Here is a 110,660-nt window from a genome sequence, read left to right on the forward strand (position 1 = left end):
CTAACCGTTCGCTCGCTTCACTCGCCGCTTCGCGTCGTGCAACCCGGACACTGATTTTCGCCCGCAGCCAACGTCCCCCCATCGATGCCCACGGCCCGCCCCGACCTCGTTCCCGACGGCACCCTCGAGCGCGACGACATGGAAGCCATGCAGCGCGAGATCGCCGACGCCGCGATCTTCGAAGACGACTTCGACTTCGATCCCGCGACGCTCGGCGATCCGCTCGCGGCGGCCTCGAGCCCCGACGACCCGCTGACGGTCGTCGGCGTGGACCAGTCGTTTCTCACGAACGAGGACGGCGATCAGGACCGGGCGCTGTCCGCTGCCGTCGCCATGCGCGGCGGCGAGGTGGTCGAACGCGTTCACGCGGTGACGCCCCTCGAGATCCCCTACATCCCCGGCCTCCTGTCGTTCCGCGAGGGACGGCCGATCCTCGCGGCGCTCGAGGAACTCTCCGTCGAGCCCGATCTGATACTCTTCGACGGCAGCGGCCGCATCCACTTCCGGCAGGCCGGCATCGCGACCCACATGGGCGTCGTCCGCGACGTGCCCAGCATCGGCGTCGCGAAGAGCCTGCTCTGTGGCACCCCGACGGACGATACTGAGGACCTCTCCGAAGGGACTCGCGTTCCGATCGAGGCGAACTCGAGGGTCGACTCGCCCGACGGCACGCTGCTGGGCTACGCGGTCCAGACGCGCCAGTACGACTCGCCGAACCGGTACATCAATCCGTTGTACGTCAGCCCCGGTCACCGCGTCGGCCCCGAGACCGCGGCCGACGTCGCGCTCGCGCTCGCCTCGTCGTACAAGCTCCCGGAACCGGTTCGACTGGCCGACAGCTACGCGGACGAAGCGAAACGCGGACTCGACGAGTGACGGCACGGTCACGGCGCCCGCGGGACGCGGCTCCGTCGGACGGGGCACTCGTCACGGAGCTGGCAAGAGCCGTCGGAGCTGCCGAATCACCGGCCCGCCGACGGCGTCTCCGTCCCGAGCGAGGATCACCGTGCGGTCGGTTCGGCGCGTCACCGTCCGCGGGATCGACCCGACGAGGCGGCGGTGAAGCGCCCCCTGACGGGTCGCTCCGAAGACGACGATGTCGTGGTCGGTCGCGGCCTCGAGGAGCGTCTCGACGACGTCGCCGCCGTCGTAGACCGTCGATTCCGTTCGGACGGGCGGCCCCGGCGCGTCCTCGAGGTACGTCATCGCCTGCTCGATCGAGTCGCCGGCCGTCCGCGAGTCCGTGTCGTCGTCGACGATCGAACAGAACGAGACGGTCGCGTCGTTACGGGCCGCGATCGCGTTCGCCACGTCGACCGCCGGCCGAACGTGCGGACCGCCCGCGACCGGGAGCAGGATCGAGTCGACGCCGTCGGCCTCGTGGCCGATGCGTTCGACGTAGAGGTCACAGGGGACGCGCTCGAGCAGCCGATCGATCGTCGAGCCGAGCACGGCGTCGGTTCGTCGGTCTCGGTCCTCCCAGCCGACGACGAGCGCCCGCGCGTCGGTCTCCTCGACCGCCGTCCGTACCCCGTCGGCGACCGACCGACTGACGACCAGCGCGTCGTCGACCCTGACGTCGTCCGGCGCGACGGCGAGCGCGCTGTCGAGGAGTTCACGGCTGTTTCCCGCGTACCGGTCGATGATGGTCTCGTCCGAGTAGACGGAAAACGGGGAGTCGTGGGACTTGATGACGACCGAGACGATCCGGACGAACCCGTCGCTCGCTCGAGCGAGATCGCTGGCCGTCCGGACGAGCTGGGGCGCGTGGTCGGGGTTCGCGACCGCGACCAGTATCGGTCGCTCCGTCGATGTGTTCGGCATGCGTGCTACTTGGTGCCAAGGTGACGAATAGTTCCCGGATAGGTCCCGTGAACGTCCGGTTCGGTGATCGGTGCGGGCGTTCAGCGGCGGCCAGACGGCGCCGTCCACCGCTCCCAGCGGCGGTCGGTTCTCGGTGCGCCCGGACAGTCCGTTCAGCGCGACAAACCGTCGATACTTAGGTATCGTCTCTCGAACCGGTCACGTATGGCCACCGCTGAGGACGTCGAGGGAACCGACGACGACGGGCCGGACGGCGCCGTCGTCGAGGAGGATCGAGAGACGGCACGGGACGGCGGCGACGCCGTCGGCGAGACCGTCGGCGACGAGGACGACCGCTACACTCGCAAGAAGTCCGTCCTGATCACCGGCTGCTCGTCGGGGATCGGACGCGCCACTGCCGCCGCGTTCCTGCGCGAGGACTGGCAGGTGTTCGCCACCGCGCGCGACCCCGAGGACATCGCGGACCTCGAGGACGCGGGCTGTACGACCTTCGCGTTGGACGTCACCGATCCCGACCAGGTCGCGCGGGCGGTCGAGCGGGTCGTCGACGTCGCCGGCGCGATCGACTGTCTGGTCAACAACGCGGGCTACGCCCAGATGGGACCGATGGAGGACGTCGCGACGTCGGACCTCCACCGCCAGTTCGACGTCAACGTCTACGGCCCCCACCGGCTCGCCCGCGCCGCCCTTCCCCACATGCGCGCCCAGGGCGCCGGCCGGATCATCAACGTCTCGAGCGTCGTCGGCCGGGTCTCGTTCCCCGGCTCCGGCGCGTACTCGGGATCGAAACACGCCCTCGAGGCGATGAGCGACTCGCTGCGCGCGGAGGTCGAGGAGTTCGGCATCGACGTCACCGTGATCGAGCCCGGCCCGGTCGACACGAACTTCAGCGACCGCGTCGACGAGGAGCTACCCGAGTCGGAGCGAACGCCCGCCTACGAGTCGCTGTACGAGATCTACGGCGAGATGCAACTGATCGGCGGCGGGAACGGCGGCCCGTTCGCCTCCAGCCCCGAAGACGTCGCCGCGGCGATCCTCGAGTCCGCCACGACGCCGGAACCGCCCGCGCGGTATCCGGTCGGGCCGCTGGCTCAGTACGGCGTCTACGCGCGGTTCCTTCCGGACCCGCTGCGCGACGCGGGCTACAAACTCCTCCGGAAACTCGTCTGAACGCCGGTTCGGTCGACGACACCGGTCGATCGCTCCGATCGTCTCTCCTCTCGTCGGCCGATACCGGGTCGGTCGACGAGCCACTGTCGCGACGCCGATCGAACAGTGACGACCGCGTCACTACTCGCGTCTCGAGTGCGGAAGAATCGAAGTGACGCGTGAGCCGGCAGCCAGTGACTGCGAGCGGAGCCGCAACCCGCGGGTCGGCCGAGCCGACGGACGACCGCTCGAGCGGCGGGACGCGGGATCGAGTACGGTCGATGAGCGACTGGATGCCACGGGGTTGAGCTATGAGCTATGGGACGGTCGCTCGCCGCTCGAGGGCGTCCGATCAGTCGGCGGGGTTCGTCGACCGCTGCTGGCCGACGGCCGCGTCGTCGGGCGTCGGCGCGCTCGGATCGGGGTCGGTCTCGACCAGCGCGTAGACGCCGCCCGTACAGCGGCGGACGTGTCCGGCCCGCTGGAGCGCCTGACAGTGACGCTCGACGGTCACTGGGTGTGTCTCGAGGGTCGTCGCCAGTTCGGTGGTCGACGCCTGATCGGTCTCCGCGAGCGTCTCGAGGATCGCGCGGGCCCGCTCCTGTCGTGGAAAGTCACGCTCTGGCATACCGTCTCACACGAACGAACCGTCGCCGATCGTATGAACCTCGCACCCGGTTCCCAGCCGCTCGGAATCCGATTACTATTGGAAATGGTGGGGTCGGACTATGCGTCCCAGGCTTCGACGAACTCGGTCGGCAGCGCCGTGAGGTCGATCCCCCAGGCGATGGGCAGCCACGCGAACGCGACGAGCGTGATCAGGACGATACCGATGACGTTGAGTCCGAACCCGATGCGGGCCATCTGGGGCAGCGAGATGTAGCCGCTGCCGAAGACGATCGCGTTCGGCGGCGTCGCGACGGGCAGCATGAACGCGAACGAGGCCGCGGTCGCGCCCGCGATCATCAGCCCGAAGGGGTGCACTTCGATACCGACCGCGACGCCGGCCAGAATGGGCATCAGCATCGCCGTCGTCGCCGTGTTCGACGTGACCTCGGTCAGGAAGATCGTCATGAAGACGACGGCGAACAGGACGAGGATCATCGAGACGCCCCCGAGGGCCTGCAGCTGTTCGCCGATCCAGGCCGCGAGGCCGGTGTCGCCGAAGCCGGAGGCGATCGCGAGGCCGCCGCCGAACAGGAGGATGACGCCCCACGGGATGTCGACGGCGTTCGTCCAGTCGAGCAGGAAGGTGTGGTCGCCGTCCGGCGTCGACGTCGGCAGCGTAAAGAGGACCATCGCGCCGCCGATCGCGACGATGGTGTCGGCGTCCTCCGGCGGCGCGATCCCGAAGAGCGGATCGATCAGGCTGGCGCCGATCCAGCTGACGGCCATGCCGGCGAAGACGACGGCGACCAGCTTCTCCTGTCTGTTCATCGGGCCGAGTCGCTCGAGTTCTCGATCGATCGTGTCCGCGCCGGCGGGGAGTTCCTCGAACTGGGGCGACACCGCTCGGGTGACGTAGGTGTAGACGGCGACGAGGCCGACGATCGAAATCGGCACGCCGTAGAGCATCCACTCGGCGAAGGAGACGGACTGGTCGAAGAGCGCGTCGGCCTGTCCCGCGAAGAGGACGTTCGGCGGCGTACCGATCAGCGTCGCGACGCCGCCGACCGAGGCCCCGTAGGCGATACAGAGCATCAGGGCGATGCCGAACGAGAAGTTCCCCTCGCTCGTGTCGACGTCGAGGCCGGTCTCGTCGACCAGGTCCGCGGTCTGGTAGATGACCGCCAGCGCGATGGGAACCATCATCATCACGGTCGCGCTGTTCGAGACCCACATCGAGAGGAACGCGGTCGCGAGCATGAACCCGAGAATGAGCCGCGAGGGCTCGGTGCCGACGGCCTTGATCGTCCGCAGGGCGATCCGGCGGTGGAGCCCCCACCGCTGCATCGCCATCGCGAGGAAGAAGCCGCCCATGAAGAGGAAGATCAGCGGATGGCCGTACGACGGCGTCGTGTCCGCGACCGGAAGCGCGCCGGTCAGCGGAAACAGGACGATCGGCAGCAGCGACGTGGCGGGGATCGGAATCGCCTCGGACATCCACCAGACGGCGACCCACGCGGTGACGGCGGCGACGGCCTTTCCCGCGGCCGAGAGGCCGTCGGGCGTCGGCGAGAGGAAGATCACCGCGAACAGGAGCGGCCCGAGGACGAACCCGATCCGCTGGCGGAGATCGTACGTCCCGCCGACGTCGAACGGGGAGCCCTCGTCGCCGCGGTCGCTGCCACCGTCGCCGGGCCCGTTGCCGCCGGCGTCGTCGGTACCTCGCCGGTCCGCGGCGGTCCGGGCGTCGGCCGCGGTGCCGTCGCTCGGATCGCGGCCGCCGTCCGGAAAGACCCGCCGCGCGAGTCGTTTCTCCTCCTCGGAGACGCCGTCCATGTCCTCGAGGATCATCGGTGCGTCGAGCGTGAGGTACGCTTTCGTCTGCGCGTTGAGTCTCCAGAGGAACACCCAGACCGCCCGAATGAACTTCTGAAGGGTTTGGCGAGAGTCGTGCACCATTTTTCTAGCGCTTCCAGATAGAGGGTGTAAACGGTACCGCTTCCGCCATCGCCCTACGAATGTCATGGGAACTGGACACTGGAATGGTTGCTCACACAACACCAAATGGGTTTATACCTACGGTCGTGACGCATCGAACTCGCGTTCGATCGCCATGCGTCCGGTCAACTGGACTCGCTACGCGGTCGTTACGCCGTCGCTCCGCCGTCGATCGCCGTCGCTGACGGGACCGGACGGAAGCGACAACTCTCTGGCCGCTCTACTCGAGGTATGCCCCTCTTACAGTTCGACACGACGCTGTCGCTCTCGGCCGAGGAGAAGACGGCGCTGGCCGAACGGGTGACGGCGCTCTATACGACGGAGATGGAGACGACCGCGGGTCACGTCGCGGTGACGATCCGCGAGCGCGACCCGGCCGACCTCCACCTCGGACGCGCGGACGACGGTCCGCTGGTCTTCCTCGACGCCGAGATCCGTCGCGGCCGACCGTTCGAGCGCAAGCGCGCGTTCGCGCTCGAGACGATGGCGTACGTCTGCGAGACGTTCGGCGTCCCCGAGGAGAACGCGAAGGTCGTCTTCACCGAACACCCCGGGGAGCACATGATGGGCGTCGACCGCGTGGGCGGCGAGTGGGACGGCGAGGAGTAGCGCGAGTGACGGCGCCCTCGTCGCGCGGGTAGGTGCCGACCTCGTCCGGTCGGCGCGACCCGGAATCCGTCTCCGCTACCGAGACAGTCAAGCGCGTCCTCGAGGAAGCCCGTGACGTCCGATGGACCGGTCGTACTGGCGGACGGTCTCGCTGGTGACGCTGTGGCAGGTGTCGGCGAGCGTCTGTTACTACACGGTCTTCGCGGCGACGCCGTTCTTCCGCGACGAGTTCGGCCTCTCCCGGTTCGGCGTCGGCCTCGTCGTGACGGCGCTCACCCTGGGGTACGCGGTCTGGCTCCTCCCGGTCGGAGCGGTGATCGACCGCTTCGGCGAGGGGCGGACGCTGACGCTCGGCCTCGTCGGGCTCGGGACCGGCGCTGCGCTGGTCGCCGGCGCACCCACGTACGCGCTACTGCTCGCGGCGGCGTTCTTCCTCGGATCGACGTACGCGACGGCGATTCCGGGGACGAACAAGGCGATCTACGACGCCATCGCGGCGGGCCGCCAGAACCTCGCGCTGGGGATCAAACAGGTCGGCGTCACCGCCGGCAGCGGCGTCAGCGCCCTCCTCGTGACCGGACTGGCGGGCGCGCTCTTCTGGCAGGCGGGCTTCCTGATCGCCGCCGGGCTCGCCCTCGTCGTCGCCGTCACCTTCGCCGTCTGCTACCGCAGCGCGGGCGGGGGCGGACAGGCGGAGTATCCGGACTTCCGGGCGCTGTCCCGCAACCGCCCCTATCGCGTGCTCGTCGCGGCCGGCTTCTTCCTCGGCGCGGCGCTGTTCACCACGACGGGCTACACGGTGCTCTACCTCGAGGAGTCGATCGGCGCTTCGATTGTCGGCGGCGGCGTCGTCCTCGCGCTCGTCCAGCTGTTCGGCAGCGTCGGTCGCCTCGTCGGCGGCTGGCTGAGCGACAATCTACCCGGCGAGCCCGACGTTCGGATCGGCGCGATCCTGATCGTGCAGGCGCTCGCGGGCGCCGTCCTGTTCGTCGTCGTCGCCGCGACCGATAGCCCACTGAACGCTGCCGTCGCCTTCTCGGTCCTCGGGTTCTTCGTCCTCGGGAACACCGGCGTCTACTACTCCTACATGGCGACGCTGGTCACCGCCGACGAGATGGGGGGCGCGACCGCCGGCGGCCAGCTCTCCCTGGTCGCCGGCTCCGTTGTCGCACCGCCGGCCTTCGGCTACCTCGCCGATACCGTCGGCTACCGGGCCTCGTGGTGGCTGCTCGCCGCCGGCACCGCCGTCGCCGCCGGCCTCCTAGCCTACGCCGTGCGCCTCGAGCCGCCGGTCGACGAGCCGGCGATGCAAGAATGACGGTTCGGTGGCGGCGCTCGGCCGCGAACCGGAGGACGACTTTAGGAGACGGGCGGCGTACGGTAGCACATGTACCGCGTCCTGCTCCCGGTCGATGAACACGAATCGCGAGCCCGCGCCCAGGCCGAGGCGGTCGGCGACCTGCCGGCGGCCGCCGCGGAGATCCGCGCCGACGTCCTCCACGTCCACGAGGAGGTGACGGCCCCGGACGCAGAGTGGGCGGCCGGCGGCTTCTCGGAGGAGTACGCCGAGGAGATGGCCGAAAACATCAGGAACGTCCAGCGGCTCCCCGACGCCGTCGAGACCGCCGCCGCCGTCCTCGAGTCGGCCGGCGTCGAGCACGCGATCCACGAGACGACGGGCGAAGCGCCCGCGATGATCCTCGAGGCCGCGTCGGAACTCGACAGCGACGCGATCGTCCTCGGCGTCGGCGAGCGCTCGCCGGTCGGCAAGGTCCTGTTCGGCAGCGTCGTGCAGGCGGTGATCCTCGAGAGTGATCGCCCGGTGACGGTCGTCTCCGCCGAGGAGGATGGCGACGGCGAGTCAGCGTAACGCCAGTGGATCGGCTTCACTGTCAGTAGATCGTGCACGATTTCGCTATTTAGAACGAGTTGTGGGCTCCTCGACTGCACGTTACGGAATTCGCTATCTGATCGCACTCAATACCTCAATGAAGAGACAACCATAGAAATGGCTGTGAGGACTAATATAGCTACTACCAAGTAATTGCTGATAGTGTACATATAGATACCAACTAGAAGGAGCGCTGTGACAGACATAACTAGCCCAACGCGATCTCTCCCTTCATAAAAATACATATATAAACCGATCGCAGAGGAGAGAAGAGCTAAAATTACCACGATATTTACCCTGTAGAGGAATTCAAATTGTCCCTCGCCTATACCTGTTTTGATGCCACTATGTTCTAAATATTTTTCTTTGGAGAGGCGATTAGAAGGTAGTCCGGACAGTTCCATTAGTGATTTTATATAACGAACGAGTTCACGAGGACTGCAAGCGATTCCAACGGACCGGTTGAAATCACTAAATCAACGCGCCAATCACCGCAGACAGGCCGCGACGACCTCGAGCATACCCTCACCTCGTACTTCGTCGGCGAACAGCGGGACGCGCCGCACCTCGGTCCCGCGGAAGAGTTCCTGGGCCTCGGCGAGGGCGCCCTGCTGGACGTCCCACCGACGTTGACAGAACTCGCAGTCCTCGAGGTTCGGCTGGAGGAACTCGCCCCGAACGTCGTCGGTGACGTCGGAGAGGGGCTCCATGACGCGGTTGACGACGACCGTGCCGACCGGGATCTCGAACTCCTCGAGCTGCTGGCGCAGGCGCTTGGACTCGAAGACGCTCATCTCCTCGGGGACCATGACGATCCGGAAGTCCGTCCGCGCGGGATCCTGCAGGGCCGCCCGCAGGCGCTCGATGCGCTCCCGGAGCTCGTCCAGGTCCTCGAGGTCGCCCTCCTCCTCGGGCGCTTCCTGACCGGGGAACATGCCCTTCATTCCCTCGAGCATGCCGCTGATGCGCTGGCGGAACTTCATCATGCGACCCATCATGGTGTCCATGAGTTCCGGGAGCTTCAGGAGCCGGAGGGTGTGTCCCGTCGGCGCGGTGTCGATGACGACGCGCTCGAACCGCGGGTCGTCCATGTACTCGAGCAGCAGTTGCATCGCGGCGGCCTCGTCGGAACCCGGCATCGCGCCGCCGAAGAGGGCGTCCATGGGCGACTCGCCACCGCCCCCGCCGAGCAGGTCACCCAGCCCGCCCATGCCGCCCATCTCGCCAGCGCCGGTGTCGCCACCGCCGCCGAAGGGACCCGCCTCGCCGTCGGTTCCGCCGCCGAACGGTCCCGCAGCGCCGTCGTCCGCGGTCGCCGCGGAGTCGTCGCCGGGACCGCCGGCGCCGCCGAGGAAGGCGGCTTTCCCGTCCTCCATGGCGGCCTCGGGATCGATCTCGGCCGCGTAGAGCGGGATGTCGTCGCGAATGCGGGTCGGTTCGGCCGGCACGTCGGTCTCGAAGGTGTCCGACAGCGAGTGGGCCGGGTCGGTCGAGACGACCAGCGTCGACGTGCCGCCGCGGGCGCTGTCCAGCGCGGTCGCGGCGGCCATCGTCGTCTTCCCGACGCCGCCCTTCCCGCCGTAGAGCACGTAGTCGGGGCCGTCGACGGGCTCGTCGGACGGTTCCACGTCGATCGTTTCCCGTTCGTCGTCCTCGAGGGAGTCCGTCGGCGTCACCTCGATGGTGTGTCCGTCGTCGGTGTCGTCCGCCGTCTCGGCCTCCTCGTCGACCCGCTCGACGTCGATTCCGCTCATGGCTACTCGATTAGCCACCCTGTCACGAGTATTCGTCGGTCTCGAGCGAACCGGTTCGGAGTGGAAACGATTCCCGGCGGCGTCGGCGCCTACCGATCGGACGGCGCGCGGGTCGCCGCGTCGCCCCGAGCGAGGTCGACGAGCCCCAGACAGATCGGGACCGCCCACAGCATCGCGTACAGCGCCTGCGAGAGCGGGTTCGCGAGGATCGAGTACGCGATTCGGTGGGGTCCCGATCGGAACGGAACCGCGTCCCAGGCCGCCCGGTAGGCCCGCAGGCCGTAGTACGCCCAGACGAGCGCGTTGAAGCCGACGAGCAGTCGCACCGTCAGCGGGAACGGGGCCGCCGACGTGCCACTCGCGGACAGCAGGGTAACGAACACTGCGGCGGGCACCCCGACGACGGTGAGCAGCGCCAGCGACTGTAACAGCAGCGTCCCGGACCAACACCGGAGGTCGTCGACGCCGTCCCAGCCGCGCGCGAAGATCCGACGATACAGATCGCGAGTCCACGCCCGCTTCCGGCCGAGCCACGCCTCGAGTCCCGGGGGACAGTCCAGGCGGACGTACCGATCGACGATACCGAGCGCGTTGCCCCGCCGGGAGGCGGCCAGTCCGAGCGGGACGTCGTCGCCCGCCCTGCGCCGCCACGCCGTGACGTCCTCGAGTACGCGTCCCTCCGTGAGGTAGCCCGAGCCCAGCAGGTGGTACGGCCCCGCGCTCGAGCGGTGTCCCAGATCCGACCACGCCGCCGTCGCCATCGACTCGAGCAGCGGGAGGATCCCCGCGTCGACGTCGCGGACCGTGTGCTTGGTCTGGACGACGTCGTACTCCTCGAGGCCCGCGACGGCGAGTTCGAACGTATCGACGGGGAGCCAGCTGCCGGCCTCGAAGACGGCGACGAGGTCGTCGGCCGCGACCGTGCGGGACTCGAACGCGGCAGTCAGCATGGTCGCCGCCGTCGGGGACGTTCCCGTTCCGGTGGCCCACCACGCGCGCTCACCGGCTTCACGCGCGCTTTCTCCCGCGTCGTCGAGCGCGACGGTCTCTACCTCGAGGCCCGGCGGCCGCTCGGCGTCGATCGCGCCCTCGAGCGCGGGCACGTCCGTCTCGCCGGGCTCGTAGACGACGGTGACCGAGACCAGCGACGCGGGATAGCTCTGGGCGGCGATACTCGCGAGCGTCGACTCGAGGCCCCGCCAGCGACCGCGAACAAGCGGCACGAAGACGTGGATCCGCCGCCGGAGGGCAGACGGCAGTCGACAGTCGGGCCCGGGATCGCGTTCGCGCTCGGGGCCGCCGCGTTCGTGCTCTGGAGAACCGCCGTCGGTCCGGGCGGCGATGCGGCCGGGCTGCTCGGCTTCGCGGCCGGTCTGGCCGCCGTGGGCCTCGAGGACCCGCCCGAGCGTCCGCTCGTCGACGACGTTCATCGGTCGGCGCAGGAACAGCGCCAGCAGGCCGCAGTTGACGGCGGCGTAACAGAGCTGCGTCAGGACAAACGCGGCGACGACCACCTCGAGAAGCATTGGTTCATTCCACCACTGTCGTCGCCTCGTATCTGTATTGCGGCCGGACGGCGGTCGGCGGTCGACGCCGTCCTCGATCGGCGGCGGCCGACGCGATTCTCACTCGAAGTACGCCGCCAGTCGCTCGGCCGCTTCCTCGACGCGGGGCGTGACGAGCGCGAAGCGGAGCCAGTCGGACCGCGAGTCGCCGAAGGCCTCGCCGGGCATCCCCGCGACGCCGGCCTCGTCGATCAGGCGTTCGACGTTCTCGAGCGTTCCCGGATAGCCGTCGAAGCGGGCCATGACGTAGAACGATCCCTTCGGCGTCGTGTACTCGGCGCCCGCGGCGTCTAAGGCGTCGGTGAAGGTCTCGACGCGCTCGCGGAGCAGTTCGCGGTTGGCCTCGTAGTACTCGGGCCCCGTTTCCCGCAGTGCCCGCAGGACCGCGTACTGACCGGGCCGGGTCGTGGAGACGTTGACCAGCATGTGGCGACTCTTGGCGTTCTCGACGAGTTCCGGCGGGAAGATCGCGTAGCCGACCCGAACGCCCGTGATCGCCATCGACTTCGAGAAGGCGTTGGTGACGATCCGGTGGCTCGAGTCGACCCCCAGTGCGCTGGCGAACTCGCCCGAGAGATCGTAGTGGTCGTAGACCTCGTCGCTGACCAGGATCGCGTCGTACTCCTCGGCGACGTCGACGAGGCCCGCCATCGTCGATTCGGGATAGACCGCCCCGGTCGGGTTGTTCGGCGAGTTGACCACGATGGCGGCGGTGTCCTCGCTCGCCGCCTCGCGGACGTCGGCCGGATCGAGTTGCCCATCCTCGTCCGTCGCGACGAACCGCTGCGTTCCGTCCAGCATCGTCGTCTTCCCCGGGTAGTAGGGGTAAACCGGGTCCGTCAGCACGATCTCGTCGCCGCGGTCGCGCTCGAGCGCGCGGGCCATCGCCAGGTAGTTGGCCTCGCCCGCGCCGTTCGTGACGACGATCTGGTCGGCGTCGACGCCCCGTCGGGCCGCGATCTCCTCGCGGAGCTCGAGGAGTCCCTCGCTGGGCGCGTACTGGAATCGGTCGGGCTCGAGGTCGGCGTAGTCGCGCAGCCCCTCGCGAAGCGCTTCGGGGGGCTCCCAGTCGGGGTTTCCGCTGACCATGTCGACGACGTCGCCGTCGGCGCGGTCGGCGTACTGCATGACGTGGAAGAACAGCGGCGTCTCGTACTCCATGCGGAAGCGTGGGGGTCCCCCGGCCGTGGTTCTTTCGTCACGGGCCGACGTCGAGGGTCGACTCACGCCGCTTCGGGGATCGTCGCGAAGCGAACAGTCATACGCCGCCGGCGCGTCAGTCGGGTATGTCAGTCGACCGCGACCCGCGATCCGTACTGGAATCGTATTACGAATACGTCGACGCCGGAGAGACCGACGCGCTCCTCGAGCTGTTCGCCGACGATATCCGGTACGAGCGCCCGGGTCAGGGCGCTATCGACGGTATCGAGGAACTGCGCGAGTTCTACGAGCGCGACCGTCCGCTCGAGGACGGGACCCACGAGGTCGACCGGATGATCGTCGTCGACGGCCACGCGGCCGTTCGGGGTCGGTTCTCCGGCGTTCAGGACGGCGACGACGTCACGTTCGGCTTCGCGGACCACCACGAGTTCGAGGACGGGCTGATCGTCGAACGGTGGTCGTACACCGACCGCGATACGGTCTGAGTTCGGACGGACGGGGCGCTGACGCCGACCGATCGTGCAGCCCGCGGTTTGACAAGGCGCCGCGCTCAGACTCTCAGTATGAACGACGACATCGACCGCGAGCTGCCGATGGACGTCGCCGACGCGCTCCGCGACCGCGAGGAGACGCTGGCCGTCGCCGAGTCCTGTACCGGCGGGTTGATCGGCGCCGCGATCACGGCCGTGCCGGGCGCGACCGACTACTTCGATTCGGGGCTGACGACCTACGCCTACGACGCCAAACGCCGCCACCTCGGCGTCAGTCGCGAGGCGCTGGACGAACACGGCGCGGTCTCGGAGCCCGTCGCCCGCGAGATGGCCCAGGGGGTCCGCGACGTCGCCGACGTCACCTGGGGGATCGCGACGACGGGTATCGCCGGTCCCACCGGCGGCACCGAGGAGAACCCCGTCGGGACCGTCTACATCGGGATTTCCTACGCCGGCCCGTGGGACAGCGAGTCGTCGTTCGCGTCCGTCTCGCGGTACGTCTTCGACGGCGACCGCGCGGACGTGCGAGCGAAGACCGTCGACCGAGCGCTCGAGGACTTGCTCGAGGCGCTCGAGACTCGAGACGCCTGAGTCCGCCGGTCCGTCGGTCCGTCGGGAACCGACTCGAGCGGGAGACAGTCGTCGAGAGTAAACTATTCGGGGGTCGCTTCCCCAGTAGCGGGTGGATGAACAAGAAGGGACACGTTCTCAACGCGATACTTCTGAGTCTGGGGCTGGGGTACATCCTCGAGCCGGCGGGGGACCTCGAGACGTTCCGCACGATCGTCGAGATCGGCGTGCCGGTGACGCTGGGGGCGCTGTTCCCGGACGTCGACACGGCCTTCGGCAAACACCGGAAGACGCTGCACAACCTCCCGGTGCTGCTCGGCTTTCTCGCCTTCCCGTACGTCTTCGGGAACCTCGAGTACGTCTGGCTCGGCGTCCTGACCCACTACGTCCTCGACGTCGCGGGCAGCAAGCGCGGCATCGCGCTGTTCTACCCGCTCTGGAAGGAGGAGTTCGGCCTCCCGATCGGTGTCGCGGTCAGCAGCAAGCACGCCGACGGGATGACCGTGGCCGTCACAGTCCTCGAACTGGCGCTGGTCGCCGTGCTCGTCTTCCAGTTCCCGCAGTGGGGTCTCGAGTTGAGCCAGCAGCTGTTCGGATTCTAGCGAGTCCCCGACCGGGGTTCCGACTCCGTCTCGGCCGCCCACTCGGAGCCGCCGCCGACCGAGTCGACGGTGCCGTCAGCGGTCGTGTCGTCAGCGGTCGCGTTGACGTACGCACGCGTGATGAGGGCCAGAACGAACACCTGACCGACGGCAGTGATCAGATCGGCAGCGATTGCGCCCGGAACTCCCGGGAGGACTCCGGTGAGACGCAGTCCGACAAACCAGCAGGCGACGAACGCGACGATACCGAGCACGCCGATCGCGAACGCGCCGAGGAGATTACTGCGGACGACGCCGTACGACGACCCGAACGCGCCGACGAACGACTCGTCGTCGATCACGATCGCGACCGTAAAGAACATCAGGACGAACGCCACCACCAGTCCCGGAACGATGAGCAGGGCGAACCCGATCGCGAACAGCACGCCGAACGCGATCCAGCCGAGCAACAGGTGGAGCGTCTTCCGCCCGACGCCCTCGGTCGGAATGCCCTCGAGACCGTCGCGCTCGGTCCCGAAGGTGTCGATCGCGACGGCGACGACAACCAGCGCGACCACGAACCCGACCAGCCAGAGAAGCGCCGCGGCGCCGGGGCTCAAGCCCAGCGCGAGCGGGAGTTCGCTGATATACGCGTTGATCTGCTCTTCGGCCGTTTCGAGTTCCGACGCGGTCAGTTCCGCGCTGACTTCGGGATCGTTCAGCAGTTCCACCGTCCACTCGAGAAACCCGCGAAGGATATCCTGTAGCGCGGCCGTCTGGAGGACGCCGACGACCGTCAGCGCGGCGATCAGCACCGCGGCCGCGCTCGTCGTCAGTCGTTCGACCGCCTCGGTCACCGTATCAATTACGTTGAACGTCATCAGTTATAGATAACCGTAAGTGACGATAAAATATGTGTTTCGTCGAAGGAATCGTTGCGGCCCGACGGCGGGGGACAGTCAGCGGTTCGGCGCCCACTCCTCGCAGGCGTCCATGTCGTCCATCGCGGTCTCGTGGCGCGCACAGTAGGGCGTCATCCCCTCCGAGGAGCGGACGTACTCGAAGTGCTCGCAGTTACCACAGTAGCGGTCCGTCGGCGCCTCGGGCCCGCTCTGGGACGTCGACGACTCGACGATCTCCGCGTCGCGGCTGTCGCCGTCTATCGGCGAAGTGACGTCCGAGGCGGCCGTTCCACCGTCGCTCGTCGCGGCGTCCCTGGCCCGCGTCTGCCCGCGAGCGGCCCCGCCCGTCCCGGACGACCCGGTCGCACTCGAGGTTTCGTCGAACGAGAGCGCCTCGCTGTCGTCGGTACTGGTCTGGGTTTCGACCTCACCGTCGGGGGTTACCCCGAGGAAGCCGATGCCTCCGAGTCCGCCGGCGTCGTCCTCGGACTCGGTGACCTCGACGACCGTCTTGTTCTGGCGGGTGACGTTCATCTCGAGGGCACCGCCGGGGTCGTTGCGCGTCTTGAAGTTGACGACGGCGGTGAACAGGCTCCAGAGGGCCAGGAAGAGTCCGAACAGGTAGACGGCCGAGACGTGCAGCGTGTAGTCGTTGCCGTAGCCCCGCCAGTCGTAGGGGTAGGCGCTCCAGAAGAGGACGACCCCGAGGAGACAGAGGCTGACGCTGATCGCGGCGGCGGCGTAGACGCGCTGGCCGGCGGGCAACACGAAGAAGACGCCGACCAGCGCGGTCGGGACGCCGAGACCGGCGAGCACGCCCGCGAGGCGGATGGACGCGTAGTGCGTCTCTATCCCCGGCGAGAGCACGGCCGCGTATCCGCCCAAGAGGTCGGTCGTCGCCATAATCACGGCCACGACCGCCAGGAGCGCGCCGATCAGGACGAGCGCCGTCCCCGCGTACAGCCGGTGGGGACTGGCCACCTCCCGCGCGGTCCCGTCGTAGACCTCCGTCAGGTTTGTCATGACCGATGGGTTCGACCTCCCGTCACAAAACGCTACGTCAGACACCTCTCGCGAGACAGAGAGATCGACTCGCGCGAGCGGTCGTCGACCCCCGGAAACGAAAGCTTGAATCGACGGGCACGCAAACGGCCGGCTATGAGCGACGAGGACGACGAGGAGCCGGCGGTCGAACTCGGCGAACGAACGCCCGTCGAGGGCGCCCCGCTCGCCCGCGTCACCTCCCGGCTGACCTGGCCGAAGGAAAAGAGCGAAATCGATCGTCTCGAGGGCGACAGCGTCATTCGAACGCCCGAGGGACCTCAGGAGCTGTCGACCGTCCTCGAGGCGATCGACGAGACCTACTTCCAGCGTCACCAGGAGTTCGAGAACCACGTCCGGGCGGTCGTCGGCACCGGCCCGGTCCCCACCGCGGACGAGTAACGAACCGTGGCGACGGAACGGACTCGAAGCGGCGGTCGCTGGCTTCGCGATCAGTTCGATCGCCTCTCGTGGGTCCAGAAGTCGCTGCTGGCCGGTGCGCTGCTGACGATCGTGTGGATGCACCTCGTGCCGCCCGGCCTCTCCCGGCGGTTCGTCGTCGACAGCGTCGTGCTCGTCGGCGGCCCGCTCGCGCTGGGACTGACCCACGGGAGACATCTCGGCTGGCACGTCGACCGCGTCGCCGTCCGGAACGCCGTCCTGCTCTCGCTGTTCGTGCTCCCCTTCTATCTGGTCGGCTCGACGCTGCCGACGATCCGGGCGTACTACCCGATGTGGGAGACGTCGGCGGCGCCCGGCGAGTTCGTCCCGCATGCGATCCAGCTGTTCGGGCTCGCGCTGGCCGCCGAGACCTACTACCGCGGCCTCCTCTGTGTCGGCGTCAAAGAGATCGGCCGCAAAGCGGTATTCATCAGCCCGGTCGTCTACATGCTCCACCACGCCGGCAAACCGCCGCTCGAGTTCCTGTTGTCGGGGCCGACGGACGTCCTCTTCGGCGCCGTCGACTACGAGTCGAACTCGATTCTCCCCTCCGTGATCGCCCACGGCGCGGGGCTCGTCCTGCTCGACTGGCTCGTCCTGCACGACCCGCTGTTCGATCCGACGCCGGTGGTGGAACTGCTCCGATGGCTTCCGGTGCCGATCTGAGCGCCGGGGAGTCGCCGACGCTCCCGCGGCGGGACCCTTTTGTGACGACCGGTAGATGACTCACGTATGAGTCTCCCGATCGACCCCGAAACGATCGATCCCGACGAGTTCGGTGAGAGGCAGGCCGTCCTCGAGATGGACCACGAGGAGGCGATCGAACACGTCCGCGAGGTCTGTACGGACGTCGGCTTCGGCATCCCCGTCGAGTTCTCCCCCTCGGAGTTGCTCAACGAGAAGGTAGATGCAGACCGCGACCCCTACTACGTTCTCGGGGCCTGTAACCCCGAGATCGCGGATCGTGCGCTCGACGAGACCCCGCGGATCGGCGGTCTCTTCCCGTGTAACATGATCGTCTGGCAGGAGGAACCGGGTCGCCAGCGGGTCTACCACGTCTCGATCATGAAGATCGCGCGCCTGCTCGGGATGGCCCCCGACAGCGACGAGTGGGCCGATATCGTCGACACCACCGGCGACCTCACCGCGGAGGCCTTCGAGCGGTTCGATTCGGTCGAGACCGACGCCACGGACTGAGTCGTCGTCGCATCCTGCCGCGTCGTTCGGCACCGCTGTCAGCTGCGTTCGTCTCGCTTGGCGCCATTGTTTGCCTATATAGAACTATCTAATTGCCTGCTGTAGGTGTCAACAACCTTTACGTACGTGACTGGTGATGTTTACGTATGGACCTCCGCACCGCGTTTTTCGCCCTCCTGCTCGCCGCCCTCGGGGTGATCTCGACCCTGATCATCGCCCCGCTACTGCAGTACGTGCTGGCCGCCGGGCTCCTCGCGTTCGTCCTCTACCCCGCCCACGAGCGCCTCGAGCCCAGGCTGGGATCGCGACCGTCGGCGATCCTGTTGACCGGAGTCGCCACCATGGCCGCTGTCGTCCCGCTGTTGGTCGTCTCGGCCGTCGTCCTGAGTACCGCCGCCTCCATCCTGAACGGTTTCGACGAAGCCGCGGTCGTCGAAACCGCGCGCGGCGTCGCGGAGACCGATCTCGGCCTCGAGGCCCAGCAGGTCGACGCCATCGAGACGGCGGTTCACACCGAGCTCGAGTCCTCGCTCCCGAGCGCGGCCGAACTCGCGCTGGGCGAACTGATTCGGCTGGTCAACGCCGGCCTCGAGACGGCGATCGGACTGGCCGTCTGCGTCTTCCTGCTCTATTACCTGCTCGTCGACGGAGCCGACCTCGTCGCCTGGCTCGGCGACGTCGTCCCGCTCGAACCACACGTCCGCGAGGAACTGTTCGAGGAGGTCCACGTCGTCACGTGGGCCGTGATCCACAGTCACGTCCTCGTCGCCCTCGTCCAGGGGATCCTCGGCGGACTCGGACTCGCCGTCCTCGGCGTCCCGAACGCGCTCTTCTGGACGGTGATCATGGTCCTGCTCTCGTTCCTGCCGGCGATCGGTGTCTGGCTCGTCTGGGGGCCCGCCGCGGGATATCTCGCAGTGGTCGGTGACTCGATCGGTGCCGTCCTCCTCCTCGCCTACGGCCTCACGGTCCTCGCGCTGGTCGACAACTACCTGCGGGCGATCTTCGTCGATCGGGGCTCCGGGCTCCACCCGGCGGCCGTCATCGTCGGCGTCATCGGCGGGATCTACCTGCTCGGCATCACGGGCCTGTTCCTCGGTCCCGTCCTGCTCGCGGTGTTCAAAGCGGGTGTGAACGTCTTCACCAGAGTCTCCCTCGAGGACGGCGACCAGTGGGCGGACCCCGAGCCCACAGCTGAATCCGACGCGAGTCCCGGGCCCGCCGCCGGGTCCGGCGCCGAGTAACCGCTCCCGGAATTCGACGGCGTGGACTGATCTCGCGGGGTCGATCGGTATCCGCTCGCAGAAAACGACCGAAAATCGTCGTCAGCGTCAGTCGGCGGTCTGGGCGCGCTCGGTTCGGTGGGTCGTCGGGATGCCGATCCCGCTCAGCGCCATCGCGAACAACACGAGCGGCGACAGGAACCCGAACAGGTAGAACGGCGCGTACTCGAGCGTCGGGACGCCGGTCGCGGTGGCCATGAAGACTCCGCCGGCGTGCCACGGGAGGAGCGCGCCGGTCGGCGTCCCGGCGGCCTCGACGGCCCGCGAGAGTTCGTCGCTGTCCAGCCCGAACTCCTCGTAGAGGTTTCGCAGCGTCATCCCGGGGAGAACGATGCTCATGTACTGCTGGGCCGTCAGCACGTTGATCGCGATCGCGGAGACGCCGGTGCCGGCGATCAACCCACCGGAGCTCCGGACGCCCTGAGAGAGGCGATGCGCGAGCACCGCGAGCACGCCGGTCCGCTCGAGCAGGCCGCCGAGCGTGAGCGCGGCGACGACCACCGTGATCGTCCAGGCGGAGCCGGTCAGTCCGCCGGTCGCGAGCAGTTCGTTCACGAGTTCGGTGCCGGTCTCGGGCGCGGTGCCGCTCATGAAGACCTCCCAGGCGGTGACGAAGCCGGTCCCCTGAACCGCGATCGTGGTACCGACGCCGGCGAAAACGCCGGCCACGAGCGTCGGGAGCGCGGAGTAGCCGTAGAGTGCGAGACCGAAGGTCACGACCAGCGGCAGGAACACGAGCAGCGAGAGGTCGTACGTGCTCGCGAGGGCGGTCTGGATCTCGGCGACGCGGTCGGTGGGAACGGTCCCGCTGGCCTGCAGGCCGAGGACAGCGAAGATCGCGACGGAGATCCCGAAGGCGATGGCCGTCCCGGTCCGCATCCGGCGAATGTGGTCGTACAGCGACGTGTTCGTCACGCCGGCCGCGAGGTTAGTCGTGTCCGACAGCGGCGACTGTTTGTCGCCCGCGTAGGCGCCCGAGAGGACCGCGCCGACGGTCATCGCCGACGGGACGCCCAGGCCCTCACCGATCCCGACGAAGGCGACGCCGAGCGTCCCGACGGTCGTCCACGAGGAGCCGATCGAGAACGCCACGATCGCCGCCAGCATCGCCGCGACCGGGAGGAACACCGACGGCGACAGCAACTCGAGGCCGTAGTACATCATCGCCGGGATCGTGCCGGCGTCGACCCAGGTCGCGATCAGCGCGTAGATGGTGAAGATGATCAACAGCGCCTGCAGTCCCATCAGGAGGCTGTTGGCGATTCCGTCGTAGAGGTCCTCCCACGAGTAGCCCAGATAGTAACCGAAGGCGCCCGTGAAGACGATACTCCACAGCAGCGGAACGTGGGGGTCCAGCCCGAGCACGGCCGACCCCACGCCGAGGAAGAGGACGACGGCGAGCACCGGCACGAGCGCGAGCGCGACGGACGGCCGTCGCTCGGGCTCGAGGTCCTCGATCGTCGTCGGAGTGAAATCCAATGCCATCACCCGCTGTATGCGGCAGAGGAATAAAAGCGGCGTGCCTTATTATCAATAATAATTCATCGGAGAATGTCGACGGCCAGCTAACAGGTCCTCTCAGTGGTATTTTCGGACGGTACAGCGACGAACAACGGTGTGTATCGACGGCTAGCAGCGAACGGAACCGTCCACTGTCGATCAGTAGTATGCAGTATCGACCGGCGGCTAGCAGCGGCCGGCGATGAAACGGGAATCCGCCGACCGTGACGACGCGGAGACGATCGATCGAATCGACCCGGTCAGCGGCGGTCGTCCGCCGAGTCTCCACCGTCGGCGGCCTCGAGTTCCTCGAGATACCGCTCGGCGTCGTACTGGACGTACCCCGTGACGACGGCGATGACCGCGAGAACGAACAGCGGGACGCCGACGAGAACGACGAGCAGTCCCACCGCGGTGAGAAATTCGGGACTGACGAGCGCCAGAGCCATACCGGTCGGAGGCGCTCGAGCGATTTAGGCGTGCGGGTTCGCTTCGCAGTAGCTAGTAACACGGCTCGTTGCGCGGTATGCTCGAGCGGGAGAGTACCGAAATGAAGCGTCCTGCTATCGTGGCAACGGGGAGTTGCCACTCCCTCCCCAGCCGATTCGCTCCCTTCGGTCGCTCATCCACTGGAAGACGCTTCGCGTCTTCCAAGCCTCTGTTCGCTATGCTCACAGAGACCTCGCACGATGGTATCGATCGATCCTCACTGTTGCTCACGGGTCACTTCGTTCCCCGTTCGCTTTTCGAGGTGCGAACGAAGTGAGCACCTCGCTTCGTTCGGACACGATCAACAGCGCGCGCCACCGTACGCCAGACCTGTCGTCTGACACGGACTGTAGATCGTCTGAGTAAACGATGTTCCGTAGCCGCTTAGTCTCGAGCGGAGAAGGCACTCAGGTTCGACTGTAGTCCCGCCGCGAGTTCGGACTTCCGTCGGAGGCGGTCGTGGGAGACCGGCAACTGCGTCGCGACCTCGGCGACCGCCTGATGGAAGGTCTCCGACTCGCCGTACTCGCCGTCGAAGGCGTTGCGCACGCTCTCGCGGACCTGCCAGACGCCGACGGGCGCCCAGTAGTCGTCGCTCACCTCCCGGAGGACCAGACACTTCGCCTGCCGGCCGATCGACTCGAGGTGCTCCAAGACGGCCAGTCGGGCGGCGTAGTAGGCGCCGGCGGTCTCCTCGACGTAGCCCGACCGGCCCTCGAACCCCTCGCTGGCGCTGGCCATCCAGGTGTTCCCCTCCGGATCGGGGTTCCAGATGCTGCCGGGCGCCTTCATCTCGACGAGTTCGAACTCCCAGTTGCCCGGCGCGAGGACGATCCAGTAGCGGTTGCCCATGTACTCGTTGGCCCAGACCTGCACCTCGTCGATGCTGGGCGCGTTCCGAATGCGGCCGCGCAGGAACTGGCCGACGGTGTCGTCGACCGCGGTGATCGACCACCGGGTCGGGACGAGCCGTCGCTGCTCGGTCTCGCCGAGCGCGCCGGCCGAGAGGATCGAGTTGATGTCGTAGACGTCGAAGCCCCGGCGATAGAGGTAGGTCATCGCGCCCTGGGCCTGCCAGTCGTCGTCCTCGAGGGTCTTCTTGACCGGCTTCGGGACGTAGGGGTTCTCCCGCAACTCGGCGTTGCGAGCGTTGGCGCGGGGGCCGCGGGGCGTCGCGACGTCCGTGCCGGTGTCGAGGCCCAGATCGGGCGTGTCGTCGAGCCCGATCTCGAGGTCGACCGGCCGATCCGCGATGGCGACCTCGCGCTGGACGCCGACGAAGCCCTCCCAGGCGTCGTGGACGTTGGGCGTCAGCCGACTCGCGATGGACGGCGAGTCCACGTTCGCGCGCTTGTTGGAGTTCAGCAGCCCCGTTCGACGCTGGAGGACGTCCGGGATGTCGTACCCCTGCTGGTACCACTTCCCGTCGGTGACGTACTCCTCGGCGGCGTCCTCGTCGCCGACCGGCGAGAGCACCCCCACGGGGATGTCCGGATAGTTCGACCGCCCGACGAAGATCGAGGGGGCCGTCGAGCCCACGAGGGAATCGCCGGACAGCGACCGCTCGAAGTTCCGCTCGAACTCCTCGAGGTGATCCGTGATCTCGTAGGACTTCTCCTTGGCGAGGCGCCGCCGCTTCGCCTCCTCATCGGGCTCTAACTCCTCGATGTAGTCGTCGAGGCGCATTCACTCGTCGTAGGGGCCGGGTTCGCTTGAATGTTGCATCTCGAGGGCGGATCGGCGGCAGAATGTCAGAGGCAGAGGTCCGGCCTGGCTTGGCACCCACCGAACCTCATCCCCTTCTTTCGCGGGGAACGTAAAGTATCCAGATGCGGATTTTCTGACTGCGAAAATACCCCGATCCCGCCGCGGCGGCGCCGCCCATATTCCTCCCCCGTTTCAGTGCGTTCCTCGAGAGCCCTCGAAAGACAACCGTTAAAAACGCCGGGCGGAAAGGAAGGGGTATGAGTACGACCGACGAAAGCCAGAGGCGCTCGTGCGTCTCCTGTGGGCTCAACATCGCCGGCACAAACGCCGCGGCGTTCAAGTGTCCCGACTGCGGCGCCCAGATCTACCGCTGTGCCAAGTGCCGCAAGCAGAGCAACCTCTACGAGTGTCCCGACTGCGGGTTCACCGGTCCGTAATAACCATGGGAAAGGTAGCTGCGAAAATCAAGGTCATGCCGAACAGCCCCGAAATCGACCTGGACGCCCTCCAGGAACGCCTCGAGAGCACGCTCCCCGAGGGCGCCAAGATCAACGGCGTCGAACGCGAGGAAGTCGCGTTCGGTCTCGTCGCGCTCTACCCGACCGTGATCGTCCCCGACGGCGCGGGCGGCACGGAGGCCGTCGAGGAAGGCTTCTCGGACGTCGAGGGCGTCGAGAGCGTCGGCGTCGAGAACGTCGGCCGTATCTGAACTGAACCGGCACTCGATCGAGTTCGACTTTTCGGAGCCGACACCGCGCTGAGCCGCTGGGCCGCCGATTCGGTGGCCCGATTCCGGCAGGGTGTCACAATCCTTACCACGGTGTCCGTGAAACGTGACGGTCGTGAACGCGCTGTCGGATCCCACCAGGCGGCGGTGGCTCGCGTGGGCCGCGCTGGCGACCGTCTTCCTGCTCGTCAATCTCCACCGGCTGTCGACGGCCGTCCTGTCGGACCGGCTGACCGACGCGTTCGGCACGACGGCGGCCCAGCTCGGGACGCTCCACGCCGCCTTCTTCCTCGTCTACGCGGTCGCCCAGATCCCGACCGGCGTGCTCGCCGACCGGTTCGGACCTCGATACGTCGGCTCGATCGGCGGGTTCGTCCTGAGCCTCGGCGCCGTCGGCTTCGCGCTGAGCGACAGCTACCTCGCGGCCGTCGCCTCGCGCGCGCTCATCGGTCTCGGTAGCGCCGTCATCTTCGTCACGATCCTCCGATTCTGCGCCAACTGGTACCGCGCCGACGAGTTCGCGACGATGACTGGACTGACTGGCAGCGTCGCCGGACTCGGTGCGATCCTCGCGACCGCGCCGCTGGCGGTCACCGTCGACGCGCTGGGGTGGCGGACCGTGCTGGCCGGCCTGGCCGCCGTCGGCTTCGTCGCCGCCGGGGCCGTCTTCGCCGTCGCGCGCCGGTCGCCGGCCGCGGCGGGCCTCGAGCCCATCGCCGGCGTCCCGGAGCAGCCGTCGGTCACGCTGGCGGAGACCGCTGCCCACCTGCGAACGCTCGCCCGCGATCCCGATCAGTGGCTGCTATCAGCGGTTTTCTTCGCGGGCAACGGCGCGATACTGACGCTGATCGGGCTGTGGGGCGTCCCCTATCTCGTGGTCGTCTACGATCTCGAGGTACCGACCGCCTCCTCCGTCACCCTCCTCGGCTCGGTCGGGATACTGGTCGGCCCGCCGGCGATCGGCTGGGTCTCCGACCGCCTCGAGCGTCGCGTGCTGCCGATGACGGTGGGCGTCGGTCTGTTGACGGTCGCGCTCAGCGCGGTTCCCGTCTTCGGGCGCCCCCCGCTGGCGGTCACCGCCGTCTCGTATCTGGCCTGCGGCGTCCTCTTCGGCGCCGCGATGCTGTCGCTGTCGACCGTCAAGGACCGGTATCCGCCCGCCGCCAGCGGCGTCGCGACGGCCACCGTGAACACGGCCGGGTTCGTCGGCGCGACGATTCTCCCGACGCTCATGGGACTGGTGTTAGACGCCTACCGGACCGGCGAGACCGTCGGCGGCACCGTCGCGTACACGCAGTACGGCTACCGGCTCGCCTTCGGCATTCTCGCGGGGACCGTCGCCGTCGCCTTCTGCTGTTCGTGCTGGCTGCTCGTCCGCGACCGCGCCGCCGCGGCGCCGTCCAATCCGGATCGCTCGAGCGCTCGGTGACCGCGAAAACGGAGAGAAACTGAATCGGACGGGCCGACCGCGGGGTCTCTTCGAGAGCCTTACTGGTCGGGCTGTCGATCCGGGTCGGCGCCGAGACCGGCCTCGGAGACGATCCGCGCGCCCGTCTCGGAGAGGTCGACCGTGACGTCGCCGGGAACGGCCTTGCTGATCTCGTCGACGTTGCCCGCGAGCACCGTCAGGATGTCGTCGGGGTTCGCGTACAGCAGCATGGTGCCGTCCTGGCCCTCCGCGACGAGTTGCGTGTCGTTGAGGACGATCTGGTCGTTCTGGATCGTCGCCGCGACGACCGGCAGCGCTTCGGGTTTCCCCTGCTCGTCGTCGCGAACCCGTCGGATGTGGACCTCCTCGAGGTCGATGACGTCCTTGTACTCCTGAATCACTTCGGCGCAGGCGACCATGTCCTGGAGCAGTTCGGACTTCTGTTCCCCCCCGTGGCCGGCGTCGCCGTTGAGGCAGTGCTGACAGACGCGAAGTTCGAGTCGCATTACACGGTCGTTGTCGCCGGAGCCCGATGAGAATTCCGTTTCGGGTCCCGGAAGGAGAGTCCCTCACTCCCCGGTCGGTTCCAGCGAGACGAACTCGAGGCCGTGGTCCCCGAGCAGTCGCTCGGCCCGATCGGTCACGGACGGGGCGACCAGGATCCCGCGGACGTCGGCGTCGGCGTGGAGATCGCGCTCGAGGGCGTCGACGTACCGTCGCAGCTGGCCGACCGCGTCCGGCCCGACGCGGCGGCGCTTGAGTTCGACGACGACCGTCCGGCCCGCCGAGTCCTCGCCGTAGATGTCGACGGCGCCGGCCGGCGTCGCGCGTTCGGTCGCCAGCGGCGTGAACCCGGGCTCGAGCAGGGTCGGCTCCTCGAGAATGCGCTGGCGGAGGTCCTCCTCGGTCCCGGAGAGGGCGAGTTCGTTCTCGTCGGTTCCCGAGAACGCCGACACCTGCAGGACCCGCTGGAACCGAACCAGCAGCCGCTCGTCGGGACTGGATCGCAGGCTCTCGAGGACGAGCGTCGTCCCGTCGTCGCTCTCGGCCGCGGTGGCGCCGCTCTCGGCCTCGCCCGCACCGTCAGCGTCCGTATCCGCGTCCGCGCGCTCGCAGTAGACGTCGTGCTCGCAGCCCGGAGGCTGCCAGTTGACCGGCTGCTGGCCCTCGTCGGTGTGGACCAGCGCCGCGCCGTCCGGTTTGAGCATGACGTGGCGGTCGCCCGCCTCGAGCGTGCTCGAGGCGCGGCCCTCGTAGTCGACGGTACAGCGGCCGAAGACGGTGACGAGCGCCTCGCGCTCGATGCCGTCGGCGATAGCCTCGCGGGCGGCCGACAGCGACGGTCGCTCGAGGGTCACTGCTCGCGACGACCGGGCGGTCGATGGCTCTGAGGTCACTGGCACGGCATAGCCGTCGGGCGAATAAAAGGAGCACGGACCGCGTACGGACGATTTCGTCGCGGCTTCCGTGACGACGCGACACCGCGCACGGCCGAGCGGCGCCGGCCGCAGCCAGTCGGGACGAGTACGGTCGTCGGCGCCGAACGTGGCCAGTATCGACGGGAAGAGGTCGTCGAGCTATCAAAAACCCTTATCTCCGCGGATCGATGGTCTCGAAACGAATGACAGACGGTCACCGCCGCCGCCAATTCCTCGGAATCGCCGGCACCGGCGCCGCCGCGTCGCTCGCCGGCTGTAGTCAACTCGAATCGCTGATGCAATCGGACGACGGGTCGAGCGACGCGGTCACGGTCGCGGTGTCGCCGGACCGAGAGAAGCTGCAACGCCTCAACGAGGAGATTCAGACGGCCGTCCAGAACGGCAACATCAGCCAGCAGGAGGCCCAACAGCGAGCGATGGAGGAACAACGCAATCTGACCGAGGAAGCCGTGAGCGACTTCGAGGAATCGGTCGGCGGCGAGCTCACGGTCGAGGAGTCCGCGCCCGAGTTCGGGCTCCTCCGCGTCACCGGCTCCGACGAAGCGATCATGAGCGCGCTTCGGGAGGGCGAGATCAGCGGCATCTATCCCGGCGACCAGTACGACGCGTTCGTCCAGCGACAGCAGCAACGGGCGCAACGACAGGAGATGCTCCGGCAACAGCAGGAACAGCGAGCGCAGCAGGAAAACGGGACCGCGAACGAGTCGGGTTCCGGAACCGAACTGAACGAGTCGGACGCCGGGAACGGAACTGACGAGTCCGACGGCGGAAACGAGAGCGCCTAATCGGACGACGACGACGAGATCGAGGCGTGACTCGAGACCCAGTTCCGACGTCGGGTCGTCGACTGGGTACCGCTCGAGGCCGGTTCGCCGGTCGGTCACCGCTCGACGGTCACCGCTCGAGGTCGAACGGACTCGAGCGCTCGGTCCAGTTCCAGCCCGGCAGCCGCTCCTGGAACCCGGCCGCCAGTGCCGCCTCGCAGTCGTCGATACCCGCATTTTCGTCGGCCTCGCCGTGGACCCGCAGGTCGGCGTAGTGGAACGTCGCCTCGCCGAGGGTCCGCAGCGGCTGGCGGCCGGCGATGGTCGCGGCCAGTTCCCGGCCGAGGATCTCGTCGACGACGAAGCCGGGATAGTCGCCCTCGACGTCGAGTTCGCGGAGGATCGCGACCATGGCGGCGACGTTGACCCCCAGATCGCCGTCGGCGAAGACGGCGTCGACGGCCTCGAGGTACTGCGCCTCGGTGACGTGATCGACGTCGGTGTCGAAGATCTCACCGAGGTCGTCCCGGACGTCGTTGATGAGCGGAACGACGGTTTCGGCCCGGTCTGCGACCCAGTTTCGCTCCGTCACGACGCGGTCGGCTGTCAGGTGCATACCGCCCGTACGTGACGGACGGCCCTGGTTTTTGCGAAGGCTTTTATACTACGCAAAGAATAGCGTCGGATAAGCGGGTTCTCCCTGGAATCTTCCCGCAACCCAGGACGACCGACCTGGGAGCGTATTCGTCACGGCAGGTGTCAACGGATGGTCCGGGATACGAGACGTACTGCGCCGTCCCCCGTGGACGGTGCGACGCAACGGTATCGCCGGTACGATACAGTGCGGGCGGTCGTTGGACCGCCGTCGCGTCCCGGTATCCGACAGCATCGACCTGATTGGTTCGCTCCCCGGCGGCGAGTTCACGCAAGCCACAATCGGCGATTATGAGTACTGTAGAGCAGCAACTCGACGATCTGAAAGCAGAGATCACGAGCGAGTTACCGAGCGATATCTCGGTCTCCTCGGTGAAATACGAAGGCCCCGAAGTGGTGGTCTACACGCGCGACCCGAAGAAGTTCGCCCAGCAGGGCGATCTCATCCGCCAGCTCGCGAGCAAGCTTCGCAAGCGCATCACCGTCCGTCCCGATCCGAGCGTCCTCTCGCGGCCCGAAGAGGCCCGCGAGGAGATCATGAGCGTTATTCCCGAAGAGGCCGGCGTCACGGACCTCGACTTCCACGCCGACACCGGCGAGGTCGTCATCGAGGCCGAAAAGCCGGGCATGGTCATCGGCCGCCACGGCTCGACGCTCCGCGAAATCACCAAAAACGTCGGCTGGACGCCCGAAGTCGTCCGCACGCCGCCGATCGAGTCCTCGACCGTCTCGAACGTCCGCAGCTTCCTCAAGCAGGAGCGCGACGAGCGACGGGACATCTTGGAGAAGGTCGGCCGACAGATCCACCGTGAGGAGATGTCCGACGACGAGTACGTCCGCATCACGACGCTGGGCTGTTGTCGCGAGGTCGGTCGGGCATCCTTCATCCTCTCGACGCCCGAAACCCGGATCCTCATCGACTGCGGCGACAAACCCGGTGCCGAGGGCGAAGTCCCCTATCTCCACGCGCCCGAGGCGCTCGGCGCCGGTCCGCAGACGATCGACGCCGTCGTCCTCACTCACGCCCACCTCGACCACTCCGCGCTGATTCCCCTCCTGTTCAAGTACGGCTACGACGGCCCGATCTACTGCACCGAGCCCACTCGTGACCTGATGGGACTACTGACGCTGGACTACCTGGACGTCGCCGCCAAGGAGGGACGCGCTCCGCCCTACGAGTCCGAGCAGGTCCGCGAAGCGATCAAGCACACCATCCCGCTCGAGTACGGCGACGTCACGGACATCGCGCCGGACGTCAAGCTCACCTTCCACAACGCCGGCCATATCCTCGGCTCGGCCGTCTCGCACTTCCACATCGGCGACGGCCTCTACAACGTCGCGTTCTCCGGCGACATCCACTACGAGGACACCCGCCTGTTCAACGGCGCGACGAACGACTTCCCGCGCGTCGAGACGCTGGTGATGGAGTCGACCTACGGCGGTCGCAACGACTATCAGACCGATCAGGAAGACTCCGAACGCAACCTGATAGAGGTCATCAACGACACCTACGATAAGGGCGGGAAGGTGCTCATTCCGGCGTTCGCCGTCGGTCGCTCCCAGGAGATCATGCTCGTCCTGGAGGAGGCGATGCGCAACGGCGACATCCCCTCGATGCCCGTTCACCTGGACGGCATGATCTGGGAGGCGACCGCCATCCACACGACCTACCCCGAGTACCTGCGCGACGACCTCCGGGACCGCATCTTCCACGAGGACGAGAACCCCTTCCTCGCTGACGAGTTCAACCACATCGACGGCGGCGAGGAGGAGCGACAGGACGTCGCCGACGGCGAACCCTGTATCATCCTCTCGACCTCGGGGATGGTCACAGGCGGTCCGATCATGTCCTGGCTCTCCCACATCGGCCCCGACCCGGACTCGTCGCTGGTCTTCGTCGGCTACCAGGCTCAGGGGACCCTCGGGCGGCGCATCCAGAACGGCTGGGACGAGATCCCCACCAGCGAGGTCGGCGCCATGGGCGGCTCCAACGGCCGCGGCACCCTCTCGCTGAACGTCAACGTCGAGACCGTCGACGGCTTCTCCGGCCACGCCGACCGCGCCGGCCTCGAGAACTTCGTCAAGACGATGAACCCGCGCCCCGAGAAGGTCCTCTGCGTCCACGGCGACGAGCGCTCCACGCAGGACCTCTCCTCGGCGCTGTACCACAACTACGACATGCGCACCTTCGCGCCGAAGAACCTCGAGACCTTCCGCTTCTTGTAAAGCCCTCGCGATCGCTTGGCAGCGATCGCTCGCCCTTTCAGTCCGCCAGGACCCACCACAAGGGCGCGGCGCGCGGATCCGCGCGCCGCGCGGTCAGCCTGCCCTTCCCCATCGACTCGAGCGCTTGCCTCGATAGAGAGGCAAGCGCTCGAGCAGGCCACCGCACTGTTCGGTCGATCTCGCGAACCTCCGGCGGCTGATTCGGTTCAGCGACGCCTCCTCGAGTCCGTCTGAATCGCGAGAAATCGTGAGCCGGTGGAGTCGATCAGGAGAGTTGTTTCGAGAGCCACTCGAGGTTCGTCGCGAGGGTCGCCACGACGATCGCGATAATCGAGATCAGGATGAGGAACGTCGAGACGACGCTCACCATCGGGTCCAGCGACTGTCGCAGCGCCGTCCACGCGACGACCGGAATGGTCTCCGTGCTGTGACTCGAGAGGAACAGCGCCATCACGAACTCCTGGAGGCTGACGATGAAGGCCAGCAGGGCGCCGACGAAGATCCCGTGTTTGACGTTCGGGAGGACGGCGTAGGCGAACGACTGGAGCGGCCCGGCGCCGAGGTCCTTCGCGGCGTCGAGCAGTTGCCAGTCGAACCGGCTGAACACCGACCGCATCACGAAGTAGACGAGCGGCGTCGCCCACAGCGTGTGCGCGAGGATGATGCTCAGGAACGAGGCGTTCAGCCCGGCTCTGACGAAGTAGACGCGCATCGAGATACCGAGGATGATCGGCGGGATCAGCAGCGGAACGAGGACGAGCGGCGCGAGGACCTGTCCCGTCCGGCCGTCGTCGAGTTCGTGGCCGAAGGCCGCGGTGACGCCGAGCGTCGTCGCGACGACCGTCGTCCCGGCGCCCACGAGGAGGCTGTTGTCGAAGGCGGACAGCCAGCGCGTCTCCTCGAAGAACGCGCGGTAGTGGACCAGCGAGTAGTTCTCCGGCGGGAAGAGGAGCTGTCCGGACGCCTCGAAGGAGGTCGCGACGACCACCGCGAGGGGCAACAGCATGAACGTCAGGATCGCCAGATAGCCCGCCCGGAAGGCGGCGTTCTCTACGGTCTCTCTATGCATACTCGAACTCACCTCCGAAGTAGTTGAGCGTGACCGTGAGAACCGCGATGCTCGCGACCATCAGGAGCAGCATGACCACGGCGTAGGCGGTCGCGATCTCCCACTGGAGGTTCGACAGCAATCGCTTCTCGACTTCGATCGCGAACGGCACCCGCTGGCTGGCGAGCAGCCCCGGCGCGGCGTAGGCGCCGACGCTCCAGGCGAAGGAGATCACCGTCGCGACGATGATCCCCGGCATCGCCTGCGGGACGACGATCTCGAGGACCGAGCGCGGACGGCTCGCCCCGAGGTCGCGGGCGGCCTCGACGATCCCCCAGTCCATCGTCGACAGCACGCTGTAGATCGCCAGCACGGCGTAGGGGAGGACGATGTAGACCTGTCCGACGATCACGCCGATCGTCCCGGGGACGAACTGGATCGGCTCCGAGACGAGGTTCAGCGACAGGAGCACGTCGTTGACCGTCCCGGTCGGCGAGAGCAGGGGTCTGAACGCGTACGTCTTGACGACGAGGGTCGTCAGCAAGGGCAGGATCACCGAGAACAGCAGCGCCGACTTGAGCGCGCCCTCGGCTCGCCAAATCGCGTACGCGTAGAACACCGCGATCGAGACGGTGATCGCCGTGGCGATCAGTCCCAGCTTGAACGAGTAGACGATCGCGTCCAAGAGGACGCCGGAGGTGAACACCTCCGCGTAGCCGTCCAGCGACCAGGTCCCCGCGGCGTATCGGAGGTCCGTCGAGCCCGACGTGAGGCTGATCCGCAGCAGGATCAGGAACGGCGCCACGAACAGCAGCAACTCGAACACGAGCAGCGGCGCCATCAGCAACAGCGCTCGCTTCGAGCGCGACCGCTTCCGAAGCGGCTCCCAGACGCGGGCGACCGGCGCCGGCAGCGGCGAGTGCGTTCCGGACATCGTTAGAGTTCGACCCTCGAGCCGTCGTCACGGAACGCGAGAACGTCCGCGCCGTCCCAGCGGATCGTGATCTCGTCGCCGGCCTCGAACTCGCCGGAATCCGAGACGGTGCGTTCGGCGAACACCGACGTGCCCTCGACCCCGACGGAGTAACGAACCGTCGAGCCCCGGTAGAGAACGCTTTCGACGGTCCCGACGACGGAGTTCGTCGTGCTGCCGTCGGTGCGAACGGGCTGGGCCGCCTCATCCGCCTCGAGGCCCGACTCGGCCGATTCGATCGAGAGGACCTCGGGACGGAGCGATAGCGTCACCGAGTCGCCCGCGGCGAGCGCGTCGGCGTTCGACGTCGGAAGCACGACCTCTCGTCCCAGCTCCGTTTCGACGCGGACGACGTCCGACGACGTCCGATCGACCGTGCCCTCGACGAAGTTCGTATCGCCGAGGAAGCCCTCGATAAACCGGTTCTTCGGGTTCTGGTAGACCTCGTTGGGCTCGCCGACCTGGACGAGGTTCCCGTCGGCCATGATACCGATCCGATCGGCGAGCGTGAAGGCCTCGTCCTGGTCGTGGGTGACGTGGACGAACGTCTCCTCGAGTTCCTCGTGGATCTCGCGGAGTTCGATCTGCATGTCCTCGCTGAGCCGCTTGTCGAGGTTCGACAGCGGCTCGTCGAGCAGCAAGACGTCGGGGTTGACCGCCAGCGACCGCGCGAGCGCGACCCGCTGTTTCTGCCCGCCGCTCAGGTTCATCGGGTCGTCGTCGGCGTGCTCGTCCATCCGAACGCGCTCGAGCATCGCCATCGCTCGCTCGCGGCGTTCGCCCTTCTCGACGCCCTGCATCTTGAGCCCGAACGCGACGTTCTCGAGGACAGTCTTGTGGGGGAACAGCGCCCAGTCCTGGAACACCGTCGCGGTAGTGCGTTCGTAGGCGGGCCGATCGGTCACGTCCTCGTCGTCGATGCGGATCTCGCCGTCGGTCGGCGTCTCGAGGCCGGCGAGCATCCGCAGCGTGGTGGACTTGCCGCTGCCGCTGGGCCCGAGCAGGCACAGTAGTTCGCCGTCGTCGATCGTCACCGAGACGTCTTCGACGGCGAGTTCGTTGCCGTACCGCTTCTCGAGTCCGTCAAGCGTGATTTCAGACATAAGTGAAGTGCGATGAGGGGACCTCAGGAGTTCCGGATCGAAGAGAACTCGTCGGAGAGGTCGCCGCTGTGCTCCGCGAGGAACTCCCAGTCGGGGAAGGCGATGTTTTCCGCTTCTTCGCTGTCGCTCGGCAGGTCGTCCGCGAGATCGCCGGCGTATTCGGTGTTCTCGTTACAGAACAGGGTCGGCATCTCCTCGGACCAGGCCGTCTGCACCTCGGCGTCCATGAGGAAGTTGATGAACTCCTCGGCCCGGTCGCGCTTGTCGGTGCCCTTGACGACGCACCAGTGGTTCAGGTAGCCGGTCGTCTGTTCCGGCATCGTGTGGGTCAGGCCGTCGTAGTCGTCGATGTCGTACTCCGTCTGCTCGTAGTACCACTGGGCGACGTCGATGACGCCGTCGCCGAAGGCCTGCCAGACGTCCTGGCCGGAACTCGCCCAGCTCTCGATCGGCCAGTTCCGGACGGTCTCGAGGACGTCGTCGTGCAGGTCCGCGTCGTGCATCTCCTCGCCGAGTTCCGCCTCGTCCATCCCGACGGCGGCGGCGTACACCGGAAACCACCAGAAGCCGGTGTCGACGCCGATACCGTTGCTCTCCTCGACGGCCGAACCGGAGAGGTCGCTCCACGATTCGATCTCGGCGTCCATCTCCTCGCGGTGGACGATGGTACAGGGAGCGCCGTCGACCGGCATCCCGTACTCCGTGGTCCGGAAGTCCGCGTAGTAATCGATGAGTTCGTCGGCGTTGGGGACGTTCTCCGTCCTGATCTCGTGGAAGAGGTCGTCCTGCCGGCCGTAGTAGTAGAAGTTCCCCTCCGTGATGGTGACGTCGTACGGCGGGTCGTCGTCCGGCGCCGTCTGGATGTCGGTGAGGATGTCGTTCCAGCCGGGTTCGATCTGAATCTCCGCGTCGAACTCGTCCTCGTATCTCGGGACGACCGATTCCTCGAACCGTTCGGCGTAGTTCCCGCTCCAGACGCTGACTCGAAGCGGATCGCTACTTCCGCTCGAGAGGAGTTCGGTACAGCCGGCGAGGCCGGTCGCCGATCCGACCGCAGTCGCGGTAAGCAGGCGGCGGCGCGAGACAGAAGAAGCCGCGGCCGTAGTTGCTGATTCGCTTGTACTTTCGCTCGTCTCTGCAACCCGTTCAGGGTCTGCAGGCATTGGTACCCCGGTCATCTCTGGTGGCGACATAAAACCGTTGTGGACTCCAGTGAACGTCTCGACGAGCGACTAGTTCCGTCGCGTTCGGTTCGAAACGGGCGGGATCACCGACGCTCGCTCGGGGAGCCGTTTCCAGCGCCGTCGGCGCGATCGGACTCCGCTTCGGTATCGGCGCTGCCGTCGCAGTCATCGCTGTCGGCCCGATCGTCTCCGTCGGATTCCGTCTCCCCGTCTCCCTCCCAGACGCGACTCCGATAGCCGACGTAGACGGGAATCGACAGTATATAGTGGATCACGGCCAGCTGCGTCACCGTCGATCGACCGAAGACGGCGACCGCCGCCAGCAGAGCGACGCCGACCCCCAACAGGGCCTCGAAAGACAGGTTCGACGCCTCCTCGAACGGCGCCTCGAGGAACGGCTCGAGATCGACCACTCAGAACACCTCCTCGGCGATGAGTCGCGCCGAGACGACGACGGGGACGATCTCGAGGCGGCCGATCCACATCGCGAACACGAACGTGAGTTTGAGCGAGGCGGGATTCGTCGCGTCGACGATCGCGGCGCTCAGACCGACATTGCCCTGGACGCTCGCGACCTCGAAGAGGACGTTCGCGGTCGCGTACTCGGCCGGCAGCACCAGCAGGGCGACGACGCTCGTCACGAACAGCAGGACGAACCAGAGCACGGCGATGATCGCGGCGGTGTCGAACGCCGCCGACGCGCCGCCGGCGGTATCGGCCGTCGACTCGGAGGGATCGTAGACGTCCATCCCGCGTTCCGGCGCGTCGAGCAGGAGCCGGCGGACGCGGACGATCTTGACGCCGCCGCGGCCGAAGCCGGCGGCCGCGACCGCGGCGATCAGAAAGGCGGGGATCGCGTAGAACTCCCCCCAGCCGATGGCGACGAAGACCGAGAGCGCCGGTAGGAAGGCGTAGACCTTGACGAGCGTTCCGAGGTCGTATAGCGCGCGACGGAGGGTTTCGTCCGTCGTGATCGAGGATCGAGCGAAATTGCGTACGAGGAGTACGGAGACGACGCGAAAAAGGATTCGTCCGTGATACGCAGGCGGCGATCGACGCGGCGCTGACGAGAACGACGGGGCTCGAACTCAGTCGTCCGCTTCGGCCGCCTCCGGCGCGTCGGCCGGATCGACGACCTCACCCGTCGCGGGGTAGACCCCCACCTGATCGCAGATGTCGGCCATCGGACAGGCGTCCGGATCCTCGAGACACGCCGGCTTGCGCGCCGTGCAGTACTCGCGGCCGAACTGGATCGTCGCGGTGTGGCCGAACCCGCACTTGGCGGCGGGTACCTCGCGCTCGAGGACGGCGCGCACCGCTTCGTGGTCGGCGTCGGCCGGCGCGATACCCATGCGGCGGTAGATCCGATGCACGTGGGTGTCGACGGGGAAGACGCCGCCGCGACCGCCCGCGAACAGCAGGACGCAGTCGGCGGTCTTCGGGCCGACGCCGCGGACCGAGAGCAGCGTCTCGCGAACCGCGGCGGGGTCCTCGTCCTTGACGAACGCGTCGAAGGCTGTGGCGGAACCGAACTCCTCGAGGACCCACTCGGCGGTATCGATGAGCGTCTCGGACTTCTGGTTGTAGAGGCCGGCGCCGCTGATCGTTTCGGCCAGCTGCGACCGCTCGGCGGCGGCGAGCGATTCGGCGAGGTCCACGTCAGGGCCGTCGTATCGCTCTATCAACGCGTCGTGGGCCGGCTGGCTCGCCTTGTCGCTGGTGTTCTGGCTCAGAATCGTCCGGACGAGACAGGTGAAGGCGTCCTGACCGCCGTACGTCTTCTGCCAGTACAGCTCCCCGAGTCGATCGACGACCTCCTCCGCGCGGGTGTCGGCCGTCGCGGGATCGAACTCGGCCGCGGCGCCGCCGCCCTCGACGCCGCCGCTGATGTTCACGGCGGGTTCCTCGTCGCTCATGCGCGCGGCTACGTCCCGGCGATACGTGTGTATACCGGATTCGCATCGATCGAAATCCCGTCGCCGTCCATTCCGCCGTCGGCCGGCACTCCTGGTGACCCAAACGCGTATGCTCAGCGTACGCTGAAGCGCTCGTACCGCTATCGGGGACTATCGGCCGATTTGCGGGGCTCGATACCGCGAGCACACGAGCTGCGGTACTCTTTTCATCGTCGTTCTCCTCAACCCGCGTAATGAGCAGCATCCGGATAGTACCAGACGTCCGCGAGTATCTCGATTTCGCGGACGAGCTAACGCGTTCCGGGCGACCACGTGACTCCCGATGAGTAACCAGCTATCAGATCAGACCGATCAGCGCACCGCGCCCGGTCTCGGGGGCAGGTTCACCCCCTCGCGATCGCGTTCCGCGCTCCGGGGCCCCGTTGAGCCGCTCGATGGACACGAGGACACCGACCACCTCGCTCTTCTCTACGAGGATCGCGCCGAACAGTTCGAGGCGGTCGTCCCGTTCATCCGAGACGGTCTCGAACGCGGCGAGCGGTGTGTTTACGTCGCCGACGACAACACCGTGGACGAGGTGCTCGATGCGATGCGAGTCCGTGGCGTCGACGTCGACGCCGCGCTCGAATCAGGGGCACTCTCAGTGTACACGGAGGAAGACACCTACCGTCGGTCCGGCGAGTTCGACCGCGAAGCGATGATGGAGTTCTGGAGAGAGTCGCTCGCGGACGCGACCGCCGACGAGTTCACGGGGCTCAGAGCCGCCGCCGAGATGACGTGGGCACTCGAGGCCGACGAGACGGGCCTCGAGGAACTCTGTGAGTACGAAGAACTGCTCAACCCGCTCTACGACGGTGACGACTACGCGGTCCTCTGTCAGTACAATCGCGACCGGTTCCCAGCAGACGTCGTCCACGACGTTCTCAAGACCCATCCCTACCTCGTCTACGACGGCACTATCTGTCAGAACCTCTACTACACACCACCTGAGGAGTACTTCGGGCCCGACCGAGTATCGCGCGAGGTCGACCGGAAGTTAGAGACGCTGGTCGATCGGACCAACGCGCGGTTGACGATCGAGACCAGCGAACATTACCAGCGCGAGGTGTACGAGATCATGTCGGATCCCAATCGCGCGTTCGACGAGAAACTCGACGCGCTATTCGAGGTCGGGTGCGAACGGTTCGATCTCGACCTCGGCGGGCTGGCCCGGGTCGATCCGGAGAGCGATCTGTTCGAGGTCGAGGCAGTTAGCGGCGAGCACGACCACCTCGTTCCCGGGGCGCGACTCGACCTCTCGGAGACCTATTGCCGAGTCGTCGCCCACAGTGACGCGGGATCGGACGACGACATTCCGGACCCGGTCGAGATCACCAACCCCGTCGATAGCGGCTTCGAGAACGCGGCCTGTTTCGCCGAGTTCGACGTATGCACCTATCTCGGTACCCGTATCCCCGTCGACGGTGACCACGATCGGACGTTCTTTTTCGTCGCCGAGGAATCCCGCGACGCCTCGATCTCCGAGGAGGAGCACACGTTCCATCGACTGATGGGGCAGTGGGTGAAGTACGAACTCGAGCGCCAACAGCGCGAGCGGGAACTGCGCGAGCGAACGGAGCATCTGAACGCGCTCATCGAAACCACGCCCGAATGCATCAAGACCGTCGCTCCCGACGGGACCCTGCTTCAGATGAACCCCGCCGGACTCGACATGGTGGAAGCAGACGCCGCGTCGGACGTCATCGGCGAGTGTGTCTACGACCTGATCGCTCCCGAGGACCGCGAGCGGTTCCGCGAGTTCAACGAGCGGATCTGTCGGGGCGAACGCGGGACGCTAGAGTTCGATATCATCGGACTGGAGGGCACGCGTCGACAGATGGAATCGCACGCGGAGTCGCTCCAGCGCCCCGACGGGACGACCGTTCACGTGGCGCTGACGCGCGATATCACCGAGCAAAAGGAACGCCAGCAGGCGCTTCAAGAGAGCAAAAACCAACTCCAGGCGCTCATCGATGTGCTCCCGGTCGCCGTATTCGTCGCCGAAGGCGACGGGCAGATCGTCGAGTGGAACGAGGCCGCCGAAGACATCTGGGGCGGTGACGTCGCCGAATCCGACTCGGTCGCCGAGTACGAGGCGTACGACGGGTGGTGGGCGGACACGGGTGAACCGGTCGATCCCGACGAGTGGGCGCTCGCCCGAGCGCTCCGAGGCGAAGAGGTGGTCGATCCGGACGAGATCGAGATCGAAGGATTCGACGGGGAGCGGCGGACGGTCCTCAATCACGGAATGCCGGTCCGAGACGAGAACGGCGAGGTGCGTCGTGCAGTCGTCACCCTCGTCGACATCACCGAGCGCAAGGAGCGCGAGGCGGAACTCCGACAGACGAAGGATCGCTTCGAGACGGTGTTCGAGCAGAGCGACGACGGCATCTTCGTCATCGACCCCGAAACGGACGCATACGTTGACGCGAATTCGGCCGCCTGCGAGATGACCGGGTATACGCGCGATGAACTGTCGTCGATCGCCCCATCAGACCTGCATCCCGACGAACTGGAGCAGTTCCGCGCGTTCCTCGACGAGGTCCGCGAGACCGGATCTGCATGGACCGAGGATCTCCACTGTCGTCGCAAAAACGGTCACGATATTCCGGCAGAGATCACAGCCTCGTCAATCACACTGGACGGACGTGAACTCGTTCTCGCGAGCGTACGGAATATCGAACAGCGCAAGAAACACGAGCGATACCAGCGAGACCTCTACGAGATCACCGCCGATCCCGACCTCTCGTTCGACGAGAAACTCGAACGGCTGCTCGAGTTGGGTCGCGACCGATTCGGCCTCGAGATGGGCGGCCTGAACCACCTGCCGTCGTGGGACGGCGCGTTCCGACTCGAGAAGGGCGTCGGTCTCGGCCTCGACCCCGACGAGGAGTTGTGGACCGATCCCGACAGCGATTGTTTCTGCCGTCGAACCGTCTCCGAGGAGGACCCCGTCGAAATGGCCGACGTACGGGGTACCCACTGGACCGAGGATACGATCTACCGAGAGTTCGGGATGACGAGTTATCTCGGGACGAAGGTCACGAGCGGCTCGACGCCGTACGGCACGCTGTGGTTCGGGAGCACCGATCCGCGTGATAACCCGTTCTCGGCGGCCGAGCGCTCGTTCATCGAGTTGATGGGGCAGTGGGTGAGCTACGAGATCGAGCGCCGCGAGCACAACGAATCGCAGCGGGAACTGTACGACATCACCGCCAATGTGGATCTCGCCGCCGACGAGAAGATCGACCGCCTGCTGGAGGCGGGGTGTGACCGCCTCGATCTCCCCGTGGGGATGCTGACCTGCGAACGCACGAACGCGTTCGAGATCGAACACATGCACGGTTCCCACCCCGATCTCGACGAGGGAACGCTCACGCCGCCGCTGACGGACAACTACTGCCGTCGGGTCGTCGACACCGGCGACTCCATCAGCGTCGCCGATGCCGGTGCGGCCGGCTGGGACGGCGACGCCCTCTACCACGAGTTCGACCTCCAGTGTTACGCTGGAACGCAGGTGATCGTCGACGGCGACGTCTACGGCACCGTCTGTTTCACTGCCACTGCGCCGCGAGAGGAGTTCACCGAGACCGAGCGGGCGTTCCTCGATCTCCTGGGGCAGTGTATCGGCTACGAACTCGAGCGCCAGCAGTACGAGCGGGAGCTAGAGGAGACGGTCGACCGGCTCCAGCAGTCCAACGAGCGCCTCGAACACTTCGCGTACGCCGCCTCTCACGACTTACAGGAACCGCTCCGGATGGTGACGAGCTACCTCCAGTTGCTCGACAGTCGCTACGCCGACGCCTTCGACGAGGAGGGCGAAGAGTTCCTCGAGTTCGCCGTCGACGGGGCCGACCGGATGCGCGAGATGATCGACGGGTTGCTCGCGTACTCACGGGTCGAAACGCAAGGCGACCCGTTCGAACCAGTCGAATTGGACACAGTCGTGGACGAGGTGCTCACGGATCTACAGATTGAGATCGAAGAGACCGACGCCGAGATCACGACGGGCGAACTCCCTCGCGTAGCGGGCGACGATAGTCAACTCCGCCAACTCTTCCAGAACCTGCTGGACAACGCGCTCACGTACAGCGGCGACGAGCCGCCACAGATTCACATCGACGCGGAACGACGGCGACGAGAGTGGGTGGTTTCGGTCCACGATGACGGGATCGGTATCGAACCGGACGATCAGGACCGAATATTCACCGTCTTCGATCGGCTCCATAGTCGCGACGAGTACGACGGGACGGGACTCGGACTGGCGCTCTGTCAGCGGATCGTCGAGCGCCACAACGGCGATATTTGGGTCGAGTCCGAGCCCGGCGAGGGGTCGACCTTCTCGTTCACGCTCCCCGTTGCGTGAACAGCGGAAACGCTCCCCCCCTATCGAGATCGGTTCCGCTCCGATGTCTTCTGCCAGTCGTCCTTCGCGGGTGAAGTCTCCGAAAGGGAGTCCGGCACTCGCCCAGCTGCGATATCGTGTCAATTAGGTGCGAGAATCCGGTCCCGTCAGGACGCGCTATCGCGTACCTCTCACTCGACGCTGATCGTCACCGTCGCCTCGCTTCCCTCAGCCAGCGCGTCGACGAGGTCGCGGTCGAACCCTTCGGCCGCGAACTCGGCACCATTCAGGATCGTCCGGTCGTCGACGTACTCGCTCGTCCGGCCGACCGCGCTGCGCTCGTTGGTGAACTCGAGGTCGGGATCGCCCCGTCCCTCGACGGTCTCCGTGTGGCCGCCTGCTTCGATCGTGAACGCGATCGTCGCCTCCCGGTCCCGACAGGCCTCGACGAACGCGGGATCGAAGTCAGCGGGCGCACGGTCGGCCTCGATCGCGAGGATACAGTCCCCCGCGGGGGTGAGATAGTCGTCGGTCGTCACCTCGAACGTGCTCGCGTGCTCCGCGGAGACGTTCTCGTGACCTCGAGCGTGGATGACCTCTTCCATGCCCGCCGGTTCGTTGCCGGGCGGAAAACGGCCTCGAATTCCGATCGGATACTACACGTCTGTTCTCGAGCCAGAGCTATCGAGAGGTCGGTACTGTCTCCGCACGAAAGAACGGGAGCGCGTGTGAAACGGTCGTCCGTTCGACGATCCTAGAGCAGGCTCGCGCCGTCGAACTCGCCGCGGCCGTACTCGACGTCGAGCAGGTCGAGGATGGTCGGCGTGATGTCGAACAGGTCGGCGTCGCCGATCGTCGCTTCGGGGGAGTCGATGTACAGCGACGTGTTGTCGAAGCTGTGCATTCCGTTTCGCGGGCCGCTCGTGAAGATGTCCGAGTCGGCCTTGAAGCCGGACTTCAGATCGAAGCCCTTGTTCGGGATCGCGACCAGGTCCGGCGCGATGTCGTCGTGGTCGCCGCGGAAGGCTTCCTCCTTCTCGACGACCCGCTCGACGACTTTCTTGCCGTCCGGCCCCTCGAGGGCCTCGAGGTCGGCCTTGAGCTGATCGCGAACCTCGTCGTACTCGTCCTCGGGGACGGAGCCGCGGGGCTCCCGACCCTCGAGGTTGATGTAGAACCGACCCGGGATGAACGAGTAGGCCTTCGTGTCGTCGGCGATGTCGCCCAGTTCCTCGGGATCGTCGGTCTGGAACGAGAGCCAGCCCTCCTCTCGGAGCCACTCGTTGAAGTGGACCTCGTAGTCGAGGCTCGTGAAGCCGTGGTCGGAGGCGACGATCATGGTGACGTCATCGGGCAGCGCCTCGCGGAGGCGGCCGATGTAGTCGTCGACCTTCTTGTAGAACTCGAGGAACTCGTCCTTGTTCTCGCCGTCGCGCTCGTAGTCCTTGAACAGGAAGTGGTTGACTCGGTCGGTCGTCATGAAGACGCCGAAGAAGAGGTCCCAGTCGTCCTCCTCGATGTAGTGTTTAAAGGCCTCGAAGCGCGCGTCGACCGTGGCGTGGGCGTCCTCGATGAACTCCGATTTGTCCTCCTGGTGGCCGAGTTTCGGATTGACGTCGATCCGGTAATCGAGCGTCTCGAGGTAGTCGCGGACCTCGTCGGGGTAGGCCGCCTTCTCCAGCCCCGGCGAGAGGAAGCCCGAGACCATCCGCTGGACGTTGCGCTGCGGCGGGAAGGTGACGGGGACGTTCATCACCGTCGCCTTGCGACCGTCCTCCTGGACGCGGTCCCAGACGCGGTCGGCCTGGACCTCCCGTCCCATCGGGACGTAGGTGTCGTAGGTGCCGACCTCGCGGTCCTGAAAGCCGTAGACGCCGGTCTCGCCGGGGTTGACCCCGGTCGTCAGTGACGGCCAGCAGGCGCTGGACTCCGGCGGGACGATGCTCGAGATTTCCCCGGCCGTCCCCTCGTCGGCGATCGCGGCGAAGTTCGGAAACAGTTCTTCGTTCTCCGCGAGGAGACTATACGGCACGCCGTCAACTCCAATAAATGCGACACGGGGGGAGTCATCGCCCCGCAGTCGATCGAACAGACCCATGGTCGTGGGTAGTTCGACCGCATACAAGAACCTTCGTTTCGAGACACTGTATTGAGAAGACCTGACACTAATTCGCGTGGTGCTCGAACGGCGTCGACGGCGGGACGGCGTCCGAGACCGAAAGCAGCGATGCGACGGCCGCTCGAACGACTGACTCGAGGCCTGCGACGGGCGCCAACGGGATTACTCGTCCTCGGTCGGCTCGAAGTTCTCGGGAACGACCGTCAGGTGGGCCATACCGACGCCGGACTCGGGGATGTCGGCGTCGTCGTCGGACGTTCGGGCGGACGGGTTGGTGGCTGCCATGACGAATAGACGTACCGCTGCGAGGGGGATAAAATTACCCATGCTCATAATGCATGAGGCGTGCGGACGAGCATAACTCGCGGGAATCGAGCAGCGACTGACGGAGCGAACGGTCGACGGCCGTGCGAAAAAACGGTGTGACGATGCGGCGAGCCGCGAGAGCGGGCGCGCCTAGAAGTTCTCCTCGTAGAGCTCCTGTGCGTGCTCGATCGCGTCGTAGGCGGCCTGCTTGTCCTCCCAGCCCTGCGTCTCGACTTCCTTGCCTTCCTCTAAGTTCTTGTAGGTCGCGAAGAACTCGTCGATCTCGTCGAGTTGCTGCTGGGGAATGTCGTCGAGATCCTCGATGTGGTCGTAGCGCGGGTCCTCCGAGGGGACCGCGATGACCTTGTCGTCCTGCTCGCCGTCGTCGTCCATCTTCATCAGCGCGACGGGACGGGCTTCGATGACGCAGCCGGGGAACGTCTGGTCCTCGACGAGGACGAGCACGTCGAAGGGGTCCTCGTCGTCGTAGTACGACTGCGGGATGAAGCCGTAGTCGCTCGGGTAGTGGACGTTGCTGTGAAGCACGCGGTCGAGGACGACGCCCGGGATGTCCTTCTCGTACTCGTACTTGTTTCGCTCGCCCTTGAGACACTCGACGACGGCGTAGATCTCTTCGGGCGGGTTCGGTCCGGTCTCGAGGTCTTCCCAGAGGTTGACCATGTACCGGAGACTCCATCGGTGGATCAAAAAGTACTTTCGTAATCGAGTGTCACATTATAGACGACGGTTGCCAGATACACGACATGAGATCCGGACAGAACCCACCAGTGTCCGGCGGTCGCAGAGCTGGTCGGCTCGTCGCCGATCGCGCATGCGAGGGATTAGTTGACAAGTCTTAAATAGTCTGGTGACATTTGCACAAGTATGTCAGAGGCACAATCAATCACCGGCGAACAGAGTATTGCACGCGAACTCACCGCGTTCCAGACCAACATCCTCACGATCCTGGCCAAGGAGCCGATGTACGGCCTGGCGATCAAGCGAGAGCTCGAGGACTACTACGGAACGGAAGTCAACCACGGGCGTCTCTACCCGAACCTCGACGAACTCGTCGACCTCGGGCTGGTCGAGAAGAGCGAACTCGACAAGCGAACCAACCAGTACTCGCTGACCGACGACGGCTACGACGCCGTCCTCGACGGCGTCCAGTGGTCGCTCTCGAAGATCGTCACCGACGACGACCGCGCCGACGAGATCCGCGACATCGTCGAGAATAGCTACTAACGACCGCAACCGCGATTCCACCAGAACCACCCGTTGCGGTTATCGGCCCCGGCGGTCGGGGACCGACGAATCGGCCGTCTCGGAGATCAGCGCGATCGACTCCGCGATCGCCTCCCGCTGCCCGGCAGACGGCCACGCATTTCTCACGAAGTACTCGGTCCGAAACTCCCGGAGCTCCGCGTCCGTGAGGTCTTCGATCCGCTTCGCGTAGTGATTGCTCGCGAAGTCGGCCAGCGTCGCGGCGTTGTCGCCGTGGACGTCGCCGTGGCGCTCGCGGACGCGCTCGGCGAGGTCCCGGTTGTGCGCCGCGACGTCGTTCCAGTCGTCCGGATCGCCCGTCCCCTCGAGGGGGATTTCGACCGCGCGCGAGAGGTCGTCGATTCGATCGGTCCGGATGACGCTTCGGTCCTCGTCGCGCCACTCCGCGGGGTGGAGCACGAGCACGTCGTCGCCGTCGTCGTCCCGAACTCGGGCAGCAAAGCCGTAGTCGGCGAGGAGGGCCGCGCGCCGCTCTCTGCGGGCCTGCGCCTCGTTCTCGTCGGGCGTCTCGCGCGCGATTCGCGTGAGTCGTTCGGCCTCGTCGATGACGTCTGCAGGGAGTTCCGCGGTCTCGAGCCCGTCGGCCCCGCCGTCGGAGTCGGCACCGGTGCCGTCGAGCGATTCGTTCGAGTCAGTCATACCGATCCGTACGGGCTCGAGGGCATTTTCCCTTGCCGATCCGCGTCGATCGGTGTCGGTCACCGAATCGATCCGACTCATACGGATTCGTGTCATCAATTGCCGCTGATCGGCGACTCGCGAGGCCGATCGGCGGTAACTACGGACACGAATCCGTATCAGGCCTCGTCGAGGGCCTCGTTCACGAGACCGTCCGCGCGCTCGTTGACTTCGCGGGGGACGTACTCGAGGGTCCATTCGTCGAAGGCGGTGAGCAGTTCGTGGACGGTGACGCGCTTCTCCCGGAGTTCGGGGTTGTTGGTGTCGTACTCGCCGCGGACCTGCTTGACGATCAGTTCGGAGTCGCCGCGGACGTGGATCTCGTCGTAGCCGTAGTCGCGAGCGGCCTCGAGGCCCGCGATCAGCGCCTCGTACTCGGCCTGATTGTTGGTCGCCGTGCCGATCGTCTCGCCGTCTTCGGCGACGATTCCGTCGCCGGTGACGATCACCCAGCCGATCGCGGCCGGGCCGGGGTTCCCGCGCGAGCCGCCGTCGAAGTAGACGTGCGCGCGCCCGCCGCTCTCGCGCAGCAGCGCCTCGAGGTCCTGCGGGTTCGATCCCTGGATGACGACCTTGTCGTCGTAGGCGACGGCCGTCGCGGAGCCGCGGCTCGCCCGCCAACGCTCGTGATCCGTGTTTCCGGAGTCGACCGACACCCCTTCCTCCTCGAGTCGTGCTCGAGCCGTCTCGACGTCGCACTCGATGACCGGCATTCGTGGCTGTTGTCCGCCGGAATCGGATAAAGTCTTTCCGGTTTCAAATCGTAAACCTCGCGTTTGAAGCGCTGTAGTGTCCGATATCGGCCGATATCCTACAGTGGCGGGAAACCCTTCCCAAGGATTTATATGCGATAGTGATACTACTATAAAAGTGCGATGACACGGTCCACCCGCCAGCGGGAGCGAACGCGTGAGACGGACGAGACCGAGGATCAGGAAGGGGTACGCGCCTGCCCCGAGTGTGAATCGGACAATCTCGTAAAGGACTCCGACCGGGGTGAGCTCATCTGTGAAGACTGTGGGCTCGTCGTGGAGGAAGAAAAAATTGACCCCGGCCCGGAGTGGCGGGCGTTCAACCACCAGGAACGACAGGAGAAGTCCCGCGTCGGCGCGCCGACGACCCAGACGATGCACGACAAGGGGCTGACGACGACCATCGACTGGAAGGACAAAGACGCCTACGGTCGCTCGATCTCCTCGAAGAAGCGCAGCCAGATGCATCGGCTGCGCAAGTGGCAGGAACGCATCCGTACCAAAGACGCCGGGGAGCGGAATCTGCAGTTCGCGCTCAGCGAGATCGACCGAATGGCCTCCGCGCTCGGGGTCCCTCGGTCCGTCCGCGAGGTCGCCTCAGTCATCTATCGCCGCGCGCTGAAGGAAGACCTCATCCGTGGCCGCTCGATCGAAGGCGTGGCCACCTCCGCGCTGTACGCCGCCTGTCGGAAGGAAGGCATCCCGCGCTCCCTCGAGGAAATCTCGGAAGTCTCTCGCGTCGAACGCAAAGAGATCGGTCGCACGTATCGGTACATCTCGCAGGAACTCGGTCTCGAGATGCGCCCCGTCGACCCGAAAAAGTACGTCCCCCGTTTCTGTTCCGAACTCGAACTCTCCGAAGAAGTCCAGACCAAGGCCAACGAGATCATCGAGAAGACGGCCGAGGAAGGGCTCCTCTCGGGCAAGTCGCCGACCGGCTACGCCGCCGCCGCGATCTACGCCGCCTCGCTGCTCTGTAACGAGAAGAAGACCCAGCGAGAGGTCGCCGACGTCGCGCAGGTCACGGAAGTGACCATCCGGAATCGGTACCAGGAACAGATCGAAGCGATGGGAATCCACGGCTAACTCGTCCCCTCCGGTCCGTCTTTTTATCGGCGCTAGCAGTCGTCAGCGGCCGTACCGCGGCCAGAAGAACGGGGCTAAAAGAACGCGATTAGTCGTCGCTCGAGTCGCCGCCCTCGGATTCGTTTCCGGTTCCGCTCTCGGAGTCCGTTTCGTTTCCGTCCCCGCTTTCGTTCCCGCTCTCGGTCGCGTTCCCTCCGCCGTCGCCCTCGGTAACCGTGATCGAGATCTCGTCGGTCATCTCGTAGGCGTTGTGCTGGGCGTCACCGGCCTGGGCACAGAGCTCGTGCTCCCCCGGCTCGAGCTCGAGTTCGGTCTCGAGTTCGCCGTCCGAGAGGTGGTAAAAGCCGTCTTCCTGGGGAATCACGTACTCCGGTTCGACGCAACCCTCGTCGACGATTACGTGGAGGTGCCCGGCCCCGTCGTCGGGCGTCGCCTCCTCGTCGGCCGGCTGCAACTCGAAGTTCTCGACCTCCATCTCGATACTGACGGGACTCGAGACCTCGGCGCCGTCTTCCGGTTCGACGAACGCGAGTTCGCCGTCCGGATCCGTGTAGTTGACGTCCTCGACGGGTTCGTCGTCGGTCTCGTTCTCCTCGGGTCCGTCGTCTTCGGTGGAGTTATCGCCACAGCCGGCGAGGGCGGTGACTCCGGCAACAGCGCCTGCGGTGAGATACTGGCGTCGCGTCGGTGTTCGTGTCATGATAGATCGGTGACTCGGCGTGGGGTGATCGAGTTCGGACGATCATCGGTGTCCTCGGCGACCGTTCGACGACTGACCGGCAGCCGAGGCCGATGGAGCGCTCCGTTCGCTCACGGAAACGGTGATCTGTACCCTATCTGGCGGCCTCACGGCGAAAAGTCCACGCCCTGCGTTCGCTGCGGAATCGTCGATTCCTGACGGTCACGGAGTCGCACTCGCCGTCGCGTCCGAGCGCGACCGACGTCCGGCGGTTCGATACCGAACGGACACGCCGGTGCGGTCCGGTTCGGAACGTGGACGCGCACCTCGATGGCGTTATTCGTCGGTTTCGTTTCCGTCAGTCTCGTTCGTTTCGTTTTCGTCGGTTTCGTTGGTTTCGTTTCCGTCGGTCTCGTTCGTTTCGTTTCCGCCGGCCTCGAAGCCGTTCTCCTCCTCGCTCTCGTTTTCTTCCGGCGTCTCCGATTCGTTGTCTTCCGGCGCCGCCGGTGCGTCGTCCGTTCCCTCTTGGTCTTCGCCGTTACCGCCGCCGCCGTCGCCACAGCCGGCCAGCGCCGTGAGACCGACTGCGCCGCTCAGTGCGATCACTCGTCTGCGAGTTGGTCGTGTCGTCATTGTGGCCTCGCTAGACTGCCGGCGAGTGAGTACCAAGAGAATTCGGAGCCTAGCCGCGAGGCGTCGATGACAACGCGTGTTTACGCGGACCAGTTAGCTGCGTGACGGTCCGTCCGATATCGGTCGATCGAGACGGCCGTCCACGGGCGAACGAGGCGACCCGTTTCGGGCGGAATCCGGCGAATCGGTTCGGCGAGGTGAACGGGAAAACGAAGCGTTACCGCCCGGTGATCGATACCCGGACCGTGCCGGCGCGACGACCGCGACCGGTCGGTTCGCTCACTCCTCCTTGCCGACGCTGATGACCTGCAGCAGCGAGTAGACGGGGACGCCCTCGAGTTCCTCGACGCCCTGCTTGTCCGCGAGGACGACGCAGGCCAGCGGCTCGCCGCCCTCCGCGCGGATGGCCTCGACGGTCTCGCGCATCGTCGTCCCGCTGGTGATCGTGTCGTCGACGATGTAACACTCGCGGTCGCGAATGCCCGCGAAGTTCCGGCTGAACGTGCCGCCGAGTTCGTCGATGTCTCCCTCCTCCCACTGGTGTTTCGCGGGCGTGTACGTCCCCAGATCGGTCTCGAGTTCCCGGGCGACCAGCGTCGCGATGGGGCCGCCGGCCTTCTCGATGCCGATCGTCAGGTCGACGTCCTCGCCGTGTTTGGCGAGCATGTCGGCCATCGCCTCCGCGATCGCGCTCATGCGCTTGCTGTCTCGGCCGATCGCCGACCAATCGACGTGGATGTCCTGGGGGCCGCTGGGGCTGACGGGTTCGGTCTGCGGTCGGTCGCTGGGCTGGGTCGTCGCGTCGCTGCGTTCGACGAGCCAGCTCGCCGTCTCTCGGGAGACGTTCAGTTCGTCCGCGATCTCTCCCTTCGAGAGACCCCGGGCTGCGAGCTCGGCCGCGCTCTCGATGAGGTCGTCGACGTTTTTCATATGTTACTGAATTCGACGGCCGTTTTTATAGTCGTGTCGTCGTCGGCAGTCGCGTCGTCGGTCGGGTCCGAAAACGCCCGTTCGTACTCTTCGAGACCGTAGACGCCGCTCACGACGTCCTCGAGGACCCACGATGGCAGGCCGGCGAGCGTGTCGACGGCCGACGCGAATTGGTCGCGGTTCGAGTTGACGCTGCCGACGATGGCCTTGTTGTGCAGGACCATCTCGCGGTGGAGGCGACCGCCGTCGACCTCGAAGGACCAGTCGTTGGGGACGCCCAGCAGGGCCGCGACGCCGTTGGGTGCGAGCGCTTCGATCGATTCGAAGGCGTGTTTCGCGTACCCGGTGGCCTCGTAGACGAGGTCCATCGGCTCGTAGACATCGGGAACCTCCGGCACCGACGTCTCGCGGGAGTCGATGTAGGTCACGCCGAGCTCGTCGAGGATGTCGATCGACGGGTGCGGTCGGTCGCGCCGGCCCAGACAGTAGACCCGATCGTAGCCCATCGTCGTCCGGAACATCGCCGCCGTCAACAGGCCCAGCGAGCCGTTCCCGAGCACGAAGACGGACTCGGGGCGCCAGTCGAACGCCGACCGCGCCGCGGCGGCGTGTTCGATGGCCTTCTCGGTGATGCTGATCGGTTCGACGAGGAATCCGACCGGCGCGAGGTCGGCGGAGATGGGAACGAGACAGTCCGCGGGACTCGTGAAGTATTCGGCCATGAAGCCGTGCGCGCCGACGATACCGCGCTCGACGTACTCCCCCTCGGGCGCCATGTCGGGCTCGCCGCGGTCGAAGTAGTCGTTGCTCTCGACGCCCGGCGGCGGTCGTCGCACCGTCGGAACGACGTACTGGCCCTCCTCGAGAGCGGTCCCGTTGGCGTCCTCGACGACGCCGACGGCCTCGTGACCGAGGACGAGTCGGTCGTCGCCGTCGGGCACGCCGCCGTGACTCCCGGCGATGACCTCGTCGTCGGTGCCGTCGACACCGACGCGGAGCGTCCGAACGAGGACCTCGCCGGAGGCTGGTTCGGGAACGGGAAGATCGATCAGCGCTGGCGTCCCCGCCCCGGGCTCGACTGCGATAGCTTTCATGTGAACTGCCTACGCACCGCAGGACTAAGTATTTATTCCTATTCGAGTAAAAACGCAGCTCGGGGTCTCGAGCGACGTCACCGGCGTTGCAACGATTCTCCGACCGCTCCTCACTGAAAACGATTATCTGGCTGCTCCTGTCAGTAGCTCCCATGGAACGATACGATCTCGTCTATCGGCTCTACGACGAGTACGATACGGACCGGTTGCGGGAGTATCAGGCGTTCGTCGACGTCTTCCCGGCGATCGACTCCCGGGTCGCCCTCGAGCACTGGCAGGGCGCCAACGAGGAACTCGAGCGACGGAAGGACGAGATTCGCGGCGACTTCGCGGCCGGCGAGACGTTCGCGGAGGTCGCCGCCCGCGCCGACCGCGATCAGGCCTTCACCGCGCTGGACCTCGAGGCCAAGTACGGCCGCGCGGTGAACGTCCTCGTGTTAGACGTCGACGAGACGCTGCGCTCCGCCGGCGGGACCGACAACGAGATCCCCCGCGACACGCTGCACGTCCTGACGGAGTTCCACGAGGAGGGGGTCCCGATCGTCATCTGTACGGGCCAGACCTTGGAGAACGTCAAGGGGTTCGCCATCCAGGGGCTGGGCAGCGAGATCGTCCACTCGGGGAACCTCTCGATCGTCTACGAGGCCGGGACGGGCGTGTTCACGCCCGGCCACGGCGCCGACACGAAACAACTGCTCTACGAGGAACTCGACCCCGAGATCCGGGACGTCTTCGACGACGTTCGCTCGCGGGTCCTTCCCGAGGCGCCCGAGGACCTCAGGCGGGGCTGTCACCTGCAGGGCAACGAGTTCAATATCACGATGAAACCCAACTACGAGACCGGCTCCTCGCAGGCGCGGGAGACCATCGACGCCGCGCTGGTCTACCTGATCGACCTGCTCGCCGACGCCGTCGGCGAGGCGCTCGAGACGGAGCGCGACGACGGGGACCTCGACCTCGAGGGCGAGACGGTCACCGACTGGACGCGGTCCTTCTACGCCGCACAGGACCCCGAGATCAGGGCCGTCCTGGAGAGCGAGGGCGCCTATCCCGACCTCGCGGTCGACGCCGTGCCCGAGGCGCTGACGGCCGTCCTCGACCGGATCGACGTCGCCTACTACGAGGCCGACGCGGCCGAGATCGGCAGCCTCGAGCTGAACAAGGTCGTCGGCGTGGAACGCGCGCTGGACGTGCTGGGCGTCGACGATCCGTTCTCGCTCGTGATGGGCGACTCGAAGAGCGACCTGCGCGTGATGAAGTGGGCCGACGAACACGACGCGGGGATCGCCGCCGCACCCGAACACGCCTCTCAGGACACGCTGGAGCACGTCCTCGAGACCGACGAACTCGTCTTCGACCGCGGGAAGAGCGTGGACGTCCTGCGGACGGTATACGCGATGAACAGACTGGCGCGACTCGACTGAGCGCCGGCACGGGTGTCGGCCTCATACGACTCGCGTGAGCACCGGCGCGGAAATCGGCTCGTGCGCCTCGAGTCGTCGCGTCGGCGGGGATGACGATCTCTTCTCGATCCGATAGCTCCGTCGTACTGACCGTCATCGGCGGTGAGAGGCTGTCTTAAACGGCTGGAAGACAAAAGCCTGCTCAACAACCGGGCGGGAGCGCTATCGAGTGGTAGCACGATCCGAGCGGGAGTGGCGCCGACGGTCACGCCGGCACCGCCGAGTGCCGACAGGCGCTCTCGCCACCCCTGACGTGGATCGGCGAGACAATTATGAGACGATTCGGGTCCCCACATGCGTACGACAGCGGCATCGTTCATCGACCGGACTCGATCCCCGCCGGGGTGATCTACCGATGACCACGATCGCAGAACTCACGCTCTCGACCGACGAGTTCGCGCTCGCAGAGACGTTCGAGCGACTGCCGGAGATGGAGGTCCGCGTCGAAAGCGTCGTCGCCGAAGGACCGGCTCGAACGATGCCTCTCGTCTGGTTCTCCAACGTCGATCCCGAGTCGATCGACGACGCGCTCGAGGCCGACCCCACCGTCGCCGACTACCAGCAACTCCTCGAGAACACCGACGACGACGAGTGGTTCTACCGGCTCCAGTACGGCGAGGACGTCGGCTCCGTCTGCAGCGCGGTCTACACCAACGGCGGCACGCTGCTCGACGCCCAGGTCACCGACGGCCAGTGGACGCTTCGCCTGCTCTTCCCCGAACGCGAGGGACTCTCGGACGCCGTCTCGGCCATCGAGGACCGCGGCGCCCGCGTCGACGTCCGCCGGATGGTCGAAGCCGGCCAGGACGAGGACCTCGAGACGACGGCGGCGCTGACCGAACCCCAGCAGGAAGCGATCGCCGAGGCCTACCGCCAGGGCTACTACGACGTCCCGCGCGAGATCTCGCTCGAGGAACTGGCCAACGAACTCGACATCTCCCATCAGGCGCTCTCCGAGCGACTCCGCCGGGCCAACCGCGTGCTCGCCAGCGAGCAACTCGACGAACCGACGGGCGAACTGGCGACCGAGTGAGCTGATACCCGACGGTCCACTGAGTACCCCGTAGCGGTTCTCCCGACAGCGTACCGCGCAGTCGACGGCTGTCTTTTATAGCCGTTCGTCCCGGAGGACCAGTCATGTCCTTCCACGATCCCGGCGCCGACGATCCGCTGGGCCTCCACGGTGTCGTCCCGCCGACGATCACCGCGTTCCACGGCGACGAATCGGTCGATTACGAGACGACGGCCGCGCACGCTCGCTTCGTCGTCGACCGGGGCGTCCACGGCGTCTTTCCGCTCGGAACCAACGGCGAGTTCCCGCTGCTGACCGGCGAGGAACGACAGGGCGTCGTCGAGGCCGTCGTCGACGAAGTCGGCGGCGAGGTGCCCGTCATCGCCGGCGTCGGCGCCCCGAGCACCTACGAGACCATCACTCACGCCGAACACGCCGAATCCGTCGGCGCCGACGGCATCGTCGTCGTCACCCCCTACTACTATCCGGTCGACCACGAGGCCGCGCTCACCCACTACCGGCGCGTCGCCGAGGCCGTCTCCCTGCCGGTCTACGTCTACCACATCCCCAGCAAGACCGGCAACGAACTCGCCCTCGAGACGCTCGACGAACTCGCCGAGATCGACACCATCGTCGGCGTGAAGGACTCGAGCAAGAACGTCCCCTGGCTCGCCCAGGCGATCGATGCCCATCCCGACATGACCTTCCTCGCCGGATCGGACTCGCTGCTGTTTACGGGCCTCGAGATCGGGTGTTCCGGCCTCGTCAGCGCCGTCGCGAACGTCTTCCCGGAACTCGTCGTCGACGTCTACGAGGCCTACGACGACGGCGACGAGGAACGCGCCCGCGAATTACAGAGTCAGGTGTTCGACGTCCGCGACGCGTTCAAACACGGCGGCGGGTACATGTCCGGCGTCAAGACCGCCCTCCGTCTCCGGGAGTTCGACGCCGGGCCGCTCCGAAGCCCGCTCCGGCTGAAAGACGATACTTCGGCGGACGAGATGCGCGAGGCGCTCGAGGAACTGGACGTTCTCTGATCGAACGCAGCGTTCGAACTCGAGGAGTGCCGGTTCGCGACAGCGGGGAACGCGTGAACCCGACCGTCGTGAGCCGATCGAAGTCAGTGAGAGTCACTACTGTACACCGACTCGCACGACAGCTTGCGGTCAGCGTGTGAACAGTTTCAGTGACTACTATGGAGCGTTCGCGTCCGCCGCACCCCGGTGAGAACCAGCGCGCGGCCCGCCTCGCTGATCGAGTACTCCTCGAGCGTGTCCCACTCCTGCCTGTAGTCGCGGTTGGCGTCGACGTGCTCGCTGAGCGCGTCGCTGTCGGTGTCGCCGTCGCTTTCGTACAGGAAGACCCCTTGAATATCGGTGGTGTCGCCGTCGATGTTCCAGGTCGTCGTCGTTCCGACGAGACCGGATTCCCAGTCGTCGATCGCCTCCTCGGCTTCCTCGCGTTCTTCCTCGCTGGCCTCGTCGGGATCGTCGTATCCGTTGTCTTCCAGCCGGGTTTCGACCGTTCTCGGCCGGTGGAGTTCCCCCGACACGTAGTCGCCCCGTTCGAGTTCCGACAGGAGTTTGTCCCCGTCGTCGCCCTCGGTCCAGCGGCCGGTCTCGTTCTCGTAGGCGTCGATCGCGGCCTCGACGACGGCGACCGCGTCCAGGCTCGTCTCGGCCTCGATCAGGTAGTCCTCGCTGACGCCGAACGCGAAATTCTCGACTTCGTAGAGGTCGAAGCCCGGTGCCGAACCGGCGTCCTCGAGTTCCGTCTCGTCGTCGGTCCCGTCGTCGCCGTACCCGCCGCCACCGGACCCGTTGTACTCGTCGTCGACCCACTTCTCGAGGTCGGTCTCGACGGCTCCCGCGTCGAAGTCGCCGGCGACGATCCGGACATCGGCGATCCCCGATCGGGGTCGAGAGTAGGACGACGAGTCCAGTTCGTACTCCCAGTCGATCGACTGCGTGATGATCCAGTCGGTGTCCACGGCCGCCACACCGGTTTTGTTTCGGAGGTCCGACCCGACAGAGAGCAGGTAGTGCGTGATGAGTTCGTCTTCGTTCTCGTAGACCGCCTCCGGAACCAGCGCGGTAAACTGCTTGTTCGTCTCCGTGACCTCCTGTGGGTCGGCGTCCTCGTCGTCGAAAACGTCGGAGAGCGAGGGCGTGAAGAGCCACGAGTCGAGTTCGATGTCGTCTCCACCGCCGATGAACGGAATACTGCTCGTACAGCCGGCGAGTCCAGCAATTCCGAGTGAGAGTGCGCCTGCACTGCCGTTTCGCAACACCGTTCGACGGGAAATTTCGTCGGACATTATCGAATCAGTGACAGTATCGGTAGATAACAGCTCTTATTCCATTTTATTCGTGAATGTATATTAAAAGTATATTTCACTGCAGACGTCAAATCTGGCGAGTCGAAACCAGAGTTGAACCTTTGTGTTCGGCCGTCGTGGGCCTCCGTATGGAACGGACCGACGAGCGAGCGGCGATCAGGGACGTCGTCCGCGAGTTCGCCACCGAAGAGATCCGACCCGTCGCGGCGGACGCCGACGAGAGCCAGTCGTTCCCCGAGGAGATCTGGGACGACCTCGCCGAACTGGACCTGACGGGACTGACGGTTCCCGAGGAGTACGGCGGCTACGACGCCGATCCGATCACCGCGGCGATCGTCAACGAGGAGGTCGCCTACGGCGCCCTGGCGGTGGCGACGGCGCTGTCGGTCCACTCGCTGGCGACCTCCTGTATCGCGGAGTTCGGCAGCGACGAGCAACGAGAGCGGTGGCTGCCCGAAATGGCCGACGGTCGTCCGGTCGGCGCGTTCGCGCTCTCGGAGCCCCACGCGGGATCGAATCCCGCGGAGATGTCCACGGTGGCCCGCAGGGAGGGCGACGAGTACGTCATCGACGGCGAGAAACAGTGGATCACGAACGGGAAGCGCGCGGGCGTTTACGTCCTCTTCGCGAAGACCGACCGCGACGACCCGGACTCGGTCACGCAGTTTCTGGTCCCCGGCGACGTCGACGGCCTCACCGTCGGCGAGACGGAGGACAAACTCGGTCTCCGCGCGAGCGACACCACGAGTCTGACCTTCGACGACGTCCGAATCCCGGTGGAAAACCGGCTCACCGAGGAGGGGCGGGGTCTCTCCGCCGCCTTCCACATCCTCACCGGCGGCCGGATCGCTATCGCCGCGCAATCGGTCGGCCTCGCCCAGTGCGCCCTCGACGAGGCGCTGGCCTACAGCCAGGAACGCGAGCAGTTCGGCGGCCCGATCGCGGACATCCAGTCGATCCGACACAAACTCGCCGAGATGGCGACCCGAACTAAGGCCGCACGGCTGCTGACGCGCGACGCCGCGCGGACGCGTCACGAAACCGACGGCACGGGTGCGCTCGAGGCCAGTATGGCCAAGTACTTCGCGAGCGAGACGGCGATGTTCGTCGCGAACGAGGCCGTCCAGATCCACGGCGGCTACGGCTACGTCACCGAGGGCGAGGTCGAACGCCTCTACCGCGACGCCAAGATCACCGAGATCTACGAGGGGACGACCGAGATCCAGAAGACCGTGATCGCTCGAGAGCTCCTCGACTAGAATCGACGGCCTCGTGGCATTGGTACGCGCTTCTGTGGTGTCTCGCGGCGTCTCGTTGTGGTCCTCGGACTCGCTCGAGGCGACTGTACATACGGACGGTCGCTGGAACCGTTCCGATCCCGGATTTGGCCTGCGGTGGCGCGCGCTGTCGGGTGGTCGAGCGAGAGCGAGGGGCTCCAACGGAACTGCGCGAGGGATGAGCGACCGGAGCGCGGCGCGACGCGCCGCGGTGAAGCGAACGGCGCGAGCCGTGCGCCTCGGAGGGAGCGTTAGCGCGGAACCGACGGTTCCGCGAACCACGCGAGTAGTGCGAGACCGAAGGTCTCGCATACCGTGCGAACGGCGGCGTTGCCGCCGTGAGCAGACGGGCCGGTAGCCCGCGAGCAGAAATCGGCTGGAGAGGACGTGGAAATCCCTGATGCCACGCCAGCAGAACGCTTCTTCCCGCCACAATTCCCCTCGAGCACACCAACGAGTAGTTTCCTGACCTGTGGATTCGGGAGGAGGAACGGTCGAAACGAAGCGACCTGCTATCATGGCAACGGGGATCGCCACACCCTCCCCAGCCGATTCGCTCGCTCCCTAGAGTCGCTCGCTCATCCCTCGCGCGGCGTCGCCGATCGCCCCTCACACTCGTTCGGACCGATCGACAGCGCGCGCCACTGCACGCCGGTTGCCCGGTTCCGAGTTCGCCGTTCTCAGTCGTAGTAAGTGCGAGCGGGAAGACGGGTCTCAGCCCCATACGTCGGTTCGCGGAGACCGAAGTCACTATTCGCCTCCCGAACCTATCTACGGACGTGACAGCCTACGACGCCGTCGTCTACGATCTCGATGGAACGCTCGCCGAGCTCGACGTCGACTGGGACGCCGTCGCCGTCGACGTCCTCGAGGTCTACGAGAACGCCGATATCGAGCCGCCGAGCCGGGAACTGTGGGACCTGCTCGACGCCGCGAGCGACGTCGGTCTCGGAGCCGACGTCGAGTCGACGATCGCCGCCCACGAGCGCGCGGGCGCCGAGACCGCCCCGCGGCTGGCCCACGCCGACGAACTCCTCGAGCGGACGGTCCCCGTCGGCGTCTGTTCGCTGAACTGCGAGGCGGCCTGTCGGATCGCCCTCGAGGAACACGGCCTGACAGAAGCGGTCGACGCGGTGGTCGGCCGGGACACGGTCGCGACCCGAAAGCCGGATCCGGAACCGCTGCTCGAGGCGGTCGGCGAACTCGGCGTCGACCCCGAGCGAGCGCTGTTCGTGGGCGATTCCGACCGAGACCGAGTGACGGCCGAGCGTGCGGGCGTCGCCTTCGAGTTCGTCGGCGACGGCCCCTCGGGCGTCTGAGGAGTCAGGTCTGGTTGCGCTTCGCGTACGCGAAGACGACGAGAGCCGTGCAGAACCAGATCGGCGCGCCGACGCGGACCGCGAACGCCGCGCGGGCGCCCCAGCTGGGCAGGTCGGCGTTCACCGAGAGGAAGGCGACGATCGGCGCGCCGACGAGGATCGTGGCGACGAAGGTGACCTGCATCACCCAGCCGTAGTCGACCCCCTCGGGATCGGTCGTTTCGACGCGTTCTGGCACGACCGACAGTGGCGGCCCGTCCCTCTTAATAACCGCGTATTGGCGCGCCGCGTCGATCGCCGGCCGTCACGCGTCGTTCCCGTCCGACTGCGAGCGCGGCCGAAACGGTGCCATTTACTCCTCGGCGACGAACCTGTGCGTATGCCTACCGTGCGGGACGTCAGGGAGAAGGCAGGCGAGGAACCGATCACGATGCTGACGGCCTACGACGCGCCGGCGGCCGAAATCGTCGACGACGCGGGCGTCGATATCGTTCTCGTCGGCGACAGCGTCGGGAACGCCGTGCTGGGGTACGAGACGACGGTTCCCGTCACCGTCGACGGGATCGCTCACCACGTCGGCGCCGTCTCGCGGGCGACCGAGGACGCGCTGGTCGTCGCCGACATGCCGTTCCTCTCCTTCGGCGTCGACGAGGCGGACAGCCTCGAGAACGCCGGCCGGATGCTCAAGGAGGAGGGCGCGCAGGCGGTCAAACTCGAGAGCGGCCCCCACACCGTCGACCTCACCGAGAAGATGGTCCAGCTGGGCATTCCGGTGATGGCCCACCTCGGGCTGACGCCCCAGCACGTCAACCAGTACGGCGGCTACCCTCGGCAGGGGACCGATCAGGCGGCCGCCGAGCGGATGCTCGAGCTCGCCGTCGAACACGAGGAGGCGGGCGCGTTCGCGCTGGTGCTCGAGCACGTGCCGTCGAACGTCGCGGCCGAGATCACCGACGCCCTCGATATTCCGACCATCGGGATCGGCGCCGGCCCGGACTGCGACGGTCAGGTGCTCGTGTTCGACGACGCCGTCGGTCTCAGCGAGTGGACACCTTCCTTCTCCGAGCAGTTCGGGAACGTCCGCGCGGAGATGGAGTCGGCCGTCGACGACTACGTCGAAGCGGTCGAGTCCGGCGAGTTCCCGGCCGCGGAACACAGCCACGAGGAGAGCGACCTCGAGGACCTCTACTGAACGATCGCGTCTCGGTTTCGGCCGAGCTCCGATTCGCTTCGTTTCGTGCGAGACCGGCGGTCAGGACGTTCGCCGGCGGTCAGGACGTTCACTCCTCCGTTTCGTCGCGCTCGAAGACGATATCCAGAAACTCGGTGAGGGCGGCGTTGAACGCCGTCGGTTGTTCGACCATCGCCAGGTGGGCCGCGTCCTCGAGCTCCGCGATCCAGGCGTCGTCGATCTCCTCGGCGAGGTACTCGTGGTACCACGGCGGCGTCAGCTGGTCGTGCTCGCCGTAGACCGCCAGCGTGGGGACGTCGATCGCTCCGAGGTCGTCCCGCACGTCGAACTCGTGGCAGGTCAGAAAGTCGCGGTGGGTGACGGCCTGCCCGGTCTCGCGGAGCTGGTCCTGCGACTCCTCCTCCAGCTCCGGCTCGGGGTCGTGAAAGAGTCGATCCGATCCGTGGAGGAACTCGACGGCGCGCTCGAAGTCGTTGGCCAGCCAGTCGAGCAGGTCCTCGAGGACGCCGAGTCGGGCGCCGGTGCCGACGAGCACCGCCGCGTCGAGATCGGTGTCGCGTTCGATCAGGAGCTGCAGGGCGACCGCGCCGCCCAGGGAGTTGCCCACCAGGACGCGGCTGTCGGTCGCCTCGAGCACGGCCAGCACGTCGTCGACGTACGCCGAAAGCGTCGCGTAGCCGGCGCGGGCGTCGATGTCCTCGGAGTCGCCGTGGCCGCTCAGATCGAGCGTCACGATCGGGTTGCGATCGGCGAGGCGGTGCTGTGCGGACCAGACGTCGCGAGAGCCGCCGCTCCCGTGGACGAAACAGATCGGTGGCCCGTCCCCGCCGCGATCGGCGACCTCGTAGGCCGTCTCTCGGCCGTGGTGTGATACCGTTTCCATACGTAGTCGAACGACCGGCGCAGGGATAAAGACTCGAGGCGAGACACGACGCTCCGATCGGATTCGAGTCACTGGCGATCGAAACCGAGCGATGGCGCCACTGTCGAGTCGATCGATTCGGGACGACTCGAGGTCGATCGGCGACGCCCAATTGCTGTGAACCACGAACAGCGATCTCTAACGTTACCACCGAGCCGTCACCGGGTTAACGGGCGAAAGGTATATATAGTTCTAGAGCTTACTTTGGGTTAGTTGAAGATGACACTCGAACAATTCACCCGCGAAGAGGGGCAGGTAGCCCGCCGGTACGAGTACGACGACGAGACGGTGCTGGCCGTCGACTTCGGTACCGAGAACGCCGACGCGACGGTCGATCTCGTCGATGAGACGGTCATCGTCGTCCTCGGCGACGAGCAGTACGACCTCGAGCTGCCGGACGGTGCAGACGACGCGCACACGTTTATCAAAAACGGGGTCCTGACTGTCGAACTGGAGGGCGATCTATGAAACTCACCGTTAAACCACTGAAACAGAAGGACGCCGGCCGCGGACTCGCCGCGATCGATCGCGTCTCGATGCGCGAGCTCGACCTCGAGAACGGCGACTACATCGTCATCGAGGGCGCGGGCGACAGCCAGGCCGTCGCGCGCGTCTGGCCGGGTTACCCGGAAGACGAGGGGCGGGGAATCATTCGAATCGACGGCCGCCTCCGCCAGGAGGCCGACGTCGGGATCGACGACAACGTCAGCGTCGAAGCCGCGGACGTCAACCCCGCCAAGTCGGTGACGGTCGCGCTGCCCCAGAACCTCCGCATTCGCGGAGACATCGGGCCGCTCGTCCGCGACAAGCTGTCCGGACAGGCCGTCACCGAGGGCCAGACGGTACCGTTCTCGCTCTCGTTCGGCCCGATGGCCAGCTCCGGCCAGTCGGTGCCGCTGAAGATCGCGAGCACCTCGCCGTCGGGCACGGTCGTCATCACGGACTCGACGAACATCGAGATCTCCGAGACGCCGGCCGAGCAGGTCAGCTCCGGTAGCGGCGCGTCCGCCGAGGGCGTCCCGAACGTCACCTACGAGGACATCGGCGGCCTGGACGACGAACTCGACCAGGTCCGCGAGATGATCGAGCTACCGATGCGGCATCCCGAACTGTTCCAGCAGTTAGGGATCGAGCCGCCGAAGGGCGTCCTGCTGCACGGCCCGCCGGGCACCGGGAAGACGCTGATGGCGAAAGCCGTCGCCAACGAGATCGACGCCCACTTCGAGACGATCTCCGGCCCGGAGATCATGTCGAAGTACTACGGCGAGAGCGAGGAGAAGCTCCGCGAGGTCTTCGAGGAGGCCGAGGAGAACGCGCCCGCGATCGTCTTCATCGACGAACTCGACTCGATCGCCGCCAAGCGCGAGGACGCCGGCGGTGACGTCGAACGCCGCGTCGTCGCCCAGCTCCTCTCGCTGATGGACGGTCTCGAGGAGCGGGGCCGCGTCACCGTCATCGCCGCGACCAACCGCGTCGACGACATCGACCCCGCGCTCCGGCGCGGCGGTCGCTTCGACCGCGAGATCGAGATCGGCGTCCCCGACAAGGACGGCCGCAAGGAGATCCTGCAGGTCCACACCCGCGGGATGCCGCTTCAGGAGGGGATCGACCTCGACCGGTACGCCGAGAACACCCACGGCTTCGTCGGAGCCGACCTCGAGAGCCTCGCCCGCGAGGGCGCGATGAACGCGCTGCGACGCATCCGTCCCGATCTCGACCTAGAGGAGGACGAGATCGACGCCGAGGTCCTCGAGACGCTCGAGGTCACCGAGAGCGACTTCAAGGAGGCGCTCAAGGGAATCCAACCCTCCGCGATGCGCGAGGTCTTCGTCGAGGTCCCCGACGTCACCTGGAACGACGTCGGCGGCTTAGAGGACACCAAGGAGCGCCTCCGCGAGAACGTCCAGTGGCCGCTGGACTACCCCGAGGTGTTCGACGAACTGGACATGCAGGCCGCGAAGGGCGTCCTCATGTACGGCCCGCCGGGCACCGGGAAGACGCTGCTCGCCAAGGCCGTCGCCAACGAGGCCCAGTCGAACTTCATCTCGATCAAGGGCCCCGAACTGCTGAACAAGTACGTCGGGGAGTCCGAGAAGGGCGTCCGCGAGGTCTTCGAGAAGGCGCGGTCGAACGCACCGACCGTGATCTTCTTCGACGAGATCGACTCGATCGCGGGCCAGCGCGGTCGCCAGCAGGGCGACTCCGGCGTCGGCGAACGCGTCGTCTCCCAGCTGCTGACCGAACTCGATGGCCTCGAGGAACTCGAGGACGTCGTCGTGATCGCCACGACCAACCGACCGGACCTGATCGACAACGCCCTGCTCCGTCCCGGACGGCTGGACCGCCACGTCCACGTGCCCGTCCCCGACGAGGACGGCCGCCGGAAGATCTTCGAGGTCCACACCCGCGACAAGCCCCTGGCCGACGCGGTCGACCTCGACTGGCTGGCCGCGGAGACGGAGGGCTACGTCGGTGCCGACATCGAAGCGGTCACGCGCGAGGCCTCGATGGCCGCCAGCCGCGAGTTCATCAACTCGGTCGATCCCGAGGAGATGGCCGACACCGTCGGCAACGTCCGCATCAGCAAGGAGCACTTCGAGCACGCCCTCGAGGAGGTCAACCCGAGCGTGACCCCCGAGACGCGCGAGCAGTACGAGGAGATCGAAGAGCAGTTCGACACCGCCGAACCGGCCCAGGAAGAGGACCAGCTCGGCCGCACCTTCCAGTAAGGTCGACCTCGTAGCGGTCTTCGGTCGCGGTTTTTCGTTTTTAAGTGAACGAGACTCTCGTCCGATAGCGGAGCGTCTCGGACGGTGTGCTCGAGGGAAGCGGTACCGAAATAACGCGTTCTGCTATCGTGGCAACAGGGATTTCCACATCTCTCCCCAGCCGATTCGCTCAGTCGCTTCGCTCCCTCACTCATCCGACGGAAGACGCGGAGCGTCTTCCGAGCCGTTCGCTCATTTCATCTGCTCACGGCGCTTCGCGCCGTTCGCACGGTATGCGAGACCTCCGGTTTCGCACTATTCGCGAAGACCTCGCGGGGTTTCGGACCCCGGTTCGTCAGTGACTCACCGGGATCCAGCGCGCGCCACCGCGCGCCGGATAATCGAGCAGGCAACGGTAACGCCTCAGCCCGCATGTAACGCAGTGCGTCTCCCCGAGATAGTCCGCGGCGAGGAGCGGTCGTTCGGTACCCGCACGTGCGAATCGGATGATGGAGATCATACCGAAACCTGCGTGAGAGTTCAGACCGCGGGGGAGTTCGAGACACTTGCACAGCTAAAAACTCAGATTAACTACTAGATAGGGCTATGACTGTTCTCGTTTGAAACAATTATGTGGCCAAAAAGTAATTTTAATTGATACATATGATTATGACTGGCATTCGTACTGACTCGTGTAATTATGTGGAAACGTCGATCTGTACTGGCGACTGGGGCAGCGCTGTCGATCGGGACCGGACTCGCTTCAGTGGGGGCCGGAGCCGCCGAGGCCGACGTCGACGAGCTTCCGGACCCGGATCGCGATCCGGGACCGGACGAAGACTGGCCGTCACACCGAGGCGACCCCGGTCACGCCAGATACGTCGCGGACGGCCACGAGTTCGACGGGGGAGCACTCGAGGCCGCGTGGTCCGTCGCGGGTGCGGGCGCGGGTTCCGTCGCCGTCGCCGACGGGACGGTCTACACGTCGACCGACGACGGCGTCGTCGCCCTCGATGCGACGGACGGCACCGTCCACTGGGAGAACACGGAAGTGGATGCGAGCGATCCGTCGGTCGGCGGCGAGACCGTCTTCTTCTCGGGTGACGAAATCGTGGCGCTCGACCGGTCGGACGGAAGCATCCGCTGGGAGAGCGACTTCGATCCCGACGAGTCAATTACGAGTCAGACGGTGGCGTACGATGGCGTCTACACCGTCGTCGATGGCACGTTGTACGCCCTCGAAACCGACGACGGATCCGTTCGATGGAAAAAAGAGACGGTGACGGTCAAGTTACCGTACAGCGACGACGAGGACGAGTTCGAATTTATCACCGGCACCGCTGCAGCGAACGGCGTGGTCTACAGCGTCACAGGTGCAGGGCCGATCGCTCTCGAACCCGAGACCGGCACCGAAATCTGGCTCCACGGGGAAAAAACTCAAGTCCGACGCGATACCGTCCACGCGACGTCAGCAGCGGTCGCTTATGACGTCCGTGGCTCCAACGAGTCGTCATTGCACGATGTTCAAACGGGCGAGCGTATTGGCCTTGGCCACGGGACCCGCGAACTAGCGTTCGGCGAGGAAATATACGTCGGCGGCGGCAACGACCACGGGTACGGCGGCGGTTCGATCCGCGGTGACGAATACAGTTGGAGTCTCGACGTTCTGTACACCTACGGACAAGCCGTCATCAGCGGAGAAACCGTGTTCGCGTATCTCACTCGGAGCGGGGGCCCCCCGAATCCCGAGTGGCGGGACTACGACGAGCACCTCGTCGCCTTGAACAAGTACGACGGGTCCGTGAAGTGGGCGCTCTCGAGGGACGAGGCGCCGGTCGGATCGGTCCGTGCGATCAGCGGCGAGACGATCTACGTCGACCACGACGGCGATCTCGTGGCGCTTCGCGAAGAAACCGATACGGACGATCAGCCCGACGAGAACGACGACACGGACGGCGGAAACGACGAGAACGACGACACGGACGGCGAGGACAACAGCGACACGGGAGAAGACGAGTGCCCCTGTCCGGACGACGATCCGGCTGACGACAACGGCGGATCCGGGAGCGATGACAGCGGAACCGGGAGTGATGACAGCGGATCCGGGAAAGACGACGGTGGATCCGGTAGCGACAACGGAGCGTCTGTCGATGACGATGACGGCGATGTCGTGAACGGAACCGCCGGAAATGGGGACGCTGGAAACGAGACGAACGCTGGAAACGAGACGAACGCCGAGAACGACACTGACGCCGACAACGTGCCCGGCTTCACGACCGGTAGCGGGCTTCTCGGCGGGGCGCTCGGCCTCGAGTGGCTGCGCCGGAAGGCCAGCGTCGACGAATCGACCGGCGTGAACGAACCGTCCGAGTAAGGGGACCCCGGGTCGGGCAAGTCAGGACGAGATCACTGAACAACGTATCGGGATCCTCGTCTTTCCGATTACGTTTTCACCGTGTCAGACGGCCCAGATTCCCGCTACTGGGCGTTTACCGGACTTCGAGCGAAGACGAACCAATTCGGCCGCTGACTCGAGTCGAGCCGACCGCGACGGCCTCGATCTCGCACCTAGTCAGTCGTCGGCAGCGGTCGTCGATTCCGTCGAGGCCGACTCGCTGCCCGGCTCCGGTCCGACCAGCAGTTTTAGCGCGATCGCGGCGCCGAGGAGCGCGATCGCCGCGAGCGTCGCGAACAGCGCCGCGATCGTGGCGTGGTCCAGCAGGAACCCGCCGAGGGCGATGCTGAGCGAGCCGAGCCCGAACATCCCGAGGTAGGTGTAGCCGTAGGAGAGCCCGCGGCCGTCCGGCGGCGTGTAGACCGCGACGGCCTCCTGATAGAACGGTTCGATCGCGAACAGCGCGAAGCCCAGGACGGTACAGTACAGCAGAACGGGCGCGAGTCCCATCGCGGACACCGGGACGAACGCGACGGCGAGTACCGCGAGACCGACGAAGACGACCACCAGCCCGCGGGCGACGGGGACGCGGCTGGTCAGTTTCCCGGCGACGTACTGGCCGGCCATCCCCGCGACGAGCAGCGCGACGTAGAAGTAGTCGCCCAGCGAGAGCTCCTCGAGCGCGGCCGGCGGTTCGATCCCCGCCATCGCCGGGAGGCCGTTCAGGAGCTCCGGCAGGTAGGTGAGGACGCCGCGGTAGTAGAGGCCGACGACCGTGACGACGGCGAAGACCAGCAGGAAGGGACCCGCGAACAGCGATCGAGAGTTCGAGACGAACTCTGTCGGGGAGAGCGAGTCGTTCGACGCGCCGGCGGCGGTCCCGTCGTCGTCCGCGACGGCCGCCGTCGGGTCGAACCGGGCTCGGAGCCCGTACAGCGTGGCGAACGCGCCGGGAACCGCCAGTGCGACGGCGACGATCCGCCAGTCCGTGACGAGCAACAGCGTCGCGGTCGCGAACGGGCCGAGCGCGATGCCGACGTTGCCGGCGATGCCGTGCCAGGCGAACACCGTCCCGCGCTCCTCGACGCCGGTGCTGATCAGCGCGAGGCCCGCGGGGTGGTAGATGCTTGCGAGGATCCCCCAGCAGAGCAGGCTGGCCGCGACGGCGTAGATCGACGGCGCGACCGCCAGCGTCGCGAAGGAGAGGCTCATCCCCGCGAGACAGACCAGCACGAGCCGTTTCGGGCCGTACCGGTCGGCGAGCAGTCCGGCCGGGAGCGCGCCGAGACCGAACGGCGCGTAGCCGATGGCGACGATGAGGCCGACCAGTGCCACGGAGACGTCGAACGCCTCGAGCCAGACGACCAGGAAGATCGGAATCGCCAGTTCGAACCAGTGGACGGTCGCGTGGGCGAGCATCGCGAAGGCCGCGATCGACCGGTCGTTGTCGTTCAGCGCCATTGGTCAGTCGATACTGGGCGGTTCGTGCCCGTCTACTTCAGCGCTCGGAAACGGCCGGCTCACGCGTCCGAAAAACGAAGAGAGCGTGATGGGGATGAGACCCAGTTGTGCCAGCTCAGCGTGCGCTGACGGGTGTGGTCCCGCTCAGGGCGTGACTTCGGCCGACGCGTCCTCGAGGTCCGCGAGGACGTCCTCGGCGTGTCCCTCCGGCGTGACGCCCTCGTAGACCGCCTCGACGCGGCCGTCGGGGCCGACGACGTAGGTGTTGCGGAAGACGCCGTCGAACGTGTTGCCGAACATCTGCTTTTCGCCGTAGGAGTCGTAGAGCGTCGCGACCTCGCCCATCTCGTCCGAGAGGAGGTCGAACTCGAGGTCGTAGTCGTCGGCGAACGACTCGAGGTCCGCGACGGGATCGTCGCTGATTCCGACGATGTTGACGCCGCGGTCGTCGAAGTCGGGTTTCGCGTCGTTGAACCCGCAGGCCTCGGTCGTGCAGCCGTCGGTGTTCGCCCGCGGATAGAAGTAGACGACGAGCCGCTCGCCCTCGAAATCGGAGCGCCGGACGGTCTCGCCGTGCTGGTTGGGCAGTTCGAACTCGGGTGCTTCGTCGCCGACGTCGAGCATGGGGGTGGGTTAGCGACGGCAGACGTATGCGTTGTGGTTTCGATCGGATTGGGTTCGTACACGGGAGAGATCGAGTAGCGCTCGGGTCCGAGAACCCGCTTCGGTGGCGTGCGCCGTCGGTGAGCCGAGCGATAGAACCAGGAATCGATCGAACGACATCCGGCGGCGGATTGACGGGGTGTTCGACTCCGTCTGGCGACTAGGGATCGCCACGCCCTCCCTGGCCGATTCGTTCGCTCGCGCTACTCGCTCACTCGTCTCTCGCACGTCAGTCTCGGTCGCCGCTCACTCGAGCGGTTCGGCGGCGTCCTGCTCGAGCAGCGGATCCGCGTTCTGCTCGGGGAGGGTGACGATATCGTCGCTCGAGAGGGAGTACTCGCGGTCGTCGACGCCGAGAATCGAGCCGACGTCGCGGGTGATCCGGACGGTGACGCGGTCGACGTCGTCCCCAGACGCGTCGTCGTCCGTCGCGTCGGGATCGGTCGGTGCGGTGTCCGGACTGTCCCCGGACAGGGCGTTTGGAGGCGCCTCCCCCGGTTCCGGCGGCGACTCTCCGGCGGCCTCGTCACCGAGGTCCGGTCCGTCCCCGCCCATGACGTCCGCGGGCGTCACGCCGCTCGAGTCGCCGGATCCGGACCCGGGAGCAGTAGTAGCGCCAGTGTCGGCGTCCGCGTCAGCAGGCGGTTCCTGTGGCGGCACCGGCGGTGCGTCGTCGTCGGCCGTCTCGGCTGGCGGCGAGTCGCGGTCGCTCGCGGTCCCGGGATCGGCCATCGGGTCGGCGGCCGTCGGATCCGTGCCGGGTGCGGGGCTCGAGTCGGCCCGCGTCGGATCGGTGGCGTTCCGGGGCCCACCGGCGGGTCCGGCTTCGGTCCCCTCACTCCCCGCTGGGGCTTCGGTCTCGCCGTCGCCCGCGGCGTCCTCGGTCTCGACGCCCTCGAGGACGTCGAGGACGCGGGACTTGTTCGAACCGATCCGATCGACGAGATCGTCGAAGAGGTCGGCCTCCTCGGCGGTGAGTCCGTCGTCGTCGGCCGGCATCCCGGCCGCGGCGAGGCTGGCCTGCTTGACGAGTTTGCCCATTCGGCGCTCGTAGATCGCCTCGACGACGTCCTTGGCGGTCTCGATCTCGTCGGTCAGCCGACCGACCTCGGGCGAGGAGAAGGGGTCGTCGCTCTCCTCGGCGACGCGGTCACGCTCGTCCTCTAAGTCGGCGATGTACTCGCCGACCTCCTGGTAGAACGAGGGGCGCAGATTCTGGAGGCTGTCCTTCTGGCGCTCCTTGCTCTGGACCGAACGTAACTCGTCTAGATTCATTCTTTCTCCTTCTCCGCGCGGCCGCGTGCCATCAGGAACACGGCGACGTACTCGGGTAGTGACTGGTCACCCTCGGTGACCGTAAAGCTGTCTCCTCCGAGCTCGACCTCGCCGGGGTCGGTCACGTCGACGGTGATCTCGTGGCCCCGGAACGTGTCGGGGACGGCGTCGACCAGCGGATCGAACGCGTCGATCTCGTCGCGCTCGAGGCGCACCGTTTTCAGGCCGCTGCCGCCGTGGAGACTGCCCGGCAGTCGGATCAGCCGGTTCGTGTCGGTCGTGACGGGTTCGTCGATCGGCGCGTTGTCGTCGTCGACCGCGCGCTCGGCGAAGCGTTCGGCCAACTGCGAGACCGCCGTGTGGACCGTGACGTTGCCCGCCGCGAGCTGCTCGCGGTTGTTGCGCGCGGCGTTGAGCGTCGCTTGGGCCTTTCCTTCTCCGATGCCGTCGAACGCCTGGAGGCGGTCGAGGGCGTCGTCGTCGTCCATCTCCAGGAGGCCGTCGACGAACGTCATCAGGTGCGCGTGCGTGCGGGCGCCCCACCCGCCGTCGATCTCGAGCGTTCGGCGCTCGGTCGGCGTCTTCCGGCCCAGCCCCGCGACGGTCTCGGTCTCGATCAGTTCCTCGTACTCGAGGCCGATCCCGCGGACGTAGTCGACGATCTCCCGGCGGTGTTCTCGGTCCAGGCCCAGGACGGTCTCGTCGCGCACGTGAACGTGGTACCCGCGGCCGCCGGAGAAGACGATCTCGAGGTCCTCGAAACCGAAATCGGTCTCGAGGAAGTCGAGCAGCCGAAACAGGGCCGCCTTGCACTTCGCGAGCATCTCGGCGTAGCTGTCCTCGCCGAGGGTGACGCTCGGCAGGTGGTCTGCGTCCAGATCGAAGACGAGGTCCGCGGACTGCCAGTCCTTGGCGTTCATCGAGCTCGCGCCGGGGTCGCGAAAGCGCCCGGCGGAGAAGTAGACGTGGCGCGGCCGCTTTCGGACGAGAAACTCCGAGAGGTCGCCCAGCTCGAGCAGCGAACGGTGGCGAACCATCGTCGTGTCGGGGCCCTCCGTCCAGGGAATGTAGCCCCACTCGCGCTCGTTGGCCGCAGGCGGCGGCGTGATCTCCGTCCGTCGGTAATGGTCGCGAAATCGCCCCCGCAGATAGGCCCTCGTTCGCTCCTCCATACGACTCGAGTAGTCGTGGGTGGGGGCGTATAATCTTGCCGAATGTTCGACCCGATGGGAGGGGATCTCGAGACCGGCTAGCGCGACTCAACTGCCGATTGAGATCGCGGTGCGTTCTCAGCGGTGGGAAATCGAGCGTTACTGGACGTTCCTCGAGGAGACGGTCGAATCTACCGTTGGCGGTACCTCGGCGTGCGTTCGTTGCGACCGTCGTCCGGGGAGACGACGGGACGAGATCAGAGCGGAGTATCGATCGACCGCGGTCAGCGCCGCATCAGTTCCGAGATCTTGTCGGCGATGCCGACGTCGGAGCCGAGTTTCAGGTAGTAGGCGTCGCCGCCGTCCTCGTAGTAGTCGTCGATGCGGCGCTTGATCTCGAACCCGAGGTGTTCGTAGAACTGGAGGGCGTTCTCGTTGCTCGTCCGGGCGTGACACGTGATCGTGTCGTGGTCCTCCGCGACGCGCGCGATCAGTTGTTTGCCAATCCCCTGCCCCCGCAGGTCTGGCGAGACCGCCAGAAAGAGGATGTACCCGTCGCGGCGAACGGCCGCGAAGCCGACCAGATCGTCCTCCTGTACGTAACAGTGAACCTTGGAGCGACGATACGCGTCGGTAAAGAAGTCGTATCGCTGCTTGAGCACGCCTTCCTGACGGTTGATCTCCTCCTTCAGTTGCCAGGCTTCGTCGACGAAGTCGTCGCTCCCCGGCGCGACGACTCGACTGTCGATGTTGACGCTCACTACCTGGGTCTATCACCGTCGCCAATATAATTCCACCGGCAGTCAACGATACGTAACGTCAGACGTTCGTACTATCCGTTCGCCGGTTCGCACCTTCGATCTCGACCGCCTCTACCGATTGCGCCCGGGATCGACAGCAGGTTCGCGTCCCGACAGAACGCGACCGTCGTCGCTGCAACCACGACCGTCGTCGCTGCGGCCACGACCGTCCCCCCGCTCGCAGCCGAAACCGACGAGCATACCACACCGCCCGTCCAACCCTCGAGAAGCGATGACCAGCCAGCAGGGCGGACGGTTCGAACTGCGGAATCACACGGCCGACGTCGCGGTCGCGGCCAGCGGCGACGCGCTCGAGTCGGTCTTCGCCGCGGTCGCCGACGGACTGGCGGCCGCCTCCTGTGACGAGATTCCCGCCGAGTCGGGCGATCGATTCTCGCTGTCCGTGACCGCGGAGAACCGCGAGGCCCTGCTGTTCGACTACCTGGACGAACTGATCTACCTCCGGGACGTCCGCGCGGAACTCCCCGTCGACCACCGCGTCGAGGCGATCGAGGGACCGGAGCGCGACGGCGGGAACGCCGAACGCGACGGATGGACCCTCGAGGCCAGCGCCCGCGGCGTCCCCCTCGCCGACGTCGACGCCCGCGAGGTGAAGGCCGTGACCTACTCGGAGATGCGCCTCGAGCGCCGCGAGAGCCCGGACGCGGACGGGAGCGGAGACGAGTGGGAGGCCTACGTCGTCTTCGACGTCTGATCGTCCGCCGCTCGGCGACGGACACCCCCTCGAACGGAAAGCGGAGCCACTCGAGCGGAAACCGGCGTCGCACGAACGGGAATCAGAGTCACGCGAGCGGGAATCGACTCGGCGGAGCGTCTTCCGGGGGACGCATTTTCACCGTGGCACTCGTAGAAACGGTGATGGACGCTCCCCCGCGTCGACGTTCGATCGCTCGGCTCGTCGGTCCGGCAGCGCTCGTCGCGGCAGTGCTATTCGGCGCGATCGGGACGGCACGCGCACACGAAGAGTACGTCGTCGACGAGGAACGCGAGGTCGCCGCCGGCGAGTTCCTCCGCGAGGCGCTGACGGACCCGCTCGTCGTCGGACCGCTGCTGGCGGGTGCACTCGTCGTCCTCGCGGCGATCGGGAGCTATCTCGCCGTTCGCCCCGCGCAGCGAGACGTCGCGGCGTTCCGGGCCGCCATGCGGGAGTACACCGCGTACGTGCCCTGGCTGCTGCGGATCTCGATCGGCATCCCGCTGATCGGGGCCGGCTTCGGCGGCTACTTCATCAGTCCCGCGCTCGGTCTCGAGGCGCGACTCCTGCAGGTCGCGCTCGGCTTCCTCTTGCTGTTCGGGCTGGCGACGCGGCTCGTCGCCCTGCTCACGCTCGCCGCCTACCTCGTCGGCCTCGCGATCGACTCGGTCCTGCTGTTGCAACTCGAGTTCGTGCCCGGAACGCTGGCGATCGCGCTGCTCGGCGGCGGGCGACCGAGCGGCGATCACGTCCTCCAGCGAGTCGCCGGCGCGTCGGGAACGGTCTACGGGCGGTTCGATCCGATCTACGACTACGCGCGCGACTTTCAGGAGCGGATCGAGCCCTATCGCGCGTTCCTGCCGACGATCGTCCGCGTCGGCCTCGGCTGTACGTTCGTCTCGCTGGGCCTGGGCCAGAAGCTCCTGCGACCCGGCATCGCGCTCGCGGTGGTCGACCGATACGATCTGACCGCGGTCGTCCCCGCCGGCCCGGAGCTGTGGGTCCTCGGCGCGGGCCTCTCAGAAGTCGGTCTCGGACTCGCGCTCCTCGTGGGCTTCTTCACGCGGGCGAGCGCGGCGACGGCGATCGGCGTCTTCACGCTCACGCTGTTCGCGCTGCCCGACGATCCGGTGCTCGCACACGTCAGCCTCTTCGGACTGGCGTCGGCGTTGCTCATCACCGGGAGCGGTCCCTACGCCGTCGACGGCTGGCTCGAGAGATACGGGGCCGACAGGGGGGCCGATGAGCCGGACGCGGACGTATCGGGTACGGCGTGACGTCGCGGGTTCACGGCCGTTCCGTCCGCCGGGACGGTCCGCCGACGACAGCGGTGACGGCTCGCGAAGCCGACCCGAGAGACGAACACCTTTCATCGATGGCGCCCGACTCTCGAGTATGACCACCTTCGACGCCAACGGGATCACGCTCGAGAAAGTGCGTGAGTACGTCTGGGAGATTCCACGAGAGGGCGACATGCGCGCGCCAGCGCGGGTACTGGCCAGCGAGGCGCTGCTCGAGGAGATCAAGGAGGACAAGACCCTCGAACAGATCACGAACACGACTCACCTGCCCGGAATCACCAACTACGCGATCTGTATGCCCGACGGCCACCAGGGATACGGCTTCCCGGTCGGTGGGGTCGGTGCGCTGGACGCCGAGAACGGCTGTATTTCGCCGGGAGCGGTCGGCTACGACATCAATTGCGGCGTCCGGATGATGCGGACGAACCTGACCTACGACGAGCTCCAGGGTCGCGAGGAAGAGCTCGTCGACTCGCTATTTACCAACGTTCCGTCGGGTCTCGGCGGCGGCGGCATCGTCGAAGCCGGCGTCGACACCGTCGAGGAGATCCTCGAGCGCGGCGTCGACTGGGCGCTCGAGAACGGTCACGCCGTCGAGGAGGACCTGCTCCACTGCGAGGACGAGGGAATGCGCGAGGGCGCCGACGCCGACAAGGTCAGCCAGAAAGCCAAGGACCGCGGGAAGAACCAGATCGGCTCGCTCGGGTCGGGCAACCACTTCCTCGAGGTCCAGCGCGTCACGGACGTCTTCGACGAGGGCGTGGGCGACGCGTACGGCCTCGAGGAGGACCAGATCGTCGTCCTGATCCACTGTGGTTCCCGCGGGCTGGGCCACCAGACGTGTAACGACTACCTGCGGAAGATCGAACAGCAACACCAGGGGCTGCTGAACCAGCTCCCGGACAAGGAACTCGCGGCCGCGCCCGCGGGCTCGCAACTCGCCGAGGACTACTACGCGGCGATGAACGCGGCGATCAACTTCGCGTGGGTCAATCGGCAACTGATCATGCACCGCACGCGGAAGGTGTTCGAGCGCGTGTTCGGTCGGTCCTGGGAGGAGATGGACATGCACCTGCTGTACGACGTGGCCCACAACATCGCGAAGAAGGAGACCCATACGGTGAACGACGATGGTGAGCAGCGGGAACTCTACGTCCACCGCAAGGGCGCCACGCGAGCGTTCCCCGCGGGCCACCCCGAGGTCCCGAAAGCGTACCGCGACGTCGGCCAGCCGGTCATCATTCCGGGCAGCATGGGCGCCGGCAGCTACGTCCTCCGGGGCGGCGAGAACTCCATGGACCTCACCTTCGGTTCGACGGCCCACGGCGCCGGACGGCTGATGAGCCGCACGCAGGCGAAGAGCGAGTACTGGGGCGGCGACGTCCAGCAGGAACTCGAGGAGCAGGATCAGATCTACGTCAAGGCCCAGTCGGGCGCGACGGTCGCCGAGGAGGCCCCAGGGGTCTACAAGGACGTCGACGAGGTCGTCCGCGTCTCCGACGAACTCGGCATCGGTGACAAGGTCGCGCGGACGTTCCCGGTGTGTAACATCAAGGGCTGACGCATTCACGGTTCGCCTTACCCTCGAGATGGATGGGAGAACCGTGGTCGAATGAAATCCCTGTCCTCTCATTAATCAGAACTTTCGGCGAATACACGGCTCATCGGCCAGAATATTGGGTTCAGCGAACAGACTCCACATAGTACAGCGCAGAAACCCATGACTGGAGCAGTCGGAGGAAGCACGTCACTCGGGAAACCGACCATGCATTTAGACACGGTAGTTTTCTACTGAGATTATAGTTTTAAATAACATGACCTTCGTGTTTGATTTGTGGCGATCGTCAGGAACATCCAGATCAAGCTCGACGTCGCAGAGGACGACCACTCCGTCCTCAATGAGGTGTTCGAACAATTCCGCTATGCTGCACAGTACGTAGCAGACTACGGCTGGTCTGACGATCCAACCCAGATAATCGACAGTAAGAGCAAACTCAACGACGCGACGTACGCCGACGTACGCGAGGAAACGAACCTCACCGCAAACCACGTCCAAGCTGCTCGCAGTCTCGCTGCGAACGCACTCGGCAATTGTAGAGATCGTATCCTTGAAGACGGTAAGAAAGCAAGCAAACCCAACTTTCGCGGTAGCGTCGTCGTCTACGACGCTCGTACGATAACATACAACGACGACCATTGCACGTTGTCCACTGTGGATGGGCGCATCACCGCGGACTATGTTCTTCCAGATGAATCGTATGGAACACCATTCGCGGAATACTGGGAGGACGATGACTGGAAACGAGGAGAGGCTACGCTTCACAAGCGCGATGGGACGTACTACTTGCACGTCTCGATGAAAAAGGAACGAGACGGAGAGGCGTCTGCGACCAAGTACGGAGCGGTACTCGGCGTAGACCTGAACGTTGACGGCTATCTCGCCGTCGCCTCAACAGGCGCGTTCCTCGGTAACGCCGACTACCTCAATCACAAGCGTGCAGAGTACGAACGACGTCGCGGGAGTTTGCAGCAGACAGGCACTCGGAGCGCCCACTTAACACTAATGTCGATCGGAAATCGCTTCTCGAATTGGAGCGAAGACTACCTGCATCGCGTCGCTCTTGCACTGGTTCTCGAGGCACGGCGATACGATTGTGACGCGATAGCGTTCGAGAATCTGAAGCACATCCGTAAGCGCATCTCGAACGGGAGCAAATTCCAGCAATGGGCGTTTAAGAAGCTCCAAGACTTCGTCGAGTACAAGGCCGAAGAATATGGTATTCTTGTGGCTACTGTGAAGCCGCAGTACACGTCGCAGCGGTGCAGTCATTCGGAATGCGGGTTCACACACGAGGATAACCGTACCGGTGACGAGTTCGAGTGCCTGAACTGCGGCAAAGAACTGCACGCGGATTATAACGCGGCGCGAAACATAGCGTGGCGGCTTGTCCAGCACTGGCTCAAGTCTGGTGCTGGACGGGCGAATTGTCAGGTCGTCCTGAAGTCAGGGACGCTGAACGCGAACGGCGAGTATTCGTCTGCCACATCTTGTGGTCAGAGCGGGAGTCCACTGACAAGCCCATCGCTTTAGCGGTGGGTACCTGACTTCGATAACGGTGTGATGGGGTTCTCTGTCAGAGAAGGATCTCCTCTTAGTGGAAGCGAGACTCGCAAACAAGACGACTCTATGCCGTCCGTCGGGTCGGCACTGCGTTACTTCAGCCGATACGGGTTATCATCGTCGCCGTCGTCCTCGTCACCCTCGCTCTCGTAGGGCTTCCGGGCCGTGATCGTCACCGTCGCCTCGGGGTCGTCCTCGTCGGCCCACGGGCTGTCGTAGGCCGAAATCTCGAGATCCGTCACGTCCCACCCCTCCTCCTCGATGAGTTCGACCAGTCGCCGCTGGTCCTCGAGCATGTCCTCGTCCATACGTCTCCGTTCGTCGGTGCGCCGGGTAGTTCTTCCGCCGGTGGGTCGGCACCACGGCCGCTCGAGCGGTTTCGGCCGCGAGATCCGGAACGACGGTCCGAACTACTCGTCCCCGTGACCGACCGCGATGGCTTCCTCGACCAGCGTCAGGTGGGCCCGCCGGAGCCGCTCCGAGAGCGCCTGGTGGGAGACGTCGAGCTCGTCCGACAGCCCGTCCATGTCCGTCTCGCGCGGAATCTCGTAGTAACCCTGCTCGAGGGCCGCGACCAGCGTCTCGTACTGGGCGTCGGTCAGTCCGTACCGGCCCCGACGGTCGTCCTCGAGCCGGTGGATCTTCCGAACCTCGAGCGTCAGCCCCCGCTCGGTCGCGAAGTCGTAGGTGCTCGAGAGCGACTCGCGCTCGGGAAAGAGCACGCGGAACCGCCACTGGCGGTCCTCGACGCTGGCGTCCATGACCGTCGCCTGCTCCTCGGTCAGCAGGTGGAGGATGACGGTGACGTCGTCGACCCACTGCATTCGGTAGAGGCGCTCGTCGTCGAGGTCCGTCAACCGTTCCGCCGCCTCGACGGTGGGGTCGTCCGCGAGGGCGTCCTCGAGTCCGTCGAAGGTGGCGTCGTCGTCGGCGAACCAGACGTACGGCATCACGTGGTCGGGATCGTAGGCGACGACGCGCTCGATCTCGACGTCGAGGTCGGCCGTGGCCTCGAGCGTCTCCCGGAGCGCGAACTCCCGAGCCGGAATAGTTAGTTCCGCAATAGTACTCATGGCCGTCACCACCACGGCCACCACCATGAGTACTCGACTCGACGGGACCGTCGAATCCGTGCCGAGAGTCGGGCGATATCGCAACCGAAATCGGTTACGGAGGGTGGAAATATCCAGCGTGCTTAAGCGGATCCGGCTGCAACTCAGTAGCATGCTCACCGACGACTTCGGGCGGGAGGTAACTGGGGTTCGGGTCTCTCTCACCGATCGGTGTAACTTCGATTGCGTCTACTGTCACAACGAGGGGCTGGGTGACACCCGCGGGCCGATGGATCCACAGGACGACGAGATGTCGACCGACGACGTCGTCCGATTCCTCGAGGTCGCCGCCGAGTTCGACGTCGACGCGGTGAAGTTCACCGGCGGCGAGCCGATGCTCCGCCAGGACTTAGCGGAGATCATCGAACGCACGCCCGATTCGATGGAGGTCTCCCTGACAACCAACGGCACCTTCCTCCCCGGCCGCGCCCCGGATCTCGTCGACGCCGGCCTCGAGCGGGTCAACGTCTCCCAGGACGCGCTGGACCCGCAGGACTTCGCCGAGATCACGAAGAGCGGCGCCTACGAGAAGGTCCTCGAGGGCGTCGAGGCCGCGCTCGAGGCGGGGCTGGACCCGGTGAAGCTCAACATGGTCGTCTTCGAGCACACGGCGGGCTACGTGCCGGAGATGGTCGATCACGTCGCGGAAAACGAGGGCCTCCAGCTCCAGTTGATCGAGTACATGCCCGAACTGACGGGCAAGCCCGAGTGGAACGTCGACATCCAGCGGGTTCACGACTGGTTGGCCGAGCGGGCCGACGAGATCGAACACCGCGAGATGCACGACCGCAAGCGCTACTGGGTCGGCGGCGAGGCCGGGAGCGAAGACGGCGGCATGGTCGAGATCGTCGACCCCGTCGAGAACCCCACCTTCTGCGCGAACTGCCACCGCGTCCGGGTCACCCACGAGGGCTACCTGAAGGGCTGTCTCAACCGCAACGACGACCTCAAGTCGATGGGCGAGATGTCCAAACCCGAGATCCGCGAGGCGTTCCGCGACGTCGTCGCGAATCGGGTCCCCTATTACGGCGAGTACATGGTTCAAAACGACGACGGCGAGTGGGAACTGAACGACGAGTACCTCGAGGTCGAGCCGCCGGCGGACTGATCGCTGCTCGAGCCGATCGACCGCGAACGGAATCGCTCAGTCCGAACTCGCTTCGATGTCGTCCTCGGTGTAGATGTCTTCGACGAGGGACTCATAGCGATCTTCAATCTTCGAGCGGCGCTTCTTCATCGTCGGCGTTACGAGGCCGTTCTCCTCGGTGAAGCCCTCGGGAGCCAGTCGGAACTCCTTGATCGTCTTGTAGGACTCGAAGTCCTCGTTGACCGCTTCGACGGCGGCTTCGACCTGCTCGAGCACCCACTCGTCCTCGACCAGCGCTTCGATATCGTCGGACAGCGAGACGCCCTCGTCCTCGGCCCGACCGGCGAGTCCCTCGACGTTCGGGACCAGCAGGGCGCCGACGAACTTCTCGCCGTCGCCGACGACCATCGCCTGCTCGACGACGTCGACGGACGCGAAGGCGTCCTCGAGCGGGCCCGGCGCGACGTTCTTCCCCGTCGAGAGCACGAGCAGTTGTTTCGTGCGCTCGCGGAACTCGAGGTAGCCGTCGGGCCGTTCGTGGACGATGTCGCCGGTTCGGAGCCATCCCGCATCCGTGAACGCGCGGTCCGTCGCGCCGGGCTTCTCCCAGTAGCCGTCGGTAACGTTTGCGCCCTTGACGAGGAGTTCGCCGACCGCGCCCTCGTCGTCGAAGGCCTCGTCCCTGACGACCGAGGTGTCGAGTTTCGTCTCGACGCCCGCGAGCGAGGGGCCGACGGTTCCGACGCGCGGATCGCTCGGCGGGTTCGTCGCGATGACCGGCGACGTCTCGGTCATCCCGTAGCCCTCGAAGATCGGCAAACCCATCGCGTGGAAGAGTTCGCAGAGCTCCGGGGAAAGGCTCCCGCCGCCGCTGACGAGGAACTCGACGTTGCCGCCCAGCTTCTCGCGGATCGTCGCGAAGACGAGTTCGTCGGCGTCCGCTAGCTCGGACTCGAGTTCCTCGTCGGGGTCGTCGGCCTCGTTGTAGCGCCGGGCGACGTCGATCGCCCACTCGAGGGCCTCCTGCTTGTCCTCGTCTTCGGCCGCGTTCTCGCGGATCCCGTCGTAGAGCTTCTCGTAGACCCGCGGGACGGCCGTCGTGCTGGTGGCGCCGACCGCGCCGAGATCCTCGGCGAAGGTCTCGGGGCTCTCGCCGTAGGCGATGCAGGCCCCGGCCGCGAACAGCATGAAGTGGCCCGCCGTCCGCTCGAAGACGTGGGCCAGCGGCAGGAACGAGAGCGCCCGCGACTCGGGCGTGATCGAGGGGTCGTCCTCGCCCTTGTCGTCGCGCGGGCCGTACCGCCGATAGAGCTGATTGACGTTCGACCGCAGGTTCCGGTGGGTCAGCTTCACGCCCTTCGGTTTGCCCGTCGTGCCGCTGGTGTAGATCAGGCTCGCGAGGTCGTCGACGTCGCGGGCCTCGAGCCACGACTCGTACTCACTGCGGTCGAACTCCTCGTCGCCGCGCCGGTAGAGGTCCCCGATCGTGATTACGTCCTCGCGATCCGCGTACGCGTCGTTCTCGAGGGCGTCGAAGACGACGTAGAACTCGAGATCCAGCTCGTCTTCGACCTCGAGGACGCGCTCGAGGAGGGTCTCGTTCTCGACGACGACGCCCGAGGCGCCGGGATCGGCGAGGAGGTACCGAATCTGATCCGGCGAGGAGCTCTCGTAGACGGTGGTCACGACCCCGCCGGCGGCGAGGATCCCGAAGTCAGAGAGGGCCCACTCCGTGCGCGTGTCCGCGAAGATCCCTACGCGTTCGCCGTCGGCGATCCCCAGGTCGCGGAAGCCGGCCGCGATCCGGCGGACGAGGTGGGCCATGTCGTCGTACGTGATCGACGTGAACTCGCCGTCGGGCGCGGGCTCGAGGGGGGTGTCGTCACCGTCGCCGGCGAGCGACCGCTCGTAGATACCGCCCTTGTACCGCTGAGCGTCGGTGTCACCGTTCCGTTCGACGCTCCGTTCGAACATCTCGGCCAGCGTATCGAGTTCCAGTACGGGATGCTCGAACGCGGCCTCGGTCTCGGACAAACTCATGAATAGTTTCGAGTTTCCATCGTAACGCTATAAATGATGAGAAAACGACTCGAGGGAGACCGCTGGCCCGATGGGGCGACGATTACGGGGTGGGACTCGATAGCGGGGCCGGGGCCTTTCGTTGCGCTTAAGTACCCGTCGCCGGTAGGTCCGGGTGCGATACGTGTAGGGGACGCAGTCCCCGAGTCCGGGAGGGCGACGATAGAGACTCGGTGTTGTGGTAGCCAAGCGGCCCAAGGCGCATGGTTGCTAACCATGTGGCGTCAAGCCTCCGGGGTTCGAATCCCCGCCACAACGTCGGATACGCTGACGACTCCTCGTCAGTAGAATTCCCTGGCGTTCTTTCGCCAGTCGTTTGCACCGCGCGCACACCAGACACAGATACACGACACATGAGTGAGGAAGCACCTCAAGAACAAGAGGACGACGAAGACCTCCAGTACTTCGTCCGCATCGGGCAAACGGACCTCGATGGGACGAAGACTGTCGAGCGTTCGCTGTCGGAGCTGAACGGGGTCGGTCGACGGACCGCCCGGCTCATCGCCGACGAAGCGGACGTCGATCGAACGGCGACGTTCGGTCGACTCGATGACGACGTCATCGACGAGGTCGTCGAGACCGTAGAGAACTACGCCGAGGAAGTGCCGGACTGGCTCAACAACCGCCAGTCGGACTTCTACACCGGCGAAACGACCCACGAGATCGGGAACGATCTCCAGCTGACGCGTCAGCACGACATCAACCGGATGAAGATGATCGACTCCTACAAGGGCGTCCGCCACAAGCGCGGACAGAAGGTTCGCGGCCAGCGAACCAAGTCCACCGGCCGAACGGAGGGCACCATCGGAGTCAACGTCGAAGAGATCCGCGAAGAACAGGCCGAAGAGGCCGCCGCCGACGAGGACGAGGGTGAATAATGCCACTCGGCACTGACACCAAACAATACGAGACGCCGAACCACCCATACCAGGGCGAACGTATCTCCACGGAGCACTCGCTGGTCGACCGCTACGGGCTCTCGAACAAGGAAGAGCTCTGGCGCGCCCAGTCCGAGCTTCGCTCCTACCGGCGCGAGGCCCGCGAACTGCTCGGCCAGGCCCAGGACGACGAGACCGTCCAGCGCCGCTCCGAGGAGTTCCTCGGTCGGCTCAAGCGCGTCGGCATTCTCGACGAGAGCGACGACCTCGGCGACATCCTGTCGCTGGAGATCGAGGACATCCTCGAGCGTCGCCTCCAGACGGTCGTCTACCGGAACGGACTCGCTAACACGACCCAGCAGGCCCGACAGTACATCACCCACGGGCACATCGTGATCGGCGACCAGCGCCACCGGGTTCCGTCGTACGTCGTCGACGTCGACGAGGAGGACCTCGTCGCGTTCGACGAGAACAGTCCCCTCGCGGACGAACTCCACCCCGAACGAGCGGAGGGTCAGTAAATCATGAGCCAGGACGACGAAAAGTGGGGCATCGCCCACGTGCACGCATCGTTCAACAACACCGTCATGACCGTGACCGACCTCACGGGCGCGGAGACGATCGCCAAGTCCTCCGGCGGAACGGCGGTCAAGCAGAACCGCGACGAGGCGTCGCCGTACGCGGCCATGCAGATGGCCGAGTCCGTCGCCGAAGAGGTCAAAGCGGCCGGCATCACGGGTCTGCACGTTCGCGTGCGCGGCCCCGGCGGCAACCTCCAGAAGTCCCCCGGACCGGGCGCGCAGGCGACGATCCGCGCGCTCGCTCGCTCCGGTATCGAGATCGGTCGCATCGAAGACGTCACGCCGATCCCGCACGACGGATCGCGCGCACCGAAGGGTAAGGGCGGCTACTAGATCCATGACTGAAGAGTACGACGTCGAGTTCGTCGAACGCGAGGATCGCGAAGCGCGGTTCCTCGTTCGGGGCGTGACCCCCGGGTTCGCCAACGGCATCCGTCGAGCGATGCTCGCCGACGTGCCGACGATGGCGATCGACACCGTCCGGTTCGTCGAGAACTCGTCGGTCATGTTCGACGAGCAACTCGCGCTCCGGCTCGGGCTCGTCCCGCTGACGACGCCGCCGGAAGGCGAGTTCGGCGAGGACGAGACCGTCACGCTCTCGATCGACGTCGAAGGGCCGGCCACGGCCTACTCGGGCGATCTCGTCTCGAGCGACGAGCTCGTCCAACCGGCGGACGAGAACGTCCCGATCATCGACCTCAAGGACGGCCAGCGTCTCGAGGCCGAGGCCGACGCCGTCATCGACTACGGGAAGGACCACGCCAAACATCAGGGCGGCGTGGCCGTCGGGTACCGACACCTCCAGCGCGTGGAGGTCGTCGGCGACCTCCCCGAGTTCGAAGAGGAGGAGTCCCGAATCGTTCGGGGCGTCATCGAGGACGACGGCGAGCTCGTTCCCACGAGCGAGTTCGACCACGACCTCTCGAACCGGTATCCGGGCAAGGAGGTCGAGGTCGAGGACGTGCCCAACGCCTTCGTCTTCCACGTGGAGACGGACGGCTCCTTTACCGTCGAGGAACTGGTCACGCGAGCCGCCGACTCGATCGAGTCGCGGGCGACCGCCCTCGAAGACGCAGTACAGCTATAGCAACAGATGATCCGCCCCAACTCCCACCGCGAGTCCACGTACGCCGGCGCCGTCAGCCACGAGACCGGCGCGGACTCGCTCGATGGAATCGAAAGGGGTTTGAAGGGGCGGCGGATACACAGAAGTGCGAGCAGGGATAGCCAAGTCAGGCCAACGGCGCAGCGTTCAGGGCGCTGTCTCGTAGGAGTCCGCAGGTTCAAATCCTGCTCCCTGCATCCACTTCTCACTCGTCGAACGTCCACCACCGAACAGCCGACCGTCCGCGATGGAGGCCGGACTGTGCGTGTCTCGGACCGTTCGACACGACAGCGATTCCACGACCGACGAGACGGTTCCTCGTCCCGTCGGTTCCGTATCTTTGGAGGAAACCAATGAGTAGCAAAACTAATCCGAGGCTCAACGATCTCATCGCCGAGCTGAAGTCGACGTCCCGCGAGACGGACGCCGACGTCTGGCGAGATGTCGCGGATCGACTCGAGAAGCCCCGGCGCACCCACGCAGAGGTGAACCTGGGCCGCATCGAGCGATACGCACGCGAAGAAGAGACCGTCGTCGTTCCCGGCAAAGTGCTGGGATCCGGCGCACTACAGAAATCGGTTACCGTCGCGGCCGTCGACTTCAGTTCCTCGGCCGAGACGAAGATCGAACAGGTCGGCGAATCAGTACCGCTCGAGCAGGCGCTCGAAGCAAACCCCGATGGATCTAACGTCCGGGTGATTCGATGAGTATCGCGGAATTCGACGCGGACGTCGTCGTCGACGCCCGAGACTGTATCCTCGGTCGCGTCGCCAGCGAAGTCGCACAGCGCGCCCTCGACGGCGAACGCATCGCCGTCGTCAACGCCGAGGAAGCGATCATCACCGGCGACAAGGAGGACGTCTTCGGCACCTACCGCAAGCGACTGCAGCTGCAGTCCGACAGCGGTCCCTACTACCCGAAGCGACCGGACACGATCTTCAAGCGCTCCGTTCGCGGCATGCTTCCGTACAAGAAGCCCCGCGGCCGCGAGGCGCTCGACAGCATCCGCATCTACGTCGGCAACCCCTACGAGAACGACGACGACAGCGAGGCGGAAGTGCTCGAGGGAACGTCGCTCGATCGGCTTTCGAACATCCGCTTCGTCCAGCTGGGCGAAGTCTCCGAACAGTTAGGTGCTAACGTCACATGGTAACGAACACGAGTGGAAAGAAAAAGACCGCCGTCGCCCGCGCGACCGTTCGCGAGGGCGAGGGTCGCGTCCGAATCAACTCCCAGCCAGTCGAACTGGTCGAACCGGAGATGTCCCGGCTCAAGATGCTCGAGCCGTTCCGCATCGCCGGCGAGGACCTGCGCAGTGAGATGGATATCGACATTCGAGTCGAAGGCGGTGGCATCAGCGGACAGGCCGACGCCGTCCGCACCGCCATCGCGCGCGGTATCGTCCAGTACACCAACGACGCCGAACTCCGCGACGCGTACATGGAGTTCGATCGGTCGCTGCTGGTCAACGACGTTCGCCAGTCCGAACCGAAGAAGTGGGGCGGCCCGGGCGCTCGGGCGCGCTACCAGAAGTCCTACCGCTAAGGTGATTCAAGCATGATGGTACCGGTCCGGTGTTTCACCTGTGGCAACGTCGTCGCCGAACACTGGGAGGAGTTCGACGAACGAGCCAACGAGGGCGACGAGGACCCCGAGAAGGTCCTCGACGAACTCGGCGTCGAGCGCTACTGCTGTCGGCGCATGCTCGTCAGTCACCGCGATCTCGTCGACGTCGTCTCCCCGTACCAGTAACAATGCAACAACAACAGCACAACCGCTACGAGAAAGCACGCATCCTCGGCGCTCGAGCGCTGCAGATCTCCTACGGTGCGCCGGTGCTGGTCGAAACCGACCAGTCGGAGCCGATCCTCATCGCCGCCGAGGAGTACGACGCCGGTGTGCTTCCGTTCACCGTCAAGCGGGGGTACGATCGGAAATGACGCGCATCACGGACGTACGGCTGCGTCGGATCCTCGACTCTCGAGGCAATCCGACCGTCGAGGCCGACGTGATGACCGAAAGCGGTGGCTTCGGCCGCGCCGCGGCACCGAGCGGTGCCAGCACGGGCGAGTACGAGGCCGTCGAGCGACCGCCGAGCGAGGCGATCGCCGCGGCCCGCGAGGACGCCGTCCCGCGGCTCGTCGGCGAAGCCTACGCGGGGAATCAGCGCGAGGTCGACGCCATTCTCCACGCCGCCGACGGGACCGACGACTTCTCGGAAATCGGTGCTAACAGCGCGGTCGCCATCTCGATGGCCGCCGCGAAGGCCGGTGCCGACGTGCTCGGCGCGCCGCTGTTCCAGCATCTCGGTGGCGCGTTCCGCGGCGAGAACTTCCCGATCCCGCTCGGTAACGTCGTCGGCGGCGGCGAACACGCCGCCGACGCGACCGACATTCAGGAGTTCCTCGTCGCGCCCGTCGGCGCACCCAGCGTCGAGGACGCCGTCTTCGCCAACGCCACCGTCCACGGCACCGTCGCCGACCTGCTCGAGGAACGCGACGTTCCCTGCGGCAAGGGCGACGAGGGCGCGTGGGCGCCGTCGATCGACGACAGCGAGGCCTTCGAGATCGTCGACGAAGCGGTCTCGATCGTCCAGGACGAGGTCGGCTTCAACATCGGCTTCGGACTGGACGTCGCCGGCGCGGAGCTGTACGACAGCGAGACCGGCACCTACGAGTACAGCGACCGGAGTCGCGACACCGCCGAACAGATCGAGTACATCGCCGACCTCGTCCGCGAGTACGATCTGGTCTACGTCGAGGACCCCCTCGACGAGGACGACTACGACGCCTTCGCCGACCTCACCGACGAGGTCGGCGATCAGACGCTGATCTGTGGCGACGATCTGTTCGTCACGAACACGGATCGGCTCGTCGAGGGCATCGACCGCGGTGCGGCCAACAGCATCCTGATCAAACCGAACCAGATCGGGACGCTGACCGACGCCTTCGACGCGATCGAACTCGCGGCCCAGAACGGCTACGACCCGGTCATCTCCCACCGCTCGGGCGAGACCGAGGACACGACGATCGCACACCTCGCCGTCGCGACGGACGCCCCCTTCATCAAGACGGGCGCCGTCGGTGGCGAGCGAACCGCCAAACTCAACGAGCTCATCAGAATCGCAGACGACGCGACATGACAGACAACGACGCAACCCAAGAAGGGCTCGACGCCGCCGAGGAGGAAATCGACGAGGAGCCGGCCGAGGGGCCGGGTCCCGCCGCCGAGGAGGACGTCGAGCCAGTAGACGAACAGCCCGCCGACGCCGAGGCCGCGGAGGCCGACGCCGACGCCGAACCAGCAGCCGAGGAGGAGCCCGAAGACGCCGGTCCCTCCCTCGACGACGACGTCATGAGCGACGAGGAGGCCGACCTCCTCATCCCCGTCGAGGACTACCTGGGCGCCGGTGTCCACATCGGGACCCAGCAGAAGACCTCGGACATGGAGCGGTTCATCCACCGCGTCCGGACCGACGGGCTCTACGTGCTGGACGTCTCGAAGACCGACGGCCGCATCCGCACGGCCGCGGACTTCCTCGCGAACTACGACCCAGAGCAGATCCTGGTCACCTCGAGTCGCCAGTACGGTCGGTTCCCGGCGGAGAAGTTCGCCGAGGCCGTGGGCGCTCGCGCCCGCACCGGCCGCTTCATCCCGGGCACGCTGACCAACCCCAAGTACGACGGCTACATCGAGCCGGACGTGCTGGTCGTCACCGACCCGATCGGCGACGCCCAGGCCGTCAAGGAAGCGATCACGGTCGGCATCCCGGTCATCGCGATGTGTGACTCGAACAACCAGGTCAGCAACGTCGACCTGGTCGTCCCGACGAACAACAAGGGTCGCAAGGCCCTCTCGGTCGTCTACTGGCTGCTCGCCAACGAGGTCCTCGATCGACGCGGCGCCGAGCCGTCCTACTCGCTCGACGACTTCGAGAGCGGCGTCTAATCCGTTCGAACCGATACTGATCGTTTTCAATATTGCGGGCGTCTCGCCGAGCGGCCGCGCCGTTCGTCCGGCGCGTATTCGAACGTCGTGCTCGAGTTCGTCCACGAGCACCGTCGAGTCCGAGCCGACGAGCAAAGGAGTTACGTAACCGCTCGCGCAACGAACGAGCATGCTCGATTCGATGTTTCACTTCGAGGAGGACGTCATCCCGCTGCCGGTCATGCTGGCCGCGGCGGCACTGATCGCGATTTTCGCCGTCGGCATTCCGTACCGCGTTTTCGTCGGTTTCTGAGCCGATCGGAACGGCCGAGCGATTCGGCTCGGAGGGGACGTCTGACGTCGCCCGCTCTTCGTTACGCTACGGTTTCGAGGCAGCGATCGTAAACGGCGCGCAAGCGGGCCCCCATCTCGTCGACGGTGTACCCGGAGACGTGCGCTCGCCCGTCCGATCGGCGATCGCCCGCGAGGACGTCGGCCAGTCGCGGCCGGAGCGCGTCGTCGTCGGCGGCCACGTGGGAGTCGGAGATGGGCTCGAGCACCTCGCGGGCGAAGCCGACGTCGCGCGAGACGACCGGGACGTTACAGGCCGCGGCCTCCTTGATCGTCATCGGCCCGCTCTCGTAGCGCGAGGTGATCAGGACGGCGTCGGCGGCGTTCAGGTAGTACGGTACCTCCTCGTAGGGCTGGTTGGCGACGGTCCGCAACTGTACGTCGTCGGGGAGTCCGTCCACGACCCGTTCGGCCAGCGGATAGTTCTTCTCCTCGCGCGAGGGGGCGTAGGGGAAGAGGACGATCCGATCGTCGGTCTCCCAGCCGACGCGCTCGCGCGCTTCGTCGCGGGGGATGGGGCGGAACTGCTCGGTATCGACCGGGAAGGGGACGACGTGACAGGGTCGATCGACGCGATCGGCCATCGCGTTCGAGGGAACGACGACGTGATCGGCGCGCGCGGTGAACTGCCTGATGACGTCGGCGAAGGGGTTGTCGAGATACTCGCCGCCCCAGAGCGTACAGACGACCGGGAGGTCGGTCCGCGGCAGCGCCGACGCCGCGACGGCGAACGGAAACGTGAGTCCGTAGTTGGCGTGGACGAGATCGTAGTCGTCGCGCGCCGCTCGGAGCACCTGCGGGAGGTAACGGGCGTAATCGAGCGGCGTCCGCCGCTCGACGTCGTCCTCGCGGGCCCGGTGCTCGCTGGGGACCGGCAGCGTCGTCACCTCGACGCCGGCGCGCTCGAGGGCCGTCATCTGGCTTTGATAGAAGCTGCGCCAGTCTGTGGTAGTGAGACTCAGGACGCGGATCATGGTGGCGTCACTGGGGGACCGGCTCGCCGTGCTCGTCCGCGTCGGACTCCGACTCGCCGCGCTCGTCCGCGTCGGGCTCCGACTCGCTCTCCGCCCGCGCGGACGCCTCCGGCGTCGGTTCGTCGATGCCCGGGAGGAGCTGGCTGAGCACGTACTCGGTGACGTCGATCTTCTCCTCGAGCATCGCCTCGCGTCGATCCGCCCAGGTCTCGTCGGCGATCGGATCGGTGACGATCCGCTCGAGGGTATCGACTGCGTCGCTCTCGCGGCTCGTGTGGAACGACCGGACGAGACCGTAGGCCTCGAGCTCATCGAACTTACCCATGTCGTCCGCGCCCGCGAACGGACTGATCCGAACGGTCGGCGTGCCGAGGAGGCCGGCCTCGAGGGTGGTCGTCGCGACCTCGCCGACGACGACGTCGGCGAACGCGAGCAGGTGGTGAAACGCCGCCGGCGGCACGGGAAGCGGTTCGGTGCCCTCCGGCAGCGAGCCGTCGCCCTCGTCGGAGACGAACACTCGTCCGTCATCGGCGAGGACGTCGACGATCCGGCGACGCGCCGAGGGAGAGATTCCCTCCTTCCCGACGTCGTGGTTGCCGTTCCACGCGCCGAACCGGATGACGGCGTACTGCTCGTCAGGGTCGACGTCGTTGCGTCGCAGGATCGACGGGTCCGGCTCGAACCGATCCGGATGGAGGTACGCGAGTTCGTGGTAGCCGGGATAGGTGACGTGACCGTCGCCGTAGCCCTCGCGGAAGTTGTCCGGCGTGTAGAGCACGTCCGCGAACGGGAGGGTGAGTCGGTTGCCGCCGTTGATCGCCGTCTCGGTGTCGATGTAGACGTGGCTCTCCGCGCCGACCAGTTTGGCGACGTGCGTCGCGGCGATCCCGTGGCTCGAGACGATGTAGTCCGGATCGATCGCCCGCGCCCGGCGGAGGAGCCGGTACTCGTAGCGCAACTGCGTCAGCCCCAGTCCGAGCCAGCCGTCGGGTTCCCCACAGAGCAGTTCGTGATCGATGTCGTAGGCGTCGAGGAGTTCCCCCGTAACCCCCTTCTCGCGGCCGAACACGTGGACGTCGTGACCCGCGATCTCGAGGTCGCGGACGACGTGCTTGAAGAGGTGGACGTTCGCCGCGTGCTGGATGGTAATAATGATATCCATCTGTCTTGTAATCGAGGCGACTCACGTCGGGTGTATTATTACAAATCTCTTAGCGGAGAATTACACGCCTCTTAGCGGAGAGATATTCTCGTCTCGGGATTTCACCGGCGAAACGGTCGCTCGCGAGCGGACCGGTGACATCGTAGCAGTTGCACGAATAACATGTGATCCGATACGGCGTCGCGATCGCGACGACTCGCGTCGAGCGCATTATTACACTCTCCTTAGCGAGGTGATATTCTCGCCCCGGGTTTCACCGGCGAAACAGTCTCTCGCGAGTGAAATGATGCTCTCGAAACAGTTTCACGCGTAACAAGTGTCCCGATACGGCATCGAGAGGGCGGTATCGGCCGGAATTCGATCGCGGTCTCGCGGTCGGCTCCCGACCGGCCGCGGCGTCGGTTACCGCGCCGTCAGGCCGACGCCTCCTCCAGCAGGTCGCCGACCAGTTCGGCCGCGTCGACGGCCGTCGGACCGAAGAGGTAGGTGATCGGTTCGATACCGAACGCGCCGCGGTGGTAGGCGACTCGCGGAACGCTCCCGCGGTCGGCGAACCGGTCGCGGAGGTGTTCGCCCCGGTCCTCGTAGTCGGCGTCGAACTCGAGGGGCTCGAACCCGAGCGCGCGAGCGGCCTCGAGGAGGGCGTCGTCGGTCGCGACGTTGACCGCGCCGCGGACCTCGGGATCGATCTCGCGGGCGGCGAGGACGGCCGTGGCGACGTGTTTAGAGGCGCCGAACTCCGGGTTGGCGGGGATCTCGATCCGGCGACCGATCTCGTAGATCCGGCCGGGAACCGCAGCGACGTCGGTCTCGTCGCGCGCGTCGGGCAGGGCCATTCCGACGTTAGTGCCGACGTTCGGGACGGCCGCGGCCATCTCCGGAATCGAGGCGAGGGTGCGAGCGGCCGTCCTGACGTTCGCGAGGACGTCGCGTTCGGCGCGGACCTCGGGATCGAGGCCGCGGACACACAGGTCACAGCCCAGTCCCCGCAGCGCGGGCATCTCCTCCTCGTGGAGCTCGCAGATCGGCCCGCGGTCCTCTAAGTCGCGGATCAACGCCAGGAGTTCCGCCAGCGCGTCGTAGCCGTCCATCTCGTCGCCGGCGAGGCCGTCGGCGATGCGGTCGACGGTGGCGACGGTCTCGGGGTGGTCGCGAAAGCGGTCGTCGCCGCCGCTCTCGCCGCTGACGTACTTGCTGACGGCGGCCTGCGTCACGCCGAGCTCGTCTGCGATCTCCTGTTGGGTCATACCGCGGTCGGCCAGGCGCGTCGCCAGCATCGCCCGCACCGTGGGAAGAAAGCGATCGACGACGAGTTCGCTCGGCAGTACCAGTGCCATCGCATCGGCGTTGGGTCGACGGGAGTATAAGTCCCCACTCCTCGAGCGTTCGGCTCCCGCTTGCGCCGCGGCCGAACACGAACGATCGGGTGAGCGGGAGCCTCCGGTGGTTCGAGAACAGGAGGTCCCTCTCCCGAGAAAGATAGCTATTAACCGTCGTCGAACGAACGGCGGGCTATGGCAGTCTCGAGCGCTCCCGGGAAGGTGTACTTGTTCGGGGAGCACGCAGTGGTCTACGGCGAGCCCGCGGTGCCGTGTGCGATCGAGTTGCGGGCGCGGGTCGGCGTCGAGCGACGGGCGGACAGCAAACTCAGGATCCACGCCGAGGACCTCAGTCTGGACGGCTTCACCGTCGAGTACGCCGGCGAGGCCGAGGGGCGACCCGACGTCGACGTCTCGGAGTCGCTGCTCAACGCCGCGATGGGGTACGTCGACAGCGCGATCGAGCAGGTCAGGGACGTCACGGGCGCCGAGGACGTCGGCTTCGACGTCACCATCGAGAGCGACATCCCGCTGGGCGCGGGACTGGGCTCCTCGGCGGCGGTCGCCGTCGCCGCCATCGACGCCGGCACTCGCGAACTCGGCACGACCCTCGAGATCGACGAACTGGCCGAACGCGCCTACCGAACGGAACACGAGGTCCAGGGGGGGCAGGCCTCCCGTGCCGACACGTTCTGCTCGGCCACGGGCGGGGCCGTCCGCGTCGAGGGCGACGACTGTCGCTCGCTCGAGGCGCCGGAGCTCCCGATCGTGATCGGCTTCGACGGCGGCGCGGGCGACACGGGCGAACTCGTCGCCGGCGTCCGCGACCTCCGCGAGGAGTACGACTTCGCGGCCGACACGGTCGAAGCCATCGGCGACGTCGTCCGGCGCGGCGAGGAAGCCCTCGCCGCGGGCGATATCGAGGAGGTCGGCCGCCTGATGGACTTCAACCACGGTCTCCTCTCGGCGCTCGGGGTCTCCTCCCGGACGCTCGACTCGATGGTCTGGGCGGCCCGCGACGCCGGTGCCCTGGGCGCGAAGCTGACGGGCGCCGGCGGCGGCGGCTGTATCGTCGGCCTCGACGACAGCGACGAGACCGAGACGGCGCTGTCGTACACGCCCGGCTGCGAGGACGCGTTCCGCGCCGAACTCGCCGAGACGGGGGTGCAGCGACTCGAATGATCGTCCTGAAGCTCGGCGGCAGCGTCATCACGGACAAGGAGCGCCCCGAGACCCTCGACGGCGAAGCCCTCGAGCGGGCCGCCGACGCGGTCGCGGCGGCGCTCGACGGCGGCGTCGACGACCTCGTGATCGTCCATGGCGGCGGCAGTTTCGGCCACCACAACGCCAGCGAGCACGGCGTCACCACGACCGAGGGAACCCGCGACGCCGGTGCCGCGCTCGAGATTCACGGGGCGATGAAGGCCCTGAACCAGTTCGTGCTGCGCCGGCTGCTCGAGCGCGACGTCGAGGCGGTGCCGGTCCACCCGTTCTCGGCCGCCCACCGGGACGCGGCGGGCGACCTCGAGTTGCCGACCGGACAGGTGGCGACGCTGCTCGGAGAGGGGTTCGTCCCCGTCCTCCACGGCGATATGGTCGCCCACGCGGGCTCGGGCGCGACCGTCGTCAGCGGCGACGAACTCGTGGCGGCACTGGCCCGCGACCTCGAGGCCGACCGGATCGGTCTCTGTTCGACGGTGCCGGGCGTGCTGGACGACGACGATGCGGTCATCGACCGGATCGCGGCCTACGAGGACGTCGCCGGCGTGCTGGGCGAGAGCGCGGCGACCGACGTCACCGGCGGCATGGCCGCGAAGGTGCGGGCGCTGCTCGCGCTCGAGGCCGAGGCCTCGGTCTTCGGTCTCGCGGAACTGGACGCGTTCCTCCGGGGCGAGTCCGCGGGGACGACGATCGAATCGTCGGAGTCGTAGTCGACTCCGGCGGTTTTGATCGGGGTATTCCCGGTTCGTGTCGCTCACGGTCGCTTCCCGGTTCGAGCGGAACTAGTTGTCAGCGTCAGTATTTCATACTGTACTGCCATCCGCCAGTATCGATTCAATACGCGTTTAATAGCGATTTTCCAAAACTCGTATTTTCAGCGATGGGACCGTACACCGGTTTCGAATCGTTCAGATGGGGGAACACGTGGGCCGGACCGTTTTTGTAACTCTTCGTATCATGTTCACGTATGGTTTCGATCGAAGAGGCGACCGCGGTGATCACGGGCGGTGGATCGGGAATCGGACGAACGACGGCGGTCGAGTTCGCACAGCGCGGAGCGAGCGTCGTCGTCGCGGATCTCGACGTCGATGGCGGCGAGGAAACGGTCACGACGATCGAGGACGACGGGGGTGACGCGATCTTCGTCGAGGCGGACGTAACCGATCCGGAATCGGCGCGGGCGATGGTCGATACCGCCGTCGAGGAGTACGGCCGACTCGACTACGCGTTCAACAACGCCGGCATCGGAGGCGAGGAGGCCACCGTCGACGAGTATCCCGCCGAGAGCTGGCACGGGGTCATCGACGTCAACCTGAACGGCGTCTTCAACTGCATGAGGGCCGAGATCGATCGGATGCGGGACCAGGAATCGGGCGGCGCGATCGTGAACAACGCCTCGGTCCTCGGGAAGGTCGGGTTCGAGACCTCCTCGGCGTACGCCGCGGCCAAACACGGCGTGCTCGGGCTCACGAAGAGCGCCGCCCTCGAGAACGGCGAGACCGGCGTCCGGATCAACAGCGTCTGTCCCGGCTTCATCGACACGCCCCTCCTCGAGGAGAACATGACCGAGGAAGAGCGCGAGCAGATCGCGGGCATGCACGCGATGAACCGGCTCGGAACGCCCGAAGAAGTCGCGAACGCCGTGGTGTGGCTGTGTAGCGACGAGGCGTCGTTCGTCACCGGGGAGGCGTTCGGCGTCGAGGGCGGCTACCTCAGTCAGTGAGGGCGGACGCGTCGCGTCCGAAAGGGATCCTCGACGGGCCGCCCCGTCGGATCGGGTCCGGTCCGGAGCGGCAGACGCGAAACCGGCCGGACGGTGAGAACGGACGACCGGTTCGTGCGCTTGGAAACGGCTCTCGCGACGGTTCTCGTCTCGGGTTCGCCGTTCGCGGAGAGCGGTGCTCGAGCGGACACCCAACCCACTGCGTTTTTAACACCCCGGCGTGTAGTGGCCAGTAGCGAAACCCGCGGGCAAGTGCGCTCGGGGTCGACGGTGTGACACCGTCGACCGATCGGAGGCGATTGCCTCCCCGTGCGCATAGCGGGATGGCCGACGCGCTGTAAGACGCCGGGGCCGCACAACCGGGAGTCCGCGGACCGTTTCGATGAGAGTCAATCGCGGCTTTCAGTACAACGAACTATGGAAATCGAAATCGCAACAATCGGCGGCTACGAAGAAGTCGGACGGCAGATGACTGCCGTTCGCGCCGGAGACGACGTCGTCATCTTCGACATGGGTCTGAACCTCTCGCAGGTCCTGATCCACGACAACGTCGAAACCGAGCGGATGCACAGCTTAGATCTGATCGACATGGGCGCTATCCCCGACGATCGGGTCATGAGCGACCTCGAGGGCGACGTGAAGGCCATCGTGCCGACCCACGGCCACCTCGACCACATCGGCGCTATCTCGAAACTCGCCCACCGGTACAACGCGCCGGTCGTCGCGACGCCGTTCACGATCGAACTCGTCAAACAGCAGATCGAGGGCGAGCAGAAGTTCGGCGTCGAGAACGACCTCGTGAAGATGGACGCCGGCGAGACGATGTCGATCGGCGACAGCGGCAAGGTCGAACTCGAGTTCGTCAACGTCACGCACTCGATCATCGACGCGATCAACCCGGTCCTGCACACGCCCGAAGGCGCGGTCGTCTACGGGCTGGACAAGCGGATGGACCACACGCCCGTCATCGGCGACCCGATCGACATGGAGCGGTTCCGCGAGATCGGTCGCGAGGGCAACGGCGTCCTCTGTTACATCGAAGACTGTACGAACGCCAACAAGAAGGGGCGGACGCCCTCGGAGAACGTCGCCCGGGAACACCTCCGGGACGTCCTCTACAGCATGGAGGACTACGACGGCGGCATCGTCGCCACCACCTTCTCGAGTCACATCTCGCGCGTGACGAGCCTCGTCGAGTTCGCCAAGGACATCGGCCGTCAACCCGTCCTGCTGGGTCGCTCGATGGAGAAGTACTCCGGCACGGCCGAACGGCTGGACTTCGTCGACTTCCCCGACGATCTGGGGATGTTCGGTCACCGCAAGTCCGTCGATCGGACCTTCAAGCGGATCATGAACGAGGGCAAGGAGAACTACCTGCCCGTCGTCACCGGCCACCAGGGCGAGCCCCGCGCGATGCTCACCCGAATGGCTCGCGGCGAGACCCCCTACGAACTGGACGACGGCGACAAGGTCGTCTTCTCGGCGCGAGTCATTCCGGAGCCGACCAACGAGGGCCAGCGCTACCAGGCCGAAAAGCTGCTCGGGATGCAGGGCGCCCGCGTCTACGACGACATCCACGTCTCGGGTCACCTCAACCAGGAGGGCCACTACGAGATGCTGAACGCGCTCCAGCCCCAGCACGTCATTCCCGCTCACCAGGATATGAGCGGCTACTCCAGCTACGTCAATCTCTGTGAGAGCGAGGGGTACAAACTCGGACGTGATCTCCACGTCACGCGCAACGGGAACCTCATCCAACTCGTCGACTGATATGACCAGTCCCGAGGCACGCGAGGAGGCGGTGCTCGAGGCGGTCCGCGAGCGCCGCGAGCGGGTCAACGAGGCCATCCCGGAGGAGCTCCCGATCCAGCGCCCCGAACGGCTCTACGAGGCGTCGCGGTACCTGCTCGACGCCGGCGGCAAGCGGCTGCGACCGACCGTCCTGCTGACGGCGGCCGAATCGCTGCTCGACGTCGAGCCGCTGAGCACCGACTACCGCGAGTTCCCGACCCTGAGCGGGAGCACCATCGACATCATGGACGCCGCGGTCAGCGTCGAGGTCATCCAGTCGTTCACCCTCATCCACGACGACATCATGGACGACGACGACCTCCGGCGGGGCGTCCCCGCGGTCCACAAGGAGTACGACCTCGAGACGGCCATTCTCGCCGGCGACACGCTCTACTCGAAGGCGTTCGAGATCATGCTCGAGACCGGCGCGAAACCCGACCGATCGGTCGAAGCGCTCAACGTGCTCGCGACGACCTGTACCAAGATCTGCGAGGGCCAGTCGCTGGACGTCACCTTCGAGGAGCGCCAGGACGTCTCCCCCGACGAGTACCTCGAGATGGTCGAGCAGAAGACCGCGGTGTTGTACGCCGCCTCGGCGTGTCTCCCGGCCGTCCTGCTGGAGGCCGACGAGGAGACGGTCGACGCGCTCTACGGCTACGGGCTCGACATCGGTCGGGCGTTCCAGATCCAGGACGACGTCCTCGACCTGACGGTTCCGAGCGAGAAGCTCGGCAAACAGCGAGGGAGCGACCTCGTCGAGAACAAGCAGACGCTGATCACGGTCCACGCCCGCGACCAGGGCGTCGACGTCGACAATCTGGTCGACACGGACGACGTCGAGGCCGTCACCGAACGCGAGATCGACGAGGCCGTTGCCGAACTCGAGGCCGCCGGCTCGATCGAGTACGCCAACACCACGGCCCAGGACCTCGTCGCCCAGGGCAAGGAGCGACTCGAGGTCCTGCCGGACAACGAGGCCCGCGAGTTGCTTCGGGATCTGGCGGATTACCTGATCGAACGCGGCTACTGAGACGCTCGGTGGCGTCGTTCGGTCGCCGCTTTTCGACGATATTTTTCGGCCGTGTGAGTGCGATCGCTCGAGTAGCGGCGGGACGTCGGTTCGGAAGAGGGACCACAGGGGTCGAGAACGGATCAGTACGGATCGAGGGCGTGAGGGGAGCGAGCGATTAACAGGAGTGAGCGAGTCGGCTGGAGAGGACGTGGCATCACTACTACGATAGCAGCGCACGAACCGTCCGCTCGGACGTGCGAACACGTACCCGTTCCGTTTAGACACGATCTGAATCGTGGTTTCACGGAGTGTCGATGAAAACGAGCGTCCTGCTACCGTGGCAACATGGAGTTGCCACTCCCTCCCCAGCCGATTCGCTCCCGTCGTCTGCTCACGGGCGCTTCGCGCCCGTTCGCATGGTATGCGGGACCTTCGGTCCCGCACTAGTCGCTCATCCCTCGCACGAATTTGCTGCCCGGCCTCGCGTTCGCTCGGCCGGTCGACAGCGCGCGCCACCGCATGCCGGACGACCGGTCCGCCGTCGGGACGAACCGAGCATCGTCGTCACCGCCGCGGAATTCGCGAGGGAGGACCCGCAAACGACGCATGAACATCGCGGACGTTTTGGTCCGGGCACGACTATCGCAGCGTAATGAACGACGAGTTGCGCGAGCGCATCGAGCGCGAGGCCGAGAAGCACGCGCTGTTGAACGCCGTCAAACACGAGAGCGACGCCGATGTCGGCGCGATCATGGGGCCGCTGATGGGCGACAACCCCGACTTCCGCGAGCACGGCGACGAGATCCCGGGCATCGCCGGCGGCGTCGTCGGCCGGGTCAACGACCTCGACTACGAGGAGAAACGCGAGCGCCTCGAGGACCTCGCCCCCGAGGAACTCGCCGAGATCGAGGCCGAAGAGGAGGAAGACGAGCACGACCTCCCGGACCTACCCAACGCCGAGGAGTACGACGAGATCCGGATGCGCGTCGCGCCCAACCCTAACGGGCCGTGGCACGTCGGCCACGCCCGGATGCCCGCCGTCATCGGCACGTACAAGGAACGGTACGACGGCTGGTTCTGCGTCCGATTCGACGACACCGACCCCGAGACGAAGCGACCCGATCTGGAGGCCTACGACGCCATCCTCGAGGACCTCGACTACCTCGGCTTCGAACCCGACGCGACCTACAGAGCCAGCGACCGCCTCGAGACCTACTACGAGCACGCCCGCGAACTGATCGAACTCGGCGGGGCCTACACCTGCTCGTGTTCGGGCGAGGAGTTCTCGGAGCTGAAGAACAGCGGCGAGCCGTGTCCCCACCGCGAGAAGGACGCCGAGACGGTCCGCGAGGAGTTCGAAGCCATGGTCGACGGCGAGTACAGCAGCGGCGAGATGGTCCTGCGGATCAAGACCGACATCGAGCACAAGAACCCCGCGCTCCGGGACTGGGTCGGGTTCCGGATGATCGACACCCCCCATCCCCGCGAGGCGGCCAGCGAGTACCGCTGCTGGCCCATGCTCGACTTCCAGTCGGGAGTCGACGACCACCTCCTCGAGATCAGCCACATCATCCGCGGGATCGACCTGCAGGACTCCGCGAAGCGCCAGCAGTTCGTCTACGACTACTTCGGATGGGACTATCCTGAAGTCGTCCACTGGGGCCACGTCCAGATCGACGCCTACGACGTGAAGATGAGCACGTCGACCATCGCCGAACTGATCGAGGAGGGCGAACTCGACGGCTGGGACGACCCGCGCGCGCCGACGCTCAAGAGCCTCCGCCGCCGGGGCATCCGCGGCGAGGCCATCGTCGAGGCGATGGCCGGGCTCGGCACCTCGACCAGCGACGTCGACCTCGCGATGAGTTCGATCTACGCGAACAACCGCGACCTGATCGACGAGGAGACCGACCGTCGCTTCTTCGTCCGCGAGGGCAACCAGCTGCCCATCTCCGGCGATCCGCCCGCGGAGGCGAACCCGCCGCTCCACCCCAACCACGAGGAGCGCGGTGTCCGCGAGATTCCCGTCAGCGACTCCGTGATGCTCGAGCCCGAGGACGTCCCCGAAGACGGCGAGCGGATCTGGCTCAAGGGACTGGGCTGTTTCCGGTACGCCGAGGGCGCGCTCGAGTACACGGCCGACGATATCGACGTGGTCCGCGAAGGCGCGGTCGACGTCGTCCACTGGGCCCCGGCGAGCGAGAGCGTCGACGTTCGGATGCGTACGCCCGACGGCGACGTTCGCGGCCACGCCGAGCCCGGCGTCGGCGACCTCGCACCCGACGAGATGGTGCAGTTCGAACGGGTCGGGTTCGCGAGGATTGACAGCGTGGCGCCACGCGCCACGGATGATTCGAGCGGACGAAGTCCGCGAGACCGTCACGACGATGAAGAAGACGAGACCGTCGTCTACTACGCGCATCCCTAGTTCGGCCCGGCGCCGACCGCACGTCGATCGGTCGGTCGGCCGGTGACGGTGGAACGTTACTGCGTCTCTGTCTCCGTTTCGGTTCCTGTTTCCGTCTCTGTACCCGTTTCCGGCTCCGTTCGGGCGCTCGTCTCCACGTCCGATTCGGTCGCCTCGGAGACGCGCTCGAGTTCGCTGCTGCCACACTCCGGACACGTCTCTTGCTCGCTGTGGAATCGGGTCTCGCAGTCGCGACAGCGGTAGGCAGCGCTGTCGTCGCGTGCGGCCACCGCCTCCTGCTTGAAGCGCTCGACTTTCTCGCCGAGCCGTTCGAACATGCTCATAGACGGAGTACGGTCCGTGGCCGGATAAGTTGCAGTCACGACGGCGCGAATACGAATCGGAGCGCTATCGTCTCGTCCCGACCGACGCGAGAACGGTAGCGTGCGAACGCGGCGATCAGAACACGAAGAGCGCGACGAGGAATCCCAGGAGGATCGTGAGGGTCAACAGCACCTGAATCGCCGTCGACGCGAGCATCCCGCCGGTCGCGTACGCCGCCGATCGGACGCTGCCGCCGGCGTCGCCACCTTGAACGAACTCGACGACGAAGACGGTCCCGAACAGCCCGGCGAGCAGCCCCAGCGGCCCGGTGACGATCATGAGGACGATGGCGACGACGGTGGCGATCGTGGTAGTGGTCCACGAGGCCCCGCCCGCCTTGGCGGCGATCGAGCCGCCGAACAGTTCCGCGACGATCGTCATGACGGCGAGGAGCGCGAGGACGGCGACCGTGAGGGTCCCGGGCTCGCTGAAGCCGGAGCCCCACCAGTAGAGCCCGAGTCCCGACAGCGAGAGCAGCCCGCCGGGGACCAGCGGGGCGACCGTTCCGACGACGCCGCCGACGAGCAGGGCGACCGCGATGATCGTGACTGCATCGACCATACGGGGACCGACGACGGGGCCGGCCAAAGGTGTACGGCCTTCGACCGGTCAGCGCTCGGCCACCGGTATCGTTACCTCCCGGCGTCCGAATCGACGGGTATGAGCGAGACGCGCGGGGCGATCATCGTCGGCGGCTCCTCCGGCATCGGCGAAGCGCTGGCTCGAGCGCTCGCCGACGAGGGATACGCGATCGGGCTGGCGGCCCGACGGACGGAACGCATGCAAGAGATCGGTGCCGCGTTGCCGACCGACGCCTCCGTCGCGACGATGGACGTCACCGATACCGCAGACGCCCGCGAGGGCTTCTTCGAACTCGCCGCGGCGATGCCGTCGGTCGACGTGGTCGTCATCAGCGCCGGCACCGCGGCGATGAACCCGGACCTCGAGTGGGAGTCCGAACGGGAGACGATCGACGTCAACGTCCGCGGGTTCACGGCGATCGCAACCGCCGCGATGGAGTACTTCGAGTCGACGCCCGACCACGCGCGAGCCGGAGACGGCCACCTCGTGGGCATCTCCTCGGTCGCGGCCCACTTCGGGGTCGGCGGCGTGCAGGCGTACAACGCCTCGAAAGCGTTCGTCTCGACGTACCTCGAGGGACTGCGGGCGCGACAGGCCGATCGCGACGCGGACGTGACGATCACGACCGTCGAACCGGGCTTCGTCGACACCGAACTCTCGATGGGCGGCTTCTGGGAGTGCTCGCCGGAAACGGCCGCCGCACAGATCGCCCGCGCGATCCGCGAGCGACGGACCCACGTCTACGTCACGCGGCGCTGGCGGCTCGTCGCGTGGGTCCTGAAAGCGACGCCCGAGTCGGTACTGCGGCGACTGCTCTCCTGACCCCTCGCAGAGAGTGCTCCCGACCGTTCGCGGCGAATCGTTCACCGCCACCGTAATCGGCTAAGGGACGCGGCGCGGAGAACGACCATGAAGTTCACGCCAGGACCGACGGCGGTTCCGCCGGCGGTCAGGGAGGCGATGGCCGAGGAACAGCCGAACCCAGACGTCGATCCCGCGTTCGCGGAGCGCTACCAGGCGCTCTGCGAGGACCTCGCCGACGTCTACGACACCGACCACGACGTCGTCGTCCCCGGCGGCGAGGGCATTCTGGGCCTCGAGGCGGCGATCGCCTCGCTGGTCGCGCCCGGCGACCGGGTGCTCTGTATTTCGAACGGGCTCTACGGCGACGGGTTCGCGGACTTCGTCGAGTCCTACGGCGGCGAGGCCGAACTCGTCTCGGCGCCCTTCGACGAACCGCTCGACCTCGAGGCCGTCGAACGTGCGCTCGAGGACGCCGAAAACGACGGCGAACCGTTCGAACTGGCGACGATGGTCCACTGCGAGACGCCGACGGGGACGCTCAACGATCTCGATCCCATTCTGGACCTGCTCGAGGAACACGACGTGCCGAGCGTCGTCGACGCCGTCTCGTCGCTCGGCGGGACGCCGGTCCCGACCGATCGGATCGACGTCTGTCTCGGGGCGTCCCAGAAGTGTTTCAGCGCGCCGCCGGGGCTGACCACCGCCGCGATCAGCGACCGGGCCTGGGAGCTGATGGACGACCGCGACCCGTCCTCGCTGTACACGAACTTCCTCCCGTGGCGGGACGTCTCCGAGGAGTTCCCCTACACGCACCTGAGCGCGAACGTGGCCGCCCTCGAGGAAGCGATCGATCGCCTGCTCGAGGAGGGCCTCGAGAGCGTCTACCGGCGCCACGAGGCCGCCGCCGAGCGCTGTCGCGAGCGCGGCGCCGAACTGGGACTCGAGGTCTATCCCGATCGGGAGCGGAGTTCCCCGACCGTGACGGCGTTTCACCTCCCGGGCGAGGCGAAGCAGGTTCAGCAGCGGGTCGCGGCGGAGGAGGACGTCGTGCTGGCGACCGGACTCGGCGAGATGGAGAACGATATCCTCCGATTCGGCCACATGGGGTACAACGCCGAGCTCGAAAAGGTCGATCGCGCGATGGACGCGCTCGAGGCCGTCCTGGAGTAGCTCGAACCGACGCCTCCGTCATTCCTCGCTGAACCGCTCTCGGACCTCGAGTGCCGCGTCCGTCCCGTAGCGGTCGACCAGCGGACAGACCGCGCCCCCGAGCGCGCGCATACACTGGCTCGTAGAGTGGTACTCGAGACGCTCCGCAACGGCAGCCCACGGTCGGCCCTGCAGGGCGCGCAGGACGAGCAGGCGCTCCTCGCGGCCGGTTAGATCGACGTCATCGGGATCCTCGACGAAGTATCGGACGACGAGGTCACGGAACGGGCCGGGATCGACGTCGAACAGGCCGGGGCCGTAGGCCGCGCCGGCGACGATGCGCCAGTCGTGAGCCGAGAGAGCGAGCTCCGGGGCCGCGTCGGCGTCGACCGACCGAAGCACCGCACGGGCGACGTCCGGCTCGAGGTCCGAGAGTGCGTCCGTACAGAGCGCGGGGAACCGGCGGGCGAACCAGTCGGCGTGGCGGTCGTGGAGTTCGGTTCCCGAATCGCTCGTCGGCGCGAGCATGAGCGCCGAGTACTCGCCGCTGGCGTCGTTTCGGGTCGTCGAGAGGTGGACCGCGCGGTAGCCGTTGTCGCGCCAGAACTCGAGGAGGCCAGGCGTGGCGCCGAAGCCGGTTCCCAGCCAATCGACCGCGGACTCGAATTCCTCGCGAACGCGCTCGAGCAGGTGCGAGCCCAATCCTCGAGAGCGGGCCGCGTGGTGGGTCGCGATGCGGACGACGCGGAGGCCCGCTGGCTCGCTGGCGGCCTCGTCGCGCAACTGACTGGTGAGGACGTCCGGAAGCATGTTCCCCCGGACCCGGCCGCCTTCGTACATCATCGCGCGCGTCTCGGGCGGGAGGGTCCCCTCGCGAGCCAGCAGTGCGACGCTGACGACGTGGCCGTCGTGAACCAGCGCGCGGGCCTCGAGGTTGGGCGCGTCGAGCAGTCGCGCGAGGTCGTTGGGCTCGGTGCGATAGTGAGCGAGGACGAGCAGGCCGAACGCCTCCCGGAGCAGCGTCTCGTCCGCGAGGAGGGCGTCGGGCTCGAGGGTGCGGTACTCGACCGTTTCGGGCGTCGCGTCGGCGACCAACGACTCGACCGGCGGGCGAGCGTCGAGCAAGAGGGCCCGAAACGCCCAGACCTCGACGGGGTCGCCCGCCGCGTAGCGGATCGGGTCGACGAGCGTGCGTTCGACCACCTCGTGGTCGCTCTCGGCGAGTCGGTCCCGGAATCGGACCGAGAAACCGCGACCGGCCCCCTCGTAGCCGTGGATCGTCGTCGCGAACGCGACGCGGTCGGCCGCGAGCAGCGACTCGAGCCTCGAGACCGGCAACGCGGCGGCCTCGTCGACGACGACGACGTCCGCGGCCCCGAGCCGGTCGCTCTCGACGGCGTCCGCTGGCTCGAGGAACCGAACCACGCCGCCGGCGGCCGTCTCGATCCGCCGGGAGTCGATCGTCGCCTCGATCTCGAGCGTCTCCAGCAGTTCGCCGACGCGGTCGAAGACCTCCGCGGCGTTTCGCCTTCGCGGGGCGGTGACGAGCACGTCCAGCCCGTCGGCAGCGAACGCACCAGCGGCCAGTCCCGCCGCGCTCGATTTGCCGCGGCCGCGGTCGGCCTCGAGGACGACGGCTCGCCTGCGGTCGTGGCGGTCCGGGTCGTCGCCCTCCCCGACGTTCGGTCCGTCTCCGCCGGCCTCGAGCAGCGATTCGAACGCGGCGACCGCCTCGACCTGATCGGCCGTGAGACAGGCCTCGTACGCGGCGGCCGGAAACCGGTGATCGGACGGCGGCGTCGGCGCAGCGGAGTCACGTATCCGCGGCGCGGGGTCCGTCAGTCCGTCGTCGACGATCCGGTCGGTCTCGCGGTCGAGGTCGACGATTCCGATTCCGCGATGTTCGCGGAGCGTCTCGACGAGTCGCCGTCGGAACCGGCCCGTCACGTCCGACAGCGAGAACGGGGGGACGGCGAGCGACTCGTCGAACGCGCCGCGACGGTCGGGCCAGTCCTCGAGCGACGGCGTCAGCAGGACCAACAGGCCGCCGCCGTCGACCGCACCGACCACCGCTCCGAGCGCGTTCGGCCGGAGCCCCTCGTGGGCGTCGAGCGCGATCACGTCTCGCGTCGTCCCGAGGAGTTCCCGTGCGTTCGCCTGCGGGAGGCGTTCACAGCGGAGGCGATCCTCGGGGCCGACGAGCGCGGTGCCGGTGATCGCGACGGGAAGGGCGTCGAGGATCGACTCGAGGGCGTCGTACCCGCGCTCTCGGTCACCGGCCAGGACGAGGACGCGTCGCTCGTCGACCGCCGTCGCCTCCTCGAACAGGGCTATCGCACCCCTCTCGACGATCATGGGTCTCGTTGGAACGCAGACCGTAATAGTGGCCGGGATCCGTCGAGGACGGCATCCCTGCGTCCCATCCGGCGGTTCGGTGGCGGGGCCGAGAACTGTCACCGTTCCGTTGCAATCAATGCAATCGTTGATGTCGCACCCGGTCGGACGCGACCGAACTGCGACTCTCCCATCGTAAACGCCGGACGGCGCCTCGATTGAGCGTCAGGAAACAATCCCAAAATTCGAACGGTCGCGTCTCAATTTATATCCGCCAATTACCTTTAAGAAGTATCGTCGACGTGGCGCCCATGGAGCGAAGAAAACTCCTCATTGGTAGCGGCGTCGGACTGGCAACCGTCCTCGCGGGCTGCAGCGGCGGGGATCTCATGAGCGGTGGCGAGAACGATTCCGACGAGAACGGAAACGGGAACGAAACGCCGAACGACTCCAACGAAAACGGCGAAAACGGCAAGGACGGCAAAAACGGTAAGGACGGCAAAAACGGTGAAAACGGCGAGGACGGCGACGAGAAAGGCGGTGACAAGAAGGGGAAACGAGACGTTCCCGGCCTCGATGTCGACGCGTTCGAATCCCTGCTGGAGCAACGGGGTATCACTATCGAGACGCTCCGCCGAAGCGGGTCGAATCTCACTCTCGAGGTGTCGGTCTCGGACATGAACACGGACGACCTGTCGGCCTCGGCTGACAGTGCCGAGGTACGACAGCGGCTCTCGGACATCGTTAGCGCCGCGACCGACGCGGTCACCGATCTGCAGGCGTTCATCGCCGAAATCGAGACCATCACCGTGTCCATCCTGGACGAGACCCACGGGAAGAACAAGAAAGGAAAGTCGGGCCTCACGATGAATGTTCGCGTCTCCTGGCTGGTCGAGTTCGTGCGCAACCAGCGCTCGGAAGAAGAACTCCTCGATCGGATCACCGAAACCGCTTCCGAAGGCGAGTAACGGCGGTCGTCGACGCGAGTCGGCGTCGACCGTTCGCGTTTCGAAAATCGATTTTCCGATAGTTCGAACGGCACGTTCACTACCGCACTCGACCGAGCGACGGCTCGAGGAATCGAACGCGACCAGCGGCACACGTCTCGATCGTCCGAGCGTCGATCGTCGCGTCGGCCGCGAGCGTCCCAGCAGTTCGCCGGCGCGGTCGAACAGCTCCGCCGCGTTCCGCAACCAGGGTGCGGTGACGAGCACGTCCGGACCCGCGGCGGTCGGGCCAGTCTTCGAGCGGCGGGGTTAGCAAGACGAGCAGGTCGCCGCTGCTCGCTCACTCGGACTCCCGTTCGCTCACGCAGAACCCGTTCCCCTCGGGATCCTCCATCACCGTCCACTCCTGGGTACGATCGCCGAAGCGTTCGAGTTTCGTTTCGACCGCGCTCGCGCCGAGGGACTCGAACCGTTCGACCGACGCTCCCCTGTCCGCGACCGCCAGATCGAGGTGGATGGGGATGTCCTCGGTGGTGCTCTTCGGCATTCGTTTGAACAGCAGGTCCGGTGTTCGATCCTCGGGATCGGTGAGCACGACGTGGTCGGGGTCGCCCGTCTCGCCACCGGCCAGTTCCCGCGGCAGATTCACTCGCTCGCGCTCGAGCGCGCTCGCCCAGAACGCCGCGAGTCGGTCCGGCGAGTCACAAGCGAAGGTAATTTTTTCTATCGAAGCCATGCGTTTCGTGCATATTTCAATGCCTGAGAAGTTACTTAAAGTCGGAACCAATTGACAGTATTTCCACTATCGGCGGGTTCGGGCGGCGTGGTCGACGGCTGCTATCCCGCGGCCTACTCGATCCGGGACAGCGCGGTCTCCTTCGCGGTGTCGGCGTCCGGAAACGGCGTTTCACCGACGCGAATTTCTGAGACCCACTTCACGCTCTCCCAGCAGTCGCGGTTGGGACCGATCGGGACGAGTCGGGCCGGCCCGCCGTGTTCGACCGGCAGGGGCTCACCGTCGAGTTCGACCGCGAGCAACGCGTCCGAGAGCGCCTCGAGCGGGAACGAACAGGCGTAGTCGCCGTCCATCGCGCGGGCGAGGGCGTGCTCGGCCTCGGCCGACGGACCGGCACGCTCGAGGAGATCTCCGACGCGAACCCGCGCCACGCGAGTCCGTCGGCGACCCACCCCTCGGCACAGGCGAAGTCGTCCGTGATCGTCTCGAGCGGGAGCGACTCGAGAGCCGCCGCGGAGAGGCGAAGCGATCGGTCGACGGCGCCTGTCACGCGGAGCGTCCAGTCATCGGGCTCGACCGCGTCCGGGACCGCGTGGGTTCTGAGATCGTTCATAGAGTGCGATACGGTGCCGAGCGAGTAACCTGTCGATACACACATGTTCGGGACCACCTTCTCGAGCGCTCGAGCGAAACGGACGCCCGATATGAGCGACGAGACCGAGTACGACGACCTGCCGCTGGTCTACTCCTGTTCGGGCTGTTCGAGCGCCGCACAGCTGGCGAACGAGCTGGCCGTCTCCCTCGACCGGGACGGCGTCGCCGAGATGTCGTGTATCGCCGGCGTCGGCGGCGGCGTGGCGCCGCTGGTCGACACCGCGACGTCCGGACGCCCGATCGTCGCGATCGACGGCTGCCCGCTCGAGTGCACGAAGCAGTGTCTCGATCGCCACGACGTTACGCCAGACCGCCACTACATGCTCGCGGAACACGGCGTGGCGAAGGAGTATCACACCGACTACGACGACGAGGACGCCGAACGACTGCGTCAGGAACTGGTCGAGGAAATCGAGGCCCTTCGACTCGAGGCCGAGGGCGCGACCTGAGTCTCGATCGAACTGTCGATTTAGTGATGTTAGGGTGACGAAGGTGAGACGACGTGGTACTCTCCTGTGCGGACGCGTCGCACGGCTCCGTGCGTTTGAACACGCTTTTAAGGGGGGCAACGCTACAGACGTAGTACACCCTACGCGGGGTTGATGATGCTCCTAGCCTCACAGGACTTCCGCCGATTTTGATTCGGCCCGGGGTGCCCAGCGTCCCGGACGGCAGGGGAGCGCGAGCCCACGTGTAGGAGAGGTGAACAACCAATGTCAGTCTACGTCAACACCGACATCCCAGCCGACCTCGCAGAGGACGCCCTCGAGGCCCTCGAGGTCGCACGAGACACCGGACGCGTAAAGAAAGGAACGAACGAAACCACGAAGGCGATCGAGCGCGGCAACGCCGAGCTCGTCTACGTCGCCGAGGACGTCTCCCCCGAGGAGATCGTCATGCACCTGCCCGACCTCGCCGAGGAGAAGGGCATCCCCGTCGTCTTCGTCGAGACCCAGGACGACGTCGGCCACGCAGCCGGCCTCGAGGTCGGCTCGGCCGCCGCGGCGATCGTCGACGCCGGCGAGGCCTCCGACGACGTCGAAGATATCGCCGACAAGCTCGAGGACCTCGACTGAGGTGATCAGAGATGAGTGCTGAAGAGGAAGAAACTGGATCCACGCCCGCCGAGGTCATCGAGATCGTCGGCAAGACCGGCATGCACGGCGAGGCCATGCAGGTCAAGTGCCGTATTCAGGAGGGCGAGAACCAGGGACGTATCATCACCCGGAACTGCCTCGGGCCGGTCCGCGAAGGGGACGTACTCCAGCTTCGCGAGACCGCCCGCGAGGCGGACTCCATCGGAGGACAATAACCAATGGTCGAGAAACGAACCTGCGACTACACGGGCGAAGAGATCGAGCCCGGCACGGGCATCATGTACGTCAAGAACGACGGCAGCGTGCTCCACTTCGTCGACTCGAAGGCGGAGAAAAACTACAAGCTCGGTCGCGAACCGCGCGATCTCGAGTGGACCGAAGAGGGTCGTCGCGGCAAGAGCCCCGCGCAGGCCGACACGCCTGCCGACGAGGAAGGCGACCAGACCGAGGAAGTCGACGCCGCCGAGGACGAGGACCTCGAGACCGAGGCCGACACCGTCGACGAGGGTGAAGACGACGTACCCGCCGGCGACGAAGCGGTCGACGAGACCGAGGAAGCCGAAGTCGAGGCCGAGGAGAGTGAGGCCTAATGAGTGACCACGAGCGGACCTTCGTGATGGTCAAGCCCGACGCCTTCGCGCGCGGGCTCGTGGGCGAGGTCGTCTCTCGACTCGAGGACCGCGGGCTCAAGCTCGTCGGTATCAAGGTCGAGAACATGCCCCGCGAACGGGCCGAGGAACACTACAGCGAACACGAGGACAAGCCGTTCTACGACGACCTCGTGGACTTCATCACCTCGGGACCGGTCGTCCCGATGGTCTGGGAGGGCCAGGACGCGACGCGCCAGGTTCGCCAGATGATCGGCGAGACCGATCCCCTCGAGGCCGAACCCGGCACGATCCGGGGCGACTACGCGCTCGATCTCGGTCGGAACGTCGTTCACGCCGCCGACCACGAGGACGAGGGCGCCAACGAACGCGAGATCGCGATCCACTTCGACGACGACGAGCTGATCGACTACGATCAGCACGACGCCGAGTGGCTCTACGAGTAACGCGTTCACTGCGAACACCGCGGTCGCCGTTTTCGTCGTCAGTTATCACTTCCCAGCAGCCAGCGAACTGGCGTTAGCGGGCTCGAAACGGCATTCTACTACCGACCGAGTCCGGAATGGAATACATGTATTTTTCTAGGTAGACGTAACATCTAATGTGACGGCTGCAGTAGGGGCGAGTGGTGGTTTCGAATGGTAACATACGGTAGGTGGTTCGTGGATGCGTGAAACGGAGGGAGAGTCGACGGAGCTCACGGCAGAGGTAACGCCGTCGCTGGATCTCATCTTCGAGTTGCTCTCGAATCGTCGCCGCCGATACGCGCTCTATCATCTCCACGACCAGTCCGATGGCGTCGCAACGATGGAGGAACTGACGGACGCCGTCGTTTCGCGACAGTATCTCGAGTCGAACGCGGACCGCACGGCGGAGACGGATCGGCCCGAAGCCGACGCTGACGCCGACGCCGATTGCGACCTCGAGAACCGCCGACGACGGGTTCGGATGGAACTCCAGCACACGCACCTGCCGAAGCTCGAGGACGCGGGCGTTCTCGAACACGACCATCGCAGCGAGATGGTCCGCTACTGGAACCAGCCGTCGCTCGAGGAGTGGCTCGAGCACGCCCGTCACAAGGAACTCGCCTGAGGGAACACCGATAACCGCGCGGGAAGCGGACGACCCAGACGGGCGCGACTCCATGTCACGCTGCCATCGATAGCGCAAACCACGTGACGGTACTCGGTTGTGTTCCATGGTAGCGTTTCCCTCCTCAAAGCTTAACACGCGAGATGTGGATATGAACTTATAGGTGAGCGCCAATGACTGACCACGAACTTCCACCACTTCCGTACGACTACGACGCGCTGGAACCGGCACTTTCCGAGCAGGTACTGACCTGGCATCACGATACCCACCACCAGGGCTACGTGAACGGGCTGAACTCGGCCGAAGAGACCCTCGCGGAGAACCGCGAGGAGGGCGACTTCGGTTCGACGCCCGGCGCCCTCAAGGACGTCACCCACAACGGCTGTGGCCACTATCTCCACACGCTGTTCTGGGAGAACATGTCCCCCGACGGCGGCGGCGAGCCCGAGGGCGAGCTCGCCGACCGCATCGAGGAGGACTTCGGCTCCTACGAGGGCTGGAAGGGCGAGTTCCAGAAGGCAGCCGGCGCCGCCGGCGGCTGGGCGCTGCTGGTGTACGATCCGGTCGCCAAGCAGCTGCGTAACCTCGCGGTCGACAAGCACGACCAGGGCGCGCTCTGGGGCGCACATCCCGTGCTCGCGCTGGACGTCTGGGAACACTCCTACTACTACGACTACGGTCCGGACCGCGGCGAGTTCATCGACGCCTTCTTCGACGTCGTCAACTGGGAGAAGGCCGAAGAGGAGTACCAGACCTGCCTCGACCACTTCGAGTAAGTCGCCGGCCGCGACAGCGACGAGCCAGTCAATCTCGACTTTTTATCGCAGATCGGTCCGCCGATAGCGGCGCACCTGTGAGTGTCACTCGAGGGGAGAATGCAGCGCTCGCCGTTACGAATCGTCTTCGACGCCGGCCGCTCGCAGATACTCCTCGAGCAGCGTCGGGAACTGCCCGCCGCGGACGTACCGGAGGCCGAACTCGTCGGCCCAGGAGATGATGCCACGGTCCTCGGTGACCACGCCGGCGTCGAGCTCGCGGGCGAGGATCAGCAGGTCGAAGTCCTCGCGGGAGTCGAGCACGCCCTGTCTGAGCGCGCGTCGATACTTGTCTCGCATGTCCGAGAGGATCCGATCGGCGTCGGTCATGTACTCCTCGCGCCCGTCGTCGTTCGAAGCGCTCGCGAGCGCCTCGGGGTCGAGCTGCTCGACCTCGCGGATCGCCTTCTCGGAGACGCGGAGGCCGCGGTCGACGCGATCGCTCATCTCGTCGATGAAGTTGTAGACGATGTTCGCCGGAATCGTCACGCCGTACCGGTCTGGACTCTTGCGGACGACCCACGTATCGAGCCGCGAGAACACCGCCTCGTCGACGTCGCGCTCGCGCAACATCGTCGCGAGTTCGTCGTGGATCGACGGCGGCACGTAACAGGAGATGTTGAGCTCGAGGCGCGCGGTCGCGACGAGGCCCAGCAGGCGGACGACGGCCGTCTCGAGCGATTCGTCCTCTCGCCGGATCTCCTCGGTGATGAACAGCGACGTGTCGAGAACGAACTGTTGGCGCGGCAGTTCGCCGGGCATAGCCGCCACTTCGACGGTGCGCTACAAAGGTCTCCCCCCGAGTTCGATCGTCCGGGCGCGGTCGATCGGTCGACGATCCGCGGACCGCTGATCGCCGGCCGCCGACCGACCGGGTGTTTTTCACGAGGTGTGGTGACAAACAACGCATGGACCGCGACGAGTACCTCGAGCGCCTCGAGGCCACCACGGAAGCGTCAGCCGACCTCTTCGAGCACTTCGAGGAACGGGCGACCGCGGGCCGAACGCACTACGTCCTCACGGCCGCTCGCCACGGCGTCGAGCGGGGGACGGTCATCGTCGAGGAGACGGAGACGATCGTTCGCGGCTATCCGAGCATTCCCCGGATTCTCGTGCTCGATCCCGGCGTCCCCTCGTTCTTCGAGGAAAGCGAGACCGTCGCGATCGAGGAGAAACTCGACGGCTTCAACGTTCGAATCGCGGCCGTCGACGACGGCGACCCCCTCGCGTTCACCAGAAGCGGGTACGTCTGTCCGTACACGACGGCGCGGGCCCGCGACCGCCTCCCGCTCGAGGAGTTCTTCGCGAGCCACTCGGAGAAGACCCTCTGTGCCGAACTCGTCGGGCCGGAGACGCCCTATTCGACCCACGAGTACGAGGGGGTCGACACCCACGAGTTCCGCGTCTTCGACGTCCGCGACCGCGAGTCGGGGGAGCCACTCGCCGTCG

114 protein-coding genes, 2 tRNA genes and 1 pseudogene (2 of these 117 running past the window's edge) are annotated in these 110,660 nt (G+C 66.3%); 66 read left to right on the top strand and 51 right to left on the bottom strand.

Annotated elements, in window-relative coordinates; all coding sequences use genetic code 11:
• On the top strand, positions 1 to 4 hold the final stretch of the coding sequence (locus WD430_RS13230) for a rhomboid family intramembrane serine protease (protein WP_339102910.1). It extends 926 nt beyond the left edge of the window; the window shows 4 of its 930 coding nt (coding positions 927-930); the start codon falls outside the window, past its left edge; it ends in the stop codon at positions 2 to 4.
• 80 nt (positions 5 to 84) lie between these two features.
• Positions 85 to 876 carry an endonuclease V gene (locus WD430_RS13235; RefSeq protein WP_339102911.1) on the top strand — a complete coding sequence of 264 codons (792 nt, stop codon included), beginning with the start codon at positions 85 to 87 and terminating at the stop codon, positions 874 to 876.
• A gap of 51 nt (positions 877 to 927) precedes the next feature.
• Here WD430_RS13235 and WD430_RS13240 read toward each other — a convergent pair whose 3' ends face one another.
• Positions 928 to 1,824 carry a universal stress protein gene (locus WD430_RS13240; protein WP_339102912.1) on the bottom strand — a complete coding sequence of 299 codons (897 nt, stop codon included), beginning with the start codon at positions 1,822 to 1,824 and terminating at the stop codon, positions 928 to 930.
• A 204-nt stretch (positions 1,825 to 2,028) separates the two neighbouring features.
• Here WD430_RS13240 and WD430_RS13245 point away from each other — a divergent pair, with 204 nt between their 5' ends.
• On the top strand, positions 2,029 to 2,994 hold the full coding sequence (locus tag WD430_RS13245; RefSeq protein ID WP_339102913.1) for an SDR family oxidoreductase: 966 nt from the start codon (positions 2,029 to 2,031) through the stop codon (positions 2,992 to 2,994).
• Between the two features lie 331 nt (positions 2,995 to 3,325).
• Here WD430_RS13245 and WD430_RS13250 read toward each other — a convergent pair whose 3' ends face one another.
• Both WD430_RS13250 and WD430_RS13255 read right to left on the bottom strand, forming a co-directional pair.
• On the bottom strand, positions 3,326 to 3,601 hold the full coding sequence (locus WD430_RS13250) for a helix-turn-helix domain-containing protein (RefSeq protein WP_339102914.1): 276 nt from the start codon (positions 3,599 to 3,601) through the stop codon (positions 3,326 to 3,328).
• A gap of 98 nt (positions 3,602 to 3,699) precedes the next feature.
• Positions 3,700 to 5,538 (bottom strand): SLC13 family permease, encoded by a 1,839-nt coding sequence (locus WD430_RS13255; RefSeq protein ID WP_339102915.1) that lies wholly within the window; start codon positions 5,536 to 5,538, stop codon positions 3,700 to 3,702.
• A gap of 270 nt (positions 5,539 to 5,808) precedes the next feature.
• Between WD430_RS13255 and WD430_RS13260 the strand changes: the two genes are divergently transcribed.
• The 3 genes from WD430_RS13260 to WD430_RS13270 all read left to right on the top strand — a co-directional run bounded on the left by WD430_RS13260 (position 5,809) and on the right by WD430_RS13270 (position 8,056).
• A complete protein-coding gene (locus tag WD430_RS13260; RefSeq protein ID WP_339102916.1) occupies positions 5,809 to 6,186 on the top strand; it encodes a tautomerase in 378 nt (125 codons plus the stop codon).
• 121 nt (positions 6,187 to 6,307) lie between these two features.
• Positions 6,308 to 7,504, top strand: coding sequence for an MFS transporter (locus WD430_RS13265; RefSeq protein WP_339102917.1), 1,197 nt, complete (start codon positions 6,308 to 6,310; stop codon positions 7,502 to 7,504).
• A gap of 69 nt (positions 7,505 to 7,573) precedes the next feature.
• A complete protein-coding gene (locus WD430_RS13270) occupies positions 7,574 to 8,056 on the top strand; it encodes a universal stress protein (protein ID WP_339102918.1) in 483 nt (160 codons plus the stop codon).
• Positions 8,057 to 8,565: 509 nt separating this feature from the next.
• Here WD430_RS13270 and WD430_RS13275 read toward each other — a convergent pair.
• From WD430_RS13275 to WD430_RS13285, 3 genes are all read right to left on the bottom strand, one after another.
• Complete coding sequence (locus tag WD430_RS13275) at positions 8,566 to 9,831, bottom strand: TRC40/GET3/ArsA family transport-energizing ATPase (RefSeq protein WP_339102919.1); 1,266 nt, start codon at positions 9,829 to 9,831, stop codon at positions 8,566 to 8,568.
• A gap of 89 nt (positions 9,832 to 9,920) precedes the next feature.
• Positions 9,921 to 11,357, bottom strand: coding sequence for a glycosyltransferase (locus WD430_RS13280; RefSeq protein ID WP_339102920.1), 1,437 nt, complete (start codon positions 11,355 to 11,357; stop codon positions 9,921 to 9,923).
• Positions 11,358 to 11,456: 99 nt separating this feature from the next.
• Positions 11,457 to 12,557, bottom strand: coding sequence for a pyridoxal phosphate-dependent aminotransferase (locus tag WD430_RS13285; RefSeq protein WP_339102921.1), 1,101 nt, complete (start codon positions 12,555 to 12,557; stop codon positions 11,457 to 11,459).
• A 125-nt stretch (positions 12,558 to 12,682) separates the two neighbouring features.
• Here WD430_RS13285 and WD430_RS13290 point away from each other — a divergent pair, with 125 nt between their 5' ends.
• The 3 genes from WD430_RS13290 (at position 12,683) to WD430_RS13300 (ending at position 14,220) form a co-directional block, all read left to right on the top strand.
• Positions 12,683 to 13,042 carry a nuclear transport factor 2 family protein gene (locus WD430_RS13290; protein ID WP_339102922.1) on the top strand — a complete coding sequence of 120 codons (360 nt, stop codon included), beginning with the start codon at positions 12,683 to 12,685 and terminating at the stop codon, positions 13,040 to 13,042.
• A 78-nt stretch (positions 13,043 to 13,120) separates the two neighbouring features.
• Positions 13,121 to 13,639, top strand: coding sequence for a CinA family protein (locus tag WD430_RS13295; RefSeq protein WP_339102923.1), 519 nt, complete (start codon positions 13,121 to 13,123; stop codon positions 13,637 to 13,639).
• Positions 13,640 to 13,734: 95 nt separating this feature from the next.
• Complete coding sequence (locus tag WD430_RS13300) at positions 13,735 to 14,220, top strand: metal-dependent hydrolase (RefSeq protein WP_339102924.1); 486 nt, start codon at positions 13,735 to 13,737, stop codon at positions 14,218 to 14,220.
• Here WD430_RS13300 and WD430_RS13305 read toward each other — a convergent pair.
• Positions 14,217 to 15,080, bottom strand: coding sequence for a hypothetical protein (locus tag WD430_RS13305; protein ID WP_339102925.1), 864 nt, complete (start codon positions 15,078 to 15,080; stop codon positions 14,217 to 14,219). The two genes, WD430_RS13300 and WD430_RS13305, sit on opposite strands and share 4 nt — an antisense overlap.
• Positions 15,081 to 15,158: 78 nt before the next feature.
• Complete coding sequence (locus tag WD430_RS13310; RefSeq protein ID WP_339102926.1) at positions 15,159 to 16,124, bottom strand: hypothetical protein; 966 nt, start codon at positions 16,122 to 16,124, stop codon at positions 15,159 to 15,161.
• 135 nt (positions 16,125 to 16,259) lie between these two features.
• Between WD430_RS13310 and WD430_RS13315 the strand changes: the two genes are divergently transcribed.
• From WD430_RS13315 to WD430_RS13330, 4 genes are all read left to right on the top strand, one after another.
• Entirely contained in the window at positions 16,260 to 16,544 is a 285-nt protein-coding gene (locus tag WD430_RS13315) for a DUF5789 family protein (RefSeq protein ID WP_339102927.1), read from the top strand.
• Positions 16,545 to 16,550: 6 nt separating this feature from the next.
• Positions 16,551 to 17,249, top strand: coding sequence for a CPBP family intramembrane glutamic endopeptidase (locus tag WD430_RS13320; protein ID WP_339102928.1), 699 nt, complete (start codon positions 16,551 to 16,553; stop codon positions 17,247 to 17,249).
• 66 nt (positions 17,250 to 17,315) lie between these two features.
• The gene (locus WD430_RS13325; protein ID WP_339102929.1) at positions 17,316 to 17,780 is read left to right on the top strand and encodes a DUF302 domain-containing protein; all 465 of its coding nucleotides are present in this window, start codon (positions 17,316 to 17,318) and stop codon (positions 17,778 to 17,780) included.
• A gap of 146 nt (positions 17,781 to 17,926) precedes the next feature.
• Complete coding sequence (locus WD430_RS13330) at positions 17,927 to 19,024, top strand: AI-2E family transporter (RefSeq protein WP_339102930.1); 1,098 nt, start codon at positions 17,927 to 17,929, stop codon at positions 19,022 to 19,024.
• An 87-nt stretch (positions 19,025 to 19,111) separates the two neighbouring features.
• On the opposite strand, the gene nhaC is transcribed toward WD430_RS13330, so the two are convergent.
• The 3 genes from nhaC to nreA form a co-directional block, all read right to left on the bottom strand.
• Entirely contained in the window at positions 19,112 to 20,548 is a 1,437-nt protein-coding gene (gene nhaC / locus WD430_RS13335) for a Na+/H+ antiporter NhaC (protein WP_339102931.1), read from the bottom strand.
• Positions 20,549 to 20,823: 275 nt separating this feature from the next.
• Positions 20,824 to 21,012, bottom strand: a complete 189-nt coding sequence (locus WD430_RS13340) for a hypothetical protein (protein WP_339102932.1) — start codon at positions 21,010 to 21,012, stop codon at positions 20,824 to 20,826.
• 424 nt (positions 21,013 to 21,436) lie between these two features.
• Positions 21,437 to 22,738: a DNA repair protein NreA gene (gene nreA, locus WD430_RS13345; protein ID WP_339102933.1), complete on the bottom strand. Its 1,302-nt coding sequence runs from the start codon at positions 22,736 to 22,738 to the stop codon at positions 21,437 to 21,439.
• A gap of 278 nt (positions 22,739 to 23,016) precedes the next feature.
• Between nreA and WD430_RS13350 the strand changes: the two genes are divergently transcribed.
• The 3 genes from WD430_RS13350 to WD430_RS13360 all read left to right on the top strand — a co-directional run bounded on the left by WD430_RS13350 (position 23,017) and on the right by WD430_RS13360 (position 24,915).
• Positions 23,017 to 23,196: an HVO_2753 family zinc finger protein gene (locus WD430_RS13350; protein WP_339102934.1), complete on the top strand. Its 180-nt coding sequence runs from the start codon at positions 23,017 to 23,019 to the stop codon at positions 23,194 to 23,196.
• A gap of 5 nt (positions 23,197 to 23,201) precedes the next feature.
• Entirely contained in the window at positions 23,202 to 23,468 is a 267-nt protein-coding gene (locus tag WD430_RS13355; protein ID WP_008894489.1) for an elongation factor 1-beta, read from the top strand.
• A 133-nt stretch (positions 23,469 to 23,601) separates the two neighbouring features.
• On the top strand, positions 23,602 to 24,915 hold the full coding sequence (locus tag WD430_RS13360) for an MFS transporter (RefSeq protein ID WP_339105823.1): 1,314 nt from the start codon (positions 23,602 to 23,604) through the stop codon (positions 24,913 to 24,915).
• A 59-nt stretch (positions 24,916 to 24,974) separates the two neighbouring features.
• Here WD430_RS13360 and WD430_RS13365 read toward each other — a convergent pair whose 3' ends face one another.
• Positions 24,975 to 25,421 carry a hypothetical protein gene (locus WD430_RS13365; protein WP_339102935.1) on the bottom strand — a complete coding sequence of 149 codons (447 nt, stop codon included), beginning with the start codon at positions 25,419 to 25,421 and terminating at the stop codon, positions 24,975 to 24,977.
• A gap of 63 nt (positions 25,422 to 25,484) precedes the next feature.
• The gene (gene nucS, locus WD430_RS13370) at positions 25,485 to 26,273 is read right to left on the bottom strand and encodes an endonuclease NucS (RefSeq protein WP_407067146.1); all 789 of its coding nucleotides are present in this window, start codon (positions 26,271 to 26,273) and stop codon (positions 25,485 to 25,487) included.
• A 263-nt stretch (positions 26,274 to 26,536) separates the two neighbouring features.
• Between nucS and WD430_RS13375 the strand changes: the two genes are divergently transcribed.
• Positions 26,537 to 27,139, top strand: coding sequence for a hypothetical protein (locus WD430_RS13375; RefSeq protein ID WP_339102937.1), 603 nt, complete (start codon positions 26,537 to 26,539; stop codon positions 27,137 to 27,139).
• Between the two features lie 109 nt (positions 27,140 to 27,248).
• On the opposite strand, the gene WD430_RS13380 is transcribed toward WD430_RS13375, so the two are convergent.
• Positions 27,249 to 27,734: a hypothetical protein gene (locus tag WD430_RS13380; protein ID WP_339102938.1), complete on the bottom strand. Its 486-nt coding sequence runs from the start codon at positions 27,732 to 27,734 to the stop codon at positions 27,249 to 27,251.
• Positions 27,735 to 28,063: 329 nt separating this feature from the next.
• On the opposite strand from WD430_RS13380, the gene WD430_RS13385 reads away from it, so the two are divergent.
• Positions 28,064 to 29,998 carry a beta-CASP ribonuclease aCPSF1 gene (locus WD430_RS13385; RefSeq protein ID WP_339102939.1) on the top strand — a complete coding sequence of 645 codons (1,935 nt, stop codon included), beginning with the start codon at positions 28,064 to 28,066 and terminating at the stop codon, positions 29,996 to 29,998.
• A gap of 265 nt (positions 29,999 to 30,263) precedes the next feature.
• Here the strand turns inward: WD430_RS13385 and WD430_RS13390 are convergent, their stop codons facing one another.
• From WD430_RS13390 to nth, 7 genes are all read right to left on the bottom strand, one after another.
• Positions 30,264 to 31,067, bottom strand: coding sequence for an ABC transporter permease (locus WD430_RS13390; protein ID WP_339102940.1), 804 nt, complete (start codon positions 31,065 to 31,067; stop codon positions 30,264 to 30,266).
• Positions 31,060 to 31,980, bottom strand: a complete 921-nt coding sequence (locus tag WD430_RS13395; protein WP_339102941.1) for an ABC transporter permease — start codon at positions 31,978 to 31,980, stop codon at positions 31,060 to 31,062. Before WD430_RS13395 ends, WD430_RS13390 begins: the two co-directional genes overlap by 8 nt.
• A 2-nt stretch (positions 31,981 to 31,982) precedes the next feature.
• Positions 31,983 to 33,122, bottom strand: coding sequence for an ABC transporter ATP-binding protein (locus tag WD430_RS13400; protein WP_339102942.1), 1,140 nt, complete (start codon positions 33,120 to 33,122; stop codon positions 31,983 to 31,985).
• Positions 33,123 to 33,145: 23 nt separating this feature from the next.
• On the bottom strand, positions 33,146 to 34,285 hold the full coding sequence (locus tag WD430_RS13405; RefSeq protein WP_339102943.1) for an extracellular solute-binding protein: 1,140 nt from the start codon (positions 34,283 to 34,285) through the stop codon (positions 33,146 to 33,148).
• 104 nt (positions 34,286 to 34,389) lie between these two features.
• Positions 34,390 to 34,719 (bottom strand): hypothetical protein, encoded by a 330-nt coding sequence (locus WD430_RS13410; RefSeq protein WP_339102944.1) that lies wholly within the window; start codon positions 34,717 to 34,719, stop codon positions 34,390 to 34,392.
• Positions 34,720 to 35,055: a potassium transporter TrkG gene (locus tag WD430_RS13415; protein WP_339102945.1), complete on the bottom strand. Its 336-nt coding sequence runs from the start codon at positions 35,053 to 35,055 to the stop codon at positions 34,720 to 34,722.
• A gap of 339 nt (positions 35,056 to 35,394) precedes the next feature.
• The gene (nth, locus tag WD430_RS13420; RefSeq protein WP_339102946.1) at positions 35,395 to 36,222 is read right to left on the bottom strand and encodes an endonuclease III; all 828 of its coding nucleotides are present in this window, start codon (positions 36,220 to 36,222) and stop codon (positions 35,395 to 35,397) included.
• 322 nt (positions 36,223 to 36,544) lie between these two features.
• Here nth and WD430_RS13425 point away from each other — a divergent pair, with 322 nt between their 5' ends.
• A complete protein-coding gene (locus tag WD430_RS13425; protein ID WP_339102947.1) occupies positions 36,545 to 40,627 on the top strand; it encodes an MEDS domain-containing protein in 4,083 nt (1,360 codons plus the stop codon).
• A 170-nt stretch (positions 40,628 to 40,797) separates the two neighbouring features.
• On the opposite strand, the gene WD430_RS13430 is transcribed toward WD430_RS13425, so the two are convergent.
• The 4 genes from WD430_RS13430 to WD430_RS13445 form a co-directional block, all read right to left on the bottom strand.
• Positions 40,798 to 41,211 carry a DUF371 domain-containing protein gene (locus WD430_RS13430; RefSeq protein ID WP_339102948.1) on the bottom strand — a complete coding sequence of 138 codons (414 nt, stop codon included), beginning with the start codon at positions 41,209 to 41,211 and terminating at the stop codon, positions 40,798 to 40,800.
• 149 nt (positions 41,212 to 41,360) lie between these two features.
• The gene (locus WD430_RS13435) at positions 41,361 to 42,704 is read right to left on the bottom strand and encodes an alkaline phosphatase family protein (protein WP_339102949.1); all 1,344 of its coding nucleotides are present in this window, start codon (positions 42,702 to 42,704) and stop codon (positions 41,361 to 41,363) included.
• A gap of 183 nt (positions 42,705 to 42,887) precedes the next feature.
• Entirely contained in the window at positions 42,888 to 43,010 is a 123-nt protein-coding gene (locus WD430_RS13440; RefSeq protein ID WP_339102950.1) for a hypothetical protein, read from the bottom strand.
• Positions 43,011 to 43,181: 171 nt separating this feature from the next.
• Positions 43,182 to 43,712, bottom strand: coding sequence for an inorganic diphosphatase (locus tag WD430_RS13445; protein WP_008894506.1), 531 nt, complete (start codon positions 43,710 to 43,712; stop codon positions 43,182 to 43,184).
• Positions 43,713 to 43,916: 204 nt separating this feature from the next.
• Here WD430_RS13445 and WD430_RS13450 point away from each other — a divergent pair, with 204 nt between their 5' ends.
• On the top strand, positions 43,917 to 44,276 hold the full coding sequence (locus tag WD430_RS13450; RefSeq protein ID WP_339102951.1) for a PadR family transcriptional regulator: 360 nt from the start codon (positions 43,917 to 43,919) through the stop codon (positions 44,274 to 44,276).
• A 39-nt stretch (positions 44,277 to 44,315) separates the two neighbouring features.
• On the opposite strand, the gene WD430_RS13455 is transcribed toward WD430_RS13450, so the two are convergent.
• Together WD430_RS13455 and rnhA are read right to left on the bottom strand one after the other, a co-directional pair.
• Positions 44,316 to 44,954 (bottom strand): rnhA operon protein, encoded by a 639-nt coding sequence (locus WD430_RS13455; RefSeq protein WP_339102952.1) that lies wholly within the window; start codon positions 44,952 to 44,954, stop codon positions 44,316 to 44,318.
• Positions 44,955 to 45,112: 158 nt separating this feature from the next.
• On the bottom strand, positions 45,113 to 45,706 hold the full coding sequence (gene rnhA, locus WD430_RS13460) for a ribonuclease HI (RefSeq protein WP_339102953.1): 594 nt from the start codon (positions 45,704 to 45,706) through the stop codon (positions 45,113 to 45,115).
• Between the two features lie 162 nt (positions 45,707 to 45,868).
• Between rnhA and WD430_RS13465 the strand changes: the two genes are divergently transcribed.
• Positions 45,869 to 46,831, top strand: coding sequence for a transcription initiation factor IIB family protein (locus WD430_RS13465; RefSeq protein ID WP_006108914.1), 963 nt, complete (start codon positions 45,869 to 45,871; stop codon positions 46,829 to 46,831).
• Positions 46,832 to 46,919: 88 nt separating this feature from the next.
• On the opposite strand, the gene WD430_RS13470 is transcribed toward WD430_RS13465, so the two are convergent.
• The 4 genes from WD430_RS13470 to WD430_RS13485 form a co-directional block, all read right to left on the bottom strand.
• On the bottom strand, positions 46,920 to 47,531 hold the full coding sequence (locus WD430_RS13470; protein WP_339102954.1) for a DUF4399 domain-containing protein: 612 nt from the start codon (positions 47,529 to 47,531) through the stop codon (positions 46,920 to 46,922).
• A gap of 315 nt (positions 47,532 to 47,846) precedes the next feature.
• Entirely contained in the window at positions 47,847 to 48,143 is a 297-nt protein-coding gene (locus tag WD430_RS13475) for a hypothetical protein (protein ID WP_339102955.1), read from the bottom strand.
• 279 nt (positions 48,144 to 48,422) lie between these two features.
• Positions 48,423 to 49,073 carry a transcriptional regulator GfcR gene (gene gfcR, locus WD430_RS13480; protein ID WP_339102956.1) on the bottom strand — a complete coding sequence of 217 codons (651 nt, stop codon included), beginning with the start codon at positions 49,071 to 49,073 and terminating at the stop codon, positions 48,423 to 48,425.
• Complete coding sequence (locus tag WD430_RS13485) at positions 49,070 to 50,167, bottom strand: glucose 1-dehydrogenase (protein ID WP_339102957.1); 1,098 nt, start codon at positions 50,165 to 50,167, stop codon at positions 49,070 to 49,072. Before WD430_RS13485 ends, gfcR begins: the two co-directional genes overlap by 4 nt.
• Before the next feature lie 152 nt (positions 50,168 to 50,319).
• Here WD430_RS13485 and WD430_RS13490 point away from each other — a divergent pair, with 152 nt between their 5' ends.
• The 3 genes from WD430_RS13490 to WD430_RS13500 all read left to right on the top strand — a co-directional run bounded on the left by WD430_RS13490 (position 50,320) and on the right by WD430_RS13500 (position 53,679).
• Entirely contained in the window at positions 50,320 to 51,591 is a 1,272-nt protein-coding gene (locus tag WD430_RS13490) for an HAD family hydrolase (protein ID WP_339102958.1), read from the top strand.
• A gap of 394 nt (positions 51,592 to 51,985) precedes the next feature.
• On the top strand, positions 51,986 to 52,663 hold the full coding sequence (locus WD430_RS13495) for a helix-turn-helix domain-containing protein (RefSeq protein ID WP_339102959.1): 678 nt from the start codon (positions 51,986 to 51,988) through the stop codon (positions 52,661 to 52,663).
• A gap of 104 nt (positions 52,664 to 52,767) precedes the next feature.
• Positions 52,768 to 53,679 carry a dihydrodipicolinate synthase family protein gene (locus tag WD430_RS13500; protein WP_339102960.1) on the top strand — a complete coding sequence of 304 codons (912 nt, stop codon included), beginning with the start codon at positions 52,768 to 52,770 and terminating at the stop codon, positions 53,677 to 53,679.
• A gap of 146 nt (positions 53,680 to 53,825) precedes the next feature.
• On the opposite strand, the gene WD430_RS13505 is transcribed toward WD430_RS13500, so the two are convergent.
• Positions 53,826 to 54,959 carry a hypothetical protein gene (locus tag WD430_RS13505; RefSeq protein ID WP_339102961.1) on the bottom strand — a complete coding sequence of 378 codons (1,134 nt, stop codon included), beginning with the start codon at positions 54,957 to 54,959 and terminating at the stop codon, positions 53,826 to 53,828.
• Positions 54,960 to 55,108: 149 nt separating this feature from the next.
• Between WD430_RS13505 and WD430_RS13510 the strand changes: the two genes are divergently transcribed.
• Entirely contained in the window at positions 55,109 to 56,239 is a 1,131-nt protein-coding gene (locus WD430_RS13510) for an acyl-CoA dehydrogenase family protein (RefSeq protein WP_339102962.1), read from the top strand.
• A gap of 797 nt (positions 56,240 to 57,036) precedes the next feature.
• A complete protein-coding gene (locus tag WD430_RS13515) occupies positions 57,037 to 57,576 on the top strand; it encodes an HAD-IA family hydrolase (RefSeq protein WP_339102963.1) in 540 nt (179 codons plus the stop codon).
• Positions 57,577 to 57,580: 4 nt separating this feature from the next.
• Here the strand turns inward: WD430_RS13515 and WD430_RS13520 are convergent, their stop codons facing one another.
• Positions 57,581 to 57,814, bottom strand: coding sequence for a DUF5822 domain-containing protein (locus tag WD430_RS13520; protein WP_339102964.1), 234 nt, complete (start codon positions 57,812 to 57,814; stop codon positions 57,581 to 57,583).
• 141 nt (positions 57,815 to 57,955) lie between these two features.
• Between WD430_RS13520 and panB the strand changes: the two genes are divergently transcribed.
• Positions 57,956 to 58,768 (top strand): 3-methyl-2-oxobutanoate hydroxymethyltransferase, encoded by an 813-nt coding sequence (gene panB / locus WD430_RS13525; protein WP_339102965.1) that lies wholly within the window; start codon positions 57,956 to 57,958, stop codon positions 58,766 to 58,768.
• Between the two features lie 88 nt (positions 58,769 to 58,856).
• On the opposite strand, the gene WD430_RS13530 is transcribed toward panB, so the two are convergent.
• Positions 58,857 to 59,651 (bottom strand): alpha/beta hydrolase, encoded by a 795-nt coding sequence (locus WD430_RS13530; RefSeq protein ID WP_339102966.1) that lies wholly within the window; start codon positions 59,649 to 59,651, stop codon positions 58,857 to 58,859.
• Positions 59,652 to 59,909: 258 nt separating this feature from the next.
• Here WD430_RS13530 and WD430_RS13535 point away from each other — a divergent pair, with 258 nt between their 5' ends.
• The 3 genes from WD430_RS13535 (at position 59,910) to WD430_RS13545 (ending at position 64,772) form a co-directional block, all read left to right on the top strand.
• Entirely contained in the window at positions 59,910 to 60,158 is a 249-nt protein-coding gene (locus WD430_RS13535; RefSeq protein ID WP_339102967.1) for an Hsp20/alpha crystallin family protein, read from the top strand.
• Positions 60,155 to 62,419 (top strand): CDC48 family AAA ATPase, encoded by a 2,265-nt coding sequence (locus tag WD430_RS13540; protein WP_339102968.1) that lies wholly within the window; start codon positions 60,155 to 60,157, stop codon positions 62,417 to 62,419. The genes WD430_RS13535 and WD430_RS13540 overlap by 4 nt, the downstream gene beginning before the upstream one ends.
• Before the next feature lie 679 nt (positions 62,420 to 63,098).
• Positions 63,099 to 64,772: a PQQ-binding-like beta-propeller repeat protein gene (locus WD430_RS13545; protein WP_339102969.1), complete on the top strand. Its 1,674-nt coding sequence runs from the start codon at positions 63,099 to 63,101 to the stop codon at positions 64,770 to 64,772.
• Positions 64,773 to 64,970: 198 nt separating this feature from the next.
• Here WD430_RS13545 and WD430_RS13550 read toward each other — a convergent pair whose 3' ends face one another.
• From WD430_RS13550 to WD430_RS13570, 5 genes are all read right to left on the bottom strand, one after another.
• Positions 64,971 to 66,254: an MFS transporter gene (locus WD430_RS13550; protein ID WP_339102970.1), complete on the bottom strand. Its 1,284-nt coding sequence runs from the start codon at positions 66,252 to 66,254 to the stop codon at positions 64,971 to 64,973.
• Positions 66,255 to 66,398: 144 nt separating this feature from the next.
• Positions 66,399 to 66,878, bottom strand: coding sequence for a thioredoxin-dependent thiol peroxidase (bcp, locus tag WD430_RS13555; RefSeq protein ID WP_339102971.1), 480 nt, complete (start codon positions 66,876 to 66,878; stop codon positions 66,399 to 66,401).
• Positions 66,879 to 67,163: 285 nt separating this feature from the next.
• Positions 67,164 to 68,192: a hypothetical protein gene (locus WD430_RS13560; protein WP_339102972.1), complete on the bottom strand. Its 1,029-nt coding sequence runs from the start codon at positions 68,190 to 68,192 to the stop codon at positions 67,164 to 67,166.
• The gene (priS, locus tag WD430_RS13565) at positions 68,189 to 69,364 is read right to left on the bottom strand and encodes a DNA primase small subunit PriS (protein ID WP_339102973.1); all 1,176 of its coding nucleotides are present in this window, start codon (positions 69,362 to 69,364) and stop codon (positions 68,189 to 68,191) included. Before priS ends, WD430_RS13560 begins: the two co-directional genes overlap by 4 nt.
• A gap of 263 nt (positions 69,365 to 69,627) precedes the next feature.
• On the bottom strand, positions 69,628 to 70,104 hold the full coding sequence (locus tag WD430_RS13570; RefSeq protein ID WP_339102974.1) for an N-acetyltransferase: 477 nt from the start codon (positions 70,102 to 70,104) through the stop codon (positions 69,628 to 69,630).
• A gap of 271 nt (positions 70,105 to 70,375) precedes the next feature.
• Here WD430_RS13570 and WD430_RS13575 point away from each other — a divergent pair, with 271 nt between their 5' ends.
• From WD430_RS13575 to WD430_RS13590, 4 genes are all read left to right on the top strand, one after another.
• Entirely contained in the window at positions 70,376 to 70,858 is a 483-nt protein-coding gene (locus WD430_RS13575) for an archease (protein WP_339102975.1), read from the top strand.
• A 164-nt stretch (positions 70,859 to 71,022) separates the two neighbouring features.
• Positions 71,023 to 72,135, top strand: a complete 1,113-nt coding sequence (locus tag WD430_RS13580) for a DoxX family protein (protein WP_339102976.1) — start codon at positions 71,023 to 71,025, stop codon at positions 72,133 to 72,135.
• A gap of 118 nt (positions 72,136 to 72,253) precedes the next feature.
• Entirely contained in the window at positions 72,254 to 73,720 is a 1,467-nt protein-coding gene (locus WD430_RS13585; RefSeq protein ID WP_339102977.1) for an RtcB family protein, read from the top strand.
• A gap of 273 nt (positions 73,721 to 73,993) precedes the next feature.
• Complete coding sequence (locus tag WD430_RS13590) at positions 73,994 to 75,250, top strand: transposase (RefSeq protein ID WP_339102978.1); 1,257 nt, start codon at positions 73,994 to 73,996, stop codon at positions 75,248 to 75,250.
• Between the two features lie 122 nt (positions 75,251 to 75,372).
• On the opposite strand, the gene WD430_RS13595 is transcribed toward WD430_RS13590, so the two are convergent.
• On the bottom strand, positions 75,373 to 75,588 hold the full coding sequence (locus tag WD430_RS13595) for a hypothetical protein (protein WP_339102979.1): 216 nt from the start codon (positions 75,586 to 75,588) through the stop codon (positions 75,373 to 75,375).
• 102 nt (positions 75,589 to 75,690) lie between these two features.
• Positions 75,691 to 76,353, bottom strand: a complete 663-nt coding sequence (locus WD430_RS13600; RefSeq protein WP_339102980.1) for a helix-turn-helix domain-containing protein — start codon at positions 76,351 to 76,353, stop codon at positions 75,691 to 75,693.
• Between the two features lie 151 nt (positions 76,354 to 76,504).
• On the opposite strand from WD430_RS13600, the gene moaA reads away from it, so the two are divergent.
• Positions 76,505 to 77,500: a GTP 3',8-cyclase MoaA gene (moaA, locus tag WD430_RS13605; RefSeq protein ID WP_339102981.1), complete on the top strand. Its 996-nt coding sequence runs from the start codon at positions 76,505 to 76,507 to the stop codon at positions 77,498 to 77,500.
• 36 nt (positions 77,501 to 77,536) lie between these two features.
• Here moaA and WD430_RS13610 read toward each other — a convergent pair whose 3' ends face one another.
• Positions 77,537 to 79,519 (bottom strand): long-chain fatty acid--CoA ligase, encoded by a 1,983-nt coding sequence (locus WD430_RS13610; RefSeq protein ID WP_339102982.1) that lies wholly within the window; start codon positions 79,517 to 79,519, stop codon positions 77,537 to 77,539.
• A gap of 214 nt (positions 79,520 to 79,733) precedes the next feature.
• On the opposite strand from WD430_RS13610, the gene WD430_RS13615 reads away from it, so the two are divergent.
• The 14 genes from WD430_RS13615 to WD430_RS13680 all read left to right on the top strand — a co-directional run bounded on the left by WD430_RS13615 (position 79,734) and on the right by WD430_RS13680 (position 86,362).
• Positions 79,734 to 79,816, top strand: a tRNA-Ser gene (locus WD430_RS13615).
• 95 nt (positions 79,817 to 79,911) lie between these two features.
• The gene (locus WD430_RS13620) at positions 79,912 to 80,436 is read left to right on the top strand and encodes a 30S ribosomal protein S13 (RefSeq protein ID WP_339102983.1); all 525 of its coding nucleotides are present in this window, start codon (positions 79,912 to 79,914) and stop codon (positions 80,434 to 80,436) included.
• Positions 80,436 to 80,957: a 30S ribosomal protein S4 gene (locus WD430_RS13625; protein WP_339102984.1), complete on the top strand. Its 522-nt coding sequence runs from the start codon at positions 80,436 to 80,438 to the stop codon at positions 80,955 to 80,957. The genes WD430_RS13620 and WD430_RS13625 overlap by 1 nt, the downstream gene beginning before the upstream one ends.
• Positions 80,958 to 80,960: 3 nt before the next feature.
• On the top strand, positions 80,961 to 81,350 hold the full coding sequence (locus WD430_RS13630) for a 30S ribosomal protein S11 (RefSeq protein ID WP_006182145.1): 390 nt from the start codon (positions 80,961 to 80,963) through the stop codon (positions 81,348 to 81,350).
• Between the two features lie 4 nt (positions 81,351 to 81,354).
• Complete coding sequence (locus tag WD430_RS13635) at positions 81,355 to 82,104, top strand: DNA-directed RNA polymerase subunit D (RefSeq protein WP_339102985.1); 750 nt, start codon at positions 81,355 to 81,357, stop codon at positions 82,102 to 82,104.
• Between the two features lie 130 nt (positions 82,105 to 82,234).
• Positions 82,235 to 82,319 (top strand) — tRNA-Leu (locus tag WD430_RS13640).
• A 156-nt stretch (positions 82,320 to 82,475) separates the two neighbouring features.
• Positions 82,476 to 82,829, top strand: a complete 354-nt coding sequence (locus WD430_RS13645) for a 50S ribosomal protein L18e (RefSeq protein ID WP_008894545.1) — start codon at positions 82,476 to 82,478, stop codon at positions 82,827 to 82,829.
• A complete protein-coding gene (locus WD430_RS13650) occupies positions 82,826 to 83,275 on the top strand; it encodes a 50S ribosomal protein L13 (RefSeq protein ID WP_339102986.1) in 450 nt (149 codons plus the stop codon). The genes WD430_RS13645 and WD430_RS13650 overlap by 4 nt, the downstream gene beginning before the upstream one ends.
• Entirely contained in the window at positions 83,269 to 83,667 is a 399-nt protein-coding gene (locus tag WD430_RS13655; RefSeq protein WP_339102987.1) for a 30S ribosomal protein S9, read from the top strand. Before WD430_RS13650 ends, WD430_RS13655 begins: the two co-directional genes overlap by 7 nt.
• A 12-nt stretch (positions 83,668 to 83,679) precedes the next feature.
• Positions 83,680 to 83,874, top strand: a complete 195-nt coding sequence (locus WD430_RS13660; protein WP_008894548.1) for a DNA-directed RNA polymerase subunit N — start codon at positions 83,680 to 83,682, stop codon at positions 83,872 to 83,874.
• 2 nt (positions 83,875 to 83,876) lie between these two features.
• Entirely contained in the window at positions 83,877 to 84,062 is a 186-nt protein-coding gene (locus WD430_RS13665; protein WP_339102988.1) for a DNA-directed RNA polymerase subunit K, read from the top strand.
• The gene (eno, locus tag WD430_RS13670) at positions 84,059 to 85,264 is read left to right on the top strand and encodes a phosphopyruvate hydratase (protein WP_339102989.1); all 1,206 of its coding nucleotides are present in this window, start codon (positions 84,059 to 84,061) and stop codon (positions 85,262 to 85,264) included. The genes WD430_RS13665 and eno overlap by 4 nt, the downstream gene beginning before the upstream one ends.
• Positions 85,261 to 86,070, top strand: coding sequence for a 30S ribosomal protein S2 (gene rpsB, locus WD430_RS13675; RefSeq protein WP_339102990.1), 810 nt, complete (start codon positions 85,261 to 85,263; stop codon positions 86,068 to 86,070). The genes eno and rpsB overlap by 4 nt, the downstream gene beginning before the upstream one ends.
• A gap of 169 nt (positions 86,071 to 86,239) precedes the next feature.
• Positions 86,240 to 86,362, top strand: a complete 123-nt coding sequence (locus WD430_RS13680) for a hypothetical protein (protein WP_339102991.1) — start codon at positions 86,240 to 86,242, stop codon at positions 86,360 to 86,362.
• Between the two features lie 61 nt (positions 86,363 to 86,423).
• On the opposite strand, the gene WD430_RS13685 is transcribed toward WD430_RS13680, so the two are convergent.
• From WD430_RS13685 to WD430_RS13695, 3 genes are all read right to left on the bottom strand, one after another.
• Complete coding sequence (locus WD430_RS13685; protein ID WP_339102992.1) at positions 86,424 to 87,374, bottom strand: glycosyltransferase family 4 protein; 951 nt, start codon at positions 87,372 to 87,374, stop codon at positions 86,424 to 86,426.
• A gap of 7 nt (positions 87,375 to 87,381) precedes the next feature.
• Entirely contained in the window at positions 87,382 to 88,536 is a 1,155-nt protein-coding gene (locus WD430_RS13690; RefSeq protein ID WP_339102993.1) for a DUF354 domain-containing protein, read from the bottom strand.
• Positions 88,537 to 88,949: 413 nt separating this feature from the next.
• On the bottom strand, positions 88,950 to 89,873 hold the full coding sequence (locus tag WD430_RS13695; RefSeq protein ID WP_339102994.1) for a thiamine-phosphate synthase family protein: 924 nt from the start codon (positions 89,871 to 89,873) through the stop codon (positions 88,950 to 88,952).
• Between the two features lie 177 nt (positions 89,874 to 90,050).
• Between WD430_RS13695 and mvk the strand changes: the two genes are divergently transcribed.
• The 6 genes from mvk (at position 90,051) to WD430_RS13725 (ending at position 98,030) form a co-directional block, all read left to right on the top strand.
• Entirely contained in the window at positions 90,051 to 91,037 is a 987-nt protein-coding gene (mvk, locus tag WD430_RS13700) for a mevalonate kinase (RefSeq protein WP_339102995.1), read from the top strand.
• Positions 91,034 to 91,786, top strand: coding sequence for an isopentenyl phosphate kinase (locus WD430_RS13705; protein ID WP_339102996.1), 753 nt, complete (start codon positions 91,034 to 91,036; stop codon positions 91,784 to 91,786). Before mvk ends, WD430_RS13705 begins: the two co-directional genes overlap by 4 nt.
• Positions 91,787 to 92,043: 257 nt before the next feature.
• Positions 92,044 to 92,799, top strand: coding sequence for a glucose 1-dehydrogenase (locus tag WD430_RS13710; RefSeq protein WP_339102997.1), 756 nt, complete (start codon positions 92,044 to 92,046; stop codon positions 92,797 to 92,799).
• Positions 92,800 to 93,216: 417 nt separating this feature from the next.
• On the top strand, positions 93,217 to 94,569 hold the full coding sequence (locus tag WD430_RS13715) for a ribonuclease J (protein ID WP_339102998.1): 1,353 nt from the start codon (positions 93,217 to 93,219) through the stop codon (positions 94,567 to 94,569).
• Position 94,570: 1 nt separating this feature from the next.
• Complete coding sequence (gene idsA3 / locus WD430_RS13720) at positions 94,571 to 95,620, top strand: geranylfarnesyl diphosphate synthase (RefSeq protein WP_339102999.1); 1,050 nt, start codon at positions 94,571 to 94,573, stop codon at positions 95,618 to 95,620.
• Between the two features lie 634 nt (positions 95,621 to 96,254).
• Positions 96,255 to 98,030: a glutamate--tRNA ligase gene (locus WD430_RS13725; protein ID WP_339103000.1), complete on the top strand. Its 1,776-nt coding sequence runs from the start codon at positions 96,255 to 96,257 to the stop codon at positions 98,028 to 98,030.
• Positions 98,031 to 98,086: 56 nt separating this feature from the next.
• Here the strand turns inward: WD430_RS13725 and WD430_RS13730 are convergent, their stop codons facing one another.
• Both WD430_RS13730 and WD430_RS13735 read right to left on the bottom strand, forming a co-directional pair.
• A complete protein-coding gene (locus tag WD430_RS13730) occupies positions 98,087 to 98,353 on the bottom strand; it encodes a zinc ribbon domain-containing protein (RefSeq protein WP_339103001.1) in 267 nt (88 codons plus the stop codon).
• Between the two features lie 115 nt (positions 98,354 to 98,468).
• Entirely contained in the window at positions 98,469 to 98,954 is a 486-nt protein-coding gene (locus WD430_RS13735; RefSeq protein WP_339103002.1) for a DUF456 domain-containing protein, read from the bottom strand.
• A 99-nt stretch (positions 98,955 to 99,053) separates the two neighbouring features.
• On the opposite strand from WD430_RS13735, the gene WD430_RS13740 reads away from it, so the two are divergent.
• Positions 99,054 to 99,797, top strand: coding sequence for an SDR family NAD(P)-dependent oxidoreductase (locus WD430_RS13740; protein WP_339103003.1), 744 nt, complete (start codon positions 99,054 to 99,056; stop codon positions 99,795 to 99,797).
• 87 nt (positions 99,798 to 99,884) lie between these two features.
• Positions 99,885 to 100,949: an alanine--glyoxylate aminotransferase family protein gene (locus WD430_RS13745; RefSeq protein WP_339103004.1), complete on the top strand. Its 1,065-nt coding sequence runs from the start codon at positions 99,885 to 99,887 to the stop codon at positions 100,947 to 100,949.
• Between the two features lie 18 nt (positions 100,950 to 100,967).
• On the opposite strand, the gene tmcA is transcribed toward WD430_RS13745, so the two are convergent.
• Positions 100,968 to 103,283 carry a tRNA(Met) cytidine acetyltransferase TmcA gene (gene tmcA / locus WD430_RS13750; protein WP_339103005.1) on the bottom strand — a complete coding sequence of 772 codons (2,316 nt, stop codon included), beginning with the start codon at positions 103,281 to 103,283 and terminating at the stop codon, positions 100,968 to 100,970.
• 290 nt (positions 103,284 to 103,573) lie between these two features.
• On the opposite strand from tmcA, the gene WD430_RS13755 reads away from it, so the two are divergent.
• On the top strand, positions 103,574 to 104,230 hold the full coding sequence (locus WD430_RS13755; RefSeq protein WP_339103006.1) for a hypothetical protein: 657 nt from the start codon (positions 103,574 to 103,576) through the stop codon (positions 104,228 to 104,230).
• Between the two features lie 319 nt (positions 104,231 to 104,549).
• Here WD430_RS13755 and WD430_RS13760 read toward each other — a convergent pair whose 3' ends face one another.
• Together WD430_RS13760 and WD430_RS22585 are read right to left on the bottom strand one after the other, a co-directional pair.
• A complete protein-coding gene (locus WD430_RS13760; protein ID WP_339103007.1) occupies positions 104,550 to 104,945 on the bottom strand; it encodes a VOC family protein in 396 nt (131 codons plus the stop codon).
• A gap of 113 nt (positions 104,946 to 105,058) precedes the next feature.
• A pseudogene (locus tag WD430_RS22585) lies at positions 105,059 to 105,603 on the bottom strand (molybdopterin-dependent oxidoreductase).
• Between the two features lie 46 nt (positions 105,604 to 105,649).
• Here WD430_RS22585 and WD430_RS13775 point away from each other — a divergent pair.
• The 7 genes from WD430_RS13775 (at position 105,650) to sod (ending at position 109,172) form a co-directional block, all read left to right on the top strand.
• Positions 105,650 to 106,048, top strand: a complete 399-nt coding sequence (locus WD430_RS13775) for a putative zinc-binding protein (RefSeq protein WP_339103009.1) — start codon at positions 105,650 to 105,652, stop codon at positions 106,046 to 106,048.
• 264 nt (positions 106,049 to 106,312) lie between these two features.
• Positions 106,313 to 106,675 carry a 50S ribosomal protein L7Ae gene (gene rpl7ae / locus WD430_RS13780; protein ID WP_339103010.1) on the top strand — a complete coding sequence of 121 codons (363 nt, stop codon included), beginning with the start codon at positions 106,313 to 106,315 and terminating at the stop codon, positions 106,673 to 106,675.
• Between the two features lie 11 nt (positions 106,676 to 106,686).
• A complete protein-coding gene (locus WD430_RS13785; protein ID WP_008894573.1) occupies positions 106,687 to 106,911 on the top strand; it encodes a 30S ribosomal protein S28e in 225 nt (74 codons plus the stop codon).
• Positions 106,912 to 106,914: 3 nt separating this feature from the next.
• The gene (locus tag WD430_RS13790; RefSeq protein WP_339103011.1) at positions 106,915 to 107,286 is read left to right on the top strand and encodes a 50S ribosomal protein L24e; all 372 of its coding nucleotides are present in this window, start codon (positions 106,915 to 106,917) and stop codon (positions 107,284 to 107,286) included.
• Positions 107,286 to 107,750, top strand: coding sequence for a nucleoside-diphosphate kinase (gene ndk, locus WD430_RS13795; RefSeq protein ID WP_092931180.1), 465 nt, complete (start codon positions 107,286 to 107,288; stop codon positions 107,748 to 107,750). The genes WD430_RS13790 and ndk overlap by 1 nt, the downstream gene beginning before the upstream one ends.
• A 220-nt stretch (positions 107,751 to 107,970) precedes the next feature.
• Positions 107,971 to 108,396: a hypothetical protein gene (locus WD430_RS13800; protein WP_339103012.1), complete on the top strand. Its 426-nt coding sequence runs from the start codon at positions 107,971 to 107,973 to the stop codon at positions 108,394 to 108,396.
• A 173-nt stretch (positions 108,397 to 108,569) separates the two neighbouring features.
• Positions 108,570 to 109,172, top strand: a complete 603-nt coding sequence (gene sod / locus WD430_RS13805) for a superoxide dismutase (protein ID WP_339103013.1) — start codon at positions 108,570 to 108,572, stop codon at positions 109,170 to 109,172.
• Between the two features lie 114 nt (positions 109,173 to 109,286).
• Here sod and WD430_RS13810 read toward each other — a convergent pair whose 3' ends face one another.
• The gene (locus WD430_RS13810; RefSeq protein ID WP_339103014.1) at positions 109,287 to 109,973 is read right to left on the bottom strand and encodes an RNA ligase partner protein; all 687 of its coding nucleotides are present in this window, start codon (positions 109,971 to 109,973) and stop codon (positions 109,287 to 109,289) included.
• A 146-nt stretch (positions 109,974 to 110,119) separates the two neighbouring features.
• Between WD430_RS13810 and WD430_RS13815 the strand changes: the two genes are divergently transcribed.
• Positions 110,120 to 110,660: the 5' end (the start) of an RNA ligase gene (locus tag WD430_RS13815; RefSeq protein ID WP_339103015.1), read on the top strand. Its footprint extends 593 nt past the window's final position; only the first 541 of its 1,134 coding nucleotides appear in the window; its start codon is at positions 110,120 to 110,122; the stop codon falls past the right edge of the window.

Source organism: Haloterrigena sp. KLK7 (assembly GCF_037914945.1).
Classification (GTDB): Archaea; Halobacteriota; Halobacteria; order Halobacteriales; family Natrialbaceae; genus Haloterrigena; species Haloterrigena salinisoli.

Bases quoted from the DNA above. Each gene is read 5' to 3' on its own strand.
- WD430_RS13285 (WP_339102921.1), bottom strand. From the start codon at position 12,557: ATGGAGTACGAGACGCCGCTGTTCTTCCACGTCATGCAGTACGCCGAC.
- WD430_RS13240 (WP_339102912.1), bottom strand. From the start codon at position 1,824: ATGCCGAACACATCGACGGAGCGACCGATACTGGTCGCGGTCGCGAAC.
- nth (WP_339102946.1), bottom strand. From the start codon at position 36,222: ATGAGCGACGAGGAACCCGCCGTGAACATCAGCGGCGGCGTCGAGGGC.
- WD430_RS13270 (WP_339102918.1), top strand. From the start codon at position 7,574: ATGTACCGCGTCCTGCTCCCGGTCGATGAACACGAATCGCGAGCCCGC.
- WD430_RS13635 (WP_339102985.1), top strand. From the start codon at position 81,355: ATGACTGAAGAGTACGACGTCGAGTTCGTCGAACGCGAGGATCGCGAA.
- WD430_RS13535 (WP_339102967.1), top strand. From the start codon at position 59,910: ATGACACTCGAACAATTCACCCGCGAAGAGGGGCAGGTAGCCCGCCGG.
- WD430_RS13485 (WP_339102957.1), bottom strand. From the start codon at position 50,167: ATGAAAGCTATCGCAGTCGAGCCCGGGGCGGGGACGCCAGCGCTGATC.
- WD430_RS13665 (WP_339102988.1), top strand. From the start codon at position 83,877: ATGCAACAACAACAGCACAACCGCTACGAGAAAGCACGCATCCTCGGC.
- sod (WP_339103013.1), top strand. From the start codon at position 108,570: ATGACTGACCACGAACTTCCACCACTTCCGTACGACTACGACGCGCTG.
- WD430_RS13600 (WP_339102980.1), bottom strand. From the start codon at position 76,353: ATGAGTACTATTGCGGAACTAACTATTCCGGCTCGGGAGTTCGCGCTC.
- WD430_RS13690 (WP_339102993.1), bottom strand. From the start codon at position 88,536: ATGGATATCATTATTACCATCCAGCACGCGGCGAACGTCCACCTCTTC.
- WD430_RS13810 (WP_339103014.1), bottom strand. From the start codon at position 109,973: ATGCCCGGCGAACTGCCGCGCCAACAGTTCGTTCTCGACACGTCGCTG.
- nreA (WP_339102933.1), bottom strand. From the start codon at position 22,738: ATGCGCCTCGACGACTACATCGAGGAGTTAGAGCCCGATGAGGAGGCG.
- bcp (WP_339102971.1), bottom strand. From the start codon at position 66,878: ATGCTCGACGTCGGCGACGAAGCACCCGAGTTCGAACTGCCCAACCAG.
- WD430_RS13645 (WP_008894545.1), top strand. From the start codon at position 82,476: ATGAGTAGCAAAACTAATCCGAGGCTCAACGATCTCATCGCCGAGCTG.
- eno (WP_339102989.1), top strand. From the start codon at position 84,059: ATGACGCGCATCACGGACGTACGGCTGCGTCGGATCCTCGACTCTCGA.
- WD430_RS13365 (WP_339102935.1), bottom strand. From the start codon at position 25,421: ATGCGACTCGAACTTCGCGTCTGTCAGCACTGCCTCAACGGCGACGCC.
- idsA3 (WP_339102999.1), top strand. From the start codon at position 94,571: ATGACCAGTCCCGAGGCACGCGAGGAGGCGGTGCTCGAGGCGGTCCGC.
- WD430_RS13330 (WP_339102930.1), top strand. From the start codon at position 17,927: ATGGACCTCCGCACCGCGTTTTTCGCCCTCCTGCTCGCCGCCCTCGGG.
- WD430_RS13465 (WP_006108914.1), top strand. From the start codon at position 45,869: ATGACACGGTCCACCCGCCAGCGGGAGCGAACGCGTGAGACGGACGAG.
- WD430_RS13315 (WP_339102927.1), top strand. From the start codon at position 16,260: ATGAGCGACGAGGACGACGAGGAGCCGGCGGTCGAACTCGGCGAACGA.
- WD430_RS13425 (WP_339102947.1), top strand. From the start codon at position 36,545: ATGAGTAACCAGCTATCAGATCAGACCGATCAGCGCACCGCGCCCGGT.
- WD430_RS13385 (WP_339102939.1), top strand. From the start codon at position 28,064: ATGAGTACTGTAGAGCAGCAACTCGACGATCTGAAAGCAGAGATCACG.
- WD430_RS13495 (WP_339102959.1), top strand. From the start codon at position 51,986: ATGACCACGATCGCAGAACTCACGCTCTCGACCGACGAGTTCGCGCTC.
- WD430_RS13400 (WP_339102942.1), bottom strand. From the start codon at position 33,122: ATGTCTGAAATCACGCTTGACGGACTCGAGAAGCGGTACGGCAACGAA.
- moaA (WP_339102981.1), top strand. From the start codon at position 76,505: ATGCTCACCGACGACTTCGGGCGGGAGGTAACTGGGGTTCGGGTCTCT.
- WD430_RS13790 (WP_339103011.1), top strand. From the start codon at position 106,915: ATGGTCGAGAAACGAACCTGCGACTACACGGGCGAAGAGATCGAGCCC.
- WD430_RS13435 (WP_339102949.1), bottom strand. From the start codon at position 42,704: ATGGGTCTGTTCGATCGACTGCGGGGCGATGACTCCCCCCGTGTCGCA.
- WD430_RS13445 (WP_008894506.1), bottom strand. From the start codon at position 43,712: ATGGTCAACCTCTGGGAAGACCTCGAGACCGGACCGAACCCGCCCGAA.
- WD430_RS13470 (WP_339102954.1), bottom strand. From the start codon at position 47,531: ATGACACGAACACCGACGCGACGCCAGTATCTCACCGCAGGCGCTGTT.
- WD430_RS13375 (WP_339102937.1), top strand. From the start codon at position 26,537: ATGACAGACGGTCACCGCCGCCGCCAATTCCTCGGAATCGCCGGCACC.
- WD430_RS13695 (WP_339102994.1), bottom strand. From the start codon at position 89,873: ATGGCACTGGTACTGCCGAGCGAACTCGTCGTCGATCGCTTTCTTCCC.
- WD430_RS13740 (WP_339103003.1), top strand. From the start codon at position 99,054: ATGAGCGAGACGCGCGGGGCGATCATCGTCGGCGGCTCCTCCGGCATC.
- WD430_RS13250 (WP_339102914.1), bottom strand. From the start codon at position 3,601: ATGCCAGAGCGTGACTTTCCACGACAGGAGCGGGCCCGCGCGATCCTC.
- WD430_RS13310 (WP_339102926.1), bottom strand. From the start codon at position 16,124: ATGACAAACCTGACGGAGGTCTACGACGGGACCGCGCGGGAGGTGGCC.
- WD430_RS13510 (WP_339102962.1), top strand. From the start codon at position 55,109: ATGGAACGGACCGACGAGCGAGCGGCGATCAGGGACGTCGTCCGCGAG.
- WD430_RS13245 (WP_339102913.1), top strand. From the start codon at position 2,029: ATGGCCACCGCTGAGGACGTCGAGGGAACCGACGACGACGGGCCGGAC.
- WD430_RS13760 (WP_339103007.1), bottom strand. From the start codon at position 104,945: ATGGCTTCGATAGAAAAAATTACCTTCGCTTGTGACTCGCCGGACCGA.
- WD430_RS13290 (WP_339102922.1), top strand. From the start codon at position 12,683: ATGTCAGTCGACCGCGACCCGCGATCCGTACTGGAATCGTATTACGAA.
- WD430_RS13305 (WP_339102925.1), bottom strand. From the start codon at position 15,080: ATGACGTTCAACGTAATTGATACGGTGACCGAGGCGGTCGAACGACTG.
- WD430_RS13610 (WP_339102982.1), bottom strand. From the start codon at position 79,519: ATGAGTTTGTCCGAGACCGAGGCCGCGTTCGAGCATCCCGTACTGGAA.
- WD430_RS13730 (WP_339103001.1), bottom strand. From the start codon at position 98,353: ATGAGCATGTTCGAACGGCTCGGCGAGAAAGTCGAGCGCTTCAAGCAG.
- WD430_RS13620 (WP_339102983.1), top strand. From the start codon at position 79,912: ATGAGTGAGGAAGCACCTCAAGAACAAGAGGACGACGAAGACCTCCAG.
- WD430_RS13705 (WP_339102996.1), top strand. From the start codon at position 91,034: ATGATCGTCCTGAAGCTCGGCGGCAGCGTCATCACGGACAAGGAGCGC.
- WD430_RS13325 (WP_339102929.1), top strand. From the start codon at position 17,316: ATGAGTCTCCCGATCGACCCCGAAACGATCGATCCCGACGAGTTCGGT.
- WD430_RS13455 (WP_339102952.1), bottom strand. From the start codon at position 44,954: ATGACTGACTCGAACGAATCGCTCGACGGCACCGGTGCCGACTCCGAC.
- WD430_RS13500 (WP_339102960.1), top strand. From the start codon at position 52,768: ATGTCCTTCCACGATCCCGGCGCCGACGATCCGCTGGGCCTCCACGGT.
- WD430_RS13490 (WP_339102958.1), top strand. From the start codon at position 50,320: ATGGAACGATACGATCTCGTCTATCGGCTCTACGACGAGTACGATACG.
- WD430_RS13735 (WP_339103002.1), bottom strand. From the start codon at position 98,954: ATGGTCGATGCAGTCACGATCATCGCGGTCGCCCTGCTCGTCGGCGGC.
- rpsB (WP_339102990.1), top strand. From the start codon at position 85,261: ATGACAGACAACGACGCAACCCAAGAAGGGCTCGACGCCGCCGAGGAG.
- WD430_RS13745 (WP_339103004.1), top strand. From the start codon at position 99,885: ATGAAGTTCACGCCAGGACCGACGGCGGTTCCGCCGGCGGTCAGGGAG.
- WD430_RS13630 (WP_006182145.1), top strand. From the start codon at position 80,961: ATGAGCCAGGACGACGAAAAGTGGGGCATCGCCCACGTGCACGCATCG.
- WD430_RS13595 (WP_339102979.1), bottom strand. From the start codon at position 75,588: ATGGACGAGGACATGCTCGAGGACCAGCGGCGACTGGTCGAACTCATC.
- WD430_RS13350 (WP_339102934.1), top strand. From the start codon at position 23,017: ATGAGTACGACCGACGAAAGCCAGAGGCGCTCGTGCGTCTCCTGTGGG.
- WD430_RS13680 (WP_339102991.1), top strand. From the start codon at position 86,240: ATGCTCGATTCGATGTTTCACTTCGAGGAGGACGTCATCCCGCTGCCG.
- WD430_RS13340 (WP_339102932.1), bottom strand. From the start codon at position 21,012: ATGGCTCTGGCGCTCGTCAGTCCCGAATTTCTCACCGCGGTGGGACTG.
- WD430_RS13785 (WP_008894573.1), top strand. From the start codon at position 106,687: ATGAGTGCTGAAGAGGAAGAAACTGGATCCACGCCCGCCGAGGTCATC.
- gfcR (WP_339102956.1), bottom strand. From the start codon at position 49,073: ATGAAAAACGTCGACGACCTCATCGAGAGCGCGGCCGAGCTCGCAGCC.
- WD430_RS13430 (WP_339102948.1), bottom strand. From the start codon at position 41,211: ATGGAAGAGGTCATCCACGCTCGAGGTCACGAGAACGTCTCCGCGGAG.
- WD430_RS13540 (WP_339102968.1), top strand. From the start codon at position 60,155: ATGAAACTCACCGTTAAACCACTGAAACAGAAGGACGCCGGCCGCGGA.
- WD430_RS13575 (WP_339102975.1), top strand. From the start codon at position 70,376: ATGACCAGCCAGCAGGGCGGACGGTTCGAACTGCGGAATCACACGGCC.
- WD430_RS13300 (WP_339102924.1), top strand. From the start codon at position 13,735: ATGAACAAGAAGGGACACGTTCTCAACGCGATACTTCTGAGTCTGGGG.
- WD430_RS13295 (WP_339102923.1), top strand. From the start codon at position 13,121: ATGAACGACGACATCGACCGCGAGCTGCCGATGGACGTCGCCGACGCG.
- WD430_RS13650 (WP_339102986.1), top strand. From the start codon at position 82,826: ATGAGTATCGCGGAATTCGACGCGGACGTCGTCGTCGACGCCCGAGAC.
- rnhA (WP_339102953.1), bottom strand. From the start codon at position 45,706: ATGCCGGTCATCGAGTGCGACGTCGAGACGGCTCGAGCACGACTCGAG.
- WD430_RS13530 (WP_339102966.1), bottom strand. From the start codon at position 59,651: ATGGAAACGGTATCACACCACGGCCGAGAGACGGCCTACGAGGTCGCC.
- WD430_RS13725 (WP_339103000.1), top strand. From the start codon at position 96,255: ATGAACGACGAGTTGCGCGAGCGCATCGAGCGCGAGGCCGAGAAGCAC.
- WD430_RS13580 (WP_339102976.1), top strand. From the start codon at position 71,023: ATGGACGCTCCCCCGCGTCGACGTTCGATCGCTCGGCTCGTCGGTCCG.
- WD430_RS13655 (WP_339102987.1), top strand. From the start codon at position 83,269: ATGGTAACGAACACGAGTGGAAAGAAAAAGACCGCCGTCGCCCGCGCG.
- WD430_RS13275 (WP_339102919.1), bottom strand. From the start codon at position 9,831: ATGAGCGGAATCGACGTCGAGCGGGTCGACGAGGAGGCCGAGACGGCG.
- nhaC (WP_339102931.1), bottom strand. From the start codon at position 20,548: ATGGCATTGGATTTCACTCCGACGACGATCGAGGACCTCGAGCCCGAG.
- WD430_RS13395 (WP_339102941.1), bottom strand. From the start codon at position 31,980: ATGTCCGGAACGCACTCGCCGCTGCCGGCGCCGGTCGCCCGCGTCTGG.
- WD430_RS13560 (WP_339102972.1), bottom strand. From the start codon at position 68,192: ATGAATCTAGACGAGTTACGTTCGGTCCAGAGCAAGGAGCGCCAGAAG.
- WD430_RS13235 (WP_339102911.1), top strand. From the start codon at position 85: ATGCCCACGGCCCGCCCCGACCTCGTTCCCGACGGCACCCTCGAGCGC.
- WD430_RS13715 (WP_339102998.1), top strand. From the start codon at position 93,217: ATGGAAATCGAAATCGCAACAATCGGCGGCTACGAAGAAGTCGGACGG.
- WD430_RS13775 (WP_339103009.1), top strand. From the start codon at position 105,650: ATGAGCGACGAGACCGAGTACGACGACCTGCCGCTGGTCTACTCCTGT.
- ndk (WP_092931180.1), top strand. From the start codon at position 107,286: ATGAGTGACCACGAGCGGACCTTCGTGATGGTCAAGCCCGACGCCTTC.
- WD430_RS13475 (WP_339102955.1), bottom strand. From the start codon at position 48,143: ATGACGACACGACCAACTCGCAGACGAGTGATCGCACTGAGCGGCGCA.
- WD430_RS13355 (WP_008894489.1), top strand. From the start codon at position 23,202: ATGGGAAAGGTAGCTGCGAAAATCAAGGTCATGCCGAACAGCCCCGAA.
- WD430_RS13280 (WP_339102920.1), bottom strand. From the start codon at position 11,357: ATGCTTCTCGAGGTGGTCGTCGCCGCGTTTGTCCTGACGCAGCTCTGT.
- WD430_RS13550 (WP_339102970.1), bottom strand. From the start codon at position 66,254: ATGGCGCTGAACGACAACGACCGGTCGATCGCGGCCTTCGCGATGCTC.
- WD430_RS13415 (WP_339102945.1), bottom strand. From the start codon at position 35,055: ATGGACGTCTACGATCCCTCCGAGTCGACGGCCGATACCGCCGGCGGC.
- rpl7ae (WP_339103010.1), top strand. From the start codon at position 106,313: ATGTCAGTCTACGTCAACACCGACATCCCAGCCGACCTCGCAGAGGAC.
- WD430_RS13685 (WP_339102992.1), bottom strand. From the start codon at position 87,374: ATGATCCGCGTCCTGAGTCTCACTACCACAGACTGGCGCAGCTTCTAT.
- WD430_RS13265 (WP_339102917.1), top strand. From the start codon at position 6,308: ATGGACCGGTCGTACTGGCGGACGGTCTCGCTGGTGACGCTGTGGCAG.
- WD430_RS13405 (WP_339102943.1), bottom strand. From the start codon at position 34,285: ATGCCTGCAGACCCTGAACGGGTTGCAGAGACGAGCGAAAGTACAAGC.
- WD430_RS13505 (WP_339102961.1), bottom strand. From the start codon at position 54,959: ATGTCCGACGAAATTTCCCGTCGAACGGTGTTGCGAAACGGCAGTGCA.
- WD430_RS13755 (WP_339103006.1), top strand. From the start codon at position 103,574: ATGGAGCGAAGAAAACTCCTCATTGGTAGCGGCGTCGGACTGGCAACC.
- panB (WP_339102965.1), top strand. From the start codon at position 57,956: ATGCCTACCGTGCGGGACGTCAGGGAGAAGGCAGGCGAGGAACCGATC.
- WD430_RS13450 (WP_339102951.1), top strand. From the start codon at position 43,917: ATGTCAGAGGCACAATCAATCACCGGCGAACAGAGTATTGCACGCGAA.
- WD430_RS13800 (WP_339103012.1), top strand. From the start codon at position 107,971: ATGCGTGAAACGGAGGGAGAGTCGACGGAGCTCACGGCAGAGGTAACG.
- mvk (WP_339102995.1), top strand. From the start codon at position 90,051: ATGGCAGTCTCGAGCGCTCCCGGGAAGGTGTACTTGTTCGGGGAGCAC.
- WD430_RS13625 (WP_339102984.1), top strand. From the start codon at position 80,436: ATGCCACTCGGCACTGACACCAAACAATACGAGACGCCGAACCACCCA.
- WD430_RS13440 (WP_339102950.1), bottom strand. From the start codon at position 43,010: ATGGCAGCCACCAACCCGTCCGCCCGAACGTCCGACGACGACGCCGAC.
- WD430_RS13380 (WP_339102938.1), bottom strand. From the start codon at position 27,734: ATGCACCTGACAGCCGACCGCGTCGTGACGGAGCGAAACTGGGTCGCA.
- priS (WP_339102973.1), bottom strand. From the start codon at position 69,364: ATGGAGGAGCGAACGAGGGCCTATCTGCGGGGGCGATTTCGCGACCAT.
- tmcA (WP_339103005.1), bottom strand. From the start codon at position 103,283: ATGATCGTCGAGAGGGGTGCGATAGCCCTGTTCGAGGAGGCGACGGCG.
- WD430_RS13710 (WP_339102997.1), top strand. From the start codon at position 92,044: ATGGTTTCGATCGAAGAGGCGACCGCGGTGATCACGGGCGGTGGATCG.
- WD430_RS13585 (WP_339102977.1), top strand. From the start codon at position 72,254: ATGACCACCTTCGACGCCAACGGGATCACGCTCGAGAAAGTGCGTGAG.
- WD430_RS13545 (WP_339102969.1), top strand. From the start codon at position 63,099: ATGTGGAAACGTCGATCTGTACTGGCGACTGGGGCAGCGCTGTCGATC.
- WD430_RS13390 (WP_339102940.1), bottom strand. From the start codon at position 31,067: ATGCATAGAGAGACCGTAGAGAACGCCGCCTTCCGGGCGGGCTATCTG.
- WD430_RS13260 (WP_339102916.1), top strand. From the start codon at position 5,809: ATGCCCCTCTTACAGTTCGACACGACGCTGTCGCTCTCGGCCGAGGAG.
- WD430_RS13660 (WP_008894548.1), top strand. From the start codon at position 83,680: ATGATGGTACCGGTCCGGTGTTTCACCTGTGGCAACGTCGTCGCCGAA.
- WD430_RS13255 (WP_339102915.1), bottom strand. From the start codon at position 5,538: ATGGTGCACGACTCTCGCCAAACCCTTCAGAAGTTCATTCGGGCGGTC.